This is a genomic window from Streptomyces sp. P1-3 (genome assembly GCF_050613155.1).
GTDB lineage: Bacteria > Actinomycetota > Actinomycetes > Streptomycetales > Streptomycetaceae > Streptomyces.
The window spans coordinates 734,922-850,264 of record NZ_CP192512.1 but is presented as its reverse complement, the minus strand read 5'-3'; the positions used below and the strand labels follow the sequence as shown (position 1 = coordinate 850,264).

General features: G+C 73.0%; 85 protein-coding genes, 3 rRNA genes, 1 pseudogene and 2 riboswitches (2 of these 91 cut by a window edge). Of the genes and pseudogenes, 56 read left to right on the top strand and 33 right to left on the bottom strand.

The annotated features are described in order from the left end of the window. Both ACQUSR_RS03590 and ACQUSR_RS03585 read left to right on the top strand, forming a co-directional pair. A protein-coding gene (locus ACQUSR_RS03590; RefSeq protein WP_431041058.1) for an alpha/beta fold hydrolase crosses the window boundary here: on the top strand, window positions 1-213 show its 3' portion. Its footprint begins 648 nt before the window's first position; the window shows 213 of its 861 coding nt (coding positions 649-861); its start codon lies off the left edge, out of view; its stop codon occupies window positions 211-213. 297 nt (window positions 214-510) lie between these two features. Further along, window positions 511-2,205 (top strand): carboxylesterase/lipase family protein, encoded by a 1,695-nt coding sequence (locus tag ACQUSR_RS03585; RefSeq protein ID WP_431041057.1) that lies wholly within the window; start codon window positions 511-513, stop codon window positions 2,203-2,205. 27 nt (window positions 2,206-2,232) lie between these two features. On the opposite strand, the gene ACQUSR_RS03580 is transcribed toward ACQUSR_RS03585, so the two are convergent. From ACQUSR_RS03580 to dhaK, 7 genes are all read right to left on the bottom strand, one after another. Then, window positions 2,233-4,242, bottom strand: a complete 2,010-nt coding sequence (locus tag ACQUSR_RS03580; RefSeq protein WP_431041056.1) for a glycoside hydrolase — start codon at window positions 4,240-4,242, stop codon at window positions 2,233-2,235. 149 nt (window positions 4,243-4,391) lie between these two features. After that, the gene (locus tag ACQUSR_RS03575) at window positions 4,392-5,780 is read right to left on the bottom strand and encodes a sensor histidine kinase (protein WP_431047349.1); all 1,389 of its coding nucleotides are present in this window, start codon (window positions 5,778-5,780) and stop codon (window positions 4,392-4,394) included. A gap of 116 nt (window positions 5,781-5,896) precedes the next feature. Continuing rightward, window positions 5,897-6,610: a response regulator transcription factor gene (locus tag ACQUSR_RS03570; protein ID WP_431041055.1), complete on the bottom strand. Its 714-nt coding sequence runs from the start codon at window positions 6,608-6,610 to the stop codon at window positions 5,897-5,899. A 303-nt stretch (window positions 6,611-6,913) separates the two neighbouring features. Beyond that, window positions 6,914-7,705, bottom strand: coding sequence for an Fpg/Nei family DNA glycosylase (locus ACQUSR_RS03565; protein WP_431041054.1), 792 nt, complete (start codon window positions 7,703-7,705; stop codon window positions 6,914-6,916). A 430-nt stretch (window positions 7,706-8,135) separates the two neighbouring features. Next, entirely contained in the window at window positions 8,136-8,567 is a 432-nt protein-coding gene (locus ACQUSR_RS03560; protein WP_431041053.1) for a PTS-dependent dihydroxyacetone kinase phosphotransferase subunit DhaM, read from the bottom strand. A gap of 35 nt (window positions 8,568-8,602) precedes the next feature. Then, on the bottom strand, window positions 8,603-9,202 hold the full coding sequence (dhaL, locus tag ACQUSR_RS03555) for a dihydroxyacetone kinase subunit DhaL (protein ID WP_431047347.1): 600 nt from the start codon (window positions 9,200-9,202) through the stop codon (window positions 8,603-8,605). Between the two features lie 166 nt (window positions 9,203-9,368). Continuing rightward, window positions 9,369-10,361, bottom strand: coding sequence for a dihydroxyacetone kinase subunit DhaK (gene dhaK, locus ACQUSR_RS03550; RefSeq protein WP_431041051.1), 993 nt, complete (start codon window positions 10,359-10,361; stop codon window positions 9,369-9,371). 198 nt (window positions 10,362-10,559) lie between these two features. Here dhaK and ACQUSR_RS03545 point away from each other — a divergent pair, with 198 nt between their 5' ends. Next, window positions 10,560-11,735: an acyl-CoA dehydrogenase family protein gene (locus ACQUSR_RS03545; RefSeq protein WP_431041050.1), complete on the top strand. Its 1,176-nt coding sequence runs from the start codon at window positions 10,560-10,562 to the stop codon at window positions 11,733-11,735. A 26-nt stretch (window positions 11,736-11,761) separates the two neighbouring features. Here ACQUSR_RS03545 and ACQUSR_RS03540 read toward each other — a convergent pair whose 3' ends face one another. Then, window positions 11,762-12,334 carry a rhodanese-like domain-containing protein gene (locus ACQUSR_RS03540; RefSeq protein WP_431041049.1) on the bottom strand — a complete coding sequence of 191 codons (573 nt, stop codon included), beginning with the start codon at window positions 12,332-12,334 and terminating at the stop codon, window positions 11,762-11,764. 312 nt (window positions 12,335-12,646) lie between these two features. Between ACQUSR_RS03540 and ACQUSR_RS03535 the strand changes: the two genes are divergently transcribed. The 3 genes from ACQUSR_RS03535 to ACQUSR_RS03525 all read left to right on the top strand — a co-directional run bounded on the left by ACQUSR_RS03535 (window position 12,647) and on the right by ACQUSR_RS03525 (window position 17,677). After that, window positions 12,647-15,109, top strand: a complete 2,463-nt coding sequence (locus ACQUSR_RS03535) for a tetratricopeptide repeat protein (protein ID WP_431041048.1) — start codon at window positions 12,647-12,649, stop codon at window positions 15,107-15,109. Between the two features lie 334 nt (window positions 15,110-15,443). Continuing rightward, entirely contained in the window at window positions 15,444-17,051 is a 1,608-nt protein-coding gene (locus tag ACQUSR_RS03530) for a phytoene desaturase family protein (protein WP_431041047.1), read from the top strand. A gap of 11 nt (window positions 17,052-17,062) precedes the next feature. Then, window positions 17,063-17,677, top strand: a complete 615-nt coding sequence (locus tag ACQUSR_RS03525) for a TetR/AcrR family transcriptional regulator (protein ID WP_431041046.1) — start codon at window positions 17,063-17,065, stop codon at window positions 17,675-17,677. A 74-nt stretch (window positions 17,678-17,751) separates the two neighbouring features. Here ACQUSR_RS03525 and ACQUSR_RS03520 read toward each other — a convergent pair whose 3' ends face one another. Further along, window positions 17,752-18,990 (bottom strand): FAD-dependent oxidoreductase, encoded by a 1,239-nt coding sequence (locus ACQUSR_RS03520; protein WP_431041045.1) that lies wholly within the window; start codon window positions 18,988-18,990, stop codon window positions 17,752-17,754. Between the two features lie 137 nt (window positions 18,991-19,127). On the opposite strand from ACQUSR_RS03520, the gene ACQUSR_RS03515 reads away from it, so the two are divergent. From ACQUSR_RS03515 to ACQUSR_RS03505, 3 genes are all read left to right on the top strand, one after another. Beyond that, complete coding sequence (locus ACQUSR_RS03515; protein ID WP_431041044.1) at window positions 19,128-20,240, top strand: NAD(P)H-dependent flavin oxidoreductase; 1,113 nt, start codon at window positions 19,128-19,130, stop codon at window positions 20,238-20,240. A 1-nt stretch (window position 20,241) separates the two neighbouring features. Further along, window positions 20,242-21,792, top strand: coding sequence for an acyl-CoA synthetase (locus ACQUSR_RS03510; RefSeq protein ID WP_431041043.1), 1,551 nt, complete (start codon window positions 20,242-20,244; stop codon window positions 21,790-21,792). Between the two features lie 66 nt (window positions 21,793-21,858). Next, a complete protein-coding gene (locus ACQUSR_RS03505) occupies window positions 21,859-22,476 on the top strand; it encodes a chorismate mutase (protein WP_431041042.1) in 618 nt (205 codons plus the stop codon). A gap of 22 nt (window positions 22,477-22,498) precedes the next feature. Here the strand turns inward: ACQUSR_RS03505 and ACQUSR_RS03500 are convergent, their stop codons facing one another. Further along, the gene (locus ACQUSR_RS03500; protein WP_431041041.1) at window positions 22,499-23,275 is read right to left on the bottom strand and encodes a GNAT family N-acetyltransferase; all 777 of its coding nucleotides are present in this window, start codon (window positions 23,273-23,275) and stop codon (window positions 22,499-22,501) included. Between the two features lie 70 nt (window positions 23,276-23,345). Then, window positions 23,346-24,971, bottom strand: coding sequence for an acyl-CoA synthetase (locus tag ACQUSR_RS03495; RefSeq protein WP_431041040.1), 1,626 nt, complete (start codon window positions 24,969-24,971; stop codon window positions 23,346-23,348). A 175-nt stretch (window positions 24,972-25,146) separates the two neighbouring features. Between ACQUSR_RS03495 and ACQUSR_RS03490 the strand changes: the two genes are divergently transcribed. The 5 genes from ACQUSR_RS03490 to ACQUSR_RS03470 all read left to right on the top strand — a co-directional run bounded on the left by ACQUSR_RS03490 (window position 25,147) and on the right by ACQUSR_RS03470 (window position 29,499). Further along, a complete protein-coding gene (locus ACQUSR_RS03490) occupies window positions 25,147-25,953 on the top strand; it encodes a crotonase/enoyl-CoA hydratase family protein (RefSeq protein ID WP_431041039.1) in 807 nt (268 codons plus the stop codon). Between the two features lie 16 nt (window positions 25,954-25,969). Continuing rightward, window positions 25,970-26,914: a Zn-ribbon domain-containing OB-fold protein gene (locus ACQUSR_RS03485; protein ID WP_431041038.1), complete on the top strand. Its 945-nt coding sequence runs from the start codon at window positions 25,970-25,972 to the stop codon at window positions 26,912-26,914. Next, window positions 26,911-27,969 (top strand): thiolase domain-containing protein, encoded by a 1,059-nt coding sequence (locus ACQUSR_RS03480; protein WP_431041037.1) that lies wholly within the window; start codon window positions 26,911-26,913, stop codon window positions 27,967-27,969. The genes ACQUSR_RS03485 and ACQUSR_RS03480 overlap by 4 nt, the downstream gene beginning before the upstream one ends. After that, window positions 27,966-29,132 (top strand): thiolase domain-containing protein, encoded by a 1,167-nt coding sequence (locus tag ACQUSR_RS03475; protein WP_431041036.1) that lies wholly within the window; start codon window positions 27,966-27,968, stop codon window positions 29,130-29,132. The genes ACQUSR_RS03480 and ACQUSR_RS03475 overlap by 4 nt, the downstream gene beginning before the upstream one ends. 100 nt (window positions 29,133-29,232) lie before the next feature. Continuing rightward, window positions 29,233-29,499, top strand: coding sequence for a DUF397 domain-containing protein (locus ACQUSR_RS03470; RefSeq protein WP_431041035.1), 267 nt, complete (start codon window positions 29,233-29,235; stop codon window positions 29,497-29,499). 123 nt (window positions 29,500-29,622) lie between these two features. Here the strand turns inward: ACQUSR_RS03470 and ACQUSR_RS03465 are convergent, their stop codons facing one another. Next, window positions 29,623-30,342 carry a leucine-rich repeat domain-containing protein gene (locus tag ACQUSR_RS03465; protein WP_431041034.1) on the bottom strand — a complete coding sequence of 240 codons (720 nt, stop codon included), beginning with the start codon at window positions 30,340-30,342 and terminating at the stop codon, window positions 29,623-29,625. Between the two features lie 52 nt (window positions 30,343-30,394). Next, window positions 30,395-31,519 (bottom strand): isoafricanol synthase, encoded by a 1,125-nt coding sequence (locus ACQUSR_RS03460; RefSeq protein WP_431041033.1) that lies wholly within the window; start codon window positions 31,517-31,519, stop codon window positions 30,395-30,397. A gap of 248 nt (window positions 31,520-31,767) precedes the next feature. Between ACQUSR_RS03460 and ACQUSR_RS03455 the strand changes: the two genes are divergently transcribed. Continuing rightward, window positions 31,768-34,656, top strand: a complete 2,889-nt coding sequence (locus ACQUSR_RS03455; protein ID WP_431041032.1) for an ATP-binding protein — start codon at window positions 31,768-31,770, stop codon at window positions 34,654-34,656. Window positions 34,657-34,904: 248 nt separating this feature from the next. Beyond that, window positions 34,905-35,405 carry a hypothetical protein gene (locus ACQUSR_RS03450; RefSeq protein WP_431041031.1) on the top strand — a complete coding sequence of 167 codons (501 nt, stop codon included), beginning with the start codon at window positions 34,905-34,907 and terminating at the stop codon, window positions 35,403-35,405. A gap of 100 nt (window positions 35,406-35,505) precedes the next feature. Here the strand turns inward: ACQUSR_RS03450 and ACQUSR_RS03445 are convergent, their stop codons facing one another. Further along, window positions 35,506-37,503, bottom strand: a complete 1,998-nt coding sequence (locus ACQUSR_RS03445; protein ID WP_431041030.1) for an N-acetylmuramoyl-L-alanine amidase — start codon at window positions 37,501-37,503, stop codon at window positions 35,506-35,508. 184 nt (window positions 37,504-37,687) lie between these two features. After that, window positions 37,688-38,791, bottom strand: coding sequence for an aminoglycoside phosphotransferase family protein (locus tag ACQUSR_RS03440; RefSeq protein ID WP_431041029.1), 1,104 nt, complete (start codon window positions 38,789-38,791; stop codon window positions 37,688-37,690). 235 nt (window positions 38,792-39,026) lie between these two features. Between ACQUSR_RS03440 and ACQUSR_RS03435 the strand changes: the two genes are divergently transcribed. Next, window positions 39,027-40,505 (top strand): DNA-binding protein NsdB, encoded by a 1,479-nt coding sequence (locus ACQUSR_RS03435; RefSeq protein ID WP_431041028.1) that lies wholly within the window; start codon window positions 39,027-39,029, stop codon window positions 40,503-40,505. Window positions 40,506-40,553: 48 nt separating this feature from the next. Here the strand turns inward: ACQUSR_RS03435 and ACQUSR_RS03430 are convergent, their stop codons facing one another. Next, entirely contained in the window at window positions 40,554-42,002 is a 1,449-nt protein-coding gene (locus tag ACQUSR_RS03430; protein ID WP_431041027.1) for a PP2C family protein-serine/threonine phosphatase, read from the bottom strand. A gap of 323 nt (window positions 42,003-42,325) precedes the next feature. Between ACQUSR_RS03430 and ACQUSR_RS03425 the strand changes: the two genes are divergently transcribed. The 6 genes from ACQUSR_RS03425 to ACQUSR_RS03400 all read left to right on the top strand — a co-directional run bounded on the left by ACQUSR_RS03425 (window position 42,326) and on the right by ACQUSR_RS03400 (window position 51,774). Then, window positions 42,326-43,756, top strand: a complete 1,431-nt coding sequence (locus ACQUSR_RS03425; RefSeq protein WP_431041026.1) for a HEAT repeat domain-containing protein — start codon at window positions 42,326-42,328, stop codon at window positions 43,754-43,756. A 320-nt stretch (window positions 43,757-44,076) separates the two neighbouring features. Beyond that, the gene (locus ACQUSR_RS03420; RefSeq protein ID WP_431041025.1) at window positions 44,077-45,207 is read left to right on the top strand and encodes a glycosyltransferase family 4 protein; all 1,131 of its coding nucleotides are present in this window, start codon (window positions 44,077-44,079) and stop codon (window positions 45,205-45,207) included. Window positions 45,208-45,251: 44 nt separating this feature from the next. Then, window positions 45,252-46,526 carry a glycosyltransferase gene (locus tag ACQUSR_RS03415; protein ID WP_431041024.1) on the top strand — a complete coding sequence of 425 codons (1,275 nt, stop codon included), beginning with the start codon at window positions 45,252-45,254 and terminating at the stop codon, window positions 46,524-46,526. Between the two features lie 53 nt (window positions 46,527-46,579). After that, window positions 46,580-47,647: an SGNH/GDSL hydrolase family protein gene (locus tag ACQUSR_RS03410; RefSeq protein WP_431041023.1), complete on the top strand. Its 1,068-nt coding sequence runs from the start codon at window positions 46,580-46,582 to the stop codon at window positions 47,645-47,647. Continuing rightward, on the top strand, window positions 47,644-51,237 hold the full coding sequence (locus ACQUSR_RS03405) for a hydantoinase B/oxoprolinase family protein (RefSeq protein WP_431041022.1): 3,594 nt from the start codon (window positions 47,644-47,646) through the stop codon (window positions 51,235-51,237). The genes ACQUSR_RS03410 and ACQUSR_RS03405 overlap by 4 nt, the downstream gene beginning before the upstream one ends. Before the next feature lie 132 nt (window positions 51,238-51,369). Then, a complete protein-coding gene (locus ACQUSR_RS03400) occupies window positions 51,370-51,774 on the top strand; it encodes a sel1 repeat family protein (protein WP_431041021.1) in 405 nt (134 codons plus the stop codon). Between the two features lie 34 nt (window positions 51,775-51,808). Here ACQUSR_RS03400 and ACQUSR_RS03395 read toward each other — a convergent pair whose 3' ends face one another. From ACQUSR_RS03395 to ACQUSR_RS03385, 3 genes are all read right to left on the bottom strand, one after another. Then, entirely contained in the window at window positions 51,809-52,693 is an 885-nt protein-coding gene (locus ACQUSR_RS03395) for a biotin-dependent carboxyltransferase family protein (protein WP_431041020.1), read from the bottom strand. Next, window positions 52,690-53,346 (bottom strand): 5-oxoprolinase subunit PxpB, encoded by a 657-nt coding sequence (gene pxpB / locus ACQUSR_RS03390; protein WP_431047345.1) that lies wholly within the window; start codon window positions 53,344-53,346, stop codon window positions 52,690-52,692. The genes ACQUSR_RS03395 and pxpB overlap by 4 nt, the downstream gene beginning before the upstream one ends. A gap of 152 nt (window positions 53,347-53,498) precedes the next feature. Beyond that, the gene (locus tag ACQUSR_RS03385) at window positions 53,499-54,281 is read right to left on the bottom strand and encodes a LamB/YcsF family protein (protein ID WP_431041019.1); all 783 of its coding nucleotides are present in this window, start codon (window positions 54,279-54,281) and stop codon (window positions 53,499-53,501) included. A 148-nt stretch (window positions 54,282-54,429) separates the two neighbouring features. Here ACQUSR_RS03385 and ACQUSR_RS03380 point away from each other — a divergent pair, with 148 nt between their 5' ends. The 7 genes from ACQUSR_RS03380 to ACQUSR_RS03350 all read left to right on the top strand — a co-directional run bounded on the left by ACQUSR_RS03380 (window position 54,430) and on the right by ACQUSR_RS03350 (window position 65,574). Next, window positions 54,430-55,149 carry a GntR family transcriptional regulator gene (locus tag ACQUSR_RS03380; protein WP_431041018.1) on the top strand — a complete coding sequence of 240 codons (720 nt, stop codon included), beginning with the start codon at window positions 54,430-54,432 and terminating at the stop codon, window positions 55,147-55,149. Between the two features lie 166 nt (window positions 55,150-55,315). Next, a complete protein-coding gene (locus tag ACQUSR_RS03375) occupies window positions 55,316-56,107 on the top strand; it encodes a DUF969 domain-containing protein (RefSeq protein WP_431041017.1) in 792 nt (263 codons plus the stop codon). After that, on the top strand, window positions 56,104-57,072 hold the full coding sequence (locus tag ACQUSR_RS03370) for a DUF979 domain-containing protein (protein ID WP_431041016.1): 969 nt from the start codon (window positions 56,104-56,106) through the stop codon (window positions 57,070-57,072). Before ACQUSR_RS03375 ends, ACQUSR_RS03370 begins: the two co-directional genes overlap by 4 nt. A gap of 28 nt (window positions 57,073-57,100) precedes the next feature. Further along, window positions 57,101-57,745, top strand: a complete 645-nt coding sequence (gene pcp / locus ACQUSR_RS03365) for a pyroglutamyl-peptidase I (RefSeq protein WP_431041015.1) — start codon at window positions 57,101-57,103, stop codon at window positions 57,743-57,745. A gap of 131 nt (window positions 57,746-57,876) precedes the next feature. Continuing rightward, window positions 57,877-59,400 (top strand): hypothetical protein, encoded by a 1,524-nt coding sequence (locus ACQUSR_RS03360; RefSeq protein ID WP_431041014.1) that lies wholly within the window; start codon window positions 57,877-57,879, stop codon window positions 59,398-59,400. Between the two features lie 64 nt (window positions 59,401-59,464). Further along, complete coding sequence (locus tag ACQUSR_RS03355; RefSeq protein WP_431041013.1) at window positions 59,465-60,367, top strand: hypothetical protein; 903 nt, start codon at window positions 59,465-59,467, stop codon at window positions 60,365-60,367. 86 nt (window positions 60,368-60,453) lie between these two features. Further along, entirely contained in the window at window positions 60,454-65,574 is a 5,121-nt protein-coding gene (locus ACQUSR_RS03350) for a hypothetical protein (RefSeq protein WP_431041012.1), read from the top strand. A 105-nt stretch (window positions 65,575-65,679) separates the two neighbouring features. Here ACQUSR_RS03350 and ACQUSR_RS03345 read toward each other — a convergent pair. Further along, window positions 65,680-66,105 (bottom strand): annotated as a pseudogene (locus ACQUSR_RS03345) (hypothetical protein); the annotation flags it as partial. Window positions 66,106-66,404: 299 nt separating this feature from the next. On the opposite strand from ACQUSR_RS03345, the gene ACQUSR_RS03340 reads away from it, so the two are divergent. The 4 genes from ACQUSR_RS03340 to ACQUSR_RS03325 are packed head-to-tail and all read left to right on the top strand — an operon-like array spanning window position 66,405 to window position 70,790. Further along, entirely contained in the window at window positions 66,405-69,359 is a 2,955-nt protein-coding gene (locus ACQUSR_RS03340; protein WP_431041011.1) for a nitrate- and nitrite sensing domain-containing protein, read from the top strand. Between the two features lie 36 nt (window positions 69,360-69,395). Continuing rightward, a complete protein-coding gene (locus tag ACQUSR_RS03335; protein WP_431041010.1) occupies window positions 69,396-69,818 on the top strand; it encodes a roadblock/LC7 domain-containing protein in 423 nt (140 codons plus the stop codon). Window positions 69,819-69,829: 11 nt separating this feature from the next. Next, complete coding sequence (locus tag ACQUSR_RS03330; protein ID WP_431041009.1) at window positions 69,830-70,216, top strand: DUF742 domain-containing protein; 387 nt, start codon at window positions 69,830-69,832, stop codon at window positions 70,214-70,216. Further along, window positions 70,197-70,790 carry a GTP-binding protein gene (locus ACQUSR_RS03325; protein ID WP_431041008.1) on the top strand — a complete coding sequence of 198 codons (594 nt, stop codon included), beginning with the start codon at window positions 70,197-70,199 and terminating at the stop codon, window positions 70,788-70,790. The genes ACQUSR_RS03330 and ACQUSR_RS03325 overlap by 20 nt, the downstream gene beginning before the upstream one ends. Window positions 70,791-70,846: 56 nt before the next feature. Here ACQUSR_RS03325 and glpK read toward each other — a convergent pair whose 3' ends face one another. The 6 genes from glpK to ACQUSR_RS03295 form a co-directional block, all read right to left on the bottom strand. Next, on the bottom strand, window positions 70,847-72,355 hold the full coding sequence (glpK, locus tag ACQUSR_RS03320; protein ID WP_431041007.1) for a glycerol kinase GlpK: 1,509 nt from the start codon (window positions 72,353-72,355) through the stop codon (window positions 70,847-70,849). A 54-nt stretch (window positions 72,356-72,409) separates the two neighbouring features. Further along, the gene (locus ACQUSR_RS03315; RefSeq protein WP_431041006.1) at window positions 72,410-74,212 is read right to left on the bottom strand and encodes an EAL domain-containing protein; all 1,803 of its coding nucleotides are present in this window, start codon (window positions 74,210-74,212) and stop codon (window positions 72,410-72,412) included. A gap of 245 nt (window positions 74,213-74,457) precedes the next feature. After that, window positions 74,458-75,687, bottom strand: a complete 1,230-nt coding sequence (locus ACQUSR_RS03310) for a lipid-transfer protein (protein WP_431041005.1) — start codon at window positions 75,685-75,687, stop codon at window positions 74,458-74,460. Next, on the bottom strand, window positions 75,684-76,133 hold the full coding sequence (locus ACQUSR_RS03305) for a Zn-ribbon domain-containing OB-fold protein (protein ID WP_431041004.1): 450 nt from the start codon (window positions 76,131-76,133) through the stop codon (window positions 75,684-75,686). Before ACQUSR_RS03305 ends, ACQUSR_RS03310 begins: the two co-directional genes overlap by 4 nt. A 34-nt stretch (window positions 76,134-76,167) precedes the next feature. Continuing rightward, entirely contained in the window at window positions 76,168-77,064 is an 897-nt protein-coding gene (locus ACQUSR_RS03300) for a M15 family metallopeptidase (RefSeq protein WP_431041003.1), read from the bottom strand. A 286-nt stretch (window positions 77,065-77,350) separates the two neighbouring features. Further along, the gene (locus ACQUSR_RS03295; RefSeq protein WP_431041002.1) at window positions 77,351-79,999 is read right to left on the bottom strand and encodes a glycoside hydrolase family 31 protein; all 2,649 of its coding nucleotides are present in this window, start codon (window positions 79,997-79,999) and stop codon (window positions 77,351-77,353) included. 211 nt (window positions 80,000-80,210) lie between these two features. Between ACQUSR_RS03295 and ACQUSR_RS03290 the strand changes: the two genes are divergently transcribed. Next, on the top strand, window positions 80,211-82,241 hold the full coding sequence (locus tag ACQUSR_RS03290; RefSeq protein ID WP_431047343.1) for an acetoacetate--CoA ligase: 2,031 nt from the start codon (window positions 80,211-80,213) through the stop codon (window positions 82,239-82,241). A 156-nt stretch (window positions 82,242-82,397) separates the two neighbouring features. Here ACQUSR_RS03290 and ACQUSR_RS03285 read toward each other — a convergent pair whose 3' ends face one another. Further along, window positions 82,398-83,717 carry an aminotransferase class I/II-fold pyridoxal phosphate-dependent enzyme gene (locus tag ACQUSR_RS03285; RefSeq protein WP_431041001.1) on the bottom strand — a complete coding sequence of 440 codons (1,320 nt, stop codon included), beginning with the start codon at window positions 83,715-83,717 and terminating at the stop codon, window positions 82,398-82,400. 73 nt (window positions 83,718-83,790) lie between these two features. On the opposite strand from ACQUSR_RS03285, the gene ACQUSR_RS03280 reads away from it, so the two are divergent. Together ACQUSR_RS03280 and ACQUSR_RS03275 are read left to right on the top strand one after the other, a co-directional pair. After that, complete coding sequence (locus ACQUSR_RS03280; RefSeq protein ID WP_431041000.1) at window positions 83,791-85,131, top strand: MFS transporter; 1,341 nt, start codon at window positions 83,791-83,793, stop codon at window positions 85,129-85,131. 38 nt (window positions 85,132-85,169) lie between these two features. Further along, window positions 85,170-86,213: a hypothetical protein gene (locus ACQUSR_RS03275; protein WP_431040999.1), complete on the top strand. Its 1,044-nt coding sequence runs from the start codon at window positions 85,170-85,172 to the stop codon at window positions 86,211-86,213. 156 nt (window positions 86,214-86,369) lie between these two features. Here ACQUSR_RS03275 and ptsP read toward each other — a convergent pair whose 3' ends face one another. Then, complete coding sequence (gene ptsP, locus ACQUSR_RS03270) at window positions 86,370-88,040, bottom strand: phosphoenolpyruvate--protein phosphotransferase (RefSeq protein ID WP_431040998.1); 1,671 nt, start codon at window positions 88,038-88,040, stop codon at window positions 86,370-86,372. Window positions 88,041-88,121: 81 nt separating this feature from the next. Continuing rightward, the gene (locus ACQUSR_RS03265; RefSeq protein WP_431040997.1) at window positions 88,122-88,571 is read right to left on the bottom strand and encodes a PTS sugar transporter subunit IIA; all 450 of its coding nucleotides are present in this window, start codon (window positions 88,569-88,571) and stop codon (window positions 88,122-88,124) included. 543 nt (window positions 88,572-89,114) lie between these two features. Here ACQUSR_RS03265 and ACQUSR_RS03260 point away from each other — a divergent pair. From ACQUSR_RS03260 to ACQUSR_RS03200, 13 genes are all read left to right on the top strand, one after another. Beyond that, window positions 89,115-90,643 (top strand): 16S ribosomal RNA (locus tag ACQUSR_RS03260). A gap of 281 nt (window positions 90,644-90,924) precedes the next feature. Beyond that, window positions 90,925-94,049, top strand: a 23S ribosomal RNA gene (locus ACQUSR_RS03255). 89 nt (window positions 94,050-94,138) lie between these two features. After that, window positions 94,139-94,255: ribosomal RNA gene (gene rrf / locus ACQUSR_RS03250) — 5S ribosomal RNA — on the top strand. The 16S, 23S and 5S rRNA genes sit together here, the layout of an rRNA operon. Window positions 94,256-94,396: 141 nt before the next feature. Then, window positions 94,397-95,005 carry a CDP-alcohol phosphatidyltransferase family protein gene (locus ACQUSR_RS03245; protein WP_431040996.1) on the top strand — a complete coding sequence of 203 codons (609 nt, stop codon included), beginning with the start codon at window positions 94,397-94,399 and terminating at the stop codon, window positions 95,003-95,005. A 115-nt stretch (window positions 95,006-95,120) separates the two neighbouring features. After that, window positions 95,121-97,616, top strand: coding sequence for a sugar phosphate nucleotidyltransferase (locus ACQUSR_RS03240; protein WP_431040995.1), 2,496 nt, complete (start codon window positions 95,121-95,123; stop codon window positions 97,614-97,616). 140 nt (window positions 97,617-97,756) lie between these two features. Then, window positions 97,757-98,689 carry a DUF881 domain-containing protein gene (locus ACQUSR_RS03235; protein WP_431040994.1) on the top strand — a complete coding sequence of 311 codons (933 nt, stop codon included), beginning with the start codon at window positions 97,757-97,759 and terminating at the stop codon, window positions 98,687-98,689. Continuing rightward, complete coding sequence (locus ACQUSR_RS03230) at window positions 98,686-99,018, top strand: small basic family protein (protein WP_431040993.1); 333 nt, start codon at window positions 98,686-98,688, stop codon at window positions 99,016-99,018. Before ACQUSR_RS03235 ends, ACQUSR_RS03230 begins: the two co-directional genes overlap by 4 nt. 5 nt (window positions 99,019-99,023) lie before the next feature. Beyond that, window positions 99,024-99,911 (top strand): DUF881 domain-containing protein, encoded by an 888-nt coding sequence (locus ACQUSR_RS03225; protein ID WP_431040992.1) that lies wholly within the window; start codon window positions 99,024-99,026, stop codon window positions 99,909-99,911. A gap of 61 nt (window positions 99,912-99,972) precedes the next feature. Then, window positions 99,973-100,902, top strand: coding sequence for an FHA domain-containing protein (locus tag ACQUSR_RS03220; protein ID WP_431047341.1), 930 nt, complete (start codon window positions 99,973-99,975; stop codon window positions 100,900-100,902). An 88-nt stretch (window positions 100,903-100,990) separates the two neighbouring features. Next, a complete protein-coding gene (gene ftsR / locus ACQUSR_RS03215) occupies window positions 100,991-101,737 on the top strand; it encodes a transcriptional regulator FtsR (protein ID WP_431040991.1) in 747 nt (248 codons plus the stop codon). A gap of 53 nt (window positions 101,738-101,790) precedes the next feature. Then, a complete protein-coding gene (locus tag ACQUSR_RS03210) occupies window positions 101,791-102,264 on the top strand; it encodes a bifunctional nuclease family protein (protein ID WP_014181304.1) in 474 nt (157 codons plus the stop codon). A gap of 170 nt (window positions 102,265-102,434) precedes the next feature. Continuing rightward, a complete protein-coding gene (locus ACQUSR_RS03205; RefSeq protein WP_431040990.1) occupies window positions 102,435-103,055 on the top strand; it encodes a MerR family transcriptional regulator in 621 nt (206 codons plus the stop codon). Between the two features lie 75 nt (window positions 103,056-103,130). Next, entirely contained in the window at window positions 103,131-104,696 is a 1,566-nt protein-coding gene (locus ACQUSR_RS03200) for a DNA polymerase IV (protein WP_431040989.1), read from the top strand. Window positions 104,697-104,703: 7 nt separating this feature from the next. Here ACQUSR_RS03200 and ACQUSR_RS03195 read toward each other — a convergent pair whose 3' ends face one another. Next, the gene (locus tag ACQUSR_RS03195; protein ID WP_431040988.1) at window positions 104,704-105,021 is read right to left on the bottom strand and encodes a PRC-barrel domain-containing protein; all 318 of its coding nucleotides are present in this window, start codon (window positions 105,019-105,021) and stop codon (window positions 104,704-104,706) included. Window positions 105,022-105,159: 138 nt separating this feature from the next. After that, window positions 105,160-105,276, top strand: a riboswitch (glycine riboswitch). Beyond that, a riboswitch (glycine riboswitch) is annotated at window positions 105,277-105,403 on the top strand. It abuts the riboswitch before it with no gap. A gap of 62 nt (window positions 105,404-105,465) precedes the next feature. On the opposite strand from ACQUSR_RS03195, the gene gcvP reads away from it, so the two are divergent. Further along, window positions 105,466-108,351, top strand: a complete 2,886-nt coding sequence (gene gcvP / locus ACQUSR_RS03190; protein ID WP_431040987.1) for an aminomethyl-transferring glycine dehydrogenase — start codon at window positions 105,466-105,468, stop codon at window positions 108,349-108,351. A 110-nt stretch (window positions 108,352-108,461) separates the two neighbouring features. Here gcvP and ACQUSR_RS03185 read toward each other — a convergent pair whose 3' ends face one another. Together ACQUSR_RS03185 and ACQUSR_RS03180 are read right to left on the bottom strand one after the other, a co-directional pair. Next, window positions 108,462-108,668: a DUF5999 family protein gene (locus tag ACQUSR_RS03185; protein WP_431040986.1), complete on the bottom strand. Its 207-nt coding sequence runs from the start codon at window positions 108,666-108,668 to the stop codon at window positions 108,462-108,464. A gap of 311 nt (window positions 108,669-108,979) precedes the next feature. Further along, window positions 108,980-109,570 (bottom strand): hypothetical protein, encoded by a 591-nt coding sequence (locus ACQUSR_RS03180; RefSeq protein WP_431040985.1) that lies wholly within the window; start codon window positions 109,568-109,570, stop codon window positions 108,980-108,982. Window positions 109,571-110,074: 504 nt separating this feature from the next. Between ACQUSR_RS03180 and ACQUSR_RS03175 the strand changes: the two genes are divergently transcribed. Together ACQUSR_RS03175 and ACQUSR_RS03170 are read left to right on the top strand one after the other, a co-directional pair. Then, complete coding sequence (locus ACQUSR_RS03175) at window positions 110,075-111,577, top strand: glutamate--cysteine ligase (protein WP_431040984.1); 1,503 nt, start codon at window positions 110,075-110,077, stop codon at window positions 111,575-111,577. 117 nt (window positions 111,578-111,694) lie between these two features. Further along, entirely contained in the window at window positions 111,695-112,501 is an 807-nt protein-coding gene (locus tag ACQUSR_RS03170) for a CPBP family intramembrane glutamic endopeptidase (RefSeq protein ID WP_431040983.1), read from the top strand. Window positions 112,502-112,544: 43 nt separating this feature from the next. On the opposite strand, the gene ACQUSR_RS03165 is transcribed toward ACQUSR_RS03170, so the two are convergent. Continuing rightward, window positions 112,545-113,204 (bottom strand): class I SAM-dependent methyltransferase, encoded by a 660-nt coding sequence (locus ACQUSR_RS03165; protein ID WP_431040982.1) that lies wholly within the window; start codon window positions 113,202-113,204, stop codon window positions 112,545-112,547. Window positions 113,205-113,361: 157 nt separating this feature from the next. On the opposite strand from ACQUSR_RS03165, the gene ACQUSR_RS03160 reads away from it, so the two are divergent. The 3 genes from ACQUSR_RS03160 to ACQUSR_RS03150 form a co-directional block, all read left to right on the top strand. Then, the gene (locus ACQUSR_RS03160; RefSeq protein WP_431040981.1) at window positions 113,362-113,970 is read left to right on the top strand and encodes a PadR family transcriptional regulator; all 609 of its coding nucleotides are present in this window, start codon (window positions 113,362-113,364) and stop codon (window positions 113,968-113,970) included. Between the two features lie 222 nt (window positions 113,971-114,192). Next, window positions 114,193-114,747 carry a hypothetical protein gene (locus ACQUSR_RS03155; RefSeq protein ID WP_431040980.1) on the top strand — a complete coding sequence of 185 codons (555 nt, stop codon included), beginning with the start codon at window positions 114,193-114,195 and terminating at the stop codon, window positions 114,745-114,747. A gap of 31 nt (window positions 114,748-114,778) precedes the next feature. Then, window positions 114,779-115,343, top strand: the 5' portion of a protein-coding gene (locus tag ACQUSR_RS03150; protein WP_431040979.1) for an EamA family transporter. It continues 428 nt past the right edge of the window; the window shows 565 of its 993 coding nt (coding positions 1-565); its start codon is at window positions 114,779-114,781; its stop codon lies off the right edge, out of view.

The following is a 115,343-nucleotide window of genomic DNA, read 5'->3' as shown; positions in this document are numbered from 1 at the left end:
TACGACCCGGATCCCGGTGCCCTGCGGGCCGTGGCCGGCCGGCTCCGCCCCGCCGCCGGACGCGACTCGCGGGGCCACGCGCTGGCGCGCCCGGTGGTGGCGCTGGCGGAGCGGCTCGGCGCCGAGGTCGTGGAGTTCCCCGGCGGCCATGTCGGCGTCACCGAGTATCCGGCCGAGTTCGCCGAGGTGCTGGCCGAGGTGCTCCGGTCGTAGCGCGGCCGCTCCCGGCCCCTGACCGTGCCCCGGCCGTCCGGCCCCTGACCGCCTCGGCCGCATGCTCGCGGCGCCCCGCCGTACGACACGGTCCGGCTGGCCGGTATCGCCTACCTGGCCTACCTGGGGTGCGGGCCCCGCCGCACGACGGCCGTTCGCCCGCGGCGCCCCGCAGACCCGGTCACCCGAACGACCGGCACGCGGCCGTCGTACGACCGCGGCGCCCGGTGGTCACGGGTACGCTCTCGAAGTACCCGGGGCCGACGGTGCCCGTACCGCGCTGAAGGGGCGTCAGCCATGTCGCCGTCCGTCATGTCGCCATCCCGCCTCGCGCGGCGCAGCGGCGGGGCGCTGCGCGCGCTCCTCCTCGCGCTGCTCTCGATCGCCTCGGCTGCCGCCCCCGTCTCCGCCTCGGGCGCCGGCGCCGGCGATCCCTCGGCCCCGCCGGGCGCGCCCGGCGGGCCGGTGGTCATGACCGGCAGCGGCCTGGTGCGCGGCACGGCGCACGGCGCGTACCACACCTTCGAGGGCATCCCGTACGCCGCGCCGCCGACCGGGCCGCTGCGCTGGCGCGCGCCGGCGCCGCCCCGCCGCTGGCAGGGGGTACGGGACGCGGACGCGCCCGGGCCGCGCTGCATGCAGGAGGAGTACAACACCGAGTACACCACCATGGCGGTGGTCGGCTCCGAGGACTGCCTGTACCTGAACGTCACCGCGCCGTCCGGCTCCCAGGTGCCCGGCCGCAACCGGCCCGTCGTGCGCGCCCGGCCGGTCATGGTCTGGATGCACGGCGGCGCGTTCGTCTCCGGCGCGGGCAGCGAGTACGCCGCCGAGCGGCTGGCCGTCCAGGGCGACGCCGTGGTCGTCACGGTCAACTACCGGCTCGGCGTCTTCGGGTTCTTCGGCCATCCGGCGCTCGGCGACGCGCCCGACACCGGGCTCGCCGACCAGCAGGCGGCGCTGCGCTGGGTGCGGGCGAACGCGCGGCACTTCGGGGGCGATCCGCACAATGTGACCCTGTTCGGCGAGTCGGCGGGAGGCCTGAGCACCTGCGCCCATCTCGCCTCCCCCACGTCCGCCGGGCTCTTCCACAAGGCCGTCCTGCAAAGCGGCTCGTGCATGACGACGTTCCCGGTCGGCGTCTCGGCGCCCGGCACCCCCGCGTACACCCCGTTCGCACCCCAGGCGGCCACGCGGCAGGTGGGCGCGGCCGTGGCCCGCCGGCTGGGCTGCGCGGAACCGGCCAAGGCCCTGCCGTGCCTGCGCGCCCTGCCCGCGCGGAAGCTGGCGACCCGCGAGCTGATGGAGACGTTCAGCAGGGCCTCGTACGGCAACGCGCTGCTGCCCGTGCGGCCCGACGTGGCCTTGGAGAGCGGGCGCTTCCACCGGATGCCGGTGATGCAGGGGACCAACCACGACGAGCTGCGCTACTTCGTCGGACCGTCGCTGGCCGCCCATCCCATCCGGGACGCGCGGGACTACCGGGCACGGCTGACGGAGTCCTACGGCCGGGCGGCAGGCGCCATCGAGGCGCGCTACCCGCTGTCGGCGTACCGCACCCCGGCGCTCGCCTGGGCCGCCGTGCTGACCGACAGCAGTTACGCGTGCACCACGCTGCGGGCCCACCGCGCGTTCGCCGCACACGTGCCCACGTACGGCTACGAGTTCAATGACCGGACCGCCCCCGTGCCGCCGGGCGTGCCGCCCGTGGCGGGCTTCCCGTACGGCGCCGCGCACGGCTTCGAACTGCCCTATCTGTTCTCCACCCGGCTGCCCTTCACCGCCGATCAGCGCGCGCTGTCGGACCGGATGATCGGCTACTGGACCCGCTTCGCCCACACCGGTGACCCGAACGGGCCCGGCGCCCCCGCCTGGCGCCGTTTCGACCGCACCCCGCTCGTGCAGTCCCTGGCGCCCGGGCCCGGCGGCATCCGGCCGGCGGACCTGGGCGCCGGGCACCACTGCGGCTTCTGGGACCGGCAGCGCGGCTGAGCCGGTCCCGTCGTCACCGGCGGACGGTCACCCCTGCGTGCCGGGGCACAGGCGGCGCGGCTTCTCGTCGCCCTTGAGGGTGGCGTCCACACAGCCGCCCGGCAGGCCGTCGTGCGCGCTGGTGCCGAAGTTGGCGGTGACGGTGAGGACGCCGTCGCCGAAGACCGTGCGCTGGACGGAGCGGTCGGCGGTCAGGGTACGGAAGTCCGTCATGGCCTCCGTACCGGCCGCCCGGTGCAGGGGCGCGAAGTACTTCTGCAGCGCGGCGAGCTCCCCGCCGCGCTCCTTGATCGACGCGCCGTCGAGAACGAAGTTGAGCGGGGTGTTGTAGAGCATCGCCAGCAGGGCGCGGGTGGTCTTCTGCTTCGGCAGCTTGTCGTACGACAGCTCCCAGCGCTCGGTGTTGACCAGGGAGTCGTGCAGGGCGGTCTCGTACAGCGGGACGCGGTAGGCAGGGTCGTACATCGCCTTGGCCACGGCGTCGGGCAGCTCGGCGGGCTTGAAGAAGACGCCCGGCGCCTTCGCGGGGGCGTAGCCGCCCCACTTCTCCTTGTCCCGCTGGGCCTTCCAGAGCCCGTCGGTCACCGGGGTGCCGGAGCCGTGGTCGAAGGCGAGCACCTGGTTGGCCCACGCTCCGGCGGACTCGGAGCCGAGCACCAGGCGGTCGCCGTCGGCCAGCCGCTTCATCCGGGCCAGCCGGTTGGCGCGGTCGCGCGCCCGGTCCATGGGGTGGGTGGCGCTGTGGTCGCGGAACAGCTCGCCGGCCGCGTCGACGTCCAGGAAGTAGCTGTCGGCGCCGTTGGCGGTCATCGCGCGGGTGCGGTCGGCGAGGTGGTGGCGGGTGGGCTCGGCCTTCTCGAACGCCTCCGAGCTCAGGTAGCACCCCCGGTCGTGGAAGCCGGGCACGGGCTTTCCGTCGGCGCCCTGGACGCAGAAGTCGGGGTACACCCGGTCGGGCCAGGCGGAAGTCGGGGCGTCCGAGGTCTTGGGGTCCTGACCGTTGGCGAACGAGTCGTACGGGCCGACGAGATAGCCGGCGTCCTTGGCCGCGGTGACGGCGGCGGCGTCCATCGGCTGGTCGTCGGCGTCGTAGCCGAGCCACATGCCGTCCACCCCGAGCGCCCGCAGCTGCCGTATGCCCGCCGCCTTGCGGGCGTCGCCCCAGAGGTAGGCGTGGAAGGCGCCGAGGAGCTTCCTGGTGGCCGGTACGGCCTGGATCTTCTCCCGCAGGCTGCCGAGCTGCCCGTGCTCGGTGAGCCAGGCGCGGTAGTCGACGGCGGGGGCGACCGGGGAGCCGTCGGTCAGGGAGAAGGCGACGTCGTACCGGGTCGTGCCCTCGGCACGCGAGAAGCGGTGGGTGGCGGTGGCGCGCAGCCGCCCCCGGTCGGAGGTCGTGCGCAACGTGGTGCCGATGTCGGTGGGGACCAGGTAGCTGACGCCCTGCCGGCCGAGGGTGTAGCCCCACAGCGGCATCGACAGGGCCGACTCCATGGCGAGGTCGCTGCCGACGAGCTCGGCGTCGGGGGAGTTCCAGAAGCGGTCGGCCACGGGGAGGGAGAGCCCTTCGCCGCGCGGCAGCTGGAGGGCGGAGGCGGCGCGGTCGGCGCCGGTGACGGGCCACGACAGGGCGCGGTCGGCGCGGCCCGTGGCGGTGACGGAGACGACGAGGCGGCCCTGCGCGCCGCGGGCGGTGACGGTCAGCCCGTTGCCCTTTCCACTGCCCGGATAGCTCCAGCGGACGCCGTCCGCCGTCCTCGTCACGGGGCCGGGGGTGCCGAGCGCGGTGGCGGCGGGGGAGGACAGCTCCACCGTGCCGTGGGCCGTGCGGGCGGTCACCCGCAGCGAGGTGGTGTCGACGGTGGCCGTGCCGCCCTTGACGGGGATGTCGACGAGGTGGCCCCGGACGACGGTGCTGGTCACCCGTAGCGCCTGTGGCCCGGCCGCGTCGGAGGGCGCTACGAGCGCGAGGCAGGACAGGGACGCGACCAGGGCCGCGGCGGCGGCGCGGGTGGTGTGGCGTGAGGTGATGATTCGCATGAGGAGTTGATAGTCGGCAGAGGTAAGAGGAGTTCTAAGAACGAGGTGTGGCACGGGTGTTCGGGCAGGTGGCCGGTGGTCCGCCCGGCGGATGCGCTCGGGTACGCCATGGTCGGGTACGGCGGTGCTCGGGTACGGCCGTCGCGCTCTCAGGTACGGGGGAACCGCAGCCGGAAGCAGGCACCGCCGCCGTCCGGCCGCTCCGCGGTGAGCTCGGCGCCGTGGGCGCGGGCGATCTGCCGGGCCATGGCCAGGCCGAGCCCCGAGCCGGGCAGGGCGCGCGCCTGGCGCGACCGGTAGAAGCGGTCGAAGACATGGGGCAGGTCCTCGGGCGCGATGCCCGGGCCGTGGTCGCGGACCGTGAGATCGATGCCGCCCGCCGTGCCGCCGTCCTCCCCGGCGGTCAGACGGACCTCGACCGCCGAGCCCGGCGGGCTGAACTTGGCGGCGTTGTCGAGCAGGTTGGACAGCAGCCGGGCGAGCCGGGCCGGAACGCCGTAGACCGTGCACGCCGCCAGCTCCGTGCCGAACGGGGTGTCCGGCCAGTGGCCGCGCGCCTGCTCGACGCAGCGCGCCACGAGCTCGTCCAGCCGCAGCGGTTCCACCAGCGGCTGCGGCTCCTCGTCCCGCGCCAGCTCGATCAGGTCGTTGACCAGCCCGGTCACCTCGCGCAGCTGGCGGCCGAGCGCGGCCGCGGCCCGGTCGCGGCTGCTGTCGGAGAGGCGGTCGGCGCGGGCGAGCAGCTCGGCGTTCGTCCGCAGCGCGGTCAGCGGGGTACGCAGCTCGTGGGAGGCGTCGGCGACCAGGCGGCGCTGGGCGGCGACGGACTGCTGGAGCTCACCGAGCATGGTGTTGAAGCTGTCGGCGAGCCGGGTGATCTCGTCCGGGCGGCGGCGCTCGGCAGCCGAGAGCTCGATGCGGTGGGCGGGGTCCCGGGTGGCGGTGATCCGTTCCGCGGTGGCGGTGAGCCGGGTGACGGGGGCCAGCGCCGTACGGGACGCGAGATAGCCGAGCCCGGCGGCGAGCAGCACCCCGGCGGCGCCGACCGCGCCCAGCAGCCTGCCCGCCTGCCGTACGCCCTGGTCGGCGGTGTCGGAGCGGATCGCCAACTCCAGCGCCCGATGGCCGCGCAGCGGGGTGGTGAGCAGCCGCATCCGGTGGCCGCGCAGGGTGATGTCGCTGTAGTACGCCGAGCGGGAGCCCGCGGCGACGGCGCGGGTGGCGTCGGTGACCGGGAGCACCAGCTCCTCGCCGCCGCGCGCGCCGGGCAGGCCGGTGCGCGGGGTGACGATCTGCGCGCAGGCCGGGGCGGACAGCCAGACGCACTCGCCGTACAGCGGCCCGGCGGGCTGGTCGCGCTTCTCCTGGGCGATCAGGTTCGCCTGCTGGGTGAGCTGGAGATCGAGCTGGCGCACCAGCTCGTAGCGGATGACGACGTACGCGGCCGCGCACACCCCGAGCGCCACCAGCGTGACGGCGGCGGAGGTGATCAGGGCGAGCCGGGTGCGCAGCGCCGCGCGGCCCGCGCGGCGGGGCAGCCCCGGGCGCAGGCGGCGCGGTCGGCGGGATAGGCGGCGGAGGCGGTCGGGCAGGCGGCGCGGTCGGCGGAGCCTTCCGGCGCGGCGGTGGGCCTTTCCGGCCGGGCGGCGCGCGGTCACCGGGCCGCCAGCTCGTAGCCGACGCCGTGCACGGTGTGCACCAGCCGCACGGCGCCGCCCGCCTCCAGCTTGCGGCGCAGATAGCCGACGTAGACGGCGAGCGAGTTGGACTCCGGCCCGAAGTCGGCGCCCCACACCCGCTCCTGGATCAGGTCGCGCGGCAGCACCTGGCCGGGGTGCTGCAAGAACAGCTCCAGCAGCGCGAACTCGGTGCGCGTGAACTCCAGCCGCCGCCCACCGCGGACGCCCGTGCGAGTCTCCGGGTCGACGGTCAGGTCGGCGAACGAGAGCGCGTCGCCGGAGGGCTCGTCCGGGATCCGCGGGGGAGCCGCCCGGCGCAGCAGGGCGCGCAGCCGGGCCAGCAGCTCGTCCAGCGCGAAGGGCTTGACCAGATAGTCGTCGGCGCCCGCGTCCAGGCCCGCCACCCGGTCGCTGACCGCGTCGCGGGCGGTGACGACGAGTACGGGCGTACGGTCCCCGAGCCCGCGCAGCTCGCGGCAGACCGCCAGTCCGTCCAGCACCGGCATGGCCAGGTCCAGCACGATCGCGTCGGGCGGCGCGGCGGCCACCGCGCTGAGCGCCGCCAGCCCGTCCGCCGCCTCCCGCACCTCGTACCCCTCGATGCCCAGCGCGTCCACGACGGCGGCGCGTACCTCGGGGTCGTCGTCCACCACGAGCACAACGGCGGGACCGGGGGTGGGGGAGGGCATCGGCGGGGCCTTTCGGTGGGCGTGTCTGTGCCCACACCCTGGCAGAGCCCACTCTTAGAACCTTCTTAGGAGCGCATGCGGGTCGGCTCAAGGAGGGCGGCGCCGCGGCCCGCCTGCCGTCGGGTTCCCGGTGCGGCGGACGTTCCGTCAGGCCGGGGACATCACCTCTTAGAGATTCCGGGTCCACGTCGAAGTCCAGGTGGTGTCCTTCGGGCTCCGGCGAGATCTGGCGTCGCGTCACCCGGTAGCCCGTAACGCCGCGCCCCCCGGGCCCGTAACGTCGCTCAGGGGATCCCCCCAGCGTCAGCCTCCGTCGCCCGGCTGGCAGCGAGGGCACCAGACGGTGCCGCGGCCGCCGATCCGCGTCCGGCGCAACGGACCGTCGCAGCGCGGGCACGCGGGGTCGGGCGCGTCGCGCCGCCCGGTCAGCCACGACGGGCGGTCCGGTACCCGCCCGGCCCGTACCGAGGACCGCAGTACGCCGCGCATCTCGCGGTACAGCCGTCGGCGTTCGTCCTCGTCCAGGGCCATGGCCGCGCGCCCCGGAGCGATGCCTGCGCGCCACAGGATCTCGTCCGCGAGGAGGTTCCCGAGTCCGGCGAGCGCGGACTGGTCGGTCAGCACGGTCTTGACCCGTGCGCGCCGCCCGGCCAGCAGCGACCCGAACGCCTCACGGTCCACCGACAGCGCGTCGGGCCCCAGCCGCGCGGTGACGCGTTCGACGTCCGCCTCGGAGTCGGCCAACCGCAGCCCCTGGAGCTTGCGCTGGTCGCGGTAGCGCACCTGATGGTCGTCGTCCAAGGTCAGCACCACACGGTCGTGCCGGTGCCCGGGGTCGCCGGCGGAGCAGCAGAGCAGCTCGCCCGTCATCCCGAAGTGCAGCAGCACGGAGGGTCCGTCCGTACGGGCGATGAGCCACTTGCCGAGCCGCTCGGGCTCCCGCAGCCGGCGGCCCTCCAGCGCACGGCGCAGCCGCCGCGCGCTCACCCCGCGCAGCACACCCGGGTCGGCCCGCTCCACACGCGTCACACGCCGCCCCCGCCCACAGGAGTCCAGCACCCGCCGATACCCCTCGACGTCCGGTAGCTCGGGCATGCCGTGACCGTATCCCGCCACGGCCCGGACGGCCTCCCGGCGGCCGGTGCGCATGCCACGCGGGGTGGTCCCGCGGTCGGCGAGGCGGCATGCGGGGCGCCCTGCGGTGAGCGGTGCTGTCCCGCGGCGGGTACTGCGCCACCGCAGGACAGCCCCCGGGCCCGGCACGGTGGCCGGTCGGCGGCGCCGCGCCGGGCCTCGTGCGGCTGCCGGGTTGCCGTGCGCCGGGCCCCGTGGAGTCGCCGGGTTGCCGCGCACCGGGCCACGTGGGGGTGCCGGGTTGTCGCGCGCCGGGCCACCTGAGGCCGCCGGGCTGCCGCCGTGCCCGGCTCGGCCACCTCCGCGCGCCCTGGCCGGCCGAGTGCCGCCGCGACCGGGGCCGTCGCCAGGCCGCCGCCGTTGGGCTGGCGCCGCGGCGGCGGCGCGACGTTCACCGCTTGCGGTAGCCGTACGCCTCCCCGGCCGCAGCCGCGACCGTCGCCAGGTCCGCGCCCGCCGAGGCCGTGGCGACCGCGGCCACCGCCCCCTCGACGAAGGGGGCGTCCACCAGCCGGGCGCCCTCCGGCAGTTCGCCGCCCTCGGCGAGCAGCGCCTTCACCGTCAGCACCGCGCTGCCCATGTCCGCCAGGATCGCGACGCCCGCGCCCCGGTCGACCGCGTGGGCCGCCTCGGCGATCAGCTTCGCGCTGGTGCCCAGGCCGCCGTCCGGAGTGCCTCCGGCGGGCGCCACTGGGGCCGTCGTACCGCCGCCCGCCAGTCCGGCGGCCAGCTCGGCGACGGCCGCGGCCACCGCCGCGCTGTGCGCGACCAGCACCACCCCTACCAGCCTCTCCGTCCGATCCCCCGCGTCCGTCCCACTCACTGTCCCGGCCCCCTCCGCCGTCCCCTCCGTCGCGTTCACCGTGCCGCCCCCTCTGTCCCTTCCGCCGTCCCCTCCGCCACCTCCGCCAGCGTCGCGAAGAGCAGCGCGGAGGAGGTCGCGCCCGGGTCCTGGTGGCCGATGCTGCGCTCGCCCAGATAGCTGGCCCGGCCCTTGCGCGCCTGGAGCGGTACGGTCGCGAGCGCGCCGTCCGAGGCCGCCGCCTCCGCCGCCGCGAACGACTCGCCCAGTGCCTCGACCCCCGGGACCAACGCGTCCAGCATCGTCTTGTCGCCGGGTGCCGCGCCGCCCAGTTGGGCGACCGCGTCCGCCCCGGCGCGCAGCGCGTCCCGCAGCTCCGCGCGGCCGACCGCCTCGTCATCGCCGAGTGCCTTGCCCGCGCGCCGCAGCAGCGTTCCGTACAGCGGCCCCGACGCGCCGCCCACCGTCGAGATCAGCTGCCGCCCGGCCAGGACCAGGACGGCGCCGGGCGTGGCGGGCTGCTCCTTCTCCAGGACGGCGCACACGGCCCGGAAGCCGCGCTGCATGTTGGTGCCGTGGTCGGCGTCGCCGATCGCCGCGTCCAGTTCGGTGAGCCGGTCCGCCTCCCGCTCCACGGCGGCGGTCGCCGCGCTCATCCAGCGCCGGAAGAAGTCGACGCGGTACGGCCTCTCACCGGCGGAACCCCTGTCGCTCACAGATGGTCCTCCTTGGTCTCTGCGGTCCGTTCGGTCTCCGCGGTCCGCTCGGCCGCCGTGGTCCGTTCGGTCTCCGTGGTCCGCTGACGACAGCGTACGCACCCGTTCAACACCCCCACCGGAGTCCGGCGGTGCGCACGGGGGCGTCCCACAGCCGCAGCAGTTCCTCGTCGGCCTGGCACAGCGTCACCGAGGCGCCCGCCATGTCCAGCGAGGTGACGTAGTTCCCGATGAGGGTGCGGACCACCGGAACGCCCCGTTCGGCCAGTACCCGGTGGACCTCCGCGTTGAAGCCGTACAGCTCCACCAGCGGTGTCGCGCCCATGCCGTTGACCAGGAGCAGCACCGGGCTGTCCGGCCGGAGGTCCGCCAGCACCGTGTCCACCGCGACGTCCGCGATCTCGTGCGAGGTCATCATGGCGCGCCGCTCCCGGCCCGGCTCACCGTGGATGCCGATGCCCAGCTCCAGCTCCCCGGCCGGGAGGTCGAAGGTGGGACTGCCCTTGGCCGGGGTGGTGCACGCGCTCAGCGCCACGCCGAAGCTGCGGGCCGACTCGTTGACCTGACGGGCGATGGCCTCGACCCGCTCCAGCGGCGCGCCCTCCTCGGCCGCCGCGCCCGCGATCTTCTCCACGAACAGCGTCGCGCCGGTGCCCCGCCGGCCCGCCGTATAGAGGCTGTCCATGACCGCCACATCGTCGTTGACCAGCACCTTGGCGACCTGGATGCCCTCGTCCTCGGCCAGCTCGGCGGCCATGTCGAAGTTGAGGACGTCGCCCGTGTAGTTCTTGACGACGAACAGCACGCCCTTGCCGCTGTCCACGGCCGCCGCGGCACGCACCATCTGGTCCGGCACCGGCGAGGTGAAGATCTCGCCGGGGCAGGCGGCGTCGAGCATGCCGTGCCCCACGAAGCCGCCGTGCAGCGGCTCGTGCCCGGAGCCGCCGCCGGAGACCAGCGCCACCTTCCCCGCGACCGGTGCGTCGCGCCGCACGATCACCCGGTTCTCGACGTCGACGGTCAGCTCGGGGTGGGCCGCGGCCATGCCGCGCAGGGCGTCGGGGACCACGGTCTCGGGCACGTTGATCAACATCCGCATGGATACCTCCCGGGTCTGGGGCGGGGCCCCCAGTATCGATCTGCGGCGGCTTCGCCGCCCCCGCACGGCCCTTCCCTCTTGGTGGAACACGTTCTACCGTGCCCCTCCCCGCCCACCGCCGCGGCGGACGCGAGAGCAAGACGTGAGCAAGACGCGAGCCAAAGACGCGCGCGAAACGCGAGAGGAATGGGAGGCGCCGTGCACCTCGCCTACACGCCCGAGCAGCAGCGGCTACGCGCCGAACTGCGTGCCTACTTCGCCGAACTCGCCCCCGACGACCGCGCCCCCACCACCGACCGCGCCGCGCAGAAGCGCTTCTACCGCGCCACCATCCGCCGCCTGGGCGCCGACGGGTGGCTGGGCGTCGGCTGGCCGCGGGAGTACGGCGGGCGCGGCCTGACCCCGCTGGAGCAGTTCATCTTCTTCGACGAGGCGGCACAGGCGGGCGTGCCGCTGCCGCTGATGGCGCTCAACACCGTCGGCCCCACCCTGATGCGGTTCGGCACCGACGAGCAGAAGGCGTACTTCCTGCCGCGTGTCCTCTCCGGCGAGATCGACTTCGCGATCGGCTACAGCGAACCCGACGCGGGCACGGACCTGGCCTCCCTCAAGACCCGTGCCGTACGCGAGGGCGACACCTACCGCGTCAACGGCCAGAAGACGTGGACCACGAACGGCGACACGGCCGACTGGGTGTGGCTCGCGGTCCGCACCGACCCGGACGCGCCGCCGCACAAGGGCATCAGCCTCCTGCTGGTACCGACCACCGACCCCGGCTACTCCTGCACCCCCATCACCACCCTCGCCTCCCACGACACCACCGCCAGCTACTACGAGGACATCCGGGTCCCGGTCACCCGCCGCGTCGGCGCGGAGAACGAGGGCTGGCGCATGATCACCACCCAGCTCAACTACGAGCGCGTCACGCTCGCCGCGCACGGTTCCATGGCCATCCGCGCCCTGCGCGGCGTCCAGCACTGGGCCGCCGGCACCCGGCTCGCCGACGGCCGGCGCGTCATCGACCTGGGCTGGGTGCGCGCCCGGCTGGCCCGCACCCACGCCCGCCTGGACGCCATGAGACTGCTCAACTGGCAGATGGTCGACGCCCTCCAGCGCGACGCGCTCACCCCGCAGGACGCCTCCGCCGCCAAGGTGTACGGATCCGAGGCGCGCCGGGACGCGTACGCCTGGCTGATGGAGGTCCTCGGCGCGGCCGGTCCGCTGAAGGAGGGGTCGGCGGGCGCGGTTCTCCACGGCGAACTGGAGCGCGGCTACCGCAGCAGCGTCGTCTTCACCTTCGGCGGCGGCAACAACGAGGTGCAGCGGGAGATCATCTCCTGGATCGGCCTGGGGATGCCGAGGGTCCGCCGGTGAGCCCGTGAGCCGACGGAGGTAGGGGGCTACCGCCGCGCGAGGGCGGCCAGCGCGGCGTCGAGGTCCGCGGCCCGGGGGCGGTTGTGCGGCAGCTTGGCGAGTACGGCGGCCAGGCCGCAGGTGTCGCTGACCGCCGAGTAGACCAGCCCGGCACCGATCCCCGCGGAGAGCAGCCGCCAGGCGGGCCGGCGCAGGCCCAGGCCGAGGCCGGTGAGGACGACGGCGCCGGCGGTGAACCGGACCTGGCGCTCCATCGACCAGGTGGTCCGGCCGGCGGCGGCCGGGCGGTGCAGGTCGTAACCGCGGTCCGCCCAGGCGCTGGTGCCGCCGGTGAGCGACGCGGCCGCCACGCCGTGCTCGGCCAGGGTCCGGCGGGCGTCCTCGGATCGGGCGCCGGACGCGCAGACCACGAGGAGGTCGCTCCGGTCGGCGGCCGCTTTGAGCGCGGGCAGCGCGCGGGGGAGTTGGCCGAGGGGGATGTTGAGGGCGCCGGGCAGGTGCCCGGCGGCGTACTCGCCGGGCGTGCGGACGTCGATGACGGTCAGGCCGGGGAGGCGGGTGCGGGTCTGCTCGGTGTCGAGGGCGCTGGGCACGCTCATGGAGTGTCGTCCTTCATGGAGTGTCGCCCTTGGTCGTTCCGTGGGCGGAGGGGGCGTGGGAGTGAGCCGTACGAGCCGCGGGGAGGGAGCCGGGCACCCGTGAGGGATACCCGCGAGGGTATACGCGGTACCGGGCTGGACACCGGACGTACGACCCGCCGCCGATACCCTGACCCGAGCCGTCTACAAGCCGCGCGCGCAGGCAGCCATACTGGACAGTCGGACCAGCCGGTAGGGAAGGGGCTCCGCGCGGCATCGTATGAGGGCGGTGGCGGGCCATGGACGGAGAAGAGACGGGGGCGGGGCCGGAGCATGGCGGACACCAGGCTGATCCAGGGCCGGTACCGGCTGCTCGAACTGATCGGGCGCGGCGGAATGGGCGAGGTGTGGCGGGCCCGGGACGAGTCACTCGGCCGCCGGGTGGCCGTGAAGTGCCTCAAGCCCAGGGGCCAGAGCCATGCCCCGTCGTTCCTCGGCGTCCTGCGCGAGCGGTTCCGCCGCGAGGCGCGGGTGGCGGCCGGGCTCCAGCACCGGGGTGTGACGGTGGTGCACGACTTCGGCGAGGACGACGGCGTGCTGTTCCTGGTGATGGAGCTGCTGGACGGGCGCAACCTCAGCCAGCTGCTGGAGGACCACGAACAGGGGCCGCTGCCGGTGGCGGACGTGGTGGACATCGCCGACCAGGTCGCGGGCGCTCTCGCCTACACCCACGGGCAGGGCATCGTGCACCGCGACCTGAAACCCGCGAACATCATGCGGCTGACCGACGGCGACGTGAAGATCTGCGACTTCGGCATCGCCCGCCTCGGCCACGACATCGGGTTCACCGCCCGGCTCACCGGACCCGGCGCCGGTATGGCCATGGGCACGCCGCACTACATGTCGCCCGAACAGATCGAAGGCGCGTCCATCGACCACCGCAGCGATCTGTACTCGCTGGGCTGCGTGCTGTACGAGCTGGCCACCGGGGCCCCGCCGTTCGACCTTGGCGACACCTGGTCCATCATCGTCGGCCACCGCGAGACCGCGCCGGTGCCGCCGCGCCGGCACCGCCCCGAGCTGTCCGAGCCGTTCGAGGGGATCATCCTCGACCTGCTCGCCAAGGAGCCGGAGGGCCGGCCCAAGGACGCCGCCGACATCGTCCGGCGGATCGCCGGGAGCCGCGCCGCCGGCCGGACGCGTGGGGCCGACGTCCTGGTGGGCGCCGCGCGCGGCGGGGCGGCGGACCTGTCGGCGGGTCCCACCGTACTGATGGACCGTCACGAGGGTGCCGGAGGCGGTCACCGTGCCCGCCGTCCCGACCCCCGGGCGACGGCGGGTCCGGCCGAAGGGCCGGCGCCCGACCGCCTGCCGGGCTGGGCGCGGGAGATGACCACCGGCGCCAAGGCCGACGGCGCCCGCACCGCGCACATCGCCGTCCCCGAACCCCAACTGAACGGGCTGACCGGCGCGTGGACCGGACACGTCGCCGCGTACCCGGGGCCGGCCGTGCCCGACCCGTCGGCCGCGCACCCCACGCCCTCCTCGCCGTCGTCCCAGGAGTCCGCCACTCCGCCGCGGACCCCCGCCCGCCCGCCGCACGCGCCCGCCACCCCGCCGCGGCCGCCGGCCACCCCGCCGCCCGCGGCGGCGTCCGGCGCGCCGGACGGGCTGGCCGAGCGGCACCAGGCCGGGCTCGCCCTGGCCCGGCAGGGCCGCTGGGCGGAGGCGGAGCGGGTGCACCGGGAGGTGGCGGCCGCGCGTGCCCAGGTGCTGGGCCCCGACCACCCCGACACTCTGGCCAGCCGGTACGAAGTCGCCTTCACGCTCGGCGGGCTCGGCCGCCCGGACGCGGCGCTGCGCGAGTACGGGCAGGTCGCCGAGGCCCGCGAGCGGGTGCTGGGCCCCGACCACCCGGACACCCTGGCGGCCCGTCAGGAGAGCGCGTACGTCCTCGGCCAGCTGGGGCGCCACGGGGCTGCCTACGAGATCTACTCCGCCGTGCTCGCCGCCCGCGAGCGCACCACGGGCGCCGACCATCCGGACACCCTGCGCTGCCGGCACAACCTCGCCTTCACCCTGGGGCGGTTGGGGCGGGTCGCGGACTCGTACCGTACGGCCTGCGAGGTGGCGGCCGCGCGCGCCCGCGTGCTCGGCGCGGACCACCCGGACACGCTCGTCACCCGGTACGAGGTGGCGTACGCGCTCGGCCGGCTCAACCGCTGGCCGGAGGCGCTGCGGACCTACCAGGAGGTGGCGGCCGCGCGCGCCCGGGCGCTGGGCCCCGACCACCCGGACACGCTCGCCGCCCGGTACGAGGTCGGCATCAGCCTGGGCCGGCTGGGCGAGTGCGCCGAGGCGCTGAAGCTCTACCGCGAACTCGTCGACGACCGTACCCGCGCGCAAGGGCCGACCGACCCCGAGACGCTGCGCGCCCGGCACGGCCTGGGCGTCAACCTCGGCCGCCTCAGCCGCTGGGAGGAGGCGCTGGCCGAGGCCCGCGAGGTGTGCGCGGTCCGCGAGCGGATCCTGGGCCCCGACCACCCCGACACCCTGGTCAGCCGCCGCGAGGTCGCCGTGGGGCTGGGCTGGCTGGGCCGCTGGGCCGACGCCCTCACCCTGTACCAGCAGGTCGCCCGCGCCCGGGAGCGGGTGCTGGGGAGCGGCCACCCCGACACGGTCACCAGCCGTACGGACGAGGCGCAGTGCCTGGAGCAGCTGGGCCGGGTGGAGGAGGCCGCGGAGCTCTACCGCCGCGCGGCAGCGGCCGCCCGCCCGGGCCGCCCGCACCGCTAGCCGGTGCCGGGTGGTGGGGTGCCTGCGGCGAACTTGCTCCCCTACCCGCCCCTTCCCGAACCGGGGCAAGCCCCCCGGCCCCCTTGTCCTCGAGCCCCCGGACGGGCTGGAAAGCCCGTCCGGGGGCCGAAGTCGGCCCCAGTGGGTCGCGAGCGACGCCGCGCGCCGCGCCGCAGCGCGCCAGCGGCGCGGCGCCGACCCGGCGCCTGGGGTCCAGGGCGCAGCCCCGGTTCACGCGGCGGAGCCGCGCGGGGTCTGGGGCAGAGCCCCCCACGCGGCGGAGCCGCAGATCCGACTGTGGCGGGAAGGGGCGGGGAGGGGCAAGGTGAGAGCCATGACCCGCACCCAGGCAACAGACGCGTACGACGCCGTCATCGTCGGCGGCGGCCACAACGGACTCGTCGCCGCCGCCTACCTCGCCCGCGCGGGACGCAGCGTCCTCGTCCTGGAGCGCCTGGACCGCACCGGCGGCGCGGCCGTCTCCGCCCGCCCCTTCACCGGGGTCGACGCCCGGCTCTCCCGGTACTCCTACCTGGTCAGCCTGCTGCCGCGGCGGATCGTACAAGACCTGGGGCTGCGCCTCACGCTGCGCAAGCGCGCAGTGTCCTCGTACACCCCGGCCGTGCGCGGCGGCCGGGCCACCGGGCTGCTGGTCCACCACGACCAGGCGCGCACCCGGGCCGCGTTCGCCCGGCTGACCGGTTCCGACCGGGAGTTCACGGCCTGGCAGCGCTTCTACGGCATGACCCGGCACGTCGCCGAACGGGTCTTCCCCACTCTCACCGAACCGCTGCCCACCCGCGCCGAGCTGCGCGCCCGGATCGGCGACGACGCGGCGTGGGAGGCGCTGTTCGAGCGGCCACTGGGGGAGGCCGTCGAAGCGGCGTTCACGGACGACCTGGTCCGCGGCGTGGTGCTCACCGACGCGCTGATCGGTACGTTCACCCACGCCCACGACCCGTCGCTGCGCCAGAACCGCTGCTTCCTGTACCACGTCATCGGCGGCGGCACCGGCGACTGGGACGTCCCCGTTGGCGGCATGGGGGCGCTGACGGACGCGCTGGCCGACGCCGCGCGGGCGGCGGGCGCGCGGATCGTCACCGGCCGCGAGGTGACGGCCATCGCCACCGACGGTACGACGGCGGAGGTGACGTACCGGGAGACCGGCGCTGATGGGGAGGCCGTGGTGGCGGCCCGTCAGGTGCTGGTCAACGCCGCGCCGCAGGCGCTGGCCGACCTGCTGGGCGAGGAGCGCCCCGAACCCGCCGCCGAAGGCGCTCAGCTCAAGGTCAACATGCTGCTGCGCCGGCTGCCGCGGCTGCGGGACGCGGACACCGACCCGCGCGAGGCGTTCGCCGGGACGTTCCACGTCGCCGAGGGGTACGGGCAGTTGGCGGACGCGTACCGGCAGGCGGCGGCGGGCGCGCTGCCGTCCGCACCGCCGTCGGAGATCTACTGCCACTCGCTGACCGATCCCACCATCCTGGGGCCCGATCTGGTCGAGCGCGGCTATCAGACGCTGACCCTCTTCGGGCTGCACACGCCCGCCCGGCTCTTCGCGCACGACAACGACGCCGTCCGCGAGGAGCTGCTGAAGTCGACCCTCGCGCAGCTGGACGCGCACCTCGCGGAGCCGATCGCGGACTGCCTGGTCACCGACGCGGACGGTCGGCCGTGCATCGAGGCGAAGACCCCGCTCGACCTGGAGCGCGACCTGCGGCTGCCCGGCGGCAACATCTTCCACCGCGAGCTCGACTTCCCCTACGCCCAGGAGGGCGCCGGGCGGTGGGGCGTGGCGACCGGGCACGCCAACGTCCTGCTGTGCGGCGCGGGCGCCGTCCGCGGCGGCGGGGTGAGCGGCGTCCCCGGCCGCAACGCGGCGATGGCCGCCCTCGAAGCGCTCGGCGGTGCTCCCGGCGATCACGACCGAGGGCTGGGATAGGCTCGGCGGCGATGACTTCTCGTCGTGGGCACGGCAGTCCCACCTTCACCGAGCAGGCCCGCCGCCGGCAGATCATCGAGTGCACCATCGACCTGATCTCCACGAAGGGCTATCCGGCGACCTCGCTGTCGGCCATCGCCGGGCAGGCGGGCATCTCCAAGGCCGCGGTGCTCTACCACTTCTCGTCCAAGGACAACCTCACGCAGGCGACCCTGGACCACGTCCTGGAGCGGTTCCTCGCGCACGTCGCCGAGCGGGTCGAGCGGGAGCCCGACCCGCGCTCCGCGCTCGTCGCCTACGTCCGGGCCATGATCGGCTACCAGCAGGCGAACCGCCGCCACGTGCGCGTGATCACCGAGATGCTGCTGGACGACAGCGGCGGCACCCGGCTCAAGAACCCCGGCGGCCACGACACGGCGGGCCGCTGGAACGGCCTCGCCGAGCTGCTGGCGGCGGGCCAGCGCGCCGGCCGCTTCCGGGAGTTCGACACGCGGACGACGGCCCTGGCCGTCGGCGGGGCGATCGACGGGGTCATCGCCCACTGGCTCGCCCACCCCGACCTCGACCTGGACGCCGCGGCGGACGAGCTGGAGACGTTCACCCTGAACGCCGTCGAGCGGCGCTAGGCCGCGCCCGGTGGACCGCGGCGGAGGCGCCACGACCCATCGGAAGACGCGTCAGCGCTCCATCGGCAGACGCGTCAGCGCTGTCGGCGCCGTGCGAACGCCGGGGCGTGTTCCGGCCGTACGCCGATCCCGCCCAGGTACCCCGTGACCGTCCGCAGCGCCGGAACGCTCCGCAGCAGCCGGAGTGGCACCGGCAGCCGGTCGCCTCGGAGCGTGCCTTCCAGCGCCGGGCGCAGCAGCATCTCGTGCTCGCCCAGCTGCGACTTCTGCGTGACGGCCGTCGGCAGCCGGCGCCGCTTCTGCACTCGGGCCAGGTCACGCGGTCCGATCCTGCCCGCACGCAGCGGCCCGGCGAGCAGCCGGGCGGCCGCGACCGCGTCCTGCACGGCCAGGTTGACGCCGACGCCGCCGACCGGCGACATGATGTGCGCGGCGTCCCCGATGCACAGCAGGCCGTCCCGGTACCAGCGCGGCAGCCGCCCCATCGTGACCTCCAGGAGCTTCACGTCGTCCCAGGACCGGATGGCGCTCGTCGCCTCGCGGTCCCAGCCCAGCAGTCCGCCGAGCCGGTCGCGGAACCAGTCGATCCCGTGCGCGCGGAGCTGCTCGTCCGAGCCTTTCCTGATGAGGTAGGAGGTCTGGTAGTAGTCGCCGCGGTCCATCGTGGCGGCGACCTGGCCGTCGCGCACGCTGAGGAAGACCCTGCTGTCCTTGGCCTCGTCGCGCCGGGCCGGGACCCGTACCTGCCAGACGTCCATGGGCACGTCGAAGTACTCGGGAACGAGCCCGGCCTGGCGGCGCGTCAGTGAGTCGCGGCCGTCGCACGCGACGGTGAGATCGGCCGCCAGCTCGCCGGGCCTGCCGTCCCCGTCGACGTAATGGACCCCCGTGACCCGACCGGTGCCCTTGTCTGTACGCAGCCCTGTGACCGCCGTCCGCATGCGCAGGGTGAACGAAGGCTCCTCGGCCGCCGCGCCCGCCAGCAGATCGAGGAAGTCCCACTGCGGGACCATCGCGATGTACTTGTGGCGGCCGGGGATGTGCCGCAGATCGCCCGCGACGACGGTGACGCCGTCGATGTGCATCCGCATGTCCTGGAGCCTGCGCGACGGGAGCCGCGCGAACCGTTCCCCGAGGCCGAGTTCGTCCAGCAGCCGCAGTGTCGACGGGTGGACGGTGTCGCCGCGGAAGTCCCGCAGGAAGTCCCCGTGCTTCTCCAGCACCGTCACCGCGACACCGGCCCGCGCCAGCAGCAGCCCGAGCATCATGCCCGCCGGGCCGCCGCCCACCACACAGCAGGTCGTGCGCTCCATGCTTCCCCCTCACTCGTAGCGTACGCCTCCAGGCTAACCGATCGGTCAGACAACTGACCGATCGGTTAGCCAGAGAGATCTGACAATGCGTCAGAAAGTCTCTTCCCTCGCCCGCGCGGCTGCGGCATCCTGCGCCCATGCAGACGGAGCTGAGCAGAAGGCTGGGCGTCGAGCACGCCATCGTCGGCTTCACCCCGTTCCCCGCGGTCGCCGCGGCGATCACCCGGGCGGGCGGCCTCGGCGTCCTCGGCGCCGTCCGCTACAGCGCGCCCGAGGACCTCGCCCGCGACCTGGACTGGATGCAGGCCCACACCGACGGCAAGCCGTACGGACTCGACGTCGTCATGCCCGCGCGGCGGGCGCACGGTGTCACCGAGGCCGACGTCGAGGCGATGATCCCCGACGGGCACCGGCAGTACGTCAGGGACATGCTCGCGAAGTACGGCGTCCCCGAACTCGCCGAGGGGGAGGCGTCCGGCTGGCGGATCACCGGCTGGATGGAGCGGGTCGCCCGCTCCCAGCTCGACGTCGCCTTCGACTACCCGATCACGCTGCTCGCCAACGCGCTCGGCTCACCGCCCGCCGACGTCATCGCCCGCGCCCACGGCCAGGGCGTGCTCGTCGCCGCGCTCGCGGGCAGCGCCCGGCACGCCCGCAAGCACGCGGAGGCGGGCATCGACATCGTCGTCGCCCAGGGCTACGAGGCGGGCGGGCACACCGGGGAGATCGCCTCGATGGTGCTGACCCCCGAGGTCGTCCGGGCCGTCGACCCGCTGCCCGTCCTCACCGCGGGCGGGATCGGCACCGGCGACCAGATCGCCGCCGCCTTCGCCCTCGGCGCCCAGGGCGTCTGGCTCGGTTCCCTCTGGCTGACCTGCGAGGAGGCCGAGCTGCACTCCGACGTGCTGACCGCCAAACTGCTCGCGTCCAGCTCCGGCGACACCGTCCGCTCCCGCGCGCTGACCGGCAAGCCCGCCCGCCAGCTGCGCACGGCGTGGACCGAGGCCTGGGACGACCCGGCGGGCCCCGGCCCGCTGCCGATGCCGCTGCAAGGGCTGCTCGTCGCCGAGGCCGTCTCCCGCATCCAGAAGTACGAGGTGGAGCCGCTGCTGGGCACGCCGGTGGGGCAGATCGTCGGCCTGATGACCTCCCGGCGCCCCGTCCAGGCCGTCGTCGACGACCTGACCAGCGGATTCGAGCGTGCCATCGACCGCGTCAACCGCGTCGCCGGACGGCTGGAGGAGGACTGAGATGACCAGCGCACCCCAGGGCTTCTGGGCCCAGGCGGCCGCCGACCCCGACCGTACGGTGGTGATCGCACCGGACGGTACCCCGTGGTCCGCCGCCCGTCTGCACGCCGACTGCAACCGGCTCGTCGGGGGCCTGCGCGCGGCCGGACTGCGGCCGGGCGACGCCTTCGCCGCCGTACTGCCCAACGGAGTCGAGCTCCTGACCGCCTATCTTGCCGCCACCCAGGCCGGGTTCTATCTGGTCCCCGTCAACCACCACCTGGTCGCACCCGAGATCGCCTGGATCGTCGCCGACTCGGAGGCCAAGGCCCTCATCGCACACGAGCGGTACGCGGACGCCGCCACCGGCGCCGCGGACGCGGCCGGACTGCCCGCCGCCCACCGCTACGCCGTCGGCCAGGCGCCCGGCTTCCGGCCGTACGCCGCGCTGCTGGACGGGCAGCCGGGGACCCCGCCCGCCGACCGCACCCAGGGCTGGGTCATGAACTACACCTCCGGCACCACCGGCCGCCCGCGCGGCATCCGCCGCCCGCTGTCCGGCCGGCCCCCCGAGGCCAGCCATCTCGGGGGCTTCCTCGGGTTCTTCGGCATCCGGCCGTTCGACGACAACGTCCACCTGGTCTGCTCGCCGCTCTACCACACCGCCGTCCTGCAGTTCGCGGGCGCTTCGCTGCACATCGGCCACCGGCTGGTGCTCATGGACGGCTGGGCACCCGAGGAGATGCTGCGGCTGATCGACACCCACCGCTGCACCCACACCCACATGGTCCCCACCCAGTTCCACCGGCTCCTCGCGCTCCCGGAGCGGACCCGGCGGGCGTACGACGTCTCGTCGATGCGCCACGCCATCCACGGCGCCGCGCCCTGCCCCGACCACGTCAAACGGGCGATGATCGACTGGTGGGGCCCGTGCGTCGAGGAGTACTACGCGGCCAGCGAGGGCGGCGGCGCGTTCGCCACCGCGGCGGACTGGTTGAAGAAGCCCGGCACGGTGGGCAGGGCCTGGCCGGTCAGCGAACTGGCCGTCTTCGACGACGACGGGAACCGGCTGCCGCCGGGCGAGGCGGGCACGGTCTACATGAAGATGACCACCGGCGCCTTCACCTACCACAAGGACGAGGCCAAGACCCGCAAGAACCGCATCGGCGACTTCTTCACCGTCGGCGACATCGGCGTCCTCGACGACGACGGCTACCTCTACCTCCGCGACCGCAAGATCGACATGATCATCTCCGGCGGGGTCAACATCTACCCCGCTGAGATCGAGGCCGCGCTCCTGACCCACCCCGCCGTCGCCGATGCCGCGGCCTTCGGCGTCCCCGACGACGACTGGGGCGAGCAGGTCAAGGCCGTGGTGGAACCGGCCCCGGGCCACCCGCCCGGCCCCGGCCTGGCCGCCGATCTGCTCGCCCACTGCGCCGGGCTGCTGGCGCGCTACAAGTGCCCCCGGTCCGTCGACTTCGTCACCGAGATGCCGCGCGATCCCAACGGCAAGCTCTACAAACGCCGGTTGCGCGACCCGTACTGGCAGGGGCGCGAACGTCCCGTATGACGCCGCCTCCTCCTCGCCGTGCCGCCGGGCTACGCTGCCCGGAAACGACGTGGAAGGACCCCGCCCGTGCGCCTGAACCGCCTCTTCCGCCGTGCGCTGCTCGCCGCGACCACCGCCGCCGTCCTGGCCACCGGGGCGACGGGCGCGCTCGCCGCCCCGGCCGGTGCCCCGCACCGCCCGGCCGCCGCCGGCCATCCGTACCAGGACCTGCTGCCGTTCGCCGACCTGTCCGCCCAGCGGCTGCTGACCGCCGATCAGGTCGCCGCCGCGAAGTGGGGCACCGACAGCCCCATCGACGACCCGGCCCGGGAGCGGCAGGTCCTGGAGGCCGTCGCGCGGCAGGCCGTGGAGCTGGGCGCCGACCCGGAGGCCACCGTACGGATCTTCCGCGACCAGATCGAGGCGAACAAGGTCGTCCAGCGCGCCCTGCACCGGCAGTGGGCGGCGGACCCGGACAGCGCCCCCACCGAGCGGCCGGACCTGTCGCAAGTACGGCAGGAGATCAACCGCGTCAACGGCGAACTGGTGCGCGCCATCGCGGCCTCGGCCACCGCCCGCACCGCCCGCGCCTGCCCCGCCCTGCTGACCGCGGGCGCCGTGCGCGTCGCCCACGCCCGGGACCTGGACGCTCTGCACGGGCTGGCACTGGCCCGTGCGCTGCCTTCGGTGTGCGAACGCGCGTAACAGCCGCCCCGGGCCGCAGCGGCTACGGCTCGTACACGTACGGCGTGGTCGTGGCCAGCGGCTCGAAGCCGAGCCGCCGCAGGATCGGGCGGCTCTGGCTGGAGGCGTCGACCTGGAGGAAGCGGTAGCCGCGGTCCGCCGCGATACGGGTGCGAAAGGCCACCAGGGCCCGATAGACGCCCCGCCCGCGCCACTCCGCCAGCGTGCCCCCACCCCACAGGCTCGCGAAGTCGGTGCCGGGGTGCAGCTCCATCCGGGCCGCGCTCACCGGCACCTCGCCTGCCATGGCGACGACGGCCGCGACCGTGTCGGGCCGCCCGGCCAGTTGGGCGAGCAACTGGTCGGTGAAGCGGGAGCTGTCCGTGCCGAACGCCTTCTCGTGGACCTCCGTCACCAGGTCCACCCCGGCCGGGTCGGTCACCGGGCGCAGCCGCACCCCCTCGGGCAGGTCGATGGCGGTGGGCAGGTCGCGCACCTCGGCGACCATCAGGGTCTCCTGGGGCTCCGGCGCGAAACCGGCCGCCCGCAGCCGTCCGGCCAGGTCGTCCGGCCGGTCGTGACCGTACAGCTTCCACTCGAAGGCGCGCCCGAGCGAGGTGAAGTACCCCACCTGGGCCGCGATGGCCGCGTCCGCGGTCGCCTCGTCCAGGCCGGACCAGAGGACTCCGTTCCAGCCGTGCTCCCCGTCGACCTGCCGGACCACGCCGCCCACCCGCTCGACTCGCGCGTCCGGGCCGTCGGCCCGCGCGCCCTCCCGCATCTGCCGGTCGAACAGCGCCAGCACCTCATCACGATTCATCCGCCCACACCAGCATCGCGGCGATGCGGCGGCAACCGCATTTCGCCCGATCCGGATCGGCTGTGGCGGGTCACCCCGGCGCGTCCCGGAGGACGCCGCCCGCCCAGCGGTAGTCCGCCTTGCCGCTGGGGGAGCGCTGGATGCGGTCGGTGAAGACGACCGTGCGCGGGATCTTGTAGCCCGCGAGCCGGTCGCGGCAGTGCGCCCGTACGGCCTCGGTGGTCAGCGGCTCGGCGTCGCGGCGCGGCTGGACGACCGCGGCCACGCGGCTGCCCCAGAGCGCGTCGGGAACGCCCGCCACCAGCGCGTCGTAGATGTCCGGATGGGCCTTCAGGGCCTCTTCGACCTCCTCCGGATACACCTTCTCGCCCCCGGTGTTGATGCACTGGGAGCCGCGGCCGAGCACGGTGACCACGCCGTCCGCGCCGACCGTGGCCATGTCGCCGAGCAGTACCCAGCGGTCGCCGTCCGCTTCGAAGAACGTCTCGGCGGTCTTCTCCGGGTCGTTGTAGTACCCGAGCGGTACGTGGCCGCGCCGCGCGATCCGGCCCGGTTCGCCCACGGGGACCGGCCGGTGCGTCGCCGGGTCGACCACCGTGGTGCGGGCGTCGACCCGCAGGCGGAAGCCGGTGCGCGGGCCGGAGTCGTCGGTGGCGGTGCCGTTGAACCCGGACTCGGAGGAGCCGAAGTTGTTCAGCACCGTGACATGCGGCAGCAGCGCGGTGAACCGTTCCCGTACGGTCTCCGACAGCACCGCGCCGGAGCTGCTGACGGCGTACAGCGACGAGCAGTCGATGCCCCGGCACGGCCCGGCCAGCGCGTCGATCAGCGGGCGCAGCATCGCGTCACCGACCAGCGACACGCTGGTGACCCGCTCCCTGGCCACCGTACGCAGCACCTCCGCAGGTGCGTACCGGCGGTGCAGGACGACCTTTTGGCCGTAGTCGAAGGCGATGAAGGAGGTGAGGGTGGAGGTGCCGTGCATCAGCGGGGGAGCGGGGAAGAAGACCAGGCCCTCGCCGCCCGCCGCGACCCGCGCGGCCAGCTCCTCGGGGCGGCCGACCGGTTCGCCGGTCGGCGCTCCGCCGCCCAGCCCGGCGAAGAACAGGTCCTCCTGCCGCCACACCACGCCCTTGGGCAGGCCGGTGGTGCCGCCGGTGTAGATGATGAACCGGTCGTCGGCGGAGCGCCGGGCGAAGCCCCGGTCGGGTGCCCCCGACGCCTCGGCCTCGGCGAACGGCACCGCCTTCGGCGCCGGTTCGGGGGCGCCCGGCACCGGGTCGCCGACCCGGATGAGGTGCCGCAGGGTCCGGGCCCGAGGCGCGGCCGACGCCACCCGGCCGGTGAACTCGGCGTCGAAGACCAGCGCCGCCAGGTCCGCGTCCTGGTAGAGGTAGGCCAACTCGTCGGCGACGTACCGGTAGTTGATGTTGACCGGCACAGCACGGATCTTCAGGCAGGCCCAGACGGTCTGGAGATACTCGACCCCGTTGTACAGGTGCAGCCCCACATGCTCGCCGGCGCCGATCCCGGCCTCCCGCAGATGGTGGCCGAGCCGGTTGGCGGCCGTGTCGAGCTGCGCGTATGTCAGCCGGCGCTCCGCTCCGGTCCCGGGATGGTCGACGTAGACCAGGGCCTCACGGTCCGGGACCGTGTCCACGACCGACTCGAACAGATCGGCGAGGTTGTACTCCACGACACAACTCCTCTCCTCCTTGCCGGGCGGCGGGAGCGGGTCCGGCCGCCATTAGAGCGCCGGGCGCCGGTGGTGGGAAGGCCCCGCACCAAGGAATCTGACTAGGTGTCAGATATCTCTTGAAGTCGCACCCCGCCTCCTGCAATCTGTTCTGGATCCGAGGACGGGAGGCCCCATGGGCGGGACCGAGCACGTGACCGCGGTGCGGACCGGCGCGACACTGGTGATCACCCTGAACCGGCCGGAGGCCAGGAACGCCCTCTCCCTGCCCATGCTGGTCGGGCTGTACGACGCCTGGCTCGCCGCCGACGCCGACGACGCCGTACGGTCGGTCGTCCTCACCGGCGCGGGCGGCGCGTTCTGCTCCGGCATGGACCTCAAGGCGCTCGCCCACGGCGGGCGGCTCGAAGGGGACGACACCTGCCGGGAGCGGCTGCGGGCCGACCCCGACCTGCACTGGAAGGCGATGCTCCGCCACCACCGGCCGCGGAAGCCGGTGATCGCGGCCGTCGAGGGCCCCTGCGTCGCGGGCGGCACCGAGATCCTCCAGGGCACCGACATCCGCGTCGCCGGGCACGGCGCCACCTTCGGCCTCTTCGAGGTCCGCCGCGGCCTGTTCCCGATCGGCGGCTCCACGGTCCGCCTCGCCCGCCAGATCCCGCGCACCCACGCCCTGGAGATGCTGCTGACCGGCCGCCCGTACACCGCCGCCGAGGCCGAGCGGATCGGCCTCATCGGGCGGGTCGTGCCCGACGGTACGGCCCTGGACGCGGCACTGGAGACCGCCGAACTGGTCAATGCCAACGGGCCGCTGGCCGTCGAGGCCGTCAAGGCGTCGGTCTACGACACCGCCGAACTGACCGAGGCCGACGGGCTGGCGTTCGAACTCGAGCGGGGTTGGCCGCTGTTCGCCACCGCCGACGCCCAGGAGGGCTCCCGCGCCTTCACCGAGAAGCGCCCGCCCGTATACCGCCGGGCCTGACGGAAGGAGCCCCGAAGTGCCCGAAGCCCTCAGCGCTCCCCTGGTCGTGGAGTTCCCCTTCACCCGGTCCCTCGGCCCCGTACAGAGCGCCTTCCTCACCGGTCTGCGCGAACGCACCGTCCTGGGAGTGCGGACCGGCGACGGCCGGGTGCTGGTGCCGCCCGTCGAGTACGACCCGGTCACCGCCGAGGAACTGCGCGAGCTGGCCGAGGTCGCGCCCACCGGCACCGTCACCACCTGGGCCTGGAACCCGGCCCCGCGCCGCGGCCAGCCCCTGGCCACCCCGTTCGCCTGGGTGCTCGTCCGGCTGGACGGCGCCGACACCGCTCTGCTGCACGCCCTGGACGCGCCCGGCCCCGACGCGGTCCGCACCGGGCTGCGCGTCCGGATCCGCTGGGCGGCCCGGCGCACCGGCGCCATCACGGACATCGCCTGCTTCGAACCGTACGACGGGCCCGGTGGTGCTGAAGTCCGGGACCACGACGGCACGTTCGCGGACCCCGTCACCCGCATCACCGCCCCCGCCCGGCTCGACTACACCCACACACCCGGCCGGGCCCAGACCGGCTGGCTGCAGGCCCTCGCCGAGCACCGGACGATCGGCGAACGCTGCCCGGCCTGCCGCAAGGTCCACGTCCCGCCCCGCGGCGCCTGCCCCACCTGCGGCGTGGCCACCGCCGAAGCGGTCGAGGTCGGCCCGCGCGGCACCGTCACCACCTTCTGCGTCGTCGACATCAAGGCCCGCAACCTCGACATCGACGTGCCCTACGTCTACGCCCACATCGCCCTGGACGGCGCCGACCTCGCCCTCCACGGACGCGTCGGCGGCATCCCGTACGACCAGGTGCGGATGGGTCTGCGCGTGGAACCGGTGTGGACCGAGGGCGGCCGCTACCCCGACCACTACCGCCCCACGGGCGAACCCGACGCCGACTACGACAGCTACAAGGACCTGCTATGACGCGACAGGTGGCCGTCGTGGCCTTCGCGCAGACCGACCACCGGCGGCGCACCGGCGAACTGTCCGAAGTCGAGATGCTGATGCCCGTCCTGCACGACGTCCTGGACCGGGTCGGCCTGGCGGCCCGGCAGATCGACTTCACCTGCTCCGGCTCCGCCGACTACCTCGCGGGCCGCGCCTTCTCCTTCACCATGGCCCTCGACGGCGTCGGCGCCTGGCCGCCCATCGCCGAGTCCCACGTCGAGATGGACGGGGCGTGGGCGCTGTACGAGGCGTGGGTCAAGCTCCTCACCGGCCAGGCGGACACCGCGCTGGTGTACGGCTACGGCAAGTCGTCACCCGGTGACCTGCGCGAGGTGCTGACCCGCAGCCTCGACCCGTACTACCTCGCCCCGCTGTGGCCCGACCCGGTCGCGCTCGCCGCCCTCCAGGCCCAGGCGCTCATCGACGCCGGGGAGACCGACGAACCCGCCCTGGCCCGGATCGCCGCCCGCAACCGCGCCGCCGCCGCCGGCAACCCGCACGCGCAACTGGCCGGTGACGTACCCATGGGCGACTACGTCGTACGGCCGCTGCGCACCGGGGACTGCCCGCCCGTGAGCGACGGCGCCGCCGCCGTCGTCCTGGCCGCCGACGACACGGCCCGCGCGCTGTGCGACCGACCCGCCTGGATCCGCGGCATCGACCACCGCATCGAGCCGCACGCCCTGGGGGTACGGGACCTGACCGCGTCCCCCTCGACCCGGCTGGCCGCCGAGCGGGCGGGCGCTTTCGCGGCGCCCGCCGACACCGCCGAGATCCACGCGCCGTTCACCGCGCAGGAGGTGATCCTGCGCCGGGCCCTGCGGCTGGCCGACGAGACCGCGGTCAACCCGTCCGGCGGCGCGCTGGCGGCCAACCCGCTGATGGCCACCGGACTGATCCGGATCGGCGAGGCCGCCTCCCGGATCCACCGCGGCGACGCCCACCGGGCCCTGGCCCACGCCACGTCGGGTCCGTGCCTCCAGCACAACCTGGTGGCGGTACTGGAAGGGGACGAAGGGGTGGGGTCATGAGCAAGGAGCCCGTGGCCGTCGTCGGGATCGGCCAGACCGAGCACCGGGCCGCCCGCGTGGACGTCTCGATCGCGGGCCTCGTCCGCGAGGCCGCCCGGCGCGCCCTGGACGACGCCCAGACGGGATGGGCCGACATCGACGCCGTCGTGATCGGGAAGGCCCCCGACTTCTTCGAGGGCGTGATGACGCCCGAGCTGTATCTGGCCGACGCGCTCGGCGCCGTGGGCAAGCCCATGCTGCGGGTGCACACCGCGGGCTCGGTCGGCGGCTCCACCGCGCTCGTCGCCGCCGACCTGGTCGCCGCCCGCCGCCACCGCACCGTCCTGGCCGTCGCCTTCGAGAAGCAGTCCGAGTCCAATGCCATGTGGGGGCTCTCCCTGCCCGTCCCCTTCCAGCAGCCGCTGCTGGCCGGAGCGGGCGGCTTCTTCGCCCCGCACGTGCGGGCCTACATCCGGCGCACCGGCGCTCCGCCGGGCATCGGCGCCCTCGTGGCCTACAAGGACCGCCGCAACGCCCTGAAGAACCCGTACGCCCACCTGCACGAGAAGGACCTCACCCTGGAGAGGGTGCGGGCGTCCCCGATGCTGTGGGACCCCATCCGCTACTCCGAGACCTGCCCCTCGTCCGACGGCGCGTGCGCGCTGGTCCTCACCGATCGCGCGGGCGCCGCCCGCTCGCCGCACCCGCCCGCGTGGCTGCACGGCGGTGCCATGCGCAGCGAGCCGACGCTCTTCCCGGGCAAGGACTTCGTCTCGCCCAGGGCGGGCCGGGACTGCGCCGCCGCCGTCTACCGGCAGGCGGGCGTCACCGACCCCCGGCGGGAGATCGACGTGGTCGAGATGTACGTGCCGTTCAGCTGGTACGAGCCGATGTGGCTGGAGAACCTCGGCTTCGCCGTCCCCGGCGAGGGCTGGAAGCTCACCGAGTCCGGCGCCACCGCGCTCGACGGCGACCTGCCCGTGAACCCCTCCGGCGGGGTGCTGTCCACCAACCCCATCGGGGCCTCGGGCATGCTGCGCTTCGCCGAGGCCGCGCTCCAGGTGCGCGGCCGGGCGGGCGCGCACCAGGTCGACGGCGCCCGCACCGCCCTCGGCCACGCCTACGGCGGGGGCGCGCAGTTCTTCGCCATGTGGCTGGTCGGCGCGGCCCCGCCCGGCGGGTGACGGGTGGGACTCCCGGTGGCCGTCGGGCCTTATACCACAGCGAAGGCGTCCTCTTCCGTGGCCTGTCCGTCCCCGGGCACGGTCGCTAGGGTGGGCGTCGATGGCAAAACCGGGAGGAGCTACGGACGTGGCCGAAACCACCACCGACCAGCGGCTGGACAGCGGCAAGAAGCCGGAACTCGACCTGACGGACGCGAAATGGCAGTCGAGCAGTCAGGGCAAGGGCGATGTCGAGATCGCCTTCGTGGAGGGCTACATCGCGATGCGCGACGGCCGGAACCCGGACGGCCCGGCCCTGATCTTCACCCCGGCGGAATGGCGTGCGTTCGTCCTCGGCGCGCGTGACGGCGAGTTCGACCTCACCTGAGCACCGTCTGAGCACCACCTGAGTACGGCGCGAGCCGCCCCATACCGCGGGCGGCTCGCGTTTCGTGTGCCAGGCTCGGGGTCCGCGGGCCACCGGCGTCCTGGGGCCCGTGGGCCGCCGGCGTCAGGTCAGCACGACGCAGCCCCTCTCCCGCAGCGCGCCCACCGCCGCGTGGCCGTCGTCGATGTCCATCCAGCGCAGATCCAGTTTCTCCAAGGACGGCAGTCCGGCGATCCAGCGCGGGACGTCGCGCAGCCGGTTGCCGCGCAGATCGACCTGGCGCAGCATGGGCAGCTCGCGCAGTACGTCGGGCACGGCGTCCAAGGCGTTCTCCCGCAGGTCCAGATGGCGCAGCCGCACCAGGTCGGCGGTGCCGGGCGGCAGTCCGGTCAGCCGGTTGCCGCGCAGCCACAGCTCCCGCAGCGAACCGAGCCCTCCGACGGTGTCGGGCAGCTCGGCCAGCGCGTTGTGCTGCGCGCGCAGTTCGACCAGCCCCGCCATCCGGCCCAGCTCGGCGGGGAGCCGGGTGAGCCGGTTCTCGCCGATGTTGAGATAGGCCAGCCGCGTCAGCCGGCCGAGGGCGGGCGGGAGTTCGGTGAGCCGGTTGTCGTGCAGATAGAGATAGCGGGTGAGCGCGGGCAGGTCCCCGATCTCGTCCGGCACGCCGGCCAGGCGGTTGTGGCCCAGGTCGAGGGTGTGCAGGTGCCGCAACCGCCCGACGGCGGCGGGCAGTTCGGTGAGCCCGTTGTCCGCGAGGATCAGCACGCGCAGCCCGCTGTGCCGCCAGACCTCCGGCGGCACACTGCCCAGGCCCGCCTTCCACAGGTTCACGGTCTCCGTCATGGCTGGACTCTACGGCCGCCGGTCCCGCGGCCGCCTCTCGCGGGCGGCGTCCCTACGCGGGACCCGAGGCGGCGGCCCCGACCCCCACGCCCTCCGCCGGGGCGGCGAGTCCACCGAGCGGCGTGAGGCCGGCCCAGGGGCGCTGGCGCCCCTCGCTCACGGCGGCGACGCCCCGCTCGTCGTACCGGGAGGTCTCCAGCGACCAGGTCACGTTGCCGCGCATCACGTGCCGCATCCCGTCGGTGTACAGCGCGGTGTGCCGCAGTAGTTCGCTGGAGGCTCCGGCCTCGGCCAGCACGCCGGGCAGCCGTGCCGCCAGCTCTTCGAAGTACCGGTAGCGGGAGTTCGCCAGCCCGGCGATATGGCGCACCGCTCCCTCCAGGGTGCAGCCTCCGCGCTCCCGCCACAGGATGACGCTGTTGTGCACGTCGCCCGTCGCCAGCTCCTTGTCCAGCGAGACGATGTCGTTGACGAAGATCACGACGTCGTCCGCCGCCGCGCGCATCGCGGCGAGCGGTGCGCTGTCGTGCACCGCGGGTGGCAGGGCGTATCCGTCGAAGCGCTCGTGCAGGTCGAGGCAGGTGTGGACGCCTATGGAGTGCCTCCGCACCGCCAGCAGGGCGGCCAGGGAGCGCGGGGCGGACTCGGCCTTGCCCCGGGCCTCGCGCGTATAGGCGCGTAGATAGTCGACCCAGTTGGCCCGCGTGCGGTCCCGCCAGACCTGTGGCATCCCCGAGTTGAGGCGGTGCCACAGGTCCCGGAAGCTCGCGAGCAGCGGGTCCGCGCCCACGGCGGTCGGCACCGGGCCCGGCGGCTCGTGGGTGATGCGCACGATGTCGTCCACGAGCCGGGACACGGCATCCGGCCGGCAGCCCAGCGCGCCGTCGAACTGGTCGTCGAAGACGAAGACCCAGCCGTTGATGTCGTTGGCCAGGTCGAGTTCGGCACCGGTGGCCTGCGGCCAGAACAGCGCCGACAGCCGGTCCAGGCGCAGCGCGTCGTACTCCGCGGCCGCCGCGCCGTCGGCGAACACGCCGAACCGGCCCAACCAGTCGATGGTGTGGACGCGGGCGGCTTCGCCGTCCGGGCTGACCGCACGCCCGGCAGGGATGTCGAGCAACGCGATCCGCCGCGCGAGTTCCGATCGCCGGGCTCGTGGTCGCACCGTCGTGTCCATCGTTCCCTCACCCCGCCCTCAGTCGCACGGCTGGTCAACGGCAACCGGGCGGACTGTCTGAAAATAAGCCCGGATTTCAACGAAGCCCTATCGTTACGCGATCACGGTGCGATCGAAAGTGTCATTGTCGAATTGGCGTGTGCCAGTGGCTCATGCCAGCCCGATTTCGCCCCCGGGGGTGCTACGGAGCGTCCCGCAGTACTACGCTCAGCGTTACCTGCCGAAAGGGACGGAGCATGATCGAAGGCGTGGACAGTAGGGGCCGAAGGGGCCGGAGATTACTGGAGCGCGAGTCCGAACTCGACGCGGTCGACAGCATATTGGACGACCTGTGCGGAGCCGGGGACGGCCTGGTCGGCACCGGAGGGGTGATCGCCTTCGCGGGCCCGGCGGGCGTCGGCAAGACCGTGCTCCTGGGCGAGCTGCGCCGCGGCGCGCTGGACCGCGCCTGCACCGTGTTGTCCGCGCGCGGCGGCGAACACGAGCAGGGCGTGGCCTTCCACGTCGTACGCCAACTCGTGCAGCCGCTGCTCGCCGCGGCGGCCGAGGAGGAACAACGCGCCATTCTGGGCAGTTGGTACGACATCGTGGCGCCCGCCGTCGGACTGGTGGTCCCCTCGGGCGGCGGCGCGCCCGACCCGCAGGGCGTCCGCGACGGCATCGACTGGCTCGTCACCCGCTTCGCCGTGCAGCAGGCGCCGGTCGTCATCATCCTGGACGACGCGCACTGGGCGGACGCCGAGTCCCTGGACTGGCTCACCGCGTTCGCGCCACGCACCGCCGACCTGCCGCTGCTCCTCGCCACCGGCTACCGCCCCGACGACCTGTCAGCGGACGCCGTGGCCTTCCGCAGGCTCACCGAGCGCCAGGGCTCCCGGCCGCACGTACTGGCCCCGCTGACCCCGCACGCGGTCGGCCGCCTGCTGCGCGACCGGCTCGGCGAGGACGCCGACGAGGCGTTCTGCCGGGAGTGCTGGGCCGTCACCGGCGGCAACCCGTTCGAAGTCACCGAACTGGTCGCCAAGGTCCGCGACGACGACCTCAAACCCCTGTCCGCGAACATCGCCGACCTGCGCGGACTGGTCTCCACGGCCAAGGAGAACGGCCTCAGCGCGCGGATGGAGCGGCTCGGCAGCGAGGCCGTCCGCCTCGCCATGGCCATCGCCGTGCTCGGCGCCGAGGCGACCCCGGCACTGGCCGCCAACATCGCCGCCCTCAGCGCCCAGCGGACCGCCGAGCTCATCGCGGGACTCCACGGCGCCCGGATCCTCGGCCGCGGCGGGCCCGGCCAGGACAGGGTCGAGTTCCTGCACCCGACGATCGCCACCGCCGTGTACCGGTCGATCCCGCCCGCCATGCGCGTCGCGATGCACGGCCAGGCCGCCACCGTCGTCATCGACGCCGGCCGCGGCGCGCTCGCCGCCAGCCGGCACATGCTGGAGATGCACCCCGAGGGCGACACGTGGGTGGTCAGCCAGCTCCGCGAGGCGGCCCGCGACTTCCTGCGCGCCGGCGCCCCGGACGCCGCGCGCCGCTGCCTGGAGCGGGCGCTGCGCGAGCCGCCGAGCCTGGACGACCGGGCCGCCGTGCTGTTCGAACTCGGCTGCTCCGCCGCCCTGACCGAACCCGCGACGACCGTCAACCACCTGCGGGCCGCCCTGGACGAGCCGATCCTGGACCCCGCCCTCCGCGAAGCGGTCACCGTCCGGCTCGCGCAGGCGTACGCGCACAGCGGCCGGATGGCGGAGGCGGAGCGCACCGTCGCCGAAGAGGCCCGGCGGGCCACGAGCACCAGGACCCGACTGCGGATGCAGGTCGAGCAGTTCACCTGGAACGCCTTCCGCGCCGACGAGGAGGACTCACCCGCCCGCTCCCGGCGGCTGGCCCGGCTCGTCGACCGGCTCGGCGGCCGCGGACTGGCGGAACGCTATCTGCTGGGCCTGCGGGCCTTCGACGCCGTGGTGCGCGGCGAGCCCTCCGGCACGGCCCTGCACTACGCCGAAGAGGCCCTCGGCGACGGGCTCAGCTGGACCGAGGACGACTGGGGCTTCGAGGTACCCGTCAGCGTCGCCCTCACCTTCATGTACTGCGACGAGCCCGGACGCGCCGAGGAGCTGTTCAGCGAGGGCATCGCCGCCTGCGAGCGCAAGGGCTGGCGCGGCTCCCACCTCGCCTTCGGGCTCACCCTCCTCGGCTACATCCGCTACCGCCGCGGGCGGCTCGCCGAGGCCGAGGAACTGGTGCGCGAGGGCCTGCGGATCGCCGACCGGGTAGGCACCTCCACGCCCGCCCAGTGGGCGGCGGTCGGCACCCTCGTCCAGACGCTGCTCGCCACCGGCCGAGTGGCCGAGGCCCAGGAGGTGGCCGCCGCCCACGGATACGGCCGGGTCGTCCCCGAAGCCGTGGTGTACCCGGACTCCCAGGCCGTCTACGGCGAACTGCTGCTGGCGGGCAATCTGCACCGCGAGGCACGGCAGCAGCTCACCGCGGCGGGCCGCCGGCTCGACCGGCGCGGGATGCGCAACCCCGCCTGGTGCCCCTGGCAGCTCCACCTCTCCCAGGCCCTCGCGCACACCGAACCCGACCGCGCCATGGAGGTCTCCCGGGAAGCGGTGCGCCGCGCCCGGCAGTTCGGTACCGCGTCCGCCATCGGCCAGGCCCTGCACAGCGCCGCCGCCGTGGCCAAGGGAGCCGAGCGGATCAAGCTCCTCGCGGAGGCCGTCAGCCACCTGGAGCGCTCGCCGTCCGCGTACGACCTCGCGCTGGCCCTGGTCGAGCACGGCGCCGCGCTGCGCCGGCTCGGCCTGCCCCAGGAAGCGGGCGAGCGGCTCTACCGGGGGCTGGAGGGCGCGCTGCACTGCGGCGCCGACACGCTGGTGGCCCGCGCCCGCGACGAGCTGTCCGCCATCGGGCTCCGCCCGATGCAGTTGCGCGCCGCGGAGAGCGGCACCCTCACCCGGCAGGAGCAGGCCGCCGCCGAGCGCGCAGCGGCCGGGGCGCCGGACGTCCGCATCGCGGACGAGCTGGGGATGACGGAGCAGGACGTGGCCCGGCTGCTGTCCAACGTCTACCGCAAGGTCGGCACCAACCGGTCCGGGCTCGCCACACTCATAGAGCCCGGCGCGGGCGGCGGCTGACCGGGCCGCCGACCGGCCGCGCGCGGGAGCCGTTCCGGGCCGTGCCCAGCACGGTCGCGGGCCCGTTCCGCGAGGTGGTTCCGGAGGCCGTCCCCAGGGCGGCCCCGGGCCCGCTCCCCGAGCGGTTCCGGGGCCGTTCCGCCGCGACCGCGCTCCGCCTCCCGAGCGGGCGCGGGCCGCGCTCTGCGGGCGGCTCCCGGCCGCTCCCCGCGCGGCGGCGGGCCCCGCCGGACACGTACCATGTCCCCATGTCGTTCCTCCGCCGCCGCAGCGCTCCCACACCCACCGGCCCGGACTTCGACGTCCTGGCCATGGACCCGGGCGACTGGCCCGGTGATCTCGGGGCCGGGCTGCTGCCCGCGCCGGACGGCAGCTGCCAGGGGGTCTTCCTGCGCTACGACCTGTTCGGCGGGCGCGGACCGGCGATGATCATCGGCAATCTGCCGGCGGGGTCCCCGGTCCGTGAGCTGGCCGAGGGCCAGGTGCCGTTCGAGGTCACGCAGCTGCTCACCGCCCTCGGCAACGAGGAGCCGGTGCAGGTGCTGGACACCGAGGACACCCCGGTGATGCACGAGGACAACCTGCTGATCGTGCGGCGGATCAAGATCTCCGAGAGCCGGGTCTCCTGCGTCCAGTTCGACCGCAGCGACGGCGTGCTCGTGACGATCGCCAGCTGGGACCGGCCGATCACCGACGACCTCTACCGGCTGCTCAAGCCGCTGCCCGCGGAGATGTTCCAGCAGGGCTGACCCGCGTCCGTCCCGGCAGGGCCGACCACGCGCGGCGTCCGCGCCCGGCAAGGCCGACCACGCGCGGCGCCCGCCGGACGCCGCGCGCGTGGCCGGGGCCTCACCCCGCCGAGTGACGCACCGTCACATCGGCGGCCTTCACGAACGCCACCCGATGCCCGAACTGGATCTGGTAGTACGTCTGCGCGCCCCGCACCACCTTGTGTCCGGCGGGGTCGAACGTGGTCGCCCACAGATACTCGCCGCGGGTCGCGAGCCCCAGGGCGTAGCGCTGTCCCGCGAGCAGCTTGTACGGCAGCGGCGAGACCGCCTGCACCGGGACGCCCTCCGGGTAGGCCTCCTTCTCCGGGTACGCGCGCCCGTACACCGGCACCTCGGCCGCCTCCTCCTTCGGCGTCACGACCCACCCCGCGGCGTCCACCGCGGTCGGCTGCCCCGCCGGGTTGCGGAACCACGCCTTCTGCCCCAGGTACCAGATCGCCGTCCAGTCACCGGCGCGCTCCGCGATCGCGTACCGCTGGCCCGTGGAGGCCCGCGCGCCCGTGTCGTTGACGCCGGTGGTCGACGCGCCGCCGTCGGGCCGCAGCCCGATGTCCCGCACCAGCGGCGCCGTGTCGCTCGGCGCGGTGTGCAGCCGCACCGCGCCCGAGCCGTGCGGCGGGCACGCCTCGGCGGGCTTCGCGCAGCCCGTGTACTCAGGCTGGTGCGTGTCGTAGTCGGGGCGGATGGTGACCAGGCCGCCGTGCGGCCCCGCCGTCCGGGTGAACGGCGCGCCCAGCAGCCTGAAGTAGTGCGCCCAGTCCCAGTACGGGCCGGGGTCGGTGTGCATGCCCTTGATCGCCGCGGTCAGGGTGCCCGGGACGGTGTCGTGCCCCAGGATGTGCTGCCGGTCCAGCGGGACGCCGTACTTCCACGCGAGATACCGCACCAGCCGGGCGGAGGTGCGGTACATCGCCTCCGTGTACCAGGCGTCGGGCGCCGCCAGGAACCCCTCGTGCTCCAGGCCCACGGACTTGGCGTTGACGTACCAGTTGCCCGCGTGCCAGCCGATGTCCCTGGTGGCCAGATGCTGGGCGATGTGCCCGTCGGCGGACCGCAGCGAGTAGTGCCACGACACGTACTTCGGGTCCTGCACCAGCTTCAAGGTGGTGTCCCAGGTGGCCTCGGTGTCGTGGATGACGATGTAGTCGATCTTCTGGGACACCGGGCGGCCGCCCTTGTCGTGGTTGCCGTAGTCGCCGTCCCCGAGGTCCTGGTACGGCGCCGGGATCCACTCGCACGCCACGGACCACGGGCACTCGACGCGCTCGTCGCGGGCCTCCCGTCGCAGGCCCAGCGCGCTCAGCTGCCGGGTCCTGGGGGAGAGCGAAGGGGCGGCGTCGAGCACCACCCGCTGGCCCGCCTCGGTGACACGCCGCTCGCCGTCCCGGATCACCTTGAAGACGTCGTCGGCGAAGACCGCCGCGGTGCGGGCGTCCGAGGCCCCGGAATAGTCCGCCACGGCGGCGTACCAGTCGGCGGGATCGGCGCTGAGCGGCAGCCCCAGCCTGCGCTGGGTGGCCGCCAGCAGCGCGGCGCCGCCGCGCACGTTGGCCGCCTCGTCGCCGCGCAGCGCGTCGGCGGCCAGTCCGGTCAGCTCCGCCGCCCGCTCCAGGGTGCGCAGCCGCGCCGGGAGCGCGGCCGACTCGGGCGGTTCCGGCGGCTCGGCTTCGGCGATCCGCGCCCTGCGCGCGGTGTCCCCGCGCGCGTCCTCGGTCCCGTGGCCGTGGTGCGGCGTCTCGGCCAGGGCGGTCCGCACGTCGGTGAGGTGCATCGGACCATAGCCGCCGGTGACGCTCGGCGCGCCCCGGTGCCCGTCCCAGCGGGACTCCAGATACGACACGCCCAGCAGCACGCTCTGCGGGACGTGGTACCGCTCGGCCGCGTCGGCGAAGGCCTGCTGGAGGGCGCCGGACCGCTGCGGGTCCGCCGTGGCGGACGGCGCCGCCGAGAGCAGGGGCAGCAGCAGGGCCGTGGCCGCGACGGCGCCCGCGGCCCGCAGGCCGATCGTGCGGCGGAGGGGTCCGGTACGGGCGCGTGGCTGGGGGGATCCTCGCAATGCAGCCTCCTCGGGGTGAGCCGTGCCAGGCGCCGGGTGGTACGGGCGCCGGACGGTCGGTGCGGGGCCGAACCCACTTAGAGGTAACTGCTGCCGGACGTTCCGTCAATCATGTCCGCGACAAGCGGCGTTGGCGTGTCGGCGCCCGCGCCACCGGTCCGGACCGGTGGCGCTCCTCCGTCGGTCAGCGGGTCCCGACCGCGGCCCGTACCGCACGCCGTGCGAGCGCGCAGTCGTCGTGCAGCCTGCGCAGCAGCAACCGGTGCTCCTCGCCGGCCGCGGCCGCGCCCGGCGTCACCGGAGCGGGGTCGGTCATGGTGCGCTGCACGGCCGTCTCGTACCGGCGGATCTCGCGGGTCAGTACGAGCATCAGGTTCACCAGGAAGGCGTCCCGGGCCGCCGGGCCGTCGGCCTGCGCCAGCCCGCTGATCTCGCGCCGCGCGCCGGGGGCGTCGCCCAGCGCCGTCCACAGCGTCGCCAGGTCGTACCCGGGCAGGTACCAGCCCGCGTGGTCCCAGTCGATCAGCACCGGGCCGGCCGGGGAGAGCAGGATGTTGTTGAGCAGGGCGTCGCCGTGGCAGAACTGGCCGCGGCTCTGCCGCCCGGGCGCGTGCGCCAGCCCGTGCATCAGCTTCTGGAGGTCGCCCATGTCCCGGTCGGTGAGCAGCCCCAGCTCGTGGTAGCGCGTCAGCCGCGCGCCGTAGTCGAGCGGCGCGTCGAACCGGCCGGCCGGCGGGCGCCACTCGTTCACCCGGCGGATGGCGGTGATCGCGGCGCGGATGTCCGCCCGGGGCGGCGGCTCCACCGGATGCCGCTGGGCGGCCGCGACCCGGCCGGGCATCCGCTCGATGATCAGCGTGCAGTTGTCCGGGTCCGCGGCGATCAGCCGGGGCACCCGCACCGGGGGCCGGTGCCGGACGAACGTGCGATATGCCGCTATTTCTCCTTGGAACCGCTCCGCCCACGCCGACGAGTGGTCCAGCAGGCACTTGGCCACCGCGGTGCTGCGCCCGGTGGTGCCCACCAGGAGTACGGTCCGCCCGCTCCGGCGGAGCACCTGGACGGGGTTGAACTCCGGGCAGATCCGGTGCACCGCGGTGATCGCCGTGCGCAGCTGCGCGCCCTGCGGACCGGACAGGTCGAGCCGTCCGCCGAGTGGCTGCGGCGCGAGTGCCGGGGCTCGCCGTGCCCGTCCGCCATGGGTGGGGTCGAGGAAGGGCCCTCCGCCGGGGTGCGGTTGGCGGTACGGCCGGGATGGAGCGGACACGGAGGACGATGCTGCGTACATGGGCAATACAGATCCCTTCGCGTGCCGACGAGTTGCGTGCGTCCCCGGCCCCGGGCCGCGAGGCCGCACCCTGGGGAATGCGGTCCGGCCGCCGGGCCGGGGGGCGCGTTCCTACACCACACCCCGCCGCGGGTGGCGCACCAAATGGCGGGGGGTAGCGAACCCTGGCGAATAGTCGCGTGGCCCGTGACAGGTGGTTAATGTCGAAACCAGCCGAGGAACCTGGGGGCTTGACGTGACGAGGGAACCCAACGCCCGACTTGCGGACCTGTTCGGTCTCGCCGGATGGTCCAAGGGAGAGCTCGCGAGGCTCGTGAACCGGAAAGCGGCAGCCATGGGCTATCCGCAACTGGCGACCGACACCTCCCGGGTCCGGCGCTGGATCGAGACCGGCGAGACGCCGCGCGATCCCGTGCCGAAGGTCTTGGCAACCCTGTTCACCGAGCGTCTCGGTCGTGTTGTGACCACCGAGGACCTCGGTTTCGGGCGACAACGACGCACGGGGAGAAGGAAGTCCGGCGACTCCCTGCCCTGGGCGCCCGATCGTGTGGCCGGGGTCCTCACCGAATTCACGGGAATGGACCTTATGTTCAACCGACGCGGCTTGGTGGGCGCCGGAGCGGCGCTCGCCGCGGGCTCAGTACTCAGCAACGCCATGTACGACTGGCTGCACACCGACCCTGCCCTCGCCACCGACGCTCCCCGCCTGGACACCCCTCTGAACGCCGATCCGGCGGGCTTCGACCCCTATGAGGCGGCGCCCGTCGGCTCCACGGAAGTCGCCGCGCTGGAGCGCTCGGTGGACATCTTCCGCGCCTGGGACGCGTCCCGCGGCGGCGGGCTCCAGCGCAAGGCGGTGGTGGGCCAGCTCAACGAGGTGGGAGGCATGCTCTCCTTCCGCCATCCCGACCATCTGCAACGCAGGCTGTGGGGAGTCGCCGCCGATCTCGCGGTGCTCGCCGGCTGGATGTCGCACGACGTCGGCCTGGAGCCGACGGCGCAGAAGTACTTCCTCATCGCCGCGCACGCCGCCCGGGAGGGCGGGGACCGGCCGCGCGCCAGCGAGGCCCTGTCCCGCGGCGCCCGGCAGATGGTGCACCTCGGCCGGCCCGACGACGCGCTCGACCTGATGAAGTTGGCCAAGTCCGGGGCGGGGGAGGAGACCCTGCCGCGCACCCGCGCCATGTTCGCCACGATCGAGGCCTGGGCGCAGGCGGTCAAGGGCAACGGCCAGGCGGTGCGCCGCACCCTGGGCGAGGCGGAGGAGCTGTTCGTCTCCGACAAAGGGGATGTGCCGCCGCCGAGTTGGATGCAGCTGTTCAACGAAGCGGATCTGCACGGTATGGAGGGGCTGGTCTACCGCACGCTGGCGGAGCACGAGCCCGCCGCGTCCGGGGTCGCGCAGCACCACGCCAAGTTGGCGCTGGAGATGCGCGAAGGCGGCCGGGAGCGCTCGACGATCTTCGATCACATCTCGATCGCGTCCTCGTGCTTCCTCGCCGACGACCCGGAGCAGGCGGACCGGTACGCCCGGATGGCGCTGCTGTCGATCGGGGACAACTCCTCGCACCGCACCTGGGACCGGCTGCGGGAGATGTACCGGCTCACCGGCCAGTACGCCACCAGCGGCAAGATCAAGGAGCTGCGCGAGGAGATCCGGCTGGCGGACCCGAAGGGTCAGGGACAGGGCCACGGCGGGACCGCGACCGTGTGAGCGGAGCGGTCAGTGCGCCCCGGGCGGTCGGTCCGCCGAGTGGTGCGGTCAGTCCGAGAAGACGCGTGCGACCAGGACACACGCGTCGTCCTCGCGCTCCTCGTCACCGAACGCCTCGACCACGGTCCGTACGCACTCCTGGGCGCTGCGCGCGGCGGTGAGCCGTGGCGCGAGCTCCAGCAGCCGCTCGGTGCCCGCGTCCGTGTCCAGGTCGGGGCCGCGCGGTGCGAGGCCGTCGGTGCGCAGCACCAGCAGGTCGCCCGGCTCCAGCCGCTCGACAGCCTGGGTGTACGTCGCACCGGAGGTGGCGCCGAGCAGCACGCCGTCGGGCGACGGCAGCGCGCGCCCCGTCCCGTCGCGGAAGTGCAGCGGGGCGGGGTGTCCGGCCTGCGCCCAGACCAGGGTGCGGGTGTCCGGGGCGTACAGCGCGCAGACCGCACTGCCGAGCGCGGGCTGCGAGGAGCTGTCGAGAAGCTGGTTGAGGTGGCTCATCAGCGCGCCGGGCTCGACCCCGGCCACGGCCATCCCGCGCAGCGCGCCGAGCAGCATCGCCATGCCGGTGGTGGCGGCGACGCCGTGCCCGGTGAGGTCGCCGACGCTCAGCAGCGTCCTGCCGCTGGGCAGGGGCAGCGCGTCGTACCAGTCGCCGCCGATCAGCGCGCTGGTCGCGGAGGGGAGGTAGTGGGCGGCGAGGTCGAGGGCGGCCGTTCCGCCGTGCGGGAGCCGCAGGGAACCGCGCCACGGCGGGAGGACGGCCTCCTGCAGTTCGACCGCCAGCCGGTGCTCGGTCTGCGCGAAGTGCCGATGGCGGCGCAGCGAGTCATGGGTCTCGCGCACCGCGAGCTGACTGCGGCGCAGGTCGCTGACGTCCCGCAGCACCGCCCACAGGGAGGCCGTGCAGCCGTCGTGGTCGAGCACCGGTTCGCCCACCATGTGCACCGTGCGCGTCTCGGCGTCGGCGCGCACGATGCGGAACTCTCCGTCGATCGGTTTGCCGTCGACCAGGCAGCCGGTCACCAGTGAGGTCAGCACCTGCTGGTCGTCGGGGTGGAGCCAGGAGGGGAGCTCGTCCAGGGTCAGGCCGCCCTCGATCGGGTCCCGGCCGAAGATCCGGCACAGCTCGTCGGACCAGTCCGCCTCGTCGGTGAGGAAGTTCCACTCGGCGCTGCCGACCCGGCTGTGCGGCGTGCCGCGCTCCGCGGGCTCGTCCCAGGGGCCGGTCCCCAGCTCCGGCTCGCCGTACTCGCCGGGGAGCCCGTCCCGCAGCTGGCCGAGCTGGACGCCGAGGTCGTCCAGGTGGTGCACCGCCAGATCGCACAGGGCGCGCTGCCAGCGCAGCCGCGAGTCGTCCAGACCCGGGAACTCCGTGGTCGCGGTGTCCCGCCGCACGGCGTTCACGCCGCCGCGCAGCTGCCGGGTCTGCGAGATCAGGGCGTCGACTGTGCCGCGCTCGGGTGGCTGGGCGGCGGGGTGGTCCGCAGAGCGTGGGGACGGCATGAACGTACTCCGATACGGGCGCGGCGCGGCCAGGTCTGGCGGAAGGGCCGGTAAGGACCGGTTACGACTGTTGCACACGCTGCGACATCGCGTAAGGGATTCTGCAATACCCGATACGGTGGTGCTGCTGGCATATGCCACCGGCCTTCCTGAGGCAAGTCGGTACACGACTCGGCGGAGCGAGCCATTCCGGGTAGGCTGCGGCGCTCGGGAACCCGCTGCCCATGCCGTTCATCAGGCATACCACGGCCGGACACCGGCAAGAATGCCGGTCGACGGAAATCCCGTTGCCAGCGAATCACACCGCACCGGATGCTGACCTCATGTTCGATCCAGACATAGCGCCCAGCGGCACCCTGCTCGGCCTCCTGCAGCGAGGCCGCGGCGACGGGACCCTGCACGCCCTCGCCGCGCCGCGGGCCGAGGCGCTCGCGGCCCTGCACCACTGCGTGCTGCGCGACCCCCGCCGCGACTGGCAGGTCGAGAACCGCTCGCTGTACTACGCCCGGCTCTGCCGGGAACTGCGCGCCGACCTCGACGAAATCGAACAGCACCTCTTTCACCCCGACGATCTACTCGACACCGCGGAGGAGCGCACCGGGCTCGCCCTGTCCGTCCTGGGCCATCTCACCTCCTACGGCCGCCACGACGCCCTGCTGCTCCTGCGCCGCTACGCCGCCACCGGCGCGAACTGGGCCTGGGCCCTGGACGAGCTGGCCCTGCGCGACGACGACACCGGCCTGCGCGCCCTCGGCCCCGCCGTGCTCGACCGCTTCCCCCGCACCCCGGAAGGCGACGCGGAACTGGCCGCCGCCGCCCGCGGCGCCTACGAGCCCCGCCCCTGGCGGCTGTGGGCCGACGACCCCGTACACGGGACGCGGGTCCGCGCCGCGCAGGAACGCAGCGCGTTCGACCGCTGGCAGCGACAGCTGCGCCCGTCGGGCCCACGCCCCGGCTGGAGCGTCCACGACGTCCTGCAGTGGGCGCAGGAGGAACACGACGCCAGCCCCGGGGCCCGGCGCTCCGACGCGGCCGCCCGCTGCCTGGCCGCCGTGGCGGGCCCCGAGGACCGCCCCGAACTGCTCGCCGCCGCCGCCTCCGGCCCCGACGCGGCACGCGCCGCCGCGCTGCGCCACCTCGCCGAGACCGGCGACCCCGAAGTCCTCGACCTCATCGAGGCCGCGGCCACCGGCCCCGCCCCCGAACTGGTGACCCAGGCGGCCCTGACCGCGTTCGAGCGCATGCGCAGCATCGCCGCACTGGACCGCGCCCGCCTCTGGGCCCAGCGGCCCGACGCGCTCGGCGATGCCGCCGCCGCGATGCTCGCCTGCCGCGGCGGCCAGTACGACTCCGGCCTGGTCCTCGCCGCACTGCGCAGGACCGTCCGGGGCGAAGGCCCCGACGCCCAGACCCTGTGGGCCCTCGTCGAAGGCGCCGGACGGCTGTCCATCGGCTGCGCGGCCCCCGTCCTTCGGCACATCTACCGCGAGACCTCCTCCTCCCACCTGCGCGGCCTCGCGGCCCACGCCCTCGCCGCCACCGACCCCTCCTTCGCCGCGGGCTTCGCCGTCGAGTGCCTGTGGGACTGCGAGGAGAGCACCCGCGAACTGGCCGCCCGGCAGGCCGCCACCGCCGACTCCCGCGTCATGGACCAGCTCCGCAGACTGGCCGCCGACCCGGCGGAGGAGGCCGAGGTCCAGACGGCGGTACGCAGCCGCTTCGGACCTCCCGGCGGGGGACCGACGACCGCCTGACCCCGGTGCGCGGTTCGGTGCCGCCGGCGTGCGCGGACCGGTGGTCGCGGTGCGCTTGCCGTCTGTGGGCCGGGTGCGCACCGAGGTTCCCCCAGCGGCCGCGCTGGGGAGCCCCAGAGTGGCCCCGGCCCAGCCACTCGGCAGGCGCCCGAGCGGCCACCGGGCCGCAGACGCCGGCGGACGGTCAACCTGCCACCGGGGGTGGCGCCCCACGGAACCTCGCCGGGAGGCGCACCGCGTAGGCCAACGCTCATGGGACGTTCCCCGCCCGGAAAGATGCGCGCTGCCGGGGCTACCCCTGGTGCGCCGACAACAGCGGTATGCGTGTCGCCATAGTGACCGAATCCTTTCCGCCCGACGTCAACGGCGTCGCCCACTGCGCCCTGCAAACCGCCCGGCACCTCCGACGGCGCGGCCACCACCCGCTCGTCATCGCCCCCGCCGGGCCCCAGGACGCCCCCGCGGTCCCCGACACCGAGGACCCCTGCCCCGTCATCCGCATCCCGTCCCTGCCGCTGCCCGGATATCCCCAGGTCCGCGTCGCCCTCCCCAGCCGCCGCCTCGCCTCCGCCCTGACCGAGCACCGCACCGACCTCGTCCACCTCGCCAGCCCCTTCGTCCTCGGTGCCCGCGGAATGACCGCCGCGCTGCGCCTGCGCATCCCCGCGGTCGCCGTCTACCAGACCGATCTCGGCGGCTACGCGCGCACCTATCTCGGCGCGGGGGAGAACGCCGCCTGGCGGCGCATACGGGCCGTGCACACCGCCGCCGACCGCACCCTGGCCCCCTCCACGGCCGCCGCCCGCGATCTCGACGAACACGGTGTGCCGCGCGTACGGCTGTGGCCGCGCGGCGTCGACACCGACCGCTTCCACCCGCTGCGCAGGGACATCGCGCTGCGCCGCACCCTCGCCCCCGCCGGCGAACTCCTCGTCGGCTACGTCGGCAGGCTCGCCCCCGAGAAGAGCGTGCACCTCCTCGCCCCCCTGTGCGCGCTCCCCGGAGTCCGCGTGGTGGTCGTCGGCGACGGCCCCAGCGAACCCGCGCTGCGCGCCGCCCTGCCCGGGGCGCACTTCCTCGGCCGCCGTACCGGCACCGAACTCGCCCGGATCTTCGCCTCACTGGACGTCTTCGCGCACACCGGCGCACAGGAGACGTTCTGCCAGACCGTGCAGGAGGCGCAGGCGTCCGGCGTCCCGGTGGTCGCCCCCGCCGCGGGCGGCCCCCTGGACCTGGTCGAGCACGGCCGTACGGGACTGCTGGTACCGCCCGGCGACGCGGACGCCGTGCGTGACACGATCGCGCTGCTCGCCGCGGACCCGCGTCTTCGCGCACACCTGGCCCACGAGGGGCGGGCCGCCGTGGCGGACCGCACCTGGGCCGCCGTCGGCGACCAGCTCCTCGACCACTACGCCGAGGTGCTGGCGGCCCGTACGGCGGTGGCGGCGTGAACGGCGTACACAGTCCTCAGACGGCACCGGCACCGGTCGCAGCCGTGGCACCGGCGCCGGCACCCGCCTCGGCCTCGGGACCTGCCCCGGCCCCTGCCCCGGCTCCGCTGCGCATCGTCCGGCTCGCCAACTTCGTCACCCCCGCGTCCGGCGGACTCCGTACCGCCCTGCGCGAACTGGGCGCCGGCTACCGGGCCGCCGGCCACGAACCCGTCCTCGTCGTGCCCGGCGAACGGTTCTCGGACACGGACACCGAACAGGGCCGGGTCATCACCGTGCCGGGCCCGCGCGTCCCCGGCACCGGCGGCTACCGGGTCCTCACCGACCGGCGGCGGCTCACCCGGCTGCTGGAGGCGCTCGCGCCCGACCGGCTTGAGGTGTCCGACCGTACGACGCTGCGCTGGACCGGGGAGTGGGCCCGCCGCGCCCGCGTACCGGCCGTGATGGTCTCCCACGAGAGCGCCGACGGCGTGCTGCGCACCTGGGGCGTGCCCGAGGCCGCGGCCCGCCACGTCGCCGACCGGCTCAACCTCCGTACCGCGCACGCCTATTCGCGGGTCCTGTGCACCACCGAGTGGGCGGCCCGCGAGTTCGTACGGATCGGCACGCGCAACCTCGTGCACGCGCCCCTCGGGGTGGACCTCGACTGTTTCCACCCCGCCCGGCACAGCGCGTCGCTGCGCGCCCACCACGCGCCCGACGGCGGCGTCCTGCTCGTCATGTGCTCGCGGCTCTCCCCCGAGAAGCGGCCGGGCCATGCCCTGGACGCGCTCGCCGAACTGCGGCGGCGCGGTGTGCCCGCGACGCTCGTGGTGGCGGGCGACGGTCCGCTGCGCACCCGGCTGGAGAGCCGCGCCCGGGAGGAGGGGCTGCCCGCCGAGTTCCTGGGCCATGTCGCGGACCGGGGTGCGCTCGCCGCTCTTCAGGCCAGCGCGGACCTCGTCCTCGCCCCGGGCCCGGCGGAGACGTTCGGACTGGCGGCGCTGGAGGCGCTGGCCTGCGGTACGCCCGTGGTGGTGAGCGCCCTGTCCGCCCTCCCGGACATCGTCGGCCCGGCGGGCGAGACGGCCGCCGACCAGGGGGACCTCGTGGGGGTACCGCCTGGGGGCACCTCCCAGCGGCCGCGCTGGGGGAGGAGCCTGGGGGAGGTAGCTGGGGGAGGCCCGGCCTTCGCGGACGCGGCAGAGCGACTCCTGGCCCGCCCCGCTTCCGACCGCCGCGCGTCGGCCCGCGCACGAGCCGAACGCTACGGCTGGCCGACGGCCGTCGCCGCGTTTCTGAGCGCGCACGACGCCCCGCCGCTCCGCGATCCGCGATGACCGCCGACCCGGCAACGCCCCACGCTCCACCGCCGCGGCGTGTCGCGCCACCGGTGCTGCGGTTCGTCGCCCTGGGAGACTCCCTCACCGCGGGGTTCGGCGACCCCGTACCCGGTGGTGGCTGGCGGGGCTGGGCCGTGTTGCTGGCGGACGGGCTCGTGGCCCGCCCGGGGCGCGTCGAGTTGGTCAACGTCGCCCTGAGCGGCGCCCTGACCGCCGACGTCGCCGGTTCCCAGCTCACCGCCGCGCGCCGGCTCCGCCCCGGCCTCGCCTCCGTCGTGGCCGGGGCCAACGACACCCTGCGGGCCGCCTTCGACATCCGGCGGGTCGCCGACGCGTTCGACCTGGCCATCGGCACCCTCACCGCCGACGGCGCCGTCGTCCTCACCGCGTGCCTGCCCGACCCCGGCCGGATGCTGGGGCTGCCCGCGCCGCTCGCCCGCCCGCTGCGGCGCCGTATGGAGGCGGTGAACACCGTGGTGCACGTCCTGTCACGGCGGTACGGGGCCGTGCACGTCCATCTCGCGGACCATCCCTGGACCGCGCGGCGGGCCGCGTGGAGCGTGGACCGGCTGCATCCGAGCGAACTCGGACACCGGCTGCTGGCCCGGGAGTTCCACACGGCGCTCGCCGCGCGCGGTCTCGCGACCGGCGATCCGCCCGCGGCGTGTTCCCAAGGGCCGCCGCCCTCGCGCGCGGCCGCCGCCCGGTGGATGGCGACCCGCGGCACCCGCTGGATCGCCGACCGCTGCACCGACCTCCTCCCGGCGCTTCTCGGGTTGGCCGTACGCGAGAGCCGTCACCTACTGCTGGGCACCGACCGCCGCCTGGACCTGCGCGCCCGCAGAGCGACCCGCGCCGCGCTCGCCGACCTGGCGCGGCGGCGACACGCCCGTACCGCCCCGCCCGAGTCCCGCCCCGACAGGCCGGACGCCGCCCCACCCGAGCCCCCCGCGCCGGATCCCACCCCGCCCGAGCCCCGTCCCGACACACAGGTTGCCGCGCCGTCCACGCCCCACACGCCGGATCTCATCCCGCCCCCGTCCCGTCCCGACACGCCGGACGCCGCCCCGCCCGAGCCCCGCCCCGACGCCCCGGGCGCTGCGACAATGACGGGGTGACGACCGGACGCTGGGAATTCTGGATCGACCGTGGCGGCACCTTCACCGACGTCATCGGCAAGCGCCCCGACGGCCGCCTCGTCACCCGCAAAGTGCTCTCGCACCACCCCGAACGCACGCAGGACGCCGCCGTCCACGGCATCCGGCAGACCCTGGGGCTGCGCCCCGGCGAGCCCGTTCCGGCCGAGTCGGTCTCCGTCGTCAAGATGGGCACGACCGTCGCCACCAACGCCCTGCTGGAGCGGACCGGCGAACCCACCGTCCTGGTCGTCACCCAAGGGTTCCGGGACGCCCTGCGCATCGCCTACCAGAACCGCCCACGGCTGTTCGACCGCCGGATCCTGCTGCCCGAGGCGCTGTACGACCGGGTCGTGGAGATCCCGGAGCGGGTCGACGCACACGGCGAGGTCGTGACGCCCCTGGACCTGGACTCCGCCACCGAGGCGCTGCGCGCCGCCCACCGCGACGGGTTCCGCAGCGCCGCCGTCGTCCTGCTGCACGGCTACCGCCACACCGCCCACGAGCGGGCGGTCTGCGCCGTCGCCCGGGACCTCGGCTTCACCCAGGTCAGCTGCTCGCACGAGGTCAGCCCACTGATGAGGCTCGTGCCGCGCGGCGACACCACGGTGGTCGACGCCTACCTCTCGCCGATCCTGCGCCGCTACGTCGACGACGTGGCCGGGGAACTGCGCGGCATCCGGCTGATGTTCATGCAGTCCAACGGCGGGTTGCGCGAGGCCGCCCACTTCCGGGGCAAGGACGCCGTGCTGTCGGGCCCCGCGGGCGGCGTCGTCGGCATGGCGCGGTCCTCCGCCGAAGCCGGATTCGACCGGGTCATCGGCTTCGACATGGGCGGCACCTCCACCGATGTGTCGCACTACGCCGGGGAGTTGGAGCGCGTCTTCGGCACCGAGGTCGCCGGGGTGCGGATGCGCGCCCCCATGATGAACATCCACACGGTCGCCGCGGGCGGCGGCTCCGTCCTCCACTTCGACGGGCGCCGCTACCGCGTCGGCCCGGACTCCGCCGGTGCCGTGCCGGGGCCCGCCTGCTACCGCCGTGGCGGCCCACTGACCGTCACCGACGCCAACCTGATGCTCGGCCGCGTCCAGGCCGCCCGCTTCCCCCGCGTCTTCGGCCCGCACGGCGACCAGCCGCTCGACGCCGAGCTGGTACGGGAGCGCTTCGCCGCCCTCGCCGAGGAGATCACCCGGGCCACCGGCGACCGGCGCGGGCCCGAGGAGGTCGCCCGGGGCTTCCTCGACATCGCCGTGCTCAACATGGCCACCGCCGTCAAGAAGATCTCCGTGCAGCGCGGCCACGACGTCACGCGCTACGCCCTGACCAGCTTCGGCGGCGCGGGCGGCCAGCACGCGTGCGCCGTCGCCGACGTGCTGGGCGTGAACACCGTGCTCGTACCGCCGCTTGCGGGCGTGCTGTCCGCGTACGGCATCGGCGTCGCGGACGCCACCGCCATGCGCGAGCAGGCGGTGGAGACCGAGCTGACCGACGACGCGCTGCCCCGCATCCGCGAGCTGTGCGCGGACCTCGCCGAGCGCACCCGCGCCGAACTCGTCGCCGACGGCGTGCCGCGTGAGTCCATCGGCACCTCGGCCCGCGTCCACCTGCGCTACGCGGGCACCGACGCCGCGATCCCCGTGCCCCTGGACGCCGCCGCCGCGATGCGCGCGGAGTTCGTCCGCGTCCATCGCGCCCGCTACGCCTTCACCATGGACAAACCGCTGGTCGCCGAGGCCGTGTCGGTGGAGGCGACCGGCCCGGCGGGCGGCACCCGCGCGCACCCGGTCAGGTCCCCGGAGACGGCCGCCGCACCGGCGACCGTCCGGATGTTCACCGAGGGCGCCTGGCAGGACACCCGGCTCCACGAACGCGCCGCGCTGCGCCCCGGCGACACCGTCACCGGGCCCGCGATCATCGCCGAGGAGGACGCCACCACCGTCGTCGACCCCGGATGGCGGGCGGCGGTGGGCGACCGCGGCCATCTCCTGCTGACCCGCGTGACGCCCCGGCCGCGCACCGTCGCGGTCGGCACCGACGTCGACCCGGTGCTGCTGGAGGTCTTCAACAGCCTCTTCATGGCCATCGCCGAGCAGATGGGGGTGCGCCTGGAGAACACCGCGCACTCCGTCAACATCAAGGAGCGGCTCGACTTCTCCTGTGCCCTGTTCGACGTGGAAGGCAACCTCATCGCCAACGCCCCGCACATCCCCGTGCACCTCGGCTCGATGGGGGAGTCCATCAAGGAGGTGCTGCGGCGCAGGCGGGGCGACCTGCGGCCGGGCGACGTCTACGCGATCAACGATCCGTACCACGGCGGCACGCACCTGCCCGACGTCACCGTGGTCACCCCGGTCTTCGACGCGGACGGCACGGACCTGCTCTTCCTCGTCGCCTCGCGCGGCCACCACGCCGAGATCGGCGGCATCACCCCGGGCTCCATGCCCGCGTTCAGCCGCACCATCGAGGAGGAGGGCGTCCTCTTCGACAACTGGCTGCTGGTACGGGACGGACAACTGCGCGAGGCGCAGACCCGGGCGCTGCTCACCGCCGGCCCGTACCCCTCCCGCGCCCCCGACGCCAACCTCGCCGACCTGCGCGCCCAGATCGCGGCCAACGAGAAGGGCATCCACGAACTGCGCCGCATGATCGAGCAGTTCGGGCTCGACGTGGTGCGGGCCTACATGCGGCATGTGCGGGACAACGCCGAGGAGTCGGTCCGCCGCACCATCGCCACGCTCCACGACGGCTCGTACCGCTACGAGACCGACAGCGGCGCGGTCATCCAGGTGGCGGTCCGGGTCGACCGCCGGGCCCGGTCGGCGGTGCTGGACTTCACCGGCACCTCCCCGCAGCAGCCCGGTAACGCCAACGCGCCCAGCTCGGTGGTGATGGCCGCCGTGCTGTACGTCTTCCGGACCCTGGTCGCCGAGGACATCCCGCTCAACAGCGGCTGCCTCGAACCGCTCCAGGTCCGCATCCCCGAGGGCTGCATGCTCGCCCCCGGCTACCCGGCGGCCACCGTCGCGGGCAACGTGGAGACCTCGCAGGCGGTCACCGGCGCGCTGTACGCGGCGCTCGGCGTCCAGGCCGAGGGCTCCGGCACCATGAACAACGTCACCTTCGGCAACGACCGCGTGCAGTACTACGAGACCGTGGCCAGCGGCTCCGGCGCCGGCGACGGGTTCGACGGCGCCGACGCCGTACAGACGCACATGACCAACTCCCGGCTCACCGACCCCGAGGTGCTGGAGTGGCGCTACCCGGTACGGGTCGAGAGCTTCGCGGTACGGGAGGGCAGCGGCGGCCGCGGCCGGTGGCGCGGCGGAAACGGCGTCACCCGGCGCATCCGCTTCCTGGAGCCGATGACGCTGGCCCTGCTGACCGGCCACCGGCGGGTCGCGCCGTACGGCATGGCGGGCGGCGAACCCGGCGCCCCCGGCCGCAACCGGCTCGAACGCGCCGACGGCACGGTCGAGGAACTGGCGGGCTGCGACACCGCCGAGGCCGCACCCGGCGACGTCCTGGTCATCCGGACCCCGGGCGGCGGCGGCTACGGAACCCCTGAATGACCGTCAGACGCTCCCTGGACGACCGACAGGCATCCTGAATGACCATCAGACACCCTGAACGACCATCAGGCACGGCCTTCCCCGGTGTCATGCGGAGCGTCACAATGACGGGCGGGGGAAGAGGGGGCGGCCATGCGCGGACCTTGGGCCTGGTGGCGGCGGCGCGGCAGGCGGCGCGGTGGGACCGGCGGTCTCGACCCGGAGCTGCTCGCGGCGGTCCACTCGGCGTACGAACGCGGCACCCCGGTCCCGGAGGCGGCCGCCCGCGCGGCGGCCGAGGCCGGTGACCGGCGCGGCATGACGGTCTACGGAATCGGCCTGGGCAACAGGGGCGAGTACGAAGAGGCCGAGCACTGGCTGAGGTCGGCAATGGCGCTCGGCGACGTGTCCGCGTCGGTGGTGCTCGGCACCCTCCACCTGGACCTCGGCCGCTACGCCGAGGCCGAACGGGTGCTGCGCCCGGCGGCCGACCGCGGCCACTCCGGTGCCCGGCTGGCCCTGCGCGAGGCCCGCGCCCGCCGCAACGGCCACGGGTAGGCCGTACCCGGCGGATCGCGACGCCTGCGGCGCGTCACGTCCGGCGGTGGCGGGGCGGACGGGGCAGGAAGTGGACCGGGGTGCCGGGGAGCGCCTGCGCCGCGGCGTCCAGGTGCGGCTCGGGCACCACCCCGATGACCGGGTAGCCGCCGGTCGTCGGATGGTCGGCGAGGAAGAGCACCGGCCTGCCGTCGGGCGGCACCTGCACCGCGCCGCGCACCATGCCCTCGCTGGGCAGCTCGTCCGCCCGGGCGCGCTCCAGGGCGGGCCCCTCGGTGCGCAGCCCGATCCGGTTGCTCGCCGCCGAGACGCGGTAGCCGCCGGCGGCGAGGGCGCGCGGCGCCGCGGCGGTGAACCAGTCGTGGCGTGGACCGAGGACGAGGGGCAGCACCAGTTCGCGGGGGAAGCCGGTGCGGGCCGTGACCGGATCCGTCGCCGCGGGCGGCCCGTACGGCAGACCGAGCCGCAGCACACGGCCGTCGGCCAGCGGCGCCGGACCGAGGCCGGAGAGGATGTCGGTGGCGCGGCTGCCGAGCTCCGGCTCCACCTCGACCCCGCCGCCGAACGCGACGTAAGCGCGTACCCCATGGGTGGCGGCGCCCACCTCCAGCAGCGACCCGGCGGGTACGCGCACCGGGGCGCCCCAGGCCGCGGGCCGCCCGTCGACGGTGACCGGGCAGGCGGCGCCGGTGACCGCCGCGGTGGCCGCCCGGCGCAGCCGTACGGCGCAGCCGGTGAGGGTCGTCTCCAGCGTGGCGGCCGTCTCGGGATTGCCCACGAGGCGGTTGGCCAGCCGGTGCGCGCCGGGGTCCAGCGCCCCCGAGCGCGGGACGCCGAGATGGGCGTGCCCGGGGCGGCCGAGGTCCTGGACGGTGGTGAGGACGCCCGCCCGTACCACCGCGAAGGCGCTGTCCGTCACGGTGCCGCTCCGGATCCCCGCCCCGCCTCACCCGCCGGGACCGGTACGAAGCGGACCCGGGTGCCGGGTGCGAAGAGCGCCGCCGGATCGCGCGCCGGGTCCCACAGCACCGCGTCCGTGGTGCCGATCAGCTGCCAGCCGCCGGGGGAGGATCGTGGGTAGACGCCGGTGTAGGGGCCGGCCAGGGCGACGGCCCCGGCGGGCACGGCGGTCCTGGGCGTCGCGCGGCGCGGTACGTGGCGGTGCTCGGGCAACCCGGTCAGATAGCCGAAGCCCGGCGCGAACCCGCAGAAGGCGACGCGGAATTCGGTGGCCGCGTGGAGCGCGGCGGCCTCGGTGGGGGAGACGCCCCACAGCGCGGCGACCTCGGCGAGGTCCGGCCCGTCGTACCGTACCCGGACCTCTACGGTGCGGGTCTGGGCGCGGGTGAGCGGCGGTATCCGCCAGTGCTCCAGCTCGGCGGCGAGCCGCGCGGGGTCCGCGACGCCGTCCAGCAGGACGGTGCGGGCCGCGGGCACGATCTCGCGGACGGGCGGCAGCTCGTGCCGGGCCGCGCGGCGCAGGAGTTCGGCGTGCAGGGCCTCGGCGGCCTCGCCGGACTCGGCCTCCAGGAGCAGAGCGTGGTCGCCGACCGGGAGGCCGCGTACCCGGATCGCGGAGGGCTGCGCGATTCCGCCGCGGGTGCCGCCGCCGGTGCCGGTGGCGGTGGCGGCGCTCGTGCCCGTGTCCGTGCCCGCGCTCGTGCCCGTGCCCGTGCCCGTACTCGCACTTGTACCCGTACGGATTCCGGTGTCGGGGTCGGCCGTCACGCGAACGCCTCCACGCGCACGCCCGCGGCATCGAGTCCGGCGCGTACACGGCGGGCGAGTGCGGCGGCGCCTGGCGTGTCGCCGTGCACGCACAGGGACCGTACGCGCAGTTCGAGGCGGCGGCCGTCCACCGAGGCCACCGCGCGGTCCCGGGCGATGCCCAGCGAGCGCTCCAGCACGGCGTCGGGGTCGGTGACCAGGGCCTCCGGTGCGCCGCGCGGCACCAGCGTGCCGGAGGCGGTGTAGGCCCGGTCGGCGAACGCCTCGGCGACCACGGGCAGTCCGGCCGCGTCCGCCGCCGCGTGCAGCCGGGAGCCGGGCAGGCCGAGCACCGGCAGCGGCGCGCCGGCGGCCGCCAGCGTCACGCCCTCGACGACCGCGGCCGCCTGCTCCTCGTCGTGGACGGTCCGGTTGTACAGCGCGCCGTGCGGCTTGACGTACGACACGCGGGAGCCCGCCGCGCGGGCGAACACCTCCAGCGCGCCGATCTGGTAGGCGACTTCGGCGGCCAGTTCGCGCGGCGGGACATCCATGGCGCGCCGTCCGAAGCCGGCCAGATCGCGGTAGGAGACCTGGGCGCCGATGGCCACCCCGCGTTCGGCGGCGGTCTCGCAGACCCGGCGCATCGTGGCGGGGTCGCCACCGTGGTAGCCGCAGGCGACGTTCGCGCTGGTGACCACGGACAGCAGTGCCTCGTCATCGGTCAGCGGCCAACGGCCGAAGCCCTCGCCGAGGTCGGCGTTGAGGTCGATCGTCAGGTCCTGGGCGGTTGCGGTCATGCCCGTCAACGTAGAGATTGTTCAACAATCCGACAAGGGGGATGTTGTCTCGGTCTCGCTTTACGGTTTGACTTCTGCTGCCCTCGCGGAGGGCGCGCGAGGGCGCAAACCGTTATGAAGGCGCGAAGAGCGGGGCAAGGAGAACGGCGTGGCGAACGGGGCCGAGCGGCGGCTCGCCGAGGCGGCGGCGGTGTCGGAGCTGGAGACGGACCGCCCTCTGCTGGGGCGTACCAGCACCGCGGAGCGGGTCGCGGACGTGCTGCGCGACCGCATCGCCGAGGGGTTCTTCCCGCCCGGCACCCGGCTGTCCGAGGACAGCATCAAGGGGGCGCTCGGCGTCTCGCGCAACACCCTGCGCGAGGCGTTTCGGCTGCTCACCCACGAACGGCTGCTGGTGCACGAGCTCAACCGCGGGGTCTTCGTGCGCGTGGTGAGCGTGGCGGACCTGACCGACATCTACCGGGTGCGCACGCTGGTCGAGTGCGCGGCCGTACGGAGCCTGGGGGAGCCGCCCTACCGGCTCGACGCCGTGGAGGCGGCGGTCGCGGCGGGCGAGCGGGCGGCCCGGGAGCGGGAGTGGCAGGACCTGTCCACCGCCAACATCCGCTTCCACCAGGCGGTCGCGGGCCTGGCGGGCAGCCCGCGCACGGACGAGCTGATGCGCGCCGTGCTGGCGGAACTGCGGCTGGTCTTCCACTTCATGGACGACCCGCGCCGTTTCCATGCGCCCTACCTGACCCGCAACCGGCAGATCCTGGAGGCCCTCCAGGCCGGAGACGCGGCCGAGGCCGAGCGGCTGCTCGCCGCGTATCTGGAGGACTCGCGGCGGCAGTTGGCGGGCGCGTACGCGGAGCGCGTCCCCTCGTAGCCGGGGATTCCCAGTCCCGCCCCCCGGGGTCCGCCGCCGTACTGAGGCGACCGCCACCCGCAGAAGCGATCACCGATCAACCTCTTGTCGGATCGTTGAACAATCCCCTAGCCTCCGGGGAAACTTCCTCAACGCCCCCTGCGGGCCCCGCGCGGAAGGCGGACGCATGATCGTTCTCCTCGGCGTGCTCGTGGTCGTCGTCGGCTTCGCCACGAGACGCAACCCCCTCCTGGTGGTGGGCGCGGCGGGCATCGCCACCGGACTCCTCGGCGGCCTGACGCCGCGCGAGGTGCTCGCCGCGTTCGGCGACGGCTTCGCCTCCAGCCGCTCCGTGACGATCTTCGCCATCACCCTGCCCGTCATCGGCCTGCTGGAGCGCCACGGCCTCCAGGAGCAGGCCCGCGGCCTCGTCTCCCGCTTCGCCAAGCTCACCACCGGCCGCTTCCTCACCCTCTACCTGGCGCTGCGTCAGGTCACCGCCGCGCTCGGCCTGATCAGTGTGGGCGGCCCGGCCCAGACCGTGCGTCCGTTGGTCGCCCCCATGGCCGAGGGCGCCGCGGAACGCCGCTTCGGTCCGCTGCCCGACAAGGCGCGCGAGAAGATCCGGTCGTTCTCCGCCAGCGCCGACAACGTCGGACTCTTCTTCGGTGAGGACGTCTTCCTCGCGGTCGGCTCCATCCTGTTGATCACCGGGTTCGTCAACACCACGTACGACACCCATCTGGAGCCGCTGCACCTCGCCCTGTGGGCCATTCCCACCGCCCTGTGCGCGCTCGTCGTGCACGGCTGGCGGCTGCTGCGCCTGGACCGGCAGTTGGAGCGCGACCTGCTCGCCGGAGCTGGAGCCGGAATCGGAGCCGGAGCCGGATCGGGAGCCGGAGCCGGCTCCGGACCGGCCGCCGCGTCCGCGGGGCCGGACGCGCCCGAGGCCCCCAACGCCCCGGAGGCCGTCAAGTGATCAAGGCAGAGTGGTTCTTCTGGCTCGTCGGCGCCGTCTTCCTGGTGATGGCCGCCCAGATGCTCACCGACCGCAGCAACCCCAAACGCCATGGCAGTGCCGCCTTCTGGGGGCTCATCGGCGCGGGCTTCATCTACAGCTCCTGGGTGGTGGAGGACAAGGCCCCGGCCGAGCCGCTCGGCGCCGCGGTCCTCGTCATGGCCTGCCTCGCCGGGTTCGGTCTCACCGGCCGCGGCGAGCCCCGCACCACGACCCGCGAACAGCGCGCGGCGAGCGCCGCCCGTCTGGGCGGCAGGCTCTTCGTTCCCGCCCTCACCATCCCCCTGGTCGCCATGGTCTGCGCGGTCGGCGTCAAGAAGCTGTCCGTCGGCGGCGAACCGGTCCTGCAGAAGGGCAGCGAGACCATCCTGGGGCTCGGCATCGGAGCGGTGGCCGCGCTCGTCGTCGGCATGGTCATGCTGCGTGAGAAGCGCCTGTCCGTCCCCGTCCACGCCGGGCGCTCCATGCTGGAGGCCATGGGCTGGGCGATGCTCCTGCCGCAGATGCTCGCCACGCTCGGCAGCATCTTCTCCGTCGCCGGGGTCGGCACCGAGGTCGGCAAGCTCACCACCAAGGTGCTGCCCGACGGCTCGCTCCACCTCGCCGTCGTCGTCTACTGCGTCGGTATGGCCCTGTTCACCGTGATCATGGGCAACGCGTTCGCCGCCTTCCCGGTGATGACCGCCGCCGTCGGCTGGCCCGTCCTCGTCCAGCACTACGACGGCAGTCCGGCCGCCGTCCTCGCCGTCGGCATGCTCGCCGGGTTCTGCGGCACGCTCGTGACCCCCATGGCCGCCAACTACAACATCGTTCCGGCGGCCCTGCTGGAGCTCAAGGACCAGTACGGGCCGATCAAGGCCCAGCTGCCCACCGCCGTCATCCTGCTCGGCTGCAACATCGCGATCATGTCCGCTTTCGCGTTCTGACAGACACCGCCCCGAGGAGAGCCTGCGTATGACCCGGGTCCTGCTGACCGGATTCGAGCCCTTCGGCGGCGGGGAGACCAACCCGTCCTGGGAGGCCGTCCGCGCCGTCGCCGCGCACCCGCCGCCCGGCCTGAGCTTCACCACCGCCGAGCTGCCCTGCGTCTACGGCGCGGCGCTCCCCGCCCTGACCGCCGCCGTCCAGGACGGCGAACCGGACGTGGTGCTCTGCGTCGGCCAGGCGGGCGGGCGCCCCGACATCACGGTCGAACGCGTCGCCATCAACCTCGACGACGCGCGCATCCCGGACAACGCGGGCGCGCAACCCATGGATGAACCGGTTATACCGGGTGGACCGGCCGCCTACTTCGCCGCGCTTCCGGTCAAGGCGTGCGTGGCCGCCGTACGCGCGGCGGGCGTGCCCGCCTCCGTCTCCCACACCGCCGGGACCTATCTCTGCAACCACGTCTTCTACGGGCTCATGCACCTGATCGCCACCGAGCGGCCGGCGCTGCGCGGGGGCTTCGTCCACGTCCCGTATGCTTCCGCGCAGGTCACCGACCGGTCCGCGCCGTCGCTTCCCGTGGCGGCCGCCGCCGAGGGGCTGCGCGCCATCGCCGCCACCGCGGCCGCCCGTACCGACGACATCCGGGCTGTGGGCGGCGCCACACACTGACGCCGCGGGCGGCGCTCCGATGCCGCGGGGTGCCGGTCCGATGCCGCAGGGGTGCCGGTCCGACGCCGCGGAGGCCGGTCCGAGCCGTGCCGTTTCGTCCGCTGTCAGTGTGACCGCCTACGCTGTGCGACGTGACTTCTGCACCCCCCGGGGCCGCTGCGCCCCAGCTCAACGGGCCTGCCCGCCCCGCCCCGGGCCCGGCCGCCGACGAGGGCCTTGCGCGGCGGCTGCGCGCGCTCGCGTGCACCGCGCCACTGCACGACCTCGACGCGCGCAAGGCCAACCTGGCCGGGGAGTACGGGGTGTACGCGATGGCCGAGGTCGCCCTCGCCGCCATCGACCTGGTCACACTCCACATGGACTTCGACACCGGCGCCGACCACGAGCAGATAGTGGCCAAGCTCCTCCCGCGCATCGCCGCCCAGACCCCGCGGCGGCCCGCCGCCGAGCACGATCGCGTCGCCCGCTGGGTGCTGGAGAACCTGATCAACGTCGGCAGTGTGGACCGCGGCTTCCGCGCCGTCTACGGCACCTTCGACGCCGACGGCGCGTACGTCCGCCGGGACTACGACTTCAAGCTGATCGAGGAGGTGCCGGGCCCGGGCGGCACCGTCTTTCTGCGCACCACCGACGAAGCCGTCAACGTCCTGGTCGGCGCCCTCGACACCGACGTCACCAGCGCCCAGATCGCCGCCGAGGTGAAGCTGGAGGTGCTCATCAGCCGCGGCCGGCTCGCCGACGCCCAGCTCGCGGCCGAGCAGGCCCGGTACCGCACCGTGCAGTACGCGGAGCACCTGCGCAGGACCCTGGAGGCCACCCGGCGCAACGTCCGCGCCGTCGACTGGCTCAACAGCGTCCCCGACATGATCGCCGAGGCGCTCGACCACGTCGCCGACCGCTACCGCCACGAGAACGCGATCCTCACCAACATCCGCAAGGCGCGCGACGAGGCCGAGGACGCGGAGCACAAGCGGCGCGCCGCCGAGCTGGTCGACATCGTCAAGGACTGCATCCGCCGCCACACCCAGCTGCAGTCCCGGCTGCTGGAGGCCGGTCCGCTGTTCCGCGCCGAGCAGGACCGGCAGGCGTTCGCCCCGCCCGCCGCGCGCGCCGGACTCGACCTGTACGGACAGCTCGTCGCCCCGGCCCTGCCGCTCCCGGTCGAACGGGCGATCCGCGTCACCGACGCCTTCTTCACCCACGGCACCGGTCTGCGCACGCCCGTCTCGGTACGGGTCGGGGACCTGGTCGACATGCTGCTGACCCCGCCCGTGGAGCGCGAGCACCTCGGTGCCGAGATGCCCGAGCCGGACCTGGTCGCCACCCCGGACGACAGCCGGTTCAGCGAGGAGCAGCTCGCCGCCGCCATGGAGCTGCTGGACCTGCCGCCCGACGCGCCCCGCAGGCTCTCCGGCCTGCTCGCCGAGGCACGCCGCCGCGACCCCGAACTGCCGTACCTGGTCGCCCTGCTGGCGGTGCACGCCGCCAGCCCGCCGGTCGGCACGGCGTACCGGCAGGGCGAGCAGTCCCTCCTCTTCGCCGTCGACGACGGCGCCGTGCTCGACGACCCGGAGTTCGGCGGCGCGGATCTGATCGTGGGGACGGCGCTGCTGGATTCGGCCGGAATGGCCGCCGACCGCGCGGAGGCGGCGTGATGAGCCTTCGCAAGCGCAGAGCTGTGGGCTCTCGTCCCCACAAACCGGTACGTAAGGTGCAGCCATGATTGAGTACGACGTCGACGACGCCACGCCCCCCGCAGGGGAACCGGAGGCGGGCACTGCGCCCGCCGCCTCCGGCGGCTCCGTCACCCCCGCCGACGCCGCCGACGCGGCCAGGCTCGTCGCCTTCGGGCTCCAGCCCAAGCTGCTGCCCGCCCGCGACGCCGAGTACGCCGAGCTGCTCCGCCGCCACCGCGACGACCCGGCCTTCGCCCGCCTCGCCGACGCGGTCGCCGCCGGGCTCGGCCTGGTCGTGCTGGAGGTGTCCACCCGCGCCGGCATGGCCGTGACCGCCGCCGAAGACTCCGTCTTCGCGGTCCGCATGGGCGACTACGCGCGCCGTGCCGCCTCCGACTCCGCCGACCGCTTCCTGCACGGACTGGCCCACCTGGCGGTCGCCGCCATGGCCTTCCCCCGCCCCGAGGACCTCGCCGACGACGGCTACATCGGCCGGGTCACCGTCAACGGCGTCGACGCCTTCGTCCGGCAGGCCTGCCGCCGCCTGGAGGAGCGCGCCGAAGAGCAAGGGGAGAACACCGACCCGGCCACCGGCGCGCCCGGCCTGGAATCCGCCTGGCGGGTGTACGCGCGGCGCAGCGCCACCGGCGCCACCAAGGACGCCCGCCGGCTGGCCGGCTCCACCACCGGCATCATCGGCAAGGCCGTCGCCTTCCTCGTCGACTCCGGGTTCCTCCAGCGCACCGGCGACGACGCCGGAGGCACGTACCGCACCACCGCCCGCTACCAGCTCCAAGTGCGCGACATGGCGGGCAGCGCGGCCATGTCCGAGCTGCTGGAGCTGGGCGTCGTGCCGGTCGCCGACGGCAGCGCGACCCTGCTCCCGCCCGACGACACCGACGACCTCGACCTGGCCGCCGACGCGGGCCTGCCCTTCCACTCCTGAACCGCGCCGCACGCCCGCCGCGTCTCCGCCCGCCGTATCCCCGCCCCGAGCCCCCGAGCCCCTGAGAACAACGAGAGTCCGCCGCCATGTACGAGCTGTCCCGGGTCCGCCTCTACTCCATCGGGCCGGCCGGTGCGCGCTACGCCGACACCGTGCTGGACCTGCGCGGAGTGGGTGAGCCGGTGCCGAACCCCGCCCCCGCCCAGGCGGAGTTCTTCGAGGAGGAGCCGGTCGGCCCGCCGCGCCGCCCCGCGCCCGCGGGAGTGCTCTTCCTGGAGAACGGCGGCGGCAAGTCCGTCCTGCTGAAGCTGATCTTCTCGGTGATGCTGCCGGGCCACCGCAACACCCTCGGCGGTGCCAGCTCCGGCGTGCTGCGCAAGTTCCTGCTCGCCGACGACTGCGGTCACGTCGCCCTGGAGTGGCAGCACACCGTCACCGGCGAGACCGTCGTCGTCGGCAAGGTCAGCGAGTGGCGCGGCCGCCAGGTCTCCAACGACCCGCGGAAGTTCGCCGAAGCCTGGTACTCCTTCCGGCCCGGCCCCGGACTCAGCCTCGACTCGCTGCCCGTCGCCGAGTCCACCGCCGTGCGCCGCACCGCCGAGGGGGCTTCCGGTGCCCAGGGCAGGCGGCGCACCATGAAGGGCTTCCGCGACGCCCTCACCGAGGCCGGCAAGGCGTATCCGCACCTGGACGTGGTCTGGGTCGAGATCCACGAGCGCTGGAACGAGCACCTCGGCGAACTCGGCCTGGACCCGGAGCTGTTCCGCTACCAGCGCGAGATGAACGCCGACGAGGGCGAGGCGGCGGGCCTGTTCGCCGTCAAGAACGACTCCGACTTCACCGACCTGCTGCTGCGCGCCGTCACCGACACCCGCGACACCGACGGCCTGGCCGACCTGGTCCACGGCTTCGCCCACAAGCTCGGCCGCCGCGCCGAACTCACCGCGGAACGCGACTTCACCGCGGGCTCGCTCGACCTGCTGGGCCGGATCGGCGAGGCCGCCGAGCGGCGCGCCCAGGCCCGCGGCGTGCACGCGGGCGCCGAGCGCCGCACCCGCACGCTCGCCCGCCGGCTGTCCGCCCGGGGCGCAGAGGAGCGCGGCCGCGCCGCCGAACTCGCGCAGGCGGTCGCCGCCGCCGCGCACGCCGTCACCGAGGCCGACGCCGCCCGCGGCCACAGCTCCCTGATCGCCGCAGAACTGGCCTACCGGCACGCCTCGCTGGCGCTCGCCGCGGCCGAGAAGAGCGCGGCCGCACAGCGCCGCGAACTCAACGACGCGCGCACCCTGCACTCCGCCTGGCAGGCCGCCGAGACCGTACTGCGGCACCGGGCCGCCGCCGACCGCTCGGCGCGCGTGGCCGCCGCCATCCGCGAGGCCGAGCGCGACGCCGCCCCCGCCCTCGCCGCCCGCGCCGAGGCCGCCGCCGACCTGGTACGGGCGCTGCACGCGGCCGCGGAGGACGGCGAGCGCGTGGCAGCCGAGGAAGAGGAGCGCTCGGCCGCGCTCCAGCGGGCCGGCGAGACCGCGCACCGCGACGCCACCGCCGCCGCCACCGAGGCGCAGCGCGCCCGCAGCGAGGCCGACCACCTGCGCCAGCGCCTCGCCGAGGTCGAACAGGAGACGGCCGAGGCGGTGCGCGCCGGATGGCTCGACGACTCCGCCCCGGACGCGGACCCCGCCCGCGCCGCCCTCGCCGCCAGCGACGCCGAGAAGACCGCCGTCGCCGCCTGGGACCACGCCCGCGAGACCGCCCGCCAGACCGCGGAGCGCGCCCGCGAGGCGGCGGCCGAGCAGTCCCGCACGGAGCTGGCCGCGGCCCGCGCCGCCGACGCCGCCCAGGCCGCGGAAGCGGCGTACGACGCGGAGCGGCGTGCCGCCGAGGCCCTGGCCGCCGAACCGCGTCTGGCCGAACTCCTGGGCCTGCCCCAGCCGCCCGCCGCCGCGCCGGTCCCGCCCCCGCGCCCGGGCGCCGACCCGCGCCGCCCCCACGCCGCCGAGCCCCCGCGCCCGGGCCGGATCACGGTGCGCGTGGACGAGCTGGACACCGACACGGACGCGGCGACGACCCACGAGCAAGCCCGCACGGCCGTGCCCGCCGACTCCCGCCCCGGCGGTGAGGTCACGGCCCGGATCGAGCGGGACGACGCCACCGGCAGCCCGGCGGCCGGCCGCGAGGCGGAGCCGGTGGCCCCGGGCGAGGCATGCACCGACGACGCCGAAACCCTGGACGCTCCCGGTACCGACACCGGCCCGACCGGCGCCGACCGTGCGGGCGCGGACCTGGTCGCCCCCGACGCCGAGGAGCCGACGGCCCCGGGCGAGGCATGCACCGACACCCCCGACACGCCGGACGCCCCCGGCACCAGCCCCACCGACCAGCCCGGCGGGCACGACCGGACTGAGCCGGAAGGAGCCGTATCCGACGCCGGGCACGGTCGGCCACCCGCCCCCGGCGAGCCGCTCACCGCCGCCGAGCTCGACCGCAACGCCGACGCCCTGCGCGAGCTGCTCGACGACAGCGTCGCCTCCGCCGAGCGCCAGCTGTTCGAGCTCCGTACGGCCGCCGCCGACGACGCCCGCATCCTCGGCGCGCTCGGCGACGGCGGGCTGCTGCCGCCGAGCCCCGACGTGCTGGCCGCGGTGGAGTACCTCGGCGAGCACGGCATCCCCGCGCTGCCCGGCTGGCGGTATCTCGCCCAGGCGGTCGACCCCGCCGACCACGCCGCCGTGCTCGCCGCCCGCCCCGAACTCGTCGACGGCGTCGTCATCACCGACCCCGGCACGCACGCCCGCGCCCGCGAGGTGCTGGGCGCGGCGTCGCTGCTGCCGCGTTCCGCAGTCGCCGTGGGCACCGCCGTCGCGCTGCTCGCGCCGCCGCCCGCCGCCGGAGCGGAGGACGGCGCGGTGTTCCTCGTGCCGCCGAACCCGGCGATGCACGACGAGCGCGCCGCCGACGACGAGCGGCAGGCGCTGCGGGAGCGCGCCGCCGCTCGCGACGAGGACATCCGGCGGCTCGCCGCGCGGCTCGCCGGGGACCGGACGCTGGCCGCCCGGCTGTCCGCCTGGCGGCAGGGCTGCCCGCCCGGCCGGCTCGCCGAACTGGCCCGCGCGGCACAGGAGTCCCGTACGGCCGCGAACGCCGCCGAGCACGAGCGCGCCGAGTCCCGGACCGCCCGCGCCGAGGTGGACGAGACCGCCGCGGAGGCGGCGCGGGTCCGCGACGAGCGGCAGGAGGCCGCGCAGCGGGCCCGCCGCGCCGCCGACGCGCTCGCCGGGCTCGCGTTCCGGCTGCGCGAGCGCGCGGCCTGGCAGACCCGGCTGCGCGAACTCGCCGACGAGGCCGCCGAATCCGAGGAGCGCGCCGGAACGTGCGTGGACCGCGCCCGGGCCGCCGACGAGGACCGGCGCGCCGCACAGCGCGCCGCCGACGACGCCCACCGCACCGCCCGCGCCCTGCGCGCCGAGCGCGCCGAGATCGCGGGCGCGCCCGACGACGTGACCGGCGAGGCCCCGCCGTCCGGGACCTCCCTGCCCGCCCTGCGCGAGGCGTACCGCGCGGCCTCGCAGGTGTACGAGAAGGTCGGCGTCGGCGCCGACCTGCGCGCCGAACAGGCCCGCGCCGAAAGCGACGAGAGCGCCGCCCTGGCCTCACTGGACCGGCTCACCAACAAGGTCCGCACCCGCGCCGCGCAGCTTCTGGAAGGCACCGACGGCGCCGACGGGCCCTCCCGGCAGGCCGCCGCGGCACGCGCCGAGTCGCTGGTGCAGATGCTGGAGACCCGCGCCTCGGCGGCCAGCGAGCAGCTCGGCCGGCTGCGCGGCGAGGCCGAACGCCTGGCCCCCGCCGACGGCGAGGCGCACACCGGCCTGCCCGACGAGCTGGTCCCGGTCGACGCGGACCAGGCCAAGGAGCGACTGCGCACCGCCAACGCCGAACTCGCCTCCCGTACGGACGCGCTGGAGACCGCCCGTACCGCCCACGGCGAGCTGCTGCGCGCCCACCGCGCGGCCGAGGACGCCGCGGGCGGCTTCGACGAGCTCGCCGCCATGCTCCGCGATCTGCTCCGCGACCAGCACGACGGCCAGGGCACCGATGGCGCCGAGGAGCCCGAGGCGTACCGCGGCGACCTCGCCGAGGCCCGCCAGGCGGCCGCCGAGGCCCGCCGGTCCCTGCGCGGCTGCGCGGGCGACCTGTCAGCGGCCGAGGCGGCGGTCCGGGAAGCGAGCGACGTCCTCGTACGGCACGCCAACTCAACCCGCTACGAGCAGGTCCGCACCCCCGCCCGCCAGCAGATCCGCGAACTGCCCGCCGCCGCCCTGCCCGACCACGCCGCCGCCTGGGCCGATGCGTTCGCCCCCCGGCTGCGGGTGCTCACCGACGAACTGGCACAGCTGGAACGCAACCGCGACAGCATCGTGGACCGGCTGCGCGGACTGGTCGAGTCGTGCCTGGCGACCCTGCGCTCCGCGCAGCGGCTGTCCCGGCTGCCCGAGGGACTCGGCGAGTGGTCGGGGCAGGAGTTCCTGCGCATCCGCTTCGAGGACCCCGACCAGGCGACGCTGGCCGAGCGGCTCGGCGAGGTCATCGACGAGGCGACCCGGTCGGCCGTGCGGAAGAACTCCGACCTGCGCCGCGACGGCATGTCGCTGCTCCTGCGCGGCGTGCACGCGGCACTCCAGCCGCGCGGCGTGGCGGTGGAGATCCTCAAGCCCGACGCCGTGCTGCGCGCCGAGCGGGTGCCGGTCGGCCAGATGGGCGACGTGTTCTCCGGCGGCCAGCTGCTGACCGCGGCCATCGCGCTGTACTGCACCATGGCGGCGCTGCGGAGCAACGACCGGGGCCGGGACAAGCAGCGGCACGCGGGCACCCTGTTCCTGGACAACCCCATCGGCCGCGCCAACGCCACGTATCTGCTGGAGCTCCAGCGCGCCGTCGCCGACGCGCTGGGCGTCCAGCTGCTGTACACCACAGGGCTGTTCGACACCACGGCACTCGCGGAGTTCCCGCTGGTCATCCGGCTGCGCAACGACGCGGACCTGCGCGCAGGACTGAAGTACATCAGCGTTGAGGAGCACCTGCGGCCCGGTCTGCCGCAGCAGGCCGAGGGAGCCGGCGCCGAACAGGTGCACGGCCAGATCACGGCGACCCGGATGTTCCGCCGCCCGGACGCCGACGACCCGGAGAGCGGCCCGGGCCCCCGCTGAGCGCGAGGGGACCGGGCTGCCCCGGTCCCCTCACACGCCCGACGGCTCCCGCGCGTCTCTTCACCCGCCCGACAGCAGCCGCGGTGCCCCTCACACGCCCGACAGCCGCTGCGGGCGGCGTGATCGGCGTACTTGACGCGAGACGCTGCTCGGTGCGGACACCACTCCGTGGCGCTGCTTCCACACCTGCCGCGTCACCCACACATCGAGCACCCCCCACGTCGCCGCCACCGTGCCCGCCACACTGCTCAGCACCATGGGAAAGGCGAGCCACGAGCCCGCCAGCGTGCACAGCACCGCGATCATCGCCTGCACCAGGGTCACCGCGACGATCAGCACGGCCCGGACCGCCGCCGTACGCACCGGATCAGGCATCCTGTACCGCCGGGCCGGCTCCTCGACCCACAACGGCCGGACCCGGGCCGCGGGCGTGCCGCCCCGCCCCCCGTCCGGGATGTCGCGATCCTTGCCCACGAAGTCCTCACCCCTTTCTCCGCCTCCCCCCGCCCGCCCCTTGTGAAAGCGGGACATGGGCACTATTCCCCCCAGTCTCCCCTGTCAGGGCACGATCGGCCGGAGCGGATGGTTCCCACCGGGGAGAGCAATTCCGGCCATACATTCGACCGCTGTCACGCCATGTCATCGGCAGGTAGCGGACAGCGGGCGGGGGGCAAGTCGGGGAATCCACGGACAGATGGTGATCACGATCGCCGCGAGGACGCCGTCAGCAACCGGACAGCTCTTCGAGACGGCGAACTCACGGTAGTAGGCTCGCGCCGCTTGTTGTCGGAACTGCACCCCGGACACGCGGGGTTGACGTTGGGGAGGCCATGCGCTTTCGCGGGAAGTCCATCCGCCGGAAGATCGTGGCGCTGTTGCTGGTGCCGCTCGTCTCGCTGACGGCGATCTGGGCGTTCGCGACAGTGATCACCGGTCGTGAGGCGATGCAGCTGCTGGATGCCGCGGACATCGTGGACGAGGTCGGCTACCCGGTCGAGGACGCCGTCCACGCGATCCAGAAGGAGCGCCGCCAGGCACTGATCTTCCTCGCCGACCCGCGCCGGACCGACGCGCTCACCGTGCTGCGCGCCCGGCAGCAGGACACCGACCGGGTCATCGAGAAGCTGCGCGCCAACGCGGGCGACTCGGACACCCGCGACAAGATGTCCTCCGAGTCCAAGGCCCAGTTGGGCGCGATCCTGGAGTCCGCGGACGGACTGGAGAACGTGCGCCGCAGCATCGAGGAGCGCAAGTACACCAGCGACCGGACGTTCGTCGCCTACAACAAGCTCGTCGACCTCTGCTACATCCTCCGCAGCTCCCTGCACTCGGTGCCCAACGCGGAACTCGACAAGCAGGCCCGCGCCCTGGTCGCGATGGTCCGCGCCCGCGAAGCCCTCTCCCGCGAGGACGCCATCTACTCCGCGGCGCTCACCGCGGGCACCATCACCCCGGCCCAGCTGCGGTTGATGTCCGACCTCATCGCCGAGCGCAGCCTGCTCTACGCCACCAACGTGCCGGTGCTGCCGGCCTCCGAGCAGAAGGTCTTCCAGCGGTACCGGCTCAAGAGCGCGGCCCCCGAGGCGCTGCGCATCGCCGAGGACCGGATCCAGCGGGCCGGCCCGTCGGGCGCCCTCCAGGCCATGAGCCAGCAGAGCTGGGAGCGCACCGCCAAGGCGGTCCTCGACGACTACGACCGGCTCAACAGCGAGGCGATGGACCGCTACCAGGACCGCGTCGAGCCCGAGGCCGAGAACGTGCTGCTCCAGGCCGGCATCGCGGGCATCCTCGGCTTCGTCGCTCTGGCCGCCTCCATCTTCGTCTCCTTCCGGATCGGCCGGACCCTCATCCGCGACCTGTCCCAGCTCCGCAAGGACGCCCAGGAGGTCGCCACCGTCCGGCTGCCCAGCGTCATGCGCCGCCTCGCGGCGGGCGAACAGGTCGACGTGGAGACCGAGGCGCCCCGCCTGAAGTACAGCCCCGACGAGATGGGCCAGGTCGGCCAGGCCCTCAACACCGTGCAGCGCGCCGCGGTCGAGGCCGCCGTCAAGCAGGCCGAACTGCGGCACGGCGTCTCCGAGGTCTTCGTCAACCTCGCCCGCCGCAGCCAGGTGCTGCTGCACCGCCAGCTCACGCTGCTGGACGAGATGGAGCGGCGCACCGAGGACACTGACGAGCTCGCCGACCTCTTCCGGCTGGACCACATGACCACCCGCATGCGGCGGCACGCCGAGGGCCTGGTCATCCTCTCCGGCGCCGCCCCCTCCCGGCAGTGGCGCAAGCCGATCCCGCTCATGGACGTGGTCCGCGCGGCCGTCGCCGAGGTCGAGGACTACGAGCGGATCGAGGTCCGGCGGCTGCCGCGGCTGGCGGTGGGCGGCCCCGCGGTCGCCGACCTCACCCACCTGATCGCCGAACTTCTGGAGAACGCCACCGTCTTCTCCCCGCCGCACACCGCCGTACAGGTACTCGGCGAGCGGGTCGCCAACGGCTTCACCCTGGAGGTCCACGACCGCGGCCTGGGCATGGCGCCCGACGCGCTGCTGGAGGCGAACCTGCGGCTCGCCGAGACCCCCGACTTCGAGCTGTCCGACACCGACCGGCTCGGCCTGTTCGTCGTCAGCCGCCTCGCCCAGCGCCAGGGCGTACGGGTCTCCCTCCAGCCCTCCCCGTACGGCGGGACGACCGCGGTCGTGCTCATCCCCGCCAAGCTGCTCACCGAGGACGGCGAACCGGACCAGGACGGCCCCGGGGCCGGCCAGGAGGAGCCGCACGCGGCCGGCCGGAGCGGCGGGCTGGAGACCGCCGGCGAGATCCCCGCGCTCTTCCCCGACCACGCGGCGCGCAACTCCTCCCTGCTGGGCGGCCAGGCCGAAGCGGAGGAGCGGACAGCGCCCAGCTGGTCGCAGGACGGGATCGCCCCGTGGCCGCAGGACCGGTTCCCCGCGCGGCCGCAGGACGGGTTCGACGAGGACGACGAGGAAGAGGGCAGCCTCTTCCGCGGCCGTGGCCTGCCGTCCGTACCGCCCGCCCCCGCCTCTCACATGAGGCCGGTGCCGCCCGTGCAGTCGGCTCCGCCCGTAAGGCCGGTGCCGCCGGTCGAGCCGGTGCCGCCGGTTCCCGAACAGCACCAGCAGGTCCCCGACCGGCCACTGCCCACCCGCACGTCCGGCCCGGCGCCGCTGCCCCGCCGGGTGCCGCCGGTGCTCGTCTCCGACAACGGCCGCCCGGTGCCGGGCGCCCGCCGCGGCCCCGCCCCCTCGCGGATCGAGGAACCGCGCGCCGACGAGCCGTACGCCCAGGACGCCTACGCCCAGGACGCGTATGCCCAGGACGTGTACGACCAGGACGCGTACGACCGGGAACAGCGCGTCGAGACGCCGCGGTTCGAGGAGCCCGGGGGCTGGGACCCGCACGCCGGGCAGCCCGTCCCGCCGCCCGCGGGCCCGGTGCCGCACCAGGGCTGGGAGCCCCGTCAGGCCGCGCAGCAGCCGTCCGCTCCCACGTGGAACCCCGAGCCCGCAGCGCCGCCGGCCCCTCTGGAGCCCACCATGCCCTCGCAAGGAGCCACCCCGCCCGGGCTGCCGCGGCGGGTGCGGCAGGCCAGCCTCGCCCCGCAGTTGAAGAACGACCCCGGCCCATGGGCCGAGGCGGAACGGTACCCTGCCGAGACCGATGATCCCGAACGCGATGCCGAACAGGCGCGGGCCACCATGGCCTCGCTCCAACGGGGCTGGCAGCGCGGCCGGCGTCACACCGGCGCCGAATTCGGGCATCAGGCTTAAGTCAGCACCTGGAACGAACTACGAGGGGGACGGTCGATGACCGCACCGCACGCCGCAGCACGCCACAACCCGAACTCGGGCGAGTTGAACTGGCTGCTCGACGAACTGGTCGGGCGCGTGGGCAGCATCCGCAAGGCACTGGTGCTGTCCGGAGACGGCCTGCCCACCGGCGGCTCGCGCGACCTGTCCCGCGAGGACGGGGAGCACCTTGCCGCCGTGGCGTCCGGTTTCCACAGCCTCGCCAAGGGCGTGGGACGCCACTTCGACGTCGGACGGGTCCGGCAGACCATCGTCGAACTCGACGACGCCTTCCTGTTCGTCACGGCCGCCGGCGACGGCAGCTGCCTGGCCGTGCTCGCCGACGCCGACTCCGACGTCGGCCAGGTCGCCTACGAGATGACGCTGCTGGTCAAGCGCGTGGGCGTGCATCTGGGCAGCGCGCCGCGCTCCGGCGGGTGACGGGGGGTGACATGACGCTGGACGCGGAGGGCTGGTTCGACGACGCGGCAGGGCCGGTGGTCCGGCCGTACGCCATGACCCGCGGCCGTACCCGCAGCGCCGCGGAGGGCAAACTCGACCTCATCGCGGTCGTGGTGGCGGACCGCGTGGAGAGACGGTCGGCGCCGGACCAGACGTTGTCGCCGGAGCACATCGAGATCGTCGAGCGCAGCACGGACACCCCGCTGTCCGTCGCCGAGCTGGCCGCCGAGTTAGACCTGCCGATCGGCGTGATCCGGGTGCTCATCGGCGACCTGCTGCACGCGGCACTCATCCGAGTGTCCCGGCCCGTACCTCCGGCGGAACTGCCGGACGAGAGGATTCTGCGCGAGGTGATCAATGGTCTACGGGCACTCTGACGGCGGCCGCCCCCAGGTCGTCGACCCGGTGACGCTGAAGATCCTTGTGGCGGGCGGCTTCGGCGCGGGCAAGACCACTCTGGTCGGCGCCGTCAGCGAGATCAAGCCGCTGCGCACCGAGGAACTGCTCACGGAGGCGGGCCGCCCGGTCGACGACCTGGCCGGTGTGGAGGGCAAGCGCACCACGACGGTCGCCATGGACTTCGGGCGCATCACGCTCCGCGAGGACCTGGTGCTGTACCTGTTCGGCACCCCCGGACAGGACCGGTTTTGGTTCCTGTGGGACGAGCTGTCCACGGGCGCGCTGGGCGCTGTCGTCCTGGCCGACACCCGCCGCCTCCAGGACTGCTTCGCCGCCGTCGACTACTTCGAGCGGCGCGGCATCGCGTTCACGGTCGCCGTCAACTGCTTCGACCGCGCTCCCCGCTACCCGGAGGAGACGGTGCGCGACGCCCTCGACCTCGACCCGGGCACGCCCGTCGTCCTGTGCGACGCGCGGCAGCGGGAGTCGGTCAAGGAAGTGCTCATATCGGTCGTCGAGCACGCCATGATGGTGTCCGCCACGAAGCGCTGACGAAGGCGGCGCACCGCGCCGTCGCGGGAGGGGACGGGGCGCGGGCGCCGCGTGCGTCAGGCCCCGTCCTCCTGCCAGCCGAAGGACCGCTCCACCGCGCGGCGCCAGTTGGTGTACTCCCGCTCCCGCGCCCCGGCGGGCATCGTCGGCGCCCACTCGGCGTCCCGTCGCCAGTGGGTCCGCAGCTCGTCCAGGTCCTGCCACACACCGGTGGCCAGCCCCGCCGCGTACGCCGCGCCCAGACAGGTGGTCTCAGCCACCACCGGCCGGATCACGGGCACCCCCAGCACATCCGCCTGATGCTGCATCAGCAGCCCGTTGGCGGTCATGCCGCCGTCGACCTTCAGCGTCGTGATCCGTACCCCCGAGTCCTGGTACATCGCGTCGACCACCTCACGGGTCTGCCAGCTGGTCGCCTCCAGCACGGCGCGGGCCAGATGCGCCTTGGTGACGTACCGGGTCAGCCCGGTGACCACCCCGCGCGCGTCGGACCGCCAGTACGGCGCGAACAGCCCGGAGAAGGCGGGGACGATGTACGCGCCGCCGTTGTCCGCCACGCTCGCCGCCAGCGGCTCGATCTCCTCGGCGGAACGGATGATGCCGAGCTGGTCGCGGAACCACTGCACCAGCGCGCCGGTGATCGCGATCGACCCCTCCAGGCAGTAGACGGGCGCCTCGCCGCCCAGCCGGTAACCCACCGTGGTCAGCAGCCCGTTCGTGGACGGCACCGGCCGGTCACCGGTGTTCAGCAGCAGGAAGCTGCCGGTGCCGTAGGTGTTCTTCGCCTCGCCGACGCCGTAGCAGGTCTGGCCGAAGACGGCGGCCTGCTGGTCGCCGAGCGCGGCGGCCACGGGGACGCCCGCGAGCTGCCCGACCGCCGTGCCGTACACCTCGGCGGAGGAGCGGATCTCCGGCAGGACCGCCTCGGGCAGGTCCAAGGCGGACAGGATGCCCGGGTCCCACTGGAGGGTCGCCAGGTTCATCAGCAGGGTGCGCGAGGCGTTGGTGACGTCGGTGACGTGCACCCCGCCGTCCGTACCGCCGGTCAGGTTCCAGATCAGCCAGGAGTCGATGGTGCCGAACGCGATCTCACCCCGCTCGGCGCGGCGCCGCAGCCCCGGCACCCGGTCCAGCAGCCAGGCGGCCTTCGGCCCCGAGAAGTAGCTGGCGAGCGGCAGCCCGGTGGCGTCGCGGAACCGGTCCTGCCCGTGCTCGCCGCCCAGTTCCAGGCAGAGCCCGGAGGTACGGGTGTCCTGCCAGACGATGGCGTTGTGCACCGGCTCGCCGGTCGACCGGTCCCACAGGACGGTGGTCTCCCGCTGGTTGGTGATGCCCAGCGCGCCCAACTGCTCGGCCCGCAGCCCCGCCGCGGCGAGCGCGCCGGCCACCACGGCCTGGACCGTGGACCAGATCTCGCGGGCGTCGTGCTCCACCCAGCCCGGCTGCGGGAAGATCTGGCGGTGCTCGCGCTGGTCGACGGCGACGATCCCGCCACCGGAGTCGAAGACGATGCAGCGGCTGGACGTGGTGCCCTGATCGATGGCGGCGACGTAGCGGTCCGTCATGACGGCTCCCGATTCAGAAGGCGGCTGCCAGTGTTCTCCGGTGATGACGGAGCGTCAAGAAGCCGGGTACGGCTGCGGCTGGTGGCTGCCGCTGCGGCGTACGCCCCCTGGCGCGGTTGCGCCCCGCACGCCGCCCGGCCTCGGCCCGGGCGCCTTCCCCGGCCCCGGCGCCCGCTCCGGGCCCGGCACCCCGCCACCTGCCCCCGGTGCCCGTTCCATGCTCGCGCCGCGCCGTACCTCCTGGAACGCCGCGCCCGGGCGCGACAGCACCCAGCTCGCCCCGCGCAGCGACTTGGCGGTCTTCTTCAGCGGCGCGAGGCACGCGGCGGCCTGCCGGTGGTCGGTGACGCTGCCCGCCGGGCAGACCACGGTGGCCAGCGACAGCGTGACCGGCAGCCCGCCCGCCGACCAGGCGGTGTCCAGCACCGCGGCGGCGATGGGCTCCGGCCCGTCCGGCCCGTCCGGGTCGGTGAGCACCAGGAAGTCGTCGCCGCCGATGTGGCCGATCCGGGCGGCCCGGCCGCCGGCGGCGTCGGCCAGGGCGCGGCCCACCGAACGGATCAGCTCGTCGCCCGCCGCGAACCCGGCGCCGTCGTTGACCTGCTTGAAGCCGTCCACGTCCAGCCAGCTCAGCGCGAAGGCCCGGCCGATGGCGATCCGCCGGTCCACCTCCGCGTTGACGGTGTCGGAACCGGGCAGCCGGGTCAGCGGATTGAGCCGCGCCGCCTCCTCCACCCGGTTCTCCGCCAGCGCTCGCACGATGTCGGCCAGGTGCACCACGCCCACGCAGCGGCCCGCTCCGTCCACCACCGCCACGTCGTCTCCGGTACGGGACCGTTCGTCGGCCGCGACCACATCCAGGACCTCCCACGCCGTGGCGTCGAGCGGCACCGTGCGGGGGCAGTCGGCCAGCTTCACGGCGGGCCGGTCCGCGTACAGGGCGTGCCCGTAACGCCCGGACAGCGACAGCAGGAAGCGGTCCCGGTGCACGGCCCGCCGAGGGACGCCGCCGCTGTCCACCAGCAGCACGCTGGAGATGCCGGGCGATCCGGTGAGCAGCGTCCGGACGCGCTCGGCCGACGCGGACAGCGGCAGCAGCGCGGCGGGCTGCACGAACTGCGCGATCCGCGGCTCGCGCGGGCCGGTCGCCGGGTGCGGCGCGGCGGCGGCCGCCGGCCGGAAGACGGCCGCCGCCGGGCGGCGGGCCGGGGGCGCGAAGAGGTTGCCCTGCGCGAGCTGCGCGCCCGCGCCGCGCGCCGCGGCGCACTGCCGCTCGGTCTCCACGCCCTCGGCGGCCAGCAGTGCGCCGAAGCCGTCGCACAGGTGCCGCAGCGCGGCGACGGCGGCTCGGCTGCCTGAGTCCTGCGGCAGCCCGGCGACGACCGTGGCGTCCAGTTTGACCAGGTCGGGGGCGAGCCGCGTGAGCAGCCGCAGCGGAAGGTCGCCGTCACCGACCCCGTCGACGCAGATCCGGTAGCCCTGACGGCGCAGCTCCGAGACGCCCGCCACCAGGGTGCGGTGCGGGACGTCGCCGAACGGCGGGCCCACATCCAGGGTGATCTCCCACGGGCGACGCCCGGTCTCCGCGACCGCCCGGCCCAGGGGCGGCAGTCCCGGTAGCGCGGCGACGGTGGCGGCGAAGACGTTCACATGCAAGGGCAGCAGTGCCTCGTGCCGTGCGGCCGCGCGCACCGCGAGACCGGCCAGTTCGGCGTCGGTGCGCGGGTCCCGGCGGGCCTCCGCGAGCACATCGCCGGTCTCGGGGCGGGCGAGTATCTCCAGCGCGGTGACCGAGGCGGTGGTGAGGTTCACGACGGGCTGGTACGCGAAGCGGAGATCGTCCGTCCAGGAGGGCACGGCAGCAGGATGGCGGGCGAGCGAGGCCAACGGCGCGTGGTTCACTCGGAGTTCATGAGCCCTTTCGGAGCGTACGGACTTCTCCTCAAGCGTGCGGCCGCTTTCCGGAGCGGAGCGGCATGGGGTTCGCGCCCCCGCCGGTGACGTGAGGGAGGGCGGCGTGGGGTTCCCCGCGCCTGTCGGTGACGTGGGGGAGGGCCGCGTGAGGTTCCCCGCGCCCGCAGGCGACGCACGGCAGAGCGGCGTCAGATCACCGCGACCACCGACGACCCGTGGCCGAACAGCCCCTGGTTCGCGGTGATCCCGGCCCGCGCCCCGGGCACCTGACGGTCTCCCGCCTGCCCGCGCAGCTGCCAGGTCAGCTCGCAGACCTGGGCGATGGCCTGTGCCGGGACCGCCTCCCCGAAGGACGCCAGCCCGCCGCTGGGGTTGACCGGCAGCCGCCCGCCGAGCGCCGTCGCGCCCTCCCGCAGCAGTTTCGCGCCGTCCCCTGCGGCGCACAGCCCCAGGTCCTCGTACCACTGGAGCTCCAGTGCGGTGGACAGGTCGTACACCTCCGCGAGCGACAGGTCCCCGGGGCCGAGCCCGGCCTCCTCGTACGCGGCGTGCGCGACGGACGGCCGGAATCCTCTCGTGGGCGGGGGCGTGCCCGCGGCCGAGTCCGTGGCGATGTCCGGCAGATCCAGGTCGGTGCGCGGATAGCGCGGGGTGACGGTGGACACGGCGCGGATCCGGACCGGGCGCGGATGGCCGTGCCGCCGCGCGAAGTCCATGCCGGACAGCACCAGGGCGGCACCGCCGTCGGAGGTGGCGCAGATGTCCAGCAGCCGCAGGGGATCGGCGACGACGGGGGAGGCGGCGACCTCCCCGGCGGTCACCCGCCGCCGGTAGCGGGCCCGCGGATTGACCGCGCCCGCCGCCGCGTTCTTCACCTTGACCTGGGCGAAGTCCTCGGGCGTGTCGCCGTGTTCGGCCATCCGGCGGCGGGCGTAGAGCGCGAAGTAGGCGGGGTTGGTGGCGCCCAGCAGCCGGAACCGCAGCCAGTCCGGATCGTCGGGCCGGTCGCCGCCCGCGGGTGCGAAGAAGCCCTTGGGCGCCGCGTCCGCGCCGACCACGAGCACCACCTCCGCCAGGCCGGCCAGGATCTGCGCGCGGGCGCTGGCGATGGCGTGTGCGCCGGAGGCGCACGCCGCGTACACGGTGCTCATCCGCGCGCCCTGCCACCCCAGCGCACGGGCGAAGGCGGAGCCCGCAACGTGTCCCGGGTACCCGCCGCGTACGGTCCCGGCGCCGACCACCGATCCGATACGGGACCAGGGGAGACCGGCGTCGGCGAGGGCGGCGCGCGCGGCGATGGCCCCGTACGCGGTGAACGGGCGTCCCCACTTGCCCCACGGATGCATCCCGGCGCCCAGCACCGCCACGTCGCCGGTCACGGAGTCCGCTCCGATACGGGCCGGCACGTCGCCGGTCATCGTGCCCGCCCCGGTACGGGCCGCCAGTACCAGGTCGTCCAGACGTGTCCGGCGTCCTCGTTCAGCACTCCCGGCACCGCCCGTACCGTCATGCCCACGGCGAGGTCCGCCACGGTCAGACCGGGCTCGCCCTGCCCGAGCACCATCATCCGCTCGGCCGCCAGCTCCACCGCGATCAGGGTGTGCGGCCGCCACTCCCGGTCGTCGTCCCACACGTACGGCGCGGGCGGCCGGTAGCGCCCGTCGGTGTACGACCACACCCGGCCGCACCGGGAGAGCGGCACCTCGTCGAGTTCGGCGCCGCCGCAGCCCGGATCGCGGCAGAACGCGTCCTCGCGCGGGAAGAAGACCGCTGAGCAGGCGCGGCACCGCGTGCCCAGCAGCCGGAAGTCCTCCCCCTCCCCGCTGAACCAGCCGGACACCACCGGCGTACGCACGCGCGACATGGCCCCTCCCCGCCTCGATGAATCTGACGGAACGTCAGAAGTGTACGGAGGTGGCCCCCCGCGCGGAACCCGGCCGCTGACGGCGGCCGGACAGCGACCGCCGCGAGACCGGGAAGTCGAAGTACGCGTCCGGGAACGGCTCCGGCTTGTACGTGTAGTGCCACCACTCCTCGGCCAGGTTGACGAAGCCCACCCGCTCCAGCGTGTCCTTCAGCAGCAGCCGGTTCGCCCGTTGCGCACCCTGGATCCGCGGATCGAGCGTGTGGGAGAGGGTGTCGAAGCAGTCGAACCCGGTGCCCATGTCCACGGAGTTGTCCGGGAACCGCTCCGCCTGCGGCGCGTAGCACGGCACGAGCGGCTCGCCCGGCACGTACGGCCGGGTCGGAACGGCGGGCAACCGCATGATCGTCAGATCCGCCGTACTGCCCCGGCTATGCCCCGACTTCTCGGCGATATAGCCGTCCAGAAACAGCCTCGACTTGTCGACATGCGGATAGAACTCTCCCTTCATCGCCTGGTCGTCGAGATCCTCGGCCCAGGCGACGAAGTCATCGACCGCGCGCTGCGGCCGGTAGCAGTCGTACACCTTGAGCGAGTAGCCAAGCCGCAGCAGCCGACGCTGCGCCGTACGCAGCGCCTCGGCGGCCGGACGCGTCAGGATGCACATCGGCCGGCGGTAGCCGTCGATCCGATGGCCGGTGAAGTTGTGCGGGGTGACGTAACGGATCTCCTGAAGGATCGTCGGATCCACATCGCTGAGGGCCACGAACTCCTTCGGGGCCTTCGGCTCCGGGCCTGGGTCCGCTGGTACGGGTTCCGGCTTCGCCGGTGCGCGTACCGGCTTCGCCTGCGCCGGGGCGGGCGAGGCGAGGGCGGTCACGGCGGCCAGGGACAGGATGAGCGCGCGCAGAGCGGCGGCAGGTCTTGGCATGCTCCCTCCAGATACCAGCCGCACGCCGCGTGGACAAGAACCGGGGGCGCGCGGCCACGGCGCGGCCGAACGGCTGGCTGCGAGGAGCCGCGGCCATGGCGCGGTCCTGGTCAGGGCGCGGCCCCGGCCGCGGGCGCCGCGCGGCCCCGGGCGTGGCGCGGTGCGGCCACGATCCCGGGCGCGGTGCGGCGCGGTCACGGTCCCGAGCGTGGCGCGGTGCGGTCACGGCCCCGGGCGCGGCGCGGCCACGCCCCCGGGTTCGGCGCGCGGCCGCGGTCCCGGCTGCCTAACAGCCCCGCGTCCGCACCGGATACCCCACCTCGGCCGCCCCGTCCCGCTCCACCACCACCTCGCCGTTGCGCCACCGCGTGGTGAACCGCACCGCCGACGGCTGCTCCCACCCGTCTCCCGCGTCCTCGATCAGCAGCCCGCCACCGGTACGCCCCGGCGCGGGCGCCCACACCTCAAGCTCCACCCCGCCGTCCGCACCCGCCACCGGGATCACCGAACCCGCCCGCGCCAGCACCGGGATCCGCGACCACGGCGCCGCTGGCCGCGCCCAGCCCGGCCCCTCGTACGCCCTGCCGGTCGCCGTGTCGTACCAGCGTCCGCGCGGCAGCCGGACCCGCCGTTCCCGCGCGCCCTCCTCCACCACCGGCGCCACCAGCAGCGAATCCCCCAGCAGAAACGCGTCCTCGCAGTCCCGCAACGCCCGGTCCTGCGGCTGCCGCCACCACACCGGCCGCACATACGGGGCACCCGTACGCCGCGCCACCTCCGCCAACGTCACGAAATACGGCATCAGCCGCTGCCGCCCGCGCAGTGCCGCCGCCGCGTGCTCCAGCACCTCCGGGCCGAACTCCCACGGCTCCCTGCGCCCCGCCCAGATCGCCGAATGGGTACGGAACAGCGGCAGGTACGAGGCCAGTTGGAACCAGCGCAGGAACAGCTCGGGCGACGGGCTGCCGGTGAAGCCCCCCACATCGGGGCCCGAGTACGGCACCCCGCACAGCCCCAGGCCCAGCACCAGCGCCAACGAGGTCCGCAGCCCCGGCCAGCCGGTGGCCACGTCGCCGGACCAGGTGCCCCCGTACCGCTGCATCCCCGCCCACCCCGAGCGCGAGAACAGGAACGGCCGCTCCTCGGGCCGCGCCGCGCGCAGCCCCTCGTACCCGGCGCGCGCCATGGCCAGCGCGTACACGTTGTGCGCCTCGCGGTGGTCCCCGCCGCGGCCCTCCAGATCGTGCCGGGCCGAGCGCGGCAGCGTCGGATCGCCGAAGGCCGCGAAGGACACCGGCTCGTTCATGTCGTGCCACATCCCGGAGAAGCCCTGCGCCAGCCGCTCCTCGTACAGTCCGGCCCACCACTCGCGCGCCCGCGGATCGGTGAAGTCCGGAAAGACCGCCTCACCCGGCCACACGACGCCGCGCACCGTCCGGCCCCGGGCGTCGCGGACGAACGCGCCCGCCGCCACCCCGCTGTCGTACACCGGATCCCCCGGCTCGGCCTTCACCGCGGGATCCACGATCGACACCAGCCGCACCCCGTCGGCGCGCAGTTGGGCCGCGAGCCCCGGCAGGTCGGGGAACCGCCGGGTATCGACGGAGAAGACCCGGTGGCCGCGGTAGTGGTCGATGTCCAGATGCAGCGCGGACAGCGGCAGGCCCCGGTCCCGGTAGCCCGCCACCACCCGCCGCACCTCCTGCTCGTCACCGAAGCCCCAGCGCGCGTGCTGGTACCCCAGCGCCCAGCTCGGCGGCACCGCGGGCGCGCCGGTCAGCGCCGTCCAGCCGTGCAGCACCCGCGCCGGGGTGCCCACGATCACCCAGTAGCGCAGCGGGCCCCCCTCCATCCGCAGCACGCAGGAGCCGGGCCGGTCGTGCCCCGAACCGTTGCCCTCCTCACCCGCCCGCAGCGTGACCGTGCCGTCCCAGGAGTTGTCGTGGAAGATCAGGTGGGTTCCCGCGTCCGCCACCACCAGCTGCACCGGCATGGTCAGGTACAGCGGATCGTCCCCGGGCTCGAAACTGCCGCCGGGATCGGTGTTCCACAGCCGGTACGCGCCGTCCCGCAGCCGCGGCCCCGCCGACCGGCCGCCCAGCCCGAAGACCGCGGCGTCCGCGGCCACTTCGGACCGCTGGACCCAGGGAACGGCTGAATCCGGCGCGGCGGCACCCGGCGCGCGGCCCACCCGCCGGGGAATGCCGGCGGCCTGCGAGGGGACACCGTCGCCCCGCGCCGTCGAACCGCCGCCCCCGAGGCCGCCGCTGTCCCTGTCCCGGCCGCCGCCCTCTCCAGCGCCGTCCCCGCCCCGGCGCCCGCCCCCGTTCCCCGCATTGCCCCCGCTCGCCGCTGCGCCACCACCCCCTGCCCGGCCACCCCCTGCTCCGCCCCCCGCCGGGGCGTCGCCGTTCGACGGTGCCCCGCCTGCCGCTCCCACCGCCACCCCGTCCGGCCCCACCCCGTCCGCCGGTTCCCACCAGCGCGGTGGCAGGTCCCGGCGGAGCACCACCCCGCCCGGTGTCCGAATCTCGACCGCGCCCAGCCGGGACACCGCGACGGTCACCCGCTCCGACACCACCCGCCAGCCGCCGTCGGTGTCCGGCTCCAGCACCGCCCGCTCGTCCGCCTCCAACGCCGGTCCCGGCCCGGCCAGCCCGTACGACGGCTCGGGACCGGCCCCGTCCCAGCCGCAGAACACCGCACCCGACTTCGTCACCCGCACCCGAAGGGACGACCGCGCGAATCGCACCACCCCGCCGCCCGGCTGGGGATCGGCGTCCCGCGCGGCGCCCGGCGTCCGGGCGCGCTCCGGCCCCCGCCGCGGCAGCCCGAGCGCGTCCGTACGCCGCCGTCGCCACGCCGCCCGCACCGACCGCAGCCCCTGCGCCGTACCGACCACCTTCACCGACCGCACCAGGTCACGCGCATTCATGCTGATCAGCCTGCCATCGCGGACCCGCGCACAGCGCCGCGTTCAACTGTCGTTCACCCGCTGTCCGCACACATCACGCCACCCTCCCGCGCGGAGCGGCCGCCCTGGTGCGGGAGACGATCACATGGCATCGTCTCGCTGGACCGCGTCACCACACCACCAGCACGTGGACGCGGTGACGCACACGACGCGTACAGCCCGGGAGCCGATGATGACGACCGCACCGCAGCCCGCGACCCCGCCTGAGCCCTTGTGGCGCCCCGGCGAGGACCGAGTCGCAGGCGCCCAGATCACCCGCTTCCAGCAGTGGGCGGCACAGCGGTACGGCGCGCCCGGCCCGGTCCCCGGTGACCCTGCCGCCGGCTACGCGGCCCTGCACCGGTGGTCCGTCGAGGAACTGGAGCGCTTCTGGCAGGCGGTGACCGACTGGTTCGACGTCCGCTTCTCCACCCCGTACGAGACAGTCCTCGCCGACTCCGCGATGCCCGGCGCCACCTGGTTCCCCGGCGCCCGGCTGAACTACGCCGAACACGCGCTGCGCGCCGGTACGGACCCCGCCCGCGCCTCGGAGCCCGCCCTGCTCGCCGTGGACGAGAGCCAGGAGCCGCGCCCGGTCAGCTGGGCCGGGCTGCGCCACCAGGTCGGCTCCCTGGCCGCGGCCCTGCGCCGCCTCGGGGTACGGCCCGGCGACCGCGTCAGCGGCTATCTGCCCAACGTCCCGCAGGCCGCCGTGGCCTTCCTGGCCACCGCCGCGGTGGGCGCGGTGTGGACCTCCTGCGCCCCCGACTTCGGCGCCCGCAGCGTCCTGGACCGCTTCCAGCAGGTCGAACCCGTCGTCCTGTTCACCGTCGACGGCTACCGCTACGGCGGGAAGGAGCACGACCGCACCGAGACCGTCGCCGAGCTCCGCCGCGAACTGCCGACGCTGCGCGCCGTCGTCCACATCCCGCTGCTGGGCACGCCCGCTCCGGAGGGCACGCTGGAGTGGGACGCGCTCACCGCCGACCCGGTCGAACCGGACTTCGAGCAGGTCTCCTTCGACCACCCGCTGTGGGTGCTGTACTCCTCCGGTACGACCGGCCTGCCCAAGGCCATCGTGCAGGGGCACGGCGGCATCCTCGTGGAGCACCTCAAGCAGCTCGGCCTGCACTCCGACCTCGGCCCCGGCGACCGGTTCTTCTGGTACACCTCCACCGGCTGGATGATGTGGAACTTCCTCGTCTCCGGCCTCCTGGTGGGCGCCACGGTCGTGCTGTACGACGGCAGCCCCGGTCACCCCGACACGGCCGCCCAGTGGCGGATCGCCGAACGCACCGGCGCCAAGCTCTTCGGCACCTCCGCCGCGTACGTCATGGCCTGCCGCAAGGCGGACATCCACCCCGGCCGCGACTTCGACCTGTCCACGATCCGCTGTGTGGCCACCACCGGGTCCCCGCTGCCGCCCGACGGGTTCCGCTGGATCCACGACGAGGTCGCCGAGGACATGTGGATCGCCTCCGTCAGCGGCGGCACGGACGTGTGCAGCTGCTTCGCGGGCGCGGTGCCCACCCTGCCCGTCTACATCGGCGAACTCCAGGCCCCCGGCCTCGGCACCGACCTCCAGGCGTGGGACCCGCAGGGCAAGCCGCTGACCGACGAGGTCGGCGAGCTGGTGGTCAACCGCCCCATGCCGTCGATGCCGGTCCGCTTCTGGAACGACCCGGATGGCAGCCGCTACCGCGACAGTTACTTCGACATGTACCCGGGCGTCTGGCGGCACGGCGACTGGATCACCATCACCTCGCGCGGCAGCGTCGTCATCCACGGGCGCTCCGACTCCACCCTCAACCGGCAGGGCGTCCGGATGGGCTCCGCCGACATCTACGAGGCCGTCGAGCGCCTCCCGGAGATCCGCGAGACCCTCGTCCTGGGCGTGGAGCAGCCCGATGGCGGCTACTGGATGCCGCTCTTCGTCCACCTCGCCGAGGGCGCCACGCTCGATGACGCGCTGCGCGACCGGATCAAGCGGACCATCCGCGAGCAGCTGTCGCCGCGGCACGTCCCCGATGAGGTCATCGAGGTGCCGGGCGTCCCGCACACCCTCACGGGCAAGCGGCTGGAGGTGCCGGTGAAGCGGATGATGCAGGGCACCGCGCTGGAGAAGGCCGTCAACCCCGGCTCCGTGGACAACGCCGGACTGCTGGCCTTCTACGAGCGCATCGCCCGCGAACGGATGCCGCGGAACCCGTCCACGGGAGCCTGAGGACCGGAGCCTGAAGCGATGGGCCCGGGGGCCTGCCCCGGGCCCATCGCCTACCGCGCCTGTCCGCTGTCCGCGCTTGTCCGCTGTCCGTGCCTGTCCGGGTGCGCCCGGCCTGCTCGGGCGTGCCCCGTACGGCCAGCGCCTTGCCCTCCGGCCTTACCCCCCGTACGTCACCTGGGACTCACCCAGCACCGCGGCGAAGTCCGCCGCCAGCCGCGCCGCGTCCGCCGGCGTCAACCCCGCCGTGGTGATCCGCACCCCGGGCGCGGCGGCGAGCCGGAACCGCGCCCCGGCCGCGACCCACCAGCCGTGCGTCCGGAGCCCGTTGACCACGGCCGCCTCGTCGCGCACCGGCACCCACACGTTCAACCCGCTCGCCCCGTGTGCCGCGATGCCCCGCGCGGCCAACTCCCCGATCAGCGCCGTACGGCGCTCCGCGTAAGCCGTACGCGCCCGTCCCACCAGCTCCTGTGTCGCGGGGTCCGCCATCAGCCGGGTCACGGTCTCCTGGAGTACATGGCTGACCCAGCCGGAGGTGAGGAGCAGCCGCCCGTCGTGCCGCGCCAGCGTCGTCGGGTCACAGGCGAGCGCGGCCCACCGCAGGTCCGTACCCAGGTACTTGGTCACCGTGCGCACCTGGGCCCAGCGTGCCGGGCCGCCCGCCGTGAGCGTTCGCAGCGGGGCCCCGGCGATGTCCGCGGCGTGGTCGTTCTCGACCACCAGCACCTCCGGCGCCTCGGCGAGCACCTCCAGCAGCGCGTCACGGCGCCCGGCGGAGAAGCAGCCGCCGTACGGATTCTGCGACCGCGGACTGCAGATGACGGCACGCGCCCCCGCCCGCAGCGCCGCCCGCAGCGCCTCCGGACGGATGCCCTCGTCGTCCACGGCCACCGGCACGCTGCGCAGCCCCAGCGCCGGGACGAGGTCCAGCAGATGGTGGTACCCCGGGTCCTCCATCGCCACAGCGTCGCCCGGCCGCAGCTCGACCGACAGCAGCCGCGCGACGCAGTCGAGCGCGCTGTGCGCGAACGTGATGTGCCCGCTCGGCACACCGTCCGCCTCGTACCAGCCGCGGGTCAGCTCCTCCAGATGCGGCAGCCGGGGCGTCGAACGGTGCGAGCGGGCACCGGGGGAGAGCCGGGCGGGCGGCAGCAGCGCGGGTAGGAACGCCGGATCGGGATGGCCGCCCGCCAGGTCGCGGACGCCCTCGGGCACGGTCGGCGGGCGCCGGGAGGCCACGGCCGGAGCCGACGCGACGACGGTCCCGCCCCGGCCGCGCGTGACCACGATGCCGCGCCGCCGCAACTCCTTGTACGTGGTCGCGACGGTGCCGGGGCTGACCCCGAGCCGCTCGGCGAGCCGGCGGACCGGGGGCAGCGCGGCGCCCGGCGCCAGCGCCCCGCCCGCGACGCCGCGCTCGATGGACGCGGCAATCCCCTTGGCGTCGGCACCCGTGATCTCATATTGTGTCGCCACAGAACAGATTATGTATTGATACAAACAGCGCTGTCAAGCCGTCATGCTGTCAAGCCGTCATAGGGGGACTCAGGTGAGCGGGCCACGCAGCCTCACCGCACTTCTCGACCGCATCCCGGGAGGAACGGGCGGCCGCCGCATGCTGGCCGTCACCTTCGTCGACAGAGTCGGCTCCGGCCTGGCGGAGGTGACCGCCGTCCTCTACTTCACCTACGTCGTCGGACTCGGTACCGCGCAGATCGGCGTGCTGCTCGGCGTCTCCGGCGCCATCGGCATCGCGGGCCCGCCGCTGGCCGGAGTCATCGCCGACCGGGTCCCCTTGCGCCCGCTGCTGGTGACCGTCCAAGCCGGCCGCGCCGTCGCCGCGTTCGCCCTCCTCACCACCACCGACCTCCGCCTCCTGCTGGTCGTCAACGCGGTCGCCAGCCTCGGCAACCGGGCCTCCTCCGTCCTCACCAAGCTCTACGCGGCCCGAGTGGCCGGCCCGGACCGCACCCGCTACCAGGCCGTCAACCGCACGGTCTCCAACAGCGGCTGGGCGGTCGGCGGCCTGGTGGCGGCCGCGGTGCTGACCGCCGGCACCACCGCCGTCTACCGCTGGCTGCTGATCGGCGACGCGCTCTCCTTCGTCGCGGCCGCGCTGCTCACCCTCCGCTGCACCGAACCCGCGGCGCCGAGCCGCGTCGTGGCCCAGGGACCCCGCCCGACGGGACCGGCCACGGCCGATCGCGCTACGGCCTCCGGCACGGAGGCGGACGGCACGGATGCGGACGGCACCGGGAAGCCCGCCGCGGTGACGCCCTGGCGCGACCGCCGCTACCTCCTCTACACCGCCACCGAGGCCGCCCTCTTCCTCGACGACTCCGTCCTCAAGATCGGACTGCCGCTGTGGCTCATCACGGCCACCAGCGCCCCGCACGGACTCGCACCCCTCCTCCTCGTCCTCAACAACGTGCTCGTCGTGCTCTGCCAAGTCCCCTTCGCCCGCTTCGGCGCCACCCCCGGCAAGGCCCGCAGAGCGCTGCTGCCGCTCGCCGCGGTCCTCCTCGGCGCAGGCGCCGCGCTCGCCGCGTCCGCCGCCGGCCCCCCGTGGTTCGCCACCGCCGCCCTGCTGCTGGCCGCGACCGCCTTCACCGTCGCCGAGATGCTGCACGCCGCCGTCTCCTGGGAACTGTCCGTCGCCCTCGCCCCTCCTCAGGCACAGGGTGCCTACCTGGGCGTACACGGCCTCGCCCAGGCGGTCCAGCGCAGCGCCGGGCCGCTCGCCGTCACCGGCGCGATGGCCGCGGGACCGCTCGGCTGGCTCGGCCTGGGCGCGGCCCTCGCCGCGATGTGCGGTGCCCAGCGCCACCTGGTACGAGACGCCGACGACACGGCGTTGTCAGTGGCGCCGGTTACGGTGAGTGAGCACTGATCGTCCACGCACGATCGTCCACGCACCGAGGGGGATGCATGGCGCACACCAGGAACGGCCACGCGGGCAAGGGCGGCACGCGACGCGCCCACACGAGCAGGGGCCGACGGAAGAACGACTCTCCGCGGCGGGGAACCTCACGGCAGGGCACCACGAGGACGGGTCCCGCGCGGACGGGCCCTCCGCGGGACGGCAGCCCACCACGACGCGAAGCCCGGCGGACCCTCCGGCGCGCCCTGCGCCGCGAAGCGCCCAGCACGGTCGCGGTGCTGGCCGACGAGCACGACTTCGCGGCCATGCGGCACTACACATCGTTCGCTTTCGACGACCACACCGAGTATCTGCGGCAGGTGGAGGGCCTGCTGCGGAACCTGGTGGCGCGGCAGGTGCACACCACGGTCGCCCTCTTCGACCCCGCCGAGTACGCGAGGTTCTGCTCGGACACCCGCCTCGACCCCGACACGGCCGACAGCCGCACTCGGTACGTCGCCCAGGTCGCGGCCGTCGGCGCCACCATCACCTATGAGGGCCAGTCCGTCGCCGACCTCGTCCCGCAGCTCCTCGACGCGGTGGAGCAACAGCTGACCTGGGAGTCCGCCACGACCGTGCTGGCCCGCGCCGGGGACCGCCCCGACTGCGGCTCCCAGATCGGCCGGGTCGCCTTCAAACGCGCCTCGACCCTGATCCGGCGGCTGCTGGAGACGGCAGGCACCGGCACCCACCATCTGGTCTGCAGCGTCCCCGTCGACGGCGGATCGCTCACCGCCGCCCTCAACGCCGAGGTGCCGGAGACCGGACGGCCACGGCTGATCGAGACCGAGGCCCTGGTGTTCACCACCGTGCTGGCCGCGGGCATCGCCACCCAGAGCCCCGGCGGCCTGGTCCTGCGCACGACCGTTCGCGGCACGCCCGACACGGTCCGCGGCTGGACCTTTCAGGACGGCTGGCCCCAGCCGCTCACCGAAGCCGAGGTCTTCGCGGCCTACTGCACCGATGTCCGCACCGGCGAGCCCATCCCGCCCGAGCACGGCGTCGAGTACCGCGCGGGATTCCCGCTGCCCCAGCCCGAGGAGGAGCGATGACCGGCTGACACAGCGAAGGGGTGTCCCCGCAGCAGCGGGAGGACACCCCTTCGCATCACACACCAGCACGCGCATCACACACCAGCACGCCGCCCGGCCCGTGAGTCCGGCCCGTCAGCCGGACTCACATCGGACGGCCGGCACCGCGCGCCCGGCTCACTCGCCCGAGAGCACCGCCTGCGCGGCCCGCCGCGCCTCCTCGGCGGTGTCCGCGGCACGGGCCGCCGCGGCGGCCCGCTCGCACTGGGCGAGCGTGTGCTTGGCCAGGGTGGCGCGCACATAGGGGAGTGACGCCGCGCCCATGGACAGGCTGGTCACGCCCAGACCCGTCAGCACGCACGCCAGCAGCGGGTCGGACGCCGCCTCACCGCACACCCCGCAGCTCTTGCCCTCGGCACGCGCGGCCTCGGCCGACACCGCCACCAGGTCGAGCAGCGCGGGCTGCCACGGGTCCTGGAACCGGGACACCGCACCCACCTGGCGGTCGGCGGCGAAGGTGTACTGCGCCAGGTCGTTCGTACCCAGCGACAGGAACTCGACCTCCTGCAGGATCGAACGGGCCCGCAGCGCGGCGGACGGGATCTCCACCATCGCCCCGAACTTCGCCCGCAACCCGGCCTCACGGCACGCGTCCGCGAACGCCTTGGCGTCGATCCGGTCCGCCACCATCGGCGCCATGACCTCGAGGTAGACCGGCAGCCCCTCGGCGGCCTTGGCGAGCGCCGTCAGCTGGGTACGCAGCACCTCGGGGTGGTCCAGCAGGGTCCGCAGACCCCGCACGCCCAGCGCCGGGTTCGGCTCGTCCGCCGGAGTGAGGAAGTCCAGCGGCTTGTCCGCACCCGCGTCCAGGACCCGTACCACGACACGCCCCTCGGGGAACGCCTCCAGCACCTGCCGGTACGCCTCGATCTGCTTCTCCTCCGACGGCGCCCGCTCGCTGTCGTCCAGGAACAGGAACTCGGTACGGAACAGCCCGACGCCCTCCGCACCCGCGGCCACCGCCGCCGGGACGTCGGCCGGGCCGCCGACGTTGGCCAGCAGCGGCACCTTGTGCCCGTCGGAGGTCGCACCCGGGCCGGACGCCGCGGCGAGCGCGGCCTTGCGCTCCTCCGCGGCCCGCGCCAGTTCCGCCCGCTGCTGCGAGGTCGGCTCCACATGTACGTCACCGGTGCTGCCGTCGACCGCGATCACGGTCCCCTCGGCGAGCTCGCAGGCGCCCGGCAGCGCCACCACCGCGGGCACCCCGAGGGCCCGCGCCAGGATCGCGCTGTGGCTGGTCGGCCCGCCCTCCTCGGTGACGAAACCGAGCACCAGCGCCGGGTCCAGCAGCGCGGTGTCGGCCGGCGCCAGGTCCCGCGCGATCAGCACGTACGGCTCGTCGCTGTCCGGCACCCCCGGCATCGGCACACCCAGCAGCCGCGCCACGATGCGGTTCCGTACGTCATCGAGGTCGGCGACCCGCCCGGCCAGGTACTCCCCGGCCCCGGCGAGCAGCGCCCGGTAGGCCGCGAACGCGTCGTACACCGCGCGCTCGGCGGTGCTGCCCACGGCGATCCGGCGCTCGACATCGGCCATCAGCTCCGGGTCCTGCGCCATCAGGGCCTGCGCCTCGAGCACGGCCTGCGCCTCGCCGCCGGCCAGATTGCCGCGCGCGATCAGATCGGCGGACACCGCCTCCACGGCCTGGCGGGCACGCCCTTGCTCGCGCGGTGCCTCGTCCGCGGGAATCTGCCTCGCCGGCGGCTCCAGCACCGCCGTACCCATGTGCCGCACCTCGCCGATCGCCACCCCGTGGCTCACGCCGACGCCTCGCAGCGTTGTCTCCATGTCAACCGTCTCCGTCAATGCGGCGGATCGCCCCCGCCGCGGTGGATGTCGTACCTGCCGTCCGTCAGGACGGCGCCGCGGTCACTGCCAGGTGAACAGAACGTCTCCGGCGACGAGCGCGCTGTCCTCGCGGACGTCACCGAGGGAGTCGGCCGTGGCCTCCAGCGCGACGACCGGGCAGATCGGCGACTTGCCGGCGGCCTCGACGGCGGCCGGGTCCCACCGCACGACGGAGTCGCCGCGCTTGACGGTGTCGCCCTTGTTGACGAGCAGTTCGAAGCCCTGCCCGTTGAGCTGGACGGTGTCGATACCGAGGTGGGTGAGGACACCGTGACCCTGTTCGTCGACGACGACGAACGCGTGCGGGTGCAGCGAGACGATGACGCCGTCGACGGGAGCCACGGCCACGGAGGGCTCACGCTCGGGGTCGATCGCGGTGCCGGGACCGACCATCGCGCCGGAGAACACCGGGTCGGGCACTGCCGACAGTCCGATGGCACGTCCGGCGAGCGGGGACGTCACGGTGGTCATGGGAAGCCTCCCAGGGGTGGAGATTCAACTGACCAGAAGCGTAAGTCATAGGAGTAGACCATTCCGCTCGCGAGCAACCACCGCAGGCAGGCCGCGAGCCAGGGAATCGATTTGCCTCCCCCCTGCGGGGGCTGTAGTGTCGTACTCCTGCCCCGGACGAGACGCCACGGACTGAAGGCCGTGAGTTAACGATTCGAGGCAGCACTCCTCAGCTCTAGATCCAATCTCGGATCCACTTCTGCGTGCTCGCAGAAATTCGGTGGTCAGAGAGCAGGAAATAGCCTGATAGAGTGTGAAACACCGAAGGGAAGCGCCCGGAGGAAACCCGAGAGGGAATCCGAAGGAAGCGTCCGTTCCTTGAGAACTCAACAGCGTGCCAAAAGTCAACGCCAGATATGTTGATACCCCGTCTCCGAACCTGATGGTTTGGGACGAGGTTCCTTTGAAGAAACACAAACACAGCGAGGACGCTGTGAACTACTGGGATTATTCCTCCCGGTGGTTCCGCTCAACGCGAGTGTGCATCCCGATTACGGGAAAACATTCACGGAGAGTTTGATCCTGGCTCAGGACGAACGCTGGCGGCGTGCTTAACACATGCAAGTCGAACGATGAACCCGCTTCGGTGGGGGATTAGTGGCGAACGGGTGAGTAACACGTGGGCAATCTGCCCTGCACTCTGGGACAAGCCCTGGAAACGGGGTCTAATACCGGATACGACCACTTGAGGCATCTCATGGTGGTGGAAAGCTCCGGCGGTGCAGGATGAGCCCGCGGCCTATCAGCTTGTTGGTGGGGTGATGGCCTACCAAGGCGACGACGGGTAGCCGGCCTGAGAGGGCGACCGGCCACACTGGGACTGAGACACGGCCCAGACTCCTACGGGAGGCAGCAGTGGGGAATATTGCACAATGGGCGAAAGCCTGATGCAGCGACGCCGCGTGAGGGATGACGGCCTTCGGGTTGTAAACCTCTTTCAGCAGGGAAGAAGCGCAAGTGACGGTACCTGCAGAAGAAGCGCCGGCTAACTACGTGCCAGCAGCCGCGGTAATACGTAGGGCGCGAGCGTTGTCCGGAATTATTGGGCGTAAAGAGCTCGTAGGCGGCTTGTTGCGTCGGATGTGAAAGCCCGGGGCTTAACCCCGGGTCTGCATTCGATACGGGCAGGCTAGAGTTCGGTAGGGGAGATCGGAATTCCTGGTGTAGCGGTGAAATGCGCAGATATCAGGAGGAACACCGGTGGCGAAGGCGGATCTCTGGGCCGATACTGACGCTGAGGAGCGAAAGCGTGGGGAGCGAACAGGATTAGATACCCTGGTAGTCCACGCCGTAAACGTTGGGAACTAGGTGTGGGCGACATTCCACGTTGTCCGTGCCGCAGCTAACGCATTAAGTTCCCCGCCTGGGGAGTACGGCCGCAAGGCTAAAACTCAAAGGAATTGACGGGGGCCCGCACAAGCGGCGGAGCATGTGGCTTAATTCGACGCAACGCGAAGAACCTTACCAAGGCTTGACATACACCGGAAACGGCCAGAGATGGTCGCCCCCTTGTGGTCGGTGTACAGGTGGTGCATGGCTGTCGTCAGCTCGTGTCGTGAGATGTTGGGTTAAGTCCCGCAACGAGCGCAACCCTTGTTCTGTGTTGCCAGCATGCCTTTCGGGGTGATGGGGACTCACAGGAGACTGCCGGGGTCAACTCGGAGGAAGGTGGGGACGACGTCAAGTCATCATGCCCCTTATGTCTTGGGCTGCACACGTGCTACAATGGCCGGTACAATGAGCTGCGATACCGTGAGGTGGAGCGAATCTCAAAAAGCCGGTCTCAGTTCGGATTGGGGTCTGCAACTCGACCCCATGAAGTCGGAGTCGCTAGTAATCGCAGATCAGCATTGCTGCGGTGAATACGTTCCCGGGCCTTGTACACACCGCCCGTCACGTCACGAAAGTCGGTAACACCCGAAGCCGGTGGCCCAACCCCTTGTGGGAGGGAGTCGTCGAAGGTGGGACTGGCGATTGGGACGAAGTCGTAACAAGGTAGCCGTACCGGAAGGTGCGGCTGGATCACCTCCTTTCTAAGGAGCACATGGCCGACTGCGAGCGAATGTCTCGCACGGTTAGCTCATGGGTGGAACGTTGACTACTCGGCACGGTTTTGATTCTTCCTGTTAGTACTGCTTCGGCGTGGAACACAGTGAAGGGGATGGATCGTGTCGGGCACGCTGTTGGGTGTCTGAGGGTGCGAGCGTTGCTCGGCCTTCGGTACGCCGGCCCCAGTGAACTCTGCACGGTAGGTGTGGGGGTGATGGGTGGCTGGTCGTTGCTTGAGAACTGCACAGTGGACGCGAGCATCTGTGGCCAAGTTTTTAAGGGCGCACGGTGGATGCCTTGGCACCAGGAACCGATGAAGGACGTGGGAGGCCACGATAGGCCCCGGGGAGCTGTCAACCGAGCTTTGATCCGGGGGTGTCCGAATGGGGAAACCCGGCAGTCGTCATGGGCTGTCACCCATACCTGAACACATAGGGTATGTGGAGGGAACGCGGGGAAGTGAAACATCTCAGTACCCGCAGGAAGAGAAAACAACCGTGATTCCGGGAGTAGTGGCGAGCGAAACTGGATGAGGCTAAACCGTATGTGTGTGATACCCGGCAGGGGTTGCGCATGCGGGGTTGTGGGAGTGAGCTTTCATGGTCTGCCGGCCATGAGGCGAGTCAGAAACCGTTGATGTAGGCGAAGGGCATGCGAAAGGCCCGGCGTAGAGGGTAAGACCCCCGTAGCTGAAACATTAGCGGCTTGCTTGCTTATTTCCCAAGTAGCACGGGGCCCGAGAAATCCCGTGTGAATCTGGCGGGACCACCCGCTAAGCCTAAATATTCCCTGGTGACCGATAGCGGATAGTACCGTGAGGGAATGGTGAAAAGTACCGCGGGAGCGGAGTGAAATAGTACCTGAAACCGTGTGCCTACAAGCCGTGGGAGCGTCGCCGTGTTCTTTGGAGCACGGTCGTGACTGCGTGCCTTTTGAAGAATGAGCCTGCGAGTTTGCGGTGTGTTGCGAGGTTAACCCGTGTGGGGAAGCCGTAGCGAAAGCGAGTCCGAATAGGGCGGTTTAGTAGCGCGCTCAAGACCCGAAGCGGAGTGATCTAGCCATGGGCAGGTTGAAGCGGAGGTAAGACTTCGTGGAGGACCGAACCCACCAGGGTTGAAAACCTGGGGGATGACCTGTGGTTAGGGGTGAAAGGCCAATCAAACTCCGTGATAGCTGGTTCTCCCCGAAATGCATTTAGGTGCAGCGTCGTGTGTTTCTTGCCGGAGGTAGAGCACTGGATAGGCGATGGGCCCTACCGGGTTACTGACCTTAGCCAAACTCCGAATGCCGGTAAGTGAGAGCGCGGCAGTGAGACTGTGGGGGATAAGCTCCATGGTCGAGAGGGAAACAGCCCAGAGCATCGACTAAGGCCCCTAAGCGTACGCTAAGTGGGAAAGGATGTGGAGTCGCAGAGACAACCAGGAGGTTGGCTTAGAAGCAGCCACCCTTGAAAGAGTGCGTAATAGCTCACTGGTCAAGTGATTCCGCGCCGACAATGTAGCGGGGCTCAAGCGTACCGCCGAAGTCGTGTCATTGCAGTACATACCCCCAACGGGGACTGTGATGGGTAGGGGAGCGTCGTGTGCCGGGTGAAGCAGCGCCGGAAGGTAGTTGTGGACGGTTCACGAGTGAGAATGCAGGCATGAGTAGCGATACAAACGTGAGAAACGTTTGCGCCGATTGACTAAGGGTTCCTGGGTCAAGCTGATCTGCCCAGGGTAAGTCGGGACCTAAGGCGAGGCCGACAGGCGTAGTCGATGGACAACCGGTTGATATTCCGGTACCCGCTTTGAAGCGCCAAACATTGAATCAGGCGATGCTAAGTCCGTGAAGCCGCCTTTGATCTCTTCGGAGTGATGGGGAGTGGTGGAGCCGACGGACCAGACTTGTAGTAGGTGAGTGATGGGGTGACGCAGGAAGGTAGTCCAGCCCGGGCGGTGGTTGTCCCGGGGTAAGGGTGTAGCCCGAGAGATAGGCAAATCCGTCTCTCATACAAGGGTGAGACCTGATGCCGAGCCGATTGTGGTGAAGTGGATGATCCTATGCTGTCGAGAAAAGCCTCTAGCGAGTTTCATGGCGGCCCGTACCCTAAACCGACTCAGGTGGTCAGGTAGAGAATACCGAGGCGTTCGGGTGAACTATGGTTAAGGAACTCGGCAAAATGCCCCCGTAACTTCGGGAGAAGGGGGGCCATTTCCGGTGATGGAATTTACTTCCTGAGCTGGGGGTGGCCGCAGAGACCAGCGAGAAGCGACTGTTTACTAAAAACACAGGTCCGTGCGAAGCCGTAAGGCGATGTATACGGACTGACGCCTGCCCGGTGCTGGAACGTTAAGGGGACCGGTTAGCTCCATTTCGGTGGGGCGAAGCTGAGAACTTAAGCGCCAGTAAACGGCGGTGGTAACTATAACCATCCTAAGGTAGCGAAATTCCTTGTCGGGTAAGTTCCGACCTGCACGAATGGCGTAACGACTTCTCGACTGTCTCAACCATAGGCCCGGTGAAATTGCATTACGAGTAAAGATGCTCGTTTCGCGCAGCAGGACGGAAAGACCCCGGGACCTTTACTATAGCTTGATATTGGTGTTCGGTTCGGCTTGTGTAGGATAGGTGGGAGACTGTGAAGCATGCACGCCAGTGTGTGTGGAGTCGTCGTTGAAATACCACTCTGGTCGTGCTGGATGTCTAACCTGGGTCCGTGATCCGGATCAGGGACAGTGTCTGGTGGGTAGTTTAACTGGGGCGGTTGCCTCCTAAAGGGTAACGGAGGCGCCCAAAGGTTCCCTCAGCCTGGTTGGCAATCAGGTGTTGAGTGTAAGTGCACAAGGGAGCTTGACTGTGAGACCGACGGGTCGAGCAGGGACGAAAGTCGGGACTAGTGATCCGGCGGTGGCTTGTGGAAGCGCCGTCGCTCAACGGATAAAAGGTACCCCGGGGATAACAGGCTGATCTTCCCCAAGAGTCCATATCGACGGGATGGTTTGGCACCTCGATGTCGGCTCGTCGCATCCTGGGGCTGGAGTCGGTCCCAAGGGTTGGGCTGTTCGCCCATTAAAGCGGTACGCGAGCTGGGTTTAGAACGTCGTGAGACAGTTCGGTCCCTATCCGCTGTGCGCGTAGGAATATTGAGAAGGGCTGTCCCTAGTACGAGAGGACCGGGACGGACGAACCTCTGGTGTGCCAGTTGTTCTGCCAAGGGCATGGCTGGTTGGCTACGTTCGGGAGGGATAACCGCTGAAAGCATCTAAGCGGGAAGCCTGCTTCGAGATGAGTATTCCCACCTCCTTGAGAGGGTAAGGCTCCCAGTAGACGACTGGGTTGATAGGCCAGATATGGAAGCCGGGTAACCGGTGGAGTTGACTGGTACTAATAGGCCGAGGGCTTGTCCTCATTTGCTCGCGTCCACTGTGTTGGTTCTGAAGTAATGAACCAGTGCTGTTAATTGAATACAGCATGTCCGGTTGTTATCTTCATAGTGTTTCGGTGGTTATTGCGTTAGGGAAACGCCCGGTTACATTCCGAACCCGGAAGCTAAGCCTTTCAGCGCCGATGGTACTGCAGGGGGGACCCTGTGGGAGAGTAGGACGCCGCCGAACAATTTTTTATGGCCCTGGTGGGGAACTTCGGTTCCCCACCAGGGCCCTTTTGCGTGTTCTGGGGTCCCGGTGCGGGAGCGCTCCGCCGGACAGGTAAAGTTCAGGGGGCATCATCGGCTCGTTCCCACAGGAGGCCCCCGGGTGGAGGTCCAGGAGACGCGTGTCCAGACCGACCGCGTCCTCACCATCCCGAACATCCTCAGCATGGCCCGCCTCGCCGGCGTGCCGCTTTTCCTGTGGCTGATCCTCCGGCCCGAGTTCGGCGGGCCGAAGAGCGACAACTGGGCTCTGCTGGTGCTGGCGCTCAGCGGCGTCACCGACTATCTGGACGGGAAGCTCGCCCGCCGGTGGAATCAGATCAGCAGCCTCGGCCGTCTTCTCGACCCGGCCGCCGACCGGCTCTATATTCTGTCCACCCTGGTGGGGCTCACCTGGCGGGAGATCCTTCCGTTCTGGTTGACCGCGGTACTTCTCGCCCGTGAGCTGGTGCTGCTGGTGATGGTGGGCATCCTCCGGCGGCACGGCTATCCGCCGCCTCAGGTGAACTTCCTCGGCAAGGCCGCGACCTTCAACCTCATGTATGCCTTCCCGTTGCTCCTGTTGAGTGACGGAGATGGCTGGCTGCACTCACTCGCTGCTATTTTCGGATGGGCGTTCGCCGGATGGGGTACGACCCTGTATTGGTGGGCAGGAATCCTGTACGTGGTACAGGTCCGCCGACTGGTGAAGGCGGACGCCACGGCCGACTGAGCGCGCCGAAGTAGCGGCCCAGCGGAGGCCGGATGCGCCCACAGATATGTGTGGGGTCCATCTGGACGGGGGAAGTCGGCATGACCGTCGTCTCTTCAAGGAGGACGCTTCCGACATGAAGGCCGTTGTGATGGCCGGGGGCGAAGGAACCCGCCTTCGCCCGATGACCTCAAGCATGCCCAAGCCGCTTCTGCCGGTGGCCAACCGGCCGATCATGGAGCACGTTCTGCGGCTGCTCAAGCGGCATGGCCTGAGCGAGACCGTGGTGACCGTCCAGTTCCTCGCCTCGCTGGTCAAGAATTACTTCGGGGACGGCGAAGAGCTCGGGATGGAGCTCACCTACGCCAACGAGGAGAAGCCACTCGGCACCGCGGGCAGTGTGAAGAACGCGGAAGCGGCGCTGAAGGACGACGCCTTTCTGGTCATCTCCGGCGACGCGCTCACCGATTTCGACCTCACCGAGCTGATCGAATTCCACAAGGAGAAGGGTGCACTGGTCACGGTCTGCCTGACACGTGTGCCCAATCCGCTGGAATTCGGTATCACCATCGTTGACGAAGAGGGCAGGGTCGAACGCTTCCTGGAGAAGCCGACCTGGGGCCAGGTTTTCTCGGACACCGTCAATACGGGCATCTACGTCATGGAGCCCGAAGTCTTCAGCTACGTGCAGCCGGATGTCCCGGTGGACTGGTCCGGCGATGTCTTCCCGCAGCTGATGAAGGAAGGCAAGCCCATCTACGGCTTCGTCGCCGAGGGCTACTGGGAGGACGTCGGCACCCACGAGAGCTACGTCAAGGCGCAGGCCGACGTGCTCGAAGGCAAGGTCGACGTCGACATCGACGGTTTTGAGATCTCCCCCGGTGTCTGGGTCGCCGAGGGGGCCGAGGTCCATCCGGACGCCGTACTCCGCGGCCCCCTCTACATCGGCGACTACGCCAAGGTGGAGGCCGACGTGGAGATCCGCGAGCACACCGTGGTGGGCTCCAACGTGGTGGTGAAGAGCGGCGCGTTCCTCCATAAGGCTGTTGTCCACGACAACGTCTACATCGGCCAGCAGTGCAATCTGCGCGGTTGTGTCATCGGGAAGAACACCGACATCATGCGGGCCGCCCGGATCGAGGACGGCGCCGTCATCGGTGACGAGTGCCTGGTCGGCGAGGAGTCCATCGTCCAGGGCAACGTCCGCGTCTACCCCTTCAAGACCATCGAGGCCGGCGCCTTCGTCAACACCTCGGTGATCTGGGAGTCGCGCAGCCAGGCGCAGCTGTTCGGTGCGCGAGGAGTCTCCGGCATCCTCAATGTGGAGATCACACCGGAACTCGCGGTCCGGCTCGCGGGCGCCTACGCCACCACCCTCAAGAAGGGCGCCACCGTCACCACGGCGCGTGACCACTCGCGCGGCGCCCGAGCGCTCAAGCGCGCGGTGATCTCCGCGCTCCAGGCCAGCGCCATCGACGTACGGGACCTGGAGAACGTGCCGCTGCCCGTGGCCCGCCAGCAGACCGCTCGCGGCAGCGCCGGCGGCATCATGATCCGTACCTCGCCCGGGGTGCCCGACTCCGTCGACATCATGTTCTTCGACGAACGCGGTGCGGACCTGTCCGCAGGCGGCCAGCGGAAGCTGGACCGGGTGTACGCCCGCCAGGAGTACCGACGCGCGTTCCCGGGTGAGATCGGCGACCTGAGCTTCCCGTCGAGCGTCTTCGACTCCTACACCGGGTCGCTGTTGCGGGCCGTCGACACCACCGGCATCGCGGACTCCGGCCTCAAGGTCGTCGTGGACGCCTCCAACGGCAGTGCCGGCCTCGTCCTCCCCAGCCTGCTCGGCCGGCTCGGAGTCGACGCGCTCACCATCAATCCGGGCCTGGACGAGACGCGGCCGACGGAGACCGCCGAGGGCCGCCGCTCGGGGTTGGTACGGCTCGGGGAGATCGTGGCGTCCGCGCGTGCCGCGTTCGGTGTGCGGTTCGACCCGGTCGGCGAGCGGCTGTCCCTGGTGGACGAGAAGGGCCGTATCGTCGAGGACGACCGGGCCCTGCTGGTCATGCTCGACCTGGTGGCCGCCGAGCGCCGCAGCGGCAAGGTGGCGTTGCCGGTGACCACGACCCGTATCGCCGAGCAGGTCGCCGCGTACCACGGCACGAGGGTGGAGTGGACGACGACCTCGCCCGACGACCTCACCCGCGTCGCCCGCGCCGAGTCGACCATCTTCGGCGGAGACGGGCGCGGCGGGTTCATCATCCCCGAGTCGAGCAGCGTCTTCGACGGCGCGGCCGCGTTCGTCCGGCTCATCGGGCTGGTGGCGCGTACGCAGCTGACACTGAGTCAGATCGATGCGCGTATCCCGCGCGCCCATGTGCTCCGCCGGGATCTGGCGACCCCGTGGGCGGTCAAGGGGCTCGTCATGCGGCGGGTGGTCGAGGCGGCGGGGGACCGGTCGGTGGACACCACCGACGGAGTACGCGTGGTGGAGCCCGACGGCCGATGGGTGATGGTGCTGCCGGACCCGGCGGAAGCCGTCACCCATCTGTGGGCGGAGGGCCCCGACGACGCCTCGGCGCAGGCCCTGCTCGACGAGTGGTCGGAGGTGGTGGACAGCGCCGGGCGGTGAGCGGCGTACGGTCCACGCACCGCGCGGAAGTCGCGCGAACATGCTGAAACCACCTCGGGGGCGCCGTCACCCGGGCCCGTATCCGGCACGCCGGTGGGGCCATTGGGTGACGGCGCCCCCGACATGCGACGATGTGCGGCATGTCGCAGCAGCCCCCCGTTCGGAGCACCGCATCGCCGCCCGCGCGCCCGCGCCCCGACGCGTCCATGTCGCTGCTGACGAACGTGATGGAGCACAGCCTGGACGACGGTTACGCCGAGGCCGCGGCACGGCGGGGCGCCGCCGGGACATCGCGCATGCCGGGCACGCTGCGGGCCAAACTGGGGCTGGCCGTCGGACTTGTGCTGGCCGCCATCGTGGTGACCGTCGCCGCTGACAAGGCGCGGATATCGGCTCCCGCGCTGGCCAAGGAGCGTCAGAAGCTCATCGACCGGGTCGAGGCCGAGACCGCTGCGGCGGACGACCTGGAGAAGCAGCTCGACACCCTGCGCGACGAGGTCGGCGAGAAGCAGCGCCAGGCGCTGGAGAAGTACGGCGGGGCCAAGGCCGAACTGGTCGCGCTGCTCGCCGGGGCGACCGAGGTGACCGGCCCCGGCGTGCAGCTCGTCATCGACGACGCGGAAGGCGCCGACGAGGGCGGCGGGGGTCCGCGGGAGAGCAGCGGGTTCTCCGACACCGGCCGGGTCCGCGACCGCGACATGCAGCGGGTCGTCAACGGGCTGTGGCAGTCGGGGGCGGAGGCGATCGCGGTCAACGGTCAGCGGCTGACCTCGCTGTCGGCGATCAGAGCGGCCGGCGACGCCATAATGGTCGACAACAAGCCGGTGGTACCGCCCTATACGGTACTCGCGGTGGGGGATGGCGAACGCCTGGCGAGCGCCTTCCAGGAGACCGCCGACGGCCGGTATCTGCAGGTGCTGAAGAGCAACTACGGGATCCGGGCGAGCATCTCCGCTCAGGACGAGGTGCGGCTGCCGGTCGCGCCGAGCCTCATCGTACGTACGGCAGAGCCGAAGGCCGGTGCCACCGGAACCGGCGGCACCGACACAGGAAAGGGCACACGCACATCGTGATCGCCGTATTGGGCCTCGTCGTGGGAGTCGTGGTCGGACTGTTCGTCCGCCCGGTGGTGCCCACGGAGATCGAGCCGTATCTGCCGATCGCCGTTGTCGCGGCACTGGACGCGGTGTTCGGCGGGCTCCGGGCGATGCTGGACGGGATCTTCGACGACAAGGTCTTCGTCGTGTCGTTCCTCTCCAACGTGGTGGTCGCCGCGCTGATCGTCTTCCTCGGCGACAAGCTCGGTGTCGGTGCCCAGCTGTCCACCGGCGTCGTGGTCGTCCTCGGCATCCGGATCTTCTCCAACGCCGCCGCCATCCGTCGGCACGTCTTCCGGGCGTGAGGCCGATGAGCCACGACGAGACGCCCGAGGACCGCGGGGACCGCGGGAACCGTGAGGAGCACGGGGAGCGCGAGAACGGCGCGAAGCCCGGGGCCGGCGAGGAGCCCGTACAGCCCGTGCCCCAGGCCCCGCCGCCGGCTGCGGGTCACGTGCCCGCCGCCTCGGAACCGGCGCTCACCGGCCGCCAGCGGCTGGCCAAGAGCCTGTGGCCGCCCCGGTTCACCCGGGCCCAACTCATCGTCGCCGTGCTGCTGTTCGTGCTGGGCCTGGGACTGGCGATCCAGGTGCGGTCCACCACCGAGAACAGCGTGCTGCGCGGCGCGCGGCAGGAGGACCTGGTGCGGATCCTGGACGAACTGGACAACCGCACGCAGCGCCTGGAGGCCGAGAAGGAGCGCTTGGAGGGGCAGCGCCGCGAGCTGGAGACCAGCTCGGACCAGGCCAAGGAGGCCCGGAAGCAGACGCTCCAGAAGGAGCAGCAGCTGGGTGTGCTCGCGGGGACGGTCGCCGCTCAGGGGCCCGGTATCGAGTTCACCATCCAGGACTCGGAGAACGCGGTGAAGGCCGACATGCTGCTCGACGCGATCCAGGAGCTGCGCGCGGCGGGCGCGGAGGCGATCCAGGTCAACGATGTACGCGTGGTCGCCGACACGTATTTCGCGGATGCCGTGGACGGCGTGACCGTCGATGGACAGAAGGTGACCCAGCCCTACGTCTTCAAGGTGATCGGCAAGCCGGAGGACCTGGAGCCGGCGCTCAACATCCCCGGCGGCGTGGTGCAGACCTTGAAGAAGGAGCAGGCCACAGTGTCCGTACGACGCGAGGAGAAGATCGTCGTGGACGCCTTGCGGTCGGCGAAGCGCCCTGACTACGCTCGGTCGTCATCGGAGTGAGGCGGGCAGGCATGGAGCTGGTCCGGCCAGTACTCGAGGTAGTGGGGGGTCGGCGCATCAGATCAGTAGCGCGTGGTGGAAACTGTCTGAAGGTCACGGACGTTGTGAGGGTGTCCGGGTCGACCGGTGTGTGCATCGAGGGTTACAGCGAGGCTTTGTCCTGCCCCACGGGCGGGTCTGTTTCAGTCAAGGGGAATCGCCCGTGAAGTTGTTCGGGAAGTTGTTCGGCAAGAGTGCGCGCCGGGACGGTGGCAGCGGCACCGCCCGTCACCGTGCCCAGCGTCCCGCCGAAGGCGGCGGTGGCGAGGAGCAGCGGCCGCTGTTCCGAGACCAGGTCGGCGCACAGGGCGGTGACATTCCGGGCGGACAGGGCGCGTCGTCTGTTGACCCTGCCGGTGCCGGGCGCATAGGTTTCCAGGAGCCATCAACCTCAAGTGCGGGTGGAGGGGTCGGCTTGCCTGTTTGTAGCCGGTGCGGGCACCGGAACCCCGAGTCCAGCAAGTTCTGCTCCAACTGCGGTGCGCCGCTGCGGGGCGACGCCGTCCCCGAGCGTGCCTCGGAGACCACTTCGACGATCTCGATCTCGGGTCTTGAGGCGTACGACTCCGAGGTCACCGGGCAGACGCAGCTGCCGTCGCTTTCGCCGGAGGCGCAGGCCGCCGTCGAGGCGCTGCCGCTCGGCTCGGCGCTGCTGGTGGTGCGCCGCGGCCCGAACTCCGGCAGCCGTTTCCTGCTCGACAGTGATCTCACCACGGCCGGCCGCCACCCGCAGAGCGACATCTTCTTGGACGACGTGACGGTCTCGCGCCGCCATGTGGAGTTCCGGCGCACTCCGGACGGTGGTTTCACCGTCGCCGACGTCGGCAGCCTCAACGGCACGTACGTCAACCGGGAGCCGATCGACGCGGTCCCGCTGAACAACGGCGACGAGGTCCAGATCGGCAAGTACCGCCTGGTGTTCTACGGCAGCCAGCGGGGCGTCGGTATCTGATCCTCCCCCAGGCTCCGTCCGGGGGTACCCCCAATCGGTATCTGACCTCCCCCAGACTCCGTCCGGGGGGACCTCCAGGGGAAGGTCCATGCTGCAAAAACCGTCGGGCGGTGCCGGTAGCGGCACCGCCGCCGCGGGCCGCCGCCCGATGAGCATCGGCGCGGTCCTGAGCCTGCTGCGGGAGGAATTCCCCGAGGTCACCATCTCCAAGATCCGTTTCCTGGAGTCGGAGGGCCTGGTGGAGCCGCAGCGGACGCCATCGGGGTATCGCAAGTTCAGCCCGGAGGACGTGGAACGGCTCGGTTACATCCTGCGTATCCAGCGTGACCACTATCTGCCGCTCAAGGTCATCAGGGAGCACCTCGACGCGCTGCAGCGCGGTGAGCGCGTCTCCCTGCCCGCCGCGGCCGGGCCGCCCGCCCAGGAGTTCCTCGACGGCGGCGAGATCGATCTGGAGCGCCCCACGGCCGCCCGGATCGGCCGTGCCGAGCTGCTCGCGGCCACCGAGGTGAGCGAGGACCAGCTGGCCGAGTGGGAGTCGTACGGGCTCGTCGGGCGGGCGGCGGACGGTTCGTACGACGCCGAGACGGTCACGGTCGCCAAGATCGTCGCGGATCTCGGCCGCTTCGGTCTCGAACCGCGCCATCTGCGGGCCGTAAAGGCGGCAGCGGACCGTGAGGCCGGGCTGGTCGAACAAGTGGTCGCACCCCTGCGTCGGCACCGGAATCCGCAGACCAGAGCCCATGCGGAGGCCACGGCGCGGGAGATCGCCACACTGTCGGTGCGGCTGCACACGGCGCTGCTCCAGGCCGCGCTGCGGTCCGCGCCGAGCTGACCGAACGCGGGCCCGACTATCCAAACCGACCGCGCACGTCCTAGGGTTGCTGTGTGAACGAGCTCGACGTCGTGGGTGTCCGGGTGGAGATGCCTTCCAACCAGCCGATCGTGCTCCTGCGGGAAGTGGGAGGCGACCGGTACCTCCCCATCTGGATCGGACCGGGAGAGGCGACCGCGATCGCCTTCGCGCAGCAGGGCATGGCCCCCGCGCGCCCACTCACCCATGACCTGTTCAAGGACGTGCTCGACGCGGTGGGTCAGCAGCTCACCGAGGTCCGCATCACGGACCTGCGGGAAGGCGTCTTCTACGCGGAACTGGTCTTCGCCAGCGGTGTCGAGGTCAGCGCCCGCCCCTCCGACGCCATAGCCCTCGCGCTGCGTACCGGTACCCCGATCTACGGCAGCGACGGCGTGCTCGACGACGCCGGTATCGCCATCCCGGACGAGCAGGAGGACGAGGTGGAGAAGTTCCGCGAGTTCCTCGACCAGATCTCTCCCGAGGACTTCGGGACCAGCAGCCAGTGAAGGGCGCTTCGTCCGCCCCCGTTCTGACATTCGAGTAGCCTTTCCCGCGCGACAGTCACGGCAAACCACTCTCAGGGTGATTATCACTCGGCGTGCCGAGTGTGGCGATCGTTGACGCACCCCGAGTGACTGCCTACCGTCGAGAAGGCAGGTCAAGGACGGAGGTCGGCGTGAGAAGCACCGGCGACGGCACGGCGGCCGGCGGTCCGTATCCGCTCCACGGGGGCGCACCGGCCGATCCGGCTCCCCCCGCACATCGGGTCGCGGCACAGGCCGGACCCCTGCACGAGCGAGCCTCCGCGGTGGTCGGATACCGCGGTCCCACCGCGTGCTCGGCCGCGGGCATCACCTACCGCCAGCTGGACTACTGGGCGCGTACCGGCCTCGTGGAACCGAGTGTGCGGCCCGCGTACGGCTCCGGGACGCAGCGGCTCTACAGCTTCCGGGACGTGGTCGTCCTCAAGATCGTCAAGCGACTGCTGGACACCGGTGTGTCCCTGCAGAACATCCGCGCCGCCGTCCAGCACCTGCGCGCCTGCGGGCTGGACGACCTGACACGGATGACGCTCATGAGCGACGGCGCGACCGTTTACGAATGCACTTCCCCGGACGAGGTCGTCGAGCTGCTCCAGGGCGGCCAGGGCGTCTTCGGGATCGCCGTGGGCGTGGTCTGGCGGGACGTGGAAGAGGCGCTGTCGCAGCTGCACGGTGAGCACGTGGACACCGGCGAGACGCTGATCGGGCACAACCCCGCCGACGAGCTCGCCCGGCGCCGCAATCGGGCGGGCTGACCGCGCCACGGCGGAAGGCGGCCCCGGGGCCGCCTTCGGGCCGATTGTCAGTGGTGTGCGGCAGCATCGGTAACTGTGAGAGATGCGCCGACCATTCTCCATCTGGACATGGACGCCTTCTACGCCTCGGCGGAGCAGGCGGCCAAGCCCAGCCTGCGCGGCAAGCCGGTCGTCGTCGGCGGCGTGGGCCCGCGCGGTGTGGTGGCCACGGCCTCGTACGAGGCGCGGGTCTTCGGGGTGCACTCGGCGATGGCGACGGCGCAGGCCCGCAGGCTGTGCCCGCACGCCGCCTATCTGGCTCCCCGCTTCGCGCTCTACCGGACGGTCAGCGACACGGTGATGAGCCTGCTGGGACGGCTGTCCCCGCTCGTGGAGCCGCTCAGCCTCGACGAGGCGTTCGTGGATCTGGAGGCCGGCGGCGTCGCCGAGGACGCCGTGACCGCACGGGCGGTGGGTGAGCGGCTGCGCGCGGACATCAGGGCCGCCACCGGGCTGACGGGCTCGGTGGGGCTCGCCGGCTCCAAGATGCTCGCCAAGATCGCCTCGGAGCAGGCCAAGCCCGACGGCCTGGTCGTCATCGAGCCCGGCACCGAGCGGGAGCTTCTGGGGCCCATGACGGTGCGCACCCTGCCCGGTGTCGGCCCGGCGACCGCGGAGGCCCTGCGCCGGGTGGGCATCCACACGGTCGCCGAGACCCGTGAGGCGGGTGAGGCGGAGCTGGTGCGGCTGCTGGGCAAGGCACACGGCGCCTCGTTGTACGCGATGGCGAACGGTCGCGACGACCGCCCGGTCGTCGCCGAGCGGGACGCCAAGTCCGTATCGGTGGAGGACACCTTCGACACCGATGTCACCGACCGCACCCGGGTGCAGCTGGAGATCGCCCGGCTCGCCGACCGGTGCGTCGAGCGGCTGCGCGGCGCGGGGCGCGCGGGGCGGACGGTCGTGATCAAGGTGCGGCGGTACGACTTCTCGACGCTGACGCGGTCCGAGACGCTGCGTGGGCCCACGGACGACCCGGCCGTGGTCCGTGAGGCGGCGGCGCGGCTGATCGAGCAGGTGGACACCACGGCGGGGGTCCGGCTGCTGGGGGTGGGGGTCAGCGGCCTGGCCGACTACACCCAGGAGGACCTGTTCGCGCAGGCCGCCCACGCCGCCGAGGAGGAGGCCGCTCACGCGGCGGAGGCGGTCCACGCCGTGTGGCGCACCGGCGAGCGGGAGGGCTCGGCCGCCGTCCCCGGTCAGCCCGGCGGACTCGGCCAGGCCGGGGAGGGCGCTCCCGGTGCCCCGGAGCGGCCCGGAGCGGACTCCGGCACCGCGATACCGGAGACGCCGGGCCAGGGGGGCCAGGACGCCGCGACGGATGCCCGGCGGGCCCGGCGGTGGCTGCCGGGCGCCGACGTCCGGCACGCCGCGTACGGGGCGGGCTGGGTGCAGGGCAGCGGGGTCGGGCGGGTCACCGTGCGGTTCGAGCAGCCGTGGTCCCCACCCGGCCGGGTGCGGACCTTCGCCGTCGACGACCCGGACCTGGCACCGGCCGATCCGCTGCCCCTGGTCCGGCCCGAGGAGCACGAGCCGACGCGAGAGGCACCAGCAGCGGGAGGATCCGGTGGGGAAGGTCAGCCGAGCCCGTCGAGACCGTAGGGGTACGTCAGCCGGGCACGTCCAAGCCGTAGTGGTGGTACAGCTGGAGTTCCTGCTCGGGCGAGAGATGGCGGCCCACGCCGAAATCAGGCGCGTCCTTGATCAGCCCACGCTCGTACGGCACCCGGAGGGTGCCGTCGACGACCTCGCTCGGTCCCAGCGGCACGAAGACGTCCCGGTGGAAGAGCCCGGTGCGCACCGCCGCCCACTCCGGTTCGCCCGTCGCGTCGTCGAGATAGACCTCGTCGACCGTCCCCAGCTTCGCCCCGTCGCGGTCGACGGCCTTGTGCCCGATCAGTCGCCGCGGATCGATGTCGGTCTGCACGGTCCCTCCAACTCACAGATCTGTCCCGTGACACCTACGAAAAGCCACAACAGGGCAAAAGGCCACTTGGGCGCGGTGTAGCGGGGCTCACCGCACCGGTTCGGGCGACGATCGCGCTGGTAGGCTGGCGCTGGCTGCAGACCCTGTGCGGGAGAGTCCTCCAGTGGAACCGGATCAGTTCACCGGGATCGCCGGAGGCGCCGAAGGAGCAAATCCTCCCCGGAATCTCTCAGGCACACGTACCGCGCGGGCGAGGTCACTCTGGAAAGCAGGTCGGGTCTGCGGGACGAATGTCCCCCGGGCCCTCCTCACCGACGGGGAAAGCCGGTCCGCGGCACGCGGGACGGTGAAGCTCTCAGGTCGTGATGACAGAGGGGGAGGCCGTCCGGGCACCCGCGCCGTGGTGCCCCTCGAAGGTCGCACAGACCAGGAGGCCTTTCGCAGATGACCGACAACCGCATCTCCCTCGCAGCGCTGGAGCGCGGCATTCCGTTCGCCCGGCGCCACATCGGTCCGGACAGCGAGGCCCAGGCCAAGATGCTCGCGCAGGTCGGCTTCGGCTCGCTCGACGAGCTCACCGCGGCCGCCGTGCCCGACGTGATCAAGAGCACCGAGGCGCTGGGGCTGCCCGAGGCCCGCACGGAGGCCGAGGTCCTCGCCGAGCTGCGCTCGCTCGCCGACCGCAACCAGGTCCTGTCGCCCATGATCGGCCTGGGCTACCACGGCACCTTCACCCCGCCGGTCATCCTGCGGAACGTGATGGAGAACCCCGCCTGGTACACGGCGTACACGCCGTACCAGCCGGAGATCTCCCAGGGCCGTCTGGAGGCCCTGCTGAACTTCCAGACCGTCGTCGCCGACCTCACCGGGCTGCCCACCTCCGGCGCCTCGCTGCTGGACGAGGGCACCGCCGCGGCCGAGGCCATGGCGCTGTCCCGCCGTGTCGGCAAGGTGAAGGACGGCGTCTTCCTGGTCGACGCCGACTGCCTGCCGCAGACCATCGCCGTCATCCAGACCCGCGCCGAGCCCACCGGCGTCGAGGTCGTCGTCGCCGACCTGACCGACGGCATCCCGGCCGAGGTCGCCGAGCGTGGCGTCTTCGGCGTCCTGCTCCAGTACCCCGGCGCCTCCGGAGCCGTCCGCGACCCGCGGGCCGTCATCGAGCGCGCGCACGAGCTGGGCGCGATCGTCACCGTCGCCGCCGACCTGCTCGCCCTCACCCTGCTCACCTCGCCCGGCGAGCTCGGCGCCGACATCGCCGTCGGCTCCAGCCAGCGGTTCGGCGTGCCGATGGGCTTCGGCGGTCCGCACGCCGGCTTCATGGCCGTCCGCGACGCCTACGCCCGCAGCCTGCCGGGCCGCCTCGTGGGCGTCTCCGTCGACGCCGACGGCGCCCCGGCCTACCGGCTGGCCCTGCAGACCCGCGAGCAGCACATCCGCCGCGAGAAGGCCACCAGCAACATCTGCACCGCGCAGGTACTCCTCGCCGTCATGGCCGGCATGTACGCGGTCTACCACGGCCCGGACGGGCTCGCCGCCATCGCCCGCCGCACCCACCGCTACGCCGCGGTGCTCGCCGGCGGCCTGCGGGCCGGCGGCGTCGAACTCGTCCACGACGCGTACTTCGACACCCTCACCGCGCGCGTGCCGGGCCGGGCCGCCCAGGTGGTGGACGCCGCCCGCGAGGCCGGGGTCAACCTCCGCCTGACCGACGCCGACCACGTCGGCATCGCCTGCGACGAGACCACGACCCGCGCCCAACTGGCCGCCGTCTGGGCTGCCTTCGGCGTCCAGGGCGACGTCGACGCGCTGGACGTGGCGACGGAGGACGCGCTGCCCGCCGGGCTGCTGCGCACCGACGCCTACCTGACCCACCAGGTCTTCCACCGGCACCGCTCCGAGACCGCCATGCTGCGCTACCTGCGCCGCCTCGCGGACCGCGACTACGCGCTGGACCGCGGCATGATCCCGCTCGGCTCCTGCACCATGAAGCTGAACGCGACCACCGAGATGGAACCGGTCACCTGGCCGGAATTCGCCGGGCTGCACCCGTTCGCGCCGGCCGAGCAGGCGAGCGGCTACCTGACGCTGATCCGCGAGCTGGAGGAGCGGCTGGCGGAGATCACCGGCTACGACAAGGTCTCCCTCCAGCCCAACGCCGGCTCCCAGGGCGAGCTCGCCGGGCTTCTGGCGGTGCGCGCGTACCACCGTGCCAACGGCGACGAGCAGCGCACCGTCTGCCTCATCCCGTCCTCCGCGCACGGCACCAACGCCGCCAGCGCCGTGATGGCGGGCATGAAGGTCGTCGTGGTGAAGACCGCCGAGGACGGCGAGGTCGACACCGACGACCTGCGCGCCAAGATCGAGCAGTACCGCGACGAGCTCGCCGTGCTCATGGTCACTTACCCCTCCACCCACGGCGTGTTCGAGGAGCACATCTCCGAGATCTGCGCGGCCGTGCACGAGGCGGGCGGCCAGGTGTACGTCGACGGCGCCAACCTCAACGCGCTGGTGGGCCTGGCCGGTCCGGGCGAGTTCGGCGGCGACGTCTCGCACCTGAACCTGCACAAGACCTTCTGCATCCCGCACGGCGGCGGCGGCCCGGGCGTCGGTCCGGTCGCGGTGCGCGAGCACCTCGCCCCGTACCTGCCCAACCACCCGCTCCAGCCCACCGCGGGTCCGGAGACCGGCGTCGGCCCGATCTCGGCCGCCCCGTGGGGCTCCGCGGGCATACTCCCGATCTCGTGGGCGTACGTCCGCCTCATGGGCGGCGAGGGCCTGCGGCGCGCCACCCAGGTCGCGGTGCTCGGCGCCAACTACATCGCCAAGCGCCTGGAGCCGCACTACCCGGTGCTCTACACCGGGCCCGGCGGCCTGGTCGCGCACGAGTGCATCATCGACCTGCGGCCGCTCACCAAGGCCACCGGGGTGACCGTGGACGACGTCGCCAAGCGGCTGATCGACTACGGCTTCCACGCCCCGACGATGTCCTTCCCGGTCGCCGGCACGCTGATGATCGAGCCGACGGAGAGCGAGGACCTGGCCGAGCTGGACCGGTTCTGCGCGACGATGATCGCCATCCGCGAGGAGATCGAGAAGGTCGGCTCGGGGGAGTGGTCCAAGGATGACAACCCGCTGCGGAACGCGCCGCACACCGCGGCCGCGCTGAGCGGGGAGTGGACGCACGGCTACACCCGCGAGGAAGCGGTCTTCCCGGCCGGGGTCTCGACGGCTGACAAGTACTGGCCGCCGGTGCGTCGGATCGACGGTGCCTTCGGCGACCGCAACCTGGTCTGCTCCTGCCCGCCGATGGACGAGTACGAGGGCTGACGCGCACGAACGTGCTCATGCGTGGGGGCCGGTGCGGCGGTTGACGCCGGGCCGGCCCTTCGCGCTGTGACGGCGCCGTGGATCAGGCGGCCGTCATGATGGGCTCGGAATCAGGCGGCGGTCGCGACGTGCTCGCTGCCCAGCGGCCGGTGCGGGGCGATGACCTGCCCGTCCGGCAGCAGCTCACCGGTGTCCTCGAAGAGCAGGACACCGTTGCACAGCAGGCTCCATCCCTGCTCCGGGTAGTGCGCCACGAGGTGTGCGGCCTCCCGGTCGGCGGAGTCGGCTGACGGGCACGGCGGCTGGTGCTGGCACATGGAAGGGTTCTTTCGCTGCGATGTGGTGAAGGTCCTGCGGCTCGATGCGGCGTTCATGGCCGCCCCCCCCGTTGTCGGTCGGCTAATGGGTCCCAGTCTTGCCCTACGGGAGTCATTCCGCAGGGATTTCGCGGCAGCGGTACTCACTCCAAGGGGACGTGTCACTCGTGCGGACGGTTCACCAGAACCGGACGGTCTCTTCGGGGGGTTCTGCATGGCCGGACCGGACTAGCCCGTATGGAGGGGGCGTACGCCGGCGTGCCGAGCGCCCCGCGACCACGGGGTCGCGGGGCGCTTCTCCCGGCCGTGCCTCAGGCGGGCGAGCCCAGCAGGGGACCCGGGGGCATCCGGACCGTGAGGACGGGCAGCAGATCGGCGACCCGGTGCGGGCGGTGTGCGGCGATCCCGGGTGGGGCGGGTGCGAGCGGCACCAGCAGATCGCCGGGGGCGGGCCGGCCCGTGGCGGCGTCCGCGGCCGGGTCGCCGTGCAGCCAGAGCGTGAGCATGTACAGCTCCGGTACGGACAGCAGGCGCGGCTGGTAGGAGGCGGGCAGCGACTCGGCCTGGAGCAGGGCCTGTTCCGTGGAGCGTACGTAGGGGCCTTCGGAGAAGCGGGAGAAGGCCCAGCCGTCCGCGGTGAGCATGGCCTCGGCCACGGCGACGGCCTGGCCGCCGTGCCGGATCAGGAAGCGCCAGCCGGCCAGCCTGGTGGTGGGTGGGGTGCCGGGTTCGGTGACGCCCTCCAGGACATGGACGGGCAGTGGCTGTTCGGGGGTGAAGGGGCCGGACAGCGAGCGCAGTGCGGGGGTGGTGCGGGCCTCGCGGACGGCGCTGGGGGAACCGAGGGCCGTGAGGACGCTGCGCAGGGCGGGCGCAGGAGCCGGGAGGGCATGCAGCGGCATGATGAGTCGCCTCTCACTTCGGAGACACGGTGGTTCGAAAGACGCGGTGGTGCGAGATGGGTCGGGTGCGGACGGGCACCGTGAGCTGAACGGGTCAGAGGTGGACCGGTGTCGAATACCGGACGTCAACTCTCTGCCTCGTTCGGCAAGTTTATACGACACGTGTTCCCTTGGGGTTCCGGCTAGTTGCTGCGGAAAATGTCAGCAAGGGGATTTCCGGTCCGCCCGGCGCGGCGATTTGGCCGAATGTGTTCCTTCTGCACTCACCTGACCTCGGCCTTTCCCGTCAATGCGGTAGGCCGGTTCTGGTCGGTGTTTCTCGCCAGAACATTTCTTCCGTTTCAGGGCATTTCGCCATTCCGTCCCGGGTGCCGCGCGTGCCGCAGTGCAGAGCCTACCGGCCGCATGCCGTCCACGGGGCGTTATCGATCACATTGCCTGGGCATCATCGACCGTGACTCAGCGGCTGGTGCCGCGAACCGCCGGCGCGAGGAGGTCGCTTCGATGGGCGAGAAGGTCGTGGCCAACGGGTTCGGCCTGGTCGACCGGCAGCGGCAGCGCAGGAATCTCCAGGCGTGCCTGGAGGGACTGTCGAGGTTGATGGAGGAGCGGCGATTCGACCGCCCGCGGAATCTCATGGGACTGGAGATCGAGCTGAATCTCGCGGGCTCGGACGGGATGCCCCGGATGCTGAACGCGCAGGTGCTGGATCGTATCGCCAGCCCCGATTTCCAGACCGAACTCGGGCAGTTCAACCTGGAAGTCAACATCGTTCCGCACCGGTTGAGCGGAAGGGTCTTCGATCAATTGGAGGAAGAGCTGCGCACAGGCCTGTCATATGCTGATCGCAAGGCCCGGGAAGTCTCCTCGCGGGTCGTGATGATCGGAATTCTGCCGACCCTGGCGGCCGCGGACCTGGGCGCCGCGAACCTCTCCGGCGACGACCGCTACAAGCTTCTCGACGCGCACATGCTGGCCGCCCGAGGCGAGGACTTCCGCATCGACGTCGAGGGCGTGGAGCGGTTCACCTACACCTCGGGGTCGATAGCACCCGAGGCGGCCTGCACGTCCGTCCAGTTACATCTCCAGGTGACGCCGGGACGCTTCGCCGCCGTGTGGAACGCCGCGCAGGCGGTGGCGGGCGCCCAGATCGCGACGGGGGCCAACTCGCCGTTCCTCTTCGGCCGTGAGGTGTGGCGCGAGTCCCGCCCGCCGCTGTTCCTCCAGTCCACCGATGTCCGGCAGCCGGAGCTGGCGGCTCAGGGCGTACGCCCGCGCAACTGGTTCGGCGAACGCTGGATCAGCGACGTGCGCGACCTGTTCGAGGAGAACCTCCGGTACTTTCCGCCGCTGCTGGCGGCCGCGGACGACGAGGATCCGCTGCGGGTCCTGGAGGACGGCGGAATCCCGCTGCTGTACGAGCTGGTGCTGCAGAACGGCACGATCTACCGCTGGAACCGCCCGGTCTACGCGGTCGCGGACGGCGTACCGCATCTCAGGGTGGAGAACCGGGTGCTGCCCGCCGGCCCCACCGTCGCCGACGTCATCGCCAACGCCGCCTTCTATTACGGCCTGGTGCGGGCGCTCGCGGAGGAGCCCCGCCCGGTGTGGACCCGGCTGCCCTTCGCCGCCGCCGAGGAGAACTTCGACGCCGCGTGCCGCCACGGCATCGACGCCGTGTTGCAGTGGCCACGGTCCGGCCGCTTCCTCGCCACGGCCCGAATCCCCGCCGCACAGCTGGTACGGGACGAACTGCTGCCACTGGCCGCGGCCGGCCTGGACGCCTGGGGCGTGGAGCCCGCGGACCGCGACCGCTACCTCGGCATCATCGAGGAACGCTGCCGCAGGCGCCTCAACGGAGCGTCCTGGCAGGTGGCGACCTACCGCCTGGCCCGCGAGCGCGGGCTCGACAGGAAATCCGCCCTCGCGGTGATGACCAGCCGGTACTGCGCGCTGGCCGGCAGCGGCGAGCCCGTGCACACGTGGCCGGTGGACCTCGCCGAGTAGGCCTTTGCCCCGCCTCCCGGCGCGAGCCCGTCGCTCCGCCTCGGCCCCCGTTCGTGCCGCGCCTGGCCGTGCGGCAAGCTAGGACCTCCCGGGGGACGGCGGAAGTGGAGGCAGGCAGTGCAGGCACAGGCACGCGACGCGGCGGTCTCCGCGCCCGGAGGCGGCGGTCAGGCCGCGCGGCGGATCCGCCGCACCGAGTTGCTGCTCGTCCTGGCGCTGTCGGTCGGCGCGAGCGCGGTGTCCGCGCTGATCAGCTTCGTCGGGTCGGTGACCGCAGCGGGCGGCCTGAAGGACCAGGCCGCCACCCTCAACGCCTCCGAGGCCCCCGGCCGCCCCTGGCTGGACCTGGCCTGGCAGCTCTTCGGCATCACCACCGCGCTGGTCCCGGTGCTGCTCGTGGCCCATCTACTGCTGCGTGAGGGCGCCGGGCTGCGCACGATCGGCTTCGACCTGCGGCGGCCGCGGTTCGACCTGGGGTGGGGCACCGCGCTCGCGGCGGCCATCGGCGGCACCGGACTGCTGCTCTACCTCGGCGCGCGGGCAGTGGGCGGCAACCTCACCGTGGTGCCCGAGAACCTGCCCGATGTCTGGTGGAAGATCCCGGTGCTGATCGCCTCGGCCGTGCAGAACGCGGTGCTGGAGGAGGTGATCGTCGTCGGCTACCTGCTCCGCAGGCTCGGCCAGTTGGGCTGGACCCCGATGGCGGCCCTCGCGGCCAGCTCGCTGCTGCGCGGCTCGTACCACCTCTACCAGGGGATCGGCGGATTCTTCGGGAACCTGGCGATGGGCGTGATCTTCGTGCTGCTCTACCGCCGGTGGGGTCGGGTGGGGCCGCTGGTCGCCGCGCACGCGCTGATCGACATCGTCGCCTTCGTCGGATACGCACTGCTGGCGGGCCACGTGGACTGGCTGCCCACGGCCTGATCCCCGTACTCACGGCATCCCCGTACTCGCGGCATCCCCGTACTCACGGCCGTTCGGGTTTCCGGGCCAGGAAGGTTGCGACGGTCCTCCTCGTTCCTTCGTCGAGCTCCTGCACGAGTTGCGCGGTGATGGCGAGTCCTGCCTGGCCCAACAGCCCGGCGATCCGATCCGGCGGCAGCAGGTGGGACTCGTAGGACACCGGGTGGCCGCCATACGCCCGCGTCGGACGGAGACGCTCGTCGTCCCCCACGTGTCCGGCCAGCATCAGATGGCCGCCGGGCGCGAGCGCGCGATGGAATTCGGCGAACACGGCCGGCAGCAACTCCGGTGGCGTGTGGTGGGTGGAGTAGTAGGCCAGGATGCCGCCGACCCCGTTGTCCCGGATGGCCGGCGCGGTCATCGACCCCACAGTGAAGTTCAGGCTCGGGTGCGCCCGCCGGGCCAGCTCGATCATCTTCGGGGACAGGTCGATGCCGAACGCGGAGACCCCCAGGCCCGCCAGATGCGCCGTGACGTGGCCGGGGCCGCATCCCAGGTCCGCGACCGGACCGCGGTCGGCCGCACGTACGACTTCGGCGAACGCGGCCAGCATCGCGCGTGACAACGGATCCAGCTCCGCGGGGGACTTGACGCGTTGCGCGTAGTCGGCGGCGACGGTGTCGTACGACTCCCGGACCGCGGCGAGGTAGGAGGGCTCGGTCACGCGGGCGACTCTAGGGGAGGGCACTGACAGCGGGCGGTGGGTCTCGGGGCTGGTGCGGCATCACCACGGGTCTGACATCACCAGGGGATTGCTATGCGATCGGTTCCGATATATCGTTGAGGCATCGCGACTGATCAACGATGGAAGGAGCGTAACGATGCGTTCCCATGAGCGACGACATGAGCACGGGCATGGCCGGGGGCATTGCGGCCCGGAGCGCGACGGCCGAGGCGAGTTCGAAGGGCGCCGCGCGGCCTTCGGGGCGTTCGGGCCGCCCTTCGGGGGCCCGCCGTACGGAGGCCGGGGCCGGGGCGGATCGCGCGGCCGGGCGCGGCGCGGCGATGTGCGCGCCTCGATCCTCGCGCTGCTGCGCGACCGTCCCATGCACGGCTACGAGATGATCCAGGAGATCGCCGAGCGCAGCGGTGGGGCGTGGAAGCCCAGCCCCGGTTCGGTCTACCCCACCCTGCAGCTCCTCGAAGACGAAGGCCTGATCGGCAGCCAGAGCGAGGGCGGCAAGAAGCTGTTCTCGCTCACCGACGCCGGGCGGGCCGAGGCCGAGGCGGGGTCGCAGGCCCCGTGGGAGGAGGCCGGGCGCGGTGTCGACTGGGAGGCCATGCAGGAGATCCGGCAGGCCGGGTTCGGTCTGATGGAGGCCTTCGCGCAGGTCTGGAAGACCGGCACCCCCGAGCAGCGGCAGAAGGGGCTCACGGTCATCAACGAGGCCCGTAAGAAGCTCTATCTGATCCTCGCCGACGAGCACTGATCCCGTCGAAGGGCACGGGTCCTCGCCCGCGAGCACGGATCGGCGAGTACGGGCCCACGCCCGCGCGCACTGAGCGACGAGCGCCGTGCCGAACCCGCGCCGCCGTCCGTCCATCTCCTCCCTGAGGAGGAGAAGCCGGTCATCAGCGCCCAACCATGGTGGGATGTGGATATGCCTCCCTACGCGGATGTTTCGCGCCCAGGGGGCTGATGGGGTGGAAGCGTGCGAAGTTCCTCCCCCTGCGCCGGCCCGGCCGGTACCGGACCGGACCCCCGGCTCAGTGCCGAGCTGGTGTCGGTTGCGGCGGGTGCGCGACGACGTGCCGCACGCGGCGGTGACCGGCAGGCCGACACGGCCCATCTGCTCCACGGACTGCTGGAGTCCGACCCCCAGGTGCGTGCCGCGTTCACCGGGCCCCAAGTCGCGCGGCTGCTCGGCTACCTCGTACAGCGCACCATCGGTTACGGACTCCGGTGGAGCGGCACGGTCGAGGACTCCGGGGCGGTGCCGGTCGTGCGGATCGGCGATCGCCACCGGGGCCCCGCCGCGGACGGCGACTGCTCCGGCTGGTCGCCGGCCGCAGGCCTGGCCATGGACCGTGCGCTGCGCCGTGCTCGGGCCCGGGGCGCCGGCCGCGCCGAGGGGCTCGACCTGCTCACGGCGCTCGCCTGCGACCATGCGTCCCGTGCCGTCGAGGTGCTCACGCGGACGGGGATCGATCCGGACCTGCTGCTCGCCCATCTGGAGGGCGGCCCCTGCCAGCAGTCAACGGGGTGACGCTCCTGTACAGAACTGGCATGATGGCCCGATGCAAGGCTCTCTGGGGAAGAGCACCGGCCTGGGCCTCGCCCTGGCGTCGGCGCTCGCGTTCGGTGGATCGGGTGTCGCGGCCAAGCCGCTGATCGAGGCTGGGCTGGAACCGCTGCACGTGACCTGGCTGCGGGTCGTGGGCGCCGCCCTGGTCATGCTGCCCGTCGCGTGGCGGCACCGGAGTCTGCCGGCCCGCCGCCCGGCGCTGCTCGCCGGTTTCGGCCTGCTGGCCGTCGCGGGCGTCCAGGCCTGCTACTTCGCGTCCATATCGCGCATCCCCGTCGGGGTCGCGCTCCTCGTGGAGTATCTCGCCCCCGCCCTGGTCCTGGGCTGGGTGCGCTTCGTGCAGCGGCGCCCGGTGACCCGTGCCGCGGCCGTGGGCGTCGTCCTCGCCGTCGGTGGTCTGGCCTGTGTCGTCGAGGTCTGGAGCGGGCTCAGCTTCGACCTCGTGGGGCTGTCGCTCGCCCTGGGCGCCGCCTGCTGCCAGGTCGGCTACTTCGTACTCTCCGATCACGGCGGCGACACCGAGGACGCGGCGGACCCGCTGGGAGTGATCGCCTACG

Excerpts from the sequence above, each read along its gene's own strand:
- ACQUSR_RS03585 (WP_431041057.1), top strand. The coding sequence starts at position 511 with ATGTCGCCGTCCGTCATGTCGCCATCCCGCCTCGCGCGGCGCAGCGGC.
- ACQUSR_RS03580 (WP_431041056.1), bottom strand. The coding sequence starts at position 4,242 with ATGCGAATCATCACCTCACGCCACACCACCCGCGCCGCCGCCGCGGCC.
- ACQUSR_RS03570 (WP_431041055.1), bottom strand. The coding sequence starts at position 6,610 with ATGCCCTCCCCCACCCCCGGTCCCGCCGTTGTGCTCGTGGTGGACGAC.
- ACQUSR_RS03565 (WP_431041054.1), bottom strand. The coding sequence starts at position 7,705 with ATGCCCGAGCTACCGGACGTCGAGGGGTATCGGCGGGTGCTGGACTCC.
- dhaL (WP_431047347.1), bottom strand. The coding sequence starts at position 9,202 with ATGAGCGCGGCGACCGCCGCCGTGGAGCGGGAGGCGGACCGGCTCACC.
- dhaK (WP_431041051.1), bottom strand. The coding sequence starts at position 10,361 with ATGCGGATGTTGATCAACGTGCCCGAGACCGTGGTCCCCGACGCCCTG.
- ACQUSR_RS03540 (WP_431041049.1), bottom strand. The coding sequence starts at position 12,334 with ATGAGCGTGCCCAGCGCCCTCGACACCGAGCAGACCCGCACCCGCCTC.
- ACQUSR_RS03535 (WP_431041048.1), top strand. The coding sequence starts at position 12,647 with ATGGCGGACACCAGGCTGATCCAGGGCCGGTACCGGCTGCTCGAACTG.
- ACQUSR_RS03530 (WP_431041047.1), top strand. The coding sequence starts at position 15,444 with ATGACCCGCACCCAGGCAACAGACGCGTACGACGCCGTCATCGTCGGC.
- ACQUSR_RS03525 (WP_431041046.1), top strand. The coding sequence starts at position 17,063 with ATGACTTCTCGTCGTGGGCACGGCAGTCCCACCTTCACCGAGCAGGCC.
- ACQUSR_RS03520 (WP_431041045.1), bottom strand. The coding sequence starts at position 18,990 with ATGGAGCGCACGACCTGCTGTGTGGTGGGCGGCGGCCCGGCGGGCATG.
- ACQUSR_RS03515 (WP_431041044.1), top strand. The coding sequence starts at position 19,128 with ATGCAGACGGAGCTGAGCAGAAGGCTGGGCGTCGAGCACGCCATCGTC.
- ACQUSR_RS03510 (WP_431041043.1), top strand. The coding sequence starts at position 20,242 with ATGACCAGCGCACCCCAGGGCTTCTGGGCCCAGGCGGCCGCCGACCCC.
- ACQUSR_RS03500 (WP_431041041.1), bottom strand. The coding sequence starts at position 23,275 with ATGAATCGTGATGAGGTGCTGGCGCTGTTCGACCGGCAGATGCGGGAG.
- ACQUSR_RS03490 (WP_431041039.1), top strand. The coding sequence starts at position 25,147 with ATGGGCGGGACCGAGCACGTGACCGCGGTGCGGACCGGCGCGACACTG.
- ACQUSR_RS03480 (WP_431041037.1), top strand. The coding sequence starts at position 26,911 with ATGACGCGACAGGTGGCCGTCGTGGCCTTCGCGCAGACCGACCACCGG.
- ACQUSR_RS03475 (WP_431041036.1), top strand. The coding sequence starts at position 27,966 with ATGAGCAAGGAGCCCGTGGCCGTCGTCGGGATCGGCCAGACCGAGCAC.
- ACQUSR_RS03470 (WP_431041035.1), top strand. The coding sequence starts at position 29,233 with ATGGCAAAACCGGGAGGAGCTACGGACGTGGCCGAAACCACCACCGAC.
- ACQUSR_RS03465 (WP_431041034.1), bottom strand. The coding sequence starts at position 30,342 with ATGACGGAGACCGTGAACCTGTGGAAGGCGGGCCTGGGCAGTGTGCCG.
- ACQUSR_RS03460 (WP_431041033.1), bottom strand. The coding sequence starts at position 31,519 with ATGGACACGACGGTGCGACCACGAGCCCGGCGATCGGAACTCGCGCGG.
- ACQUSR_RS03450 (WP_431041031.1), top strand. The coding sequence starts at position 34,905 with ATGTCGTTCCTCCGCCGCCGCAGCGCTCCCACACCCACCGGCCCGGAC.
- ACQUSR_RS03440 (WP_431041029.1), bottom strand. The coding sequence starts at position 38,791 with ATGTACGCAGCATCGTCCTCCGTGTCCGCTCCATCCCGGCCGTACCGC.
- ACQUSR_RS03430 (WP_431041027.1), bottom strand. The coding sequence starts at position 42,002 with ATGCCGTCCCCACGCTCTGCGGACCACCCCGCCGCCCAGCCACCCGAG.
- ACQUSR_RS03425 (WP_431041026.1), top strand. The coding sequence starts at position 42,326 with ATGTTCGATCCAGACATAGCGCCCAGCGGCACCCTGCTCGGCCTCCTG.
- ACQUSR_RS03420 (WP_431041025.1), top strand. The coding sequence starts at position 44,077 with ATGCGTGTCGCCATAGTGACCGAATCCTTTCCGCCCGACGTCAACGGC.
- ACQUSR_RS03400 (WP_431041021.1), top strand. The coding sequence starts at position 51,370 with ATGCGCGGACCTTGGGCCTGGTGGCGGCGGCGCGGCAGGCGGCGCGGT.
- ACQUSR_RS03385 (WP_431041019.1), bottom strand. The coding sequence starts at position 54,281 with ATGACCGCAACCGCCCAGGACCTGACGATCGACCTCAACGCCGACCTC.
- ACQUSR_RS03375 (WP_431041017.1), top strand. The coding sequence starts at position 55,316 with ATGATCGTTCTCCTCGGCGTGCTCGTGGTCGTCGTCGGCTTCGCCACG.
- pcp (WP_431041015.1), top strand. The coding sequence starts at position 57,101 with ATGACCCGGGTCCTGCTGACCGGATTCGAGCCCTTCGGCGGCGGGGAG.
- ACQUSR_RS03355 (WP_431041013.1), top strand. The coding sequence starts at position 59,465 with ATGATTGAGTACGACGTCGACGACGCCACGCCCCCCGCAGGGGAACCG.
- ACQUSR_RS03350 (WP_431041012.1), top strand. The coding sequence starts at position 60,454 with ATGTACGAGCTGTCCCGGGTCCGCCTCTACTCCATCGGGCCGGCCGGT.
- ACQUSR_RS03340 (WP_431041011.1), top strand. The coding sequence starts at position 66,405 with ATGCGCTTTCGCGGGAAGTCCATCCGCCGGAAGATCGTGGCGCTGTTG.
- ACQUSR_RS03335 (WP_431041010.1), top strand. The coding sequence starts at position 69,396 with ATGACCGCACCGCACGCCGCAGCACGCCACAACCCGAACTCGGGCGAG.
- ACQUSR_RS03330 (WP_431041009.1), top strand. The coding sequence starts at position 69,830 with ATGACGCTGGACGCGGAGGGCTGGTTCGACGACGCGGCAGGGCCGGTG.
- ACQUSR_RS03325 (WP_431041008.1), top strand. The coding sequence starts at position 70,197 with ATGGTCTACGGGCACTCTGACGGCGGCCGCCCCCAGGTCGTCGACCCG.
- glpK (WP_431041007.1), bottom strand. The coding sequence starts at position 72,355 with ATGACGGACCGCTACGTCGCCGCCATCGATCAGGGCACCACGTCCAGC.
- ACQUSR_RS03310 (WP_431041005.1), bottom strand. The coding sequence starts at position 75,687 with ATGACCGGCGACGTGCCGGCCCGTATCGGAGCGGACTCCGTGACCGGC.
- ACQUSR_RS03305 (WP_431041004.1), bottom strand. The coding sequence starts at position 76,133 with ATGTCGCGCGTGCGTACGCCGGTGGTGTCCGGCTGGTTCAGCGGGGAG.
- ACQUSR_RS03300 (WP_431041003.1), bottom strand. The coding sequence starts at position 77,064 with ATGCCAAGACCTGCCGCCGCTCTGCGCGCGCTCATCCTGTCCCTGGCC.
- ACQUSR_RS03295 (WP_431041002.1), bottom strand. The coding sequence starts at position 79,999 with ATGAATGCGCGTGACCTGGTGCGGTCGGTGAAGGTGGTCGGTACGGCG.
- ACQUSR_RS03290 (WP_431047343.1), top strand. The coding sequence starts at position 80,211 with ATGACGACCGCACCGCAGCCCGCGACCCCGCCTGAGCCCTTGTGGCGC.
- ACQUSR_RS03275 (WP_431040999.1), top strand. The coding sequence starts at position 85,170 with ATGGCGCACACCAGGAACGGCCACGCGGGCAAGGGCGGCACGCGACGC.
- ptsP (WP_431040998.1), bottom strand. The coding sequence starts at position 88,040 with ATGGAGACAACGCTGCGAGGCGTCGGCGTGAGCCACGGGGTGGCGATC.
- ACQUSR_RS03265 (WP_431040997.1), bottom strand. The coding sequence starts at position 88,571 with ATGACCACCGTGACGTCCCCGCTCGCCGGACGTGCCATCGGACTGTCG.
- ACQUSR_RS03240 (WP_431040995.1), top strand. The coding sequence starts at position 95,121 with ATGAAGGCCGTTGTGATGGCCGGGGGCGAAGGAACCCGCCTTCGCCCG.
- ACQUSR_RS03235 (WP_431040994.1), top strand. The coding sequence starts at position 97,757 with ATGTCGCAGCAGCCCCCCGTTCGGAGCACCGCATCGCCGCCCGCGCGC.
- ACQUSR_RS03225 (WP_431040992.1), top strand. The coding sequence starts at position 99,024 with ATGAGCCACGACGAGACGCCCGAGGACCGCGGGGACCGCGGGAACCGT.
- ftsR (WP_431040991.1), top strand. The coding sequence starts at position 100,991 with ATGCTGCAAAAACCGTCGGGCGGTGCCGGTAGCGGCACCGCCGCCGCG.
- gcvP (WP_431040987.1), top strand. The coding sequence starts at position 105,466 with ATGACCGACAACCGCATCTCCCTCGCAGCGCTGGAGCGCGGCATTCCG.
- ACQUSR_RS03185 (WP_431040986.1), bottom strand. The coding sequence starts at position 108,668 with ATGTGCCAGCACCAGCCGCCGTGCCCGTCAGCCGACTCCGCCGACCGG.
- ACQUSR_RS03180 (WP_431040985.1), bottom strand. The coding sequence starts at position 109,570 with ATGCCGCTGCATGCCCTCCCGGCTCCTGCGCCCGCCCTGCGCAGCGTC.
- ACQUSR_RS03175 (WP_431040984.1), top strand. The coding sequence starts at position 110,075 with ATGGGCGAGAAGGTCGTGGCCAACGGGTTCGGCCTGGTCGACCGGCAG.
- ACQUSR_RS03160 (WP_431040981.1), top strand. The coding sequence starts at position 113,362 with ATGCGTTCCCATGAGCGACGACATGAGCACGGGCATGGCCGGGGGCAT.